Raw genomic sequence first — 114,637 nt, 5'->3', positions numbered from 1 at the left:
TGTCCTCCGTCGGATCCGGGCCGTGCTGATACGTGCCCGCCGCGTGGGCCGCCTGCCCGGCAGGGCCGACGAAGGCGGCCGTGAGCGCAAGCGCGGCCGCCGACAGGAGCGTCGTCAGTCTCGTTCGTCGCACTGTTCCTCCTCGAATTCCGGTGAGTCCGGCTGCTGGCCGGATCACTCTCGCCCCGCACCGCCGCGCTGCGCATCGGTGTAATCACCGGGGGTGTGTGAGAAAGTCACCGACGGATTCTCGGATCTTCCGGACGCCGGATCGACGGGCTTTCCAAGGGCGGAGGGCTATGGCCGCAGCGATCGTGGGCAGGGACGACGTCCGAGCCCGCCTCGCGGCGCTGCACGACGACGTGGGCGCGGGACGGGGCGGCGCGCTCGTGCTCGTCGGGGCCCGCGGCATGGGCAGAACCGCAGTGCTGGACACCGTGCCGACCGGCGGGCCGGTACGGGTCGCCGCGGTCGCGGGCATCGCGGCCGAGTCCGAACTCCCGTGGGCGGGCCTCCAGCGGCTGTGCGCGGCCGCGGGCATCACCGCCTGCACCGCGGGAGACGTCCAACCGCGCGCCGCGGCGCTGCACGAACGGCTGGCCGTCGGCGGCCCCGTGCTGTGCCTCGTCGACGACGCCCACCTGCTCGACGTCGAATCGCTCGACGTCCTGGCGTTCCTGGCGCGCAGATGCGCGCGAGGGCCCGTCGCGGTGGTGTTCACGGTGCCGCTCGCGGCGCCGGAAGCGGACCGGTTGGCCGGCCTCCACGTCGAAACGCTCCCGCCGCTGACCGACGACGAAGCGCTGCGCCTCGTACCGGCGCGGGTCGCCGCACCCGTCGCAGCCGAACTGATCGAGGCCGCCGGCGGAAACCCGTCCGACCTGCTGGAACTCGCCGACGCGCTCACCGCCGCGCAGGCAACGGGCAGCCAGCCGCCGCCGTGCGAACTGCCCGCGGAAGGACGTGGCAGGGACGCGGTGCTGCGCACCTTCCGGGGGCTGCCCGACGCGGCTCGTGCGCTGGTGCTGCGGGCCTCGTGTGCCGAGCCGTCCGAGGCGCTCGGCGCCACCGAGGCGTCCGCCGACGACCCCGAGCCCGCCGAGGTGCAGCGCAGCGGACTGGTGCGGAGCACGGCCGACGGGATTCGCGCCGCCAGCCCGGCCGTCGGTGCCACCGTGTACGCCGCGGCGTCGGCAGGCGAGCGAAACGACGCGCACGCCGCGATCGCCGCATCCCTCGATCCGCGGCGTCATCGCGCCGCGTGGGAGTGGCACCGTGCCTGCGCCGAGGGCCGCGACGACGTCGCGGACCGGCTCGCGGCGGTGGCCGACGACAACCCGGAGGCGTCCGCGCTCGCCTGGCATCGGGCCGCGCGACTCACCCCTCCAGGAGCGGAGAAGGCCGAACGGCTGCGGCGCGCCGCGTGCCGGTACTGGGCCGAGGGTCGGGTCGGGCCGGCACGCAGACTGCTGGGGCACGCCCGCGAGCACGCACCGCCCGGCCCGGTGGTGGGCCGGGTTCTGGTCGCCGTCGGGGAGATCGAACTCAGGGACGGCGCCCCGGAGGTCGCCGCACACCAGCTGCTTCTCGCCGCCCGGAAGCTGCCCGTCGAGGAGGCGGCCGACGCGTTCCTGCTCGCGGCCGAAGCACGCCGCACCGCCGCCGACGGATGCGGCCACGCCGAGACGGCGAGGCTGGCGGCGGCAACGGAAACCCTGGTGGCGACGCACCTTGCGGGCATGGCCGCGATGTTCACCCGTGACCACGCGGCCGGCGCCGCGGCGTTGCGGAAGGTACTGGCCGAGGCGGGCGACGACGTCCGCGGCGCCCTGTGCGCGGCCGAGGCGGCGATGACCCTCGGCCGTCCCGGACTGGCGCACGACCGGGCCGCGGCCGCGGTCGCCGGTGCCCGCGGCGGTGACAACCCGACGCTGCTGCCCACGGCGCTGTTCCAGTTCTCGCTCACGTCGGCGTTGCTCGACCGGCCGCACGCGGCGGTGGAGGCGAGCGGGGAAGGTGTTGCGCTGGCCGTGGCGAGCGGCCAGCGCAACACGGCCGCCGAGCACGAGGTTCTCGCGGGCCTGGCCTACGTCTCGCTCGGCGATCGCGACGCGGCACTGGCACGGGTGGCGGCGGCGCAGGCCAGGATCGACCGCGTCGGGCTCCGGCGGGCGGCAGCGCTCGCCGAGTGGGTGCGCGGATGTGCCGACCTGCTCGACGATCGGCCCGCCGACGCGTTCCGGCGGTTGGACGCGCTGTTCGTCCCGGGGACCGGCCGGTCGACGGTGCAGGTCGCGGCCATCCCGCAGCTCGTCGAGTCCGCGATCCGGTGCGGCGAGTCCGACAGCGCACGGCGGGCACTCGAACGGTACGAGACATGGGCGGAGTCGACGGGGACCGGCGTGTGGCTCGCGCTGGCGCACCGCTGCCGGGCGTTGCTCGCGGCCGACCCGGCGACCGCGGAGGAGCACTTCCGCCGCGCCGTCGAACTCCAGCGGTCCGGCGGCATGACGCTCGAACTCGCCCGCACCGAACTGGCGTACGCCAGGGCGCTGCGGCGGCAGCGCCGTAACCGCGAGGCGCGCTCGGTACTGCGCGACGCCTTCCGCCTCGCCGACGACGCGGGCGCCGGCTACTGGGCCGCCCAGATCCGCGACGAACTGCGCGCCGCGGGCGATCGCGCCGACGAGACCACGCCGTCGTCGGCCGAAGAGCTGACACCGCAACAGGAACGCATCGTCCGGTTGGTCGCGGATGGACGGACGAACCGGGAGATCGCGGAACGGCTGGCGATCTCCCGGCGTACCGTCGAGCACCATCTGCGCAACATCTTCGTCAGGCTCGGTGTGCGCTCGCGGGTCGAACTCGTCGCGGCGGTGTCCGGGCCTTCGGCGGGGAACGGGTGAAGGCCCGGACACCGCCGGACGTGGCCGGCCGCTGGGCCGTCAGCGCGGCAGCGCGGTGTTCGCCGTCTCGCGGAGCCGGATGAGACTGAGCAGTCCGACCAGTGCGGCGCCCATGACCCAGAAGGCAGGCGACTGCCGGTCCCCGGTCTGCTGGACGAGCAGGGTGGCGATGTACGGCGCGGTGCCGCCGGCGAGGATCGTGCCCAGATTGAAGCCGAGCGCGACGCCCGTGTACCGCGTGCTGCCGCCGAACAACTCCGTGAACATCGGGAACGCCGGAACCTGCAGCAGCGCGTTGAGGACCATGAACGCCAGGTACAGCACGCCGACGACCAGCAGGCTGTCGGCCGACTCCATGAGCGCCAGCACCGGATAGCTGATGATCAGGTAGCCGACGACGCCCGTGGCGATCACCTTACGGCGTCCCCAACGGTCCGACAGCAGCCCGACGAACGGCATCGTGAAGCAGGCCAGCGCGATGACTCCTGCCGACAACCACGACACGTCGCCCGCCGGGTAGCCGAGGTCGTCGATCAGGTAGACGTTCATGTACACCAGGCCGATGTAGCCGGTGCCGTTGGTGGCGACGGCGACGCCGATCACGCGGAGCACGGCGACCGGGTTGGTCCGCAGCACCTGCAGCAACGGCCACTTCGCCTGCCGCCCCTCCTGCTTCGTCTTCGTGAACTCGGGGGTGTCCTCGAGGCGAGCCCGCGCCCACAGGCAGAGCAGCGCCAACGGGAAGCACAGCAGGAACGGCAGGCGCCAGCCCCAGCCGGACATGGTGCCGGTGCCCACGGCGCTGGTGACCACGGCGACGACCGTTGCCGCCGTCGCGAATCCGAAGGTGGAACCGAACGGCGTGAACGAGCCGAAGAAGCCGCGCCGCTCGGGTGGCGTCGACTCGGCGATGTACGTGGCGGCGCCGCCGATCTCACCGCCCGCGCAGAACCCGCTGACCAATCGCAGCAGCACGAGCAGGACGGGAGCGAGCACGCCGATGGACTCGTAGGTGGGCAGTATGCCGATCAGCCCGGAACACAACCCCATGCCGACGATCGTCGCGACGAGCGGTGCTCTGCGGCCGTACCGGTCGCCGAGCCAGCCGAAGAACACCCCGCCGAGCGGCCGGACGACGTAGCCAGACGCGAACACGGCCAGCGCCGCCAGCATCGATGCCGTGCTGTCGGAGTTGGGGAAGAACAGCGGCGCGATGGTGACGGCGAGGAAGCCGTACACGCTGAAGTCGTAGTACTCGATGAGTGTTCCGACCCCGCCCGCGAGAGCGGCGCGCCGCGTGAGCCGGGGCGAGAAGGTGGGGACGGCGACATCGCTGGCGCCGTGTGTCGAGGTCATGACGGTTCCTCCGGGGATGCGGGTCAACGGCGGTGTTCGGCGAGCAGCAGCCGAAGGCTCCCGCCTGCCTCGATGATCTTGGTGACGCGTTCGCTCGGCGGTGTGCCTTCCAGCGTCGTGCCTGCCGTGGGCAGGGTGACCCTGGCCTTCCGCCAGTCCACCTCCACCGGGTCCCAGCGCCGAACGTGGTCAGTGATGCCGGGTGCGGTGATCAACGGCATGCCGTTGTAGGTCTCGCCGCGCCAGAACCCCGGGGAGAACGACTCCGCGACGACGGCGGCGACACCGAGGTTGCGCAGTGCGACGAGCGGTGGGTAGTGGGGGTGGCCGTAACCGAAGTTCCGGCCGCCGACGATGACGTCTCCCGGTTCGACCTCGTCGACGAAATCTGGGTCGTACGCCTGCATGGTGACGCCGCGGAGCACGTCTGCGTCGTAGTGTTTGATGTTCTCCACGCCGATGATCAGGTCGACGTCGAAGTCGTCCCCGAAGATCCATGCCACACGGCCGCGGATCGTCTCGGGCGGCGGCGGGTAGCCACTCATCACGCCATCACCTCGCGCGGATCCGTGATCGTCCCGGTGATCGCGCTCGCGGCCACGGTCGAGGCCGATCCCATGTAGATCTCCGATGCCGTGCTGCCCATCCGGCCCGAGATGTTCAGGACACCCGTGGAGATGCACTTCTCCCCCGGCTGCAGCGGCTTCTGGTAGCCGAAGCAGAAGTCGCAGCTCGAGGTGTGGATGTTGGCTCCGGCGGCGCGCAGGACGTCGAGCAGGCCCTCCCGTTCCGCCTGCCGGTGGATCTCGGCGGACGTCGGCACGACGTTGAGTTCCACGCCTGCCGACACCTTCCGTCCTTCCAGCAGTGCCGCGGCGTCGCGGATGTCCTCGATGCGGCCACTCGCGCAGGAGCCGATGAACGCCTTCGTCACCTCGGTTGTGTCCAGTTCGGACACCCCGCGGGTGTTGGCGGACCTGGCGGATCCGGGAAGCACGACCTGGGGTTCGATGGTCGAGAGGTCGAAGGTGTGGCGGGAGCTGTACTCGGCGTCGGGGTCGCTGGAGACCGGCTCGTACGGGCCGCGTGCCACGGCATCCGCGTAGTCGAGCGCTCTGCGGTCCGGGTTGAAGATCGCCGACACCGCACCCGTGAACATGGCCATGCCGCACAGGCCCTGGCGTCGGTCGATGCTCATCGCCTCGGCCCCGGGCCCGCCGAACTCCATCACTTGGTGGGCACAGCCGTCGGCGCCCAGTCGTCCGATGATCGCGTGGATGAGGTCCCGGTTGTCGACGCCCGGCCGGAACTCGCCGGTCAGGTCGAATCGCACGGTCGCGGGTACGTCCAGGTAGATCTGGCCGCTCACCCACGCTTCGAGGAGGTCGCGCCGTACGCCCCAGCCGAGGCTGCCGAACGCGCCGAGGCCGCTGACGTGCCCGTCGAAGTGGATCAGGAACCGGCCGGGCGGTGCGTAGCCGAGCTCCGCGGCGACCTGGTGGCCGATGCCTTCGGCCTCGTGCAGGGTGACGCCGTAGAAGTCGCACCAGTCCCGGGTCACCTTGTGGATGTCGCGTTCCTTCTCGTCGCCCTTGGTGAGCATGTGGTCGATGAAGACCAGGTATCGCTCGGGCTCGGCGAGTTCGGTGATGCCGAAGTCCTCGTGCATCTGCCGGAACATGACGTCGGTGTAGCCGGGGAAGTCGTAGGCGATCATGTGGTCGGGGCGGAACGGCAGGTTCTGCCCGGGGCGGACGCTGTCGACTCCGCCCGCGCGGGCGAGGATCTTCTCGGTGATGGTCTGCGGCATGCCGATCACCGGTCCGCGGGGAGATAGCGCTGCTGAGCGGCCTCGACGTCCGCGAAGCCGATCAGGTCGACGAACTCGTGGTGCTGCAGGGAGTCCGCGCTCACCCGTGCGGGAGGCTCGCCGCCGGCCAGGCGTTCGAGACACGTGCGCAACGCTCCTGCCGCGGCCATCAGCGGTTGCGTCGGCAGGAGCGCGAGTCGCACCCCGATCTGCCGCAGCACCTCGGGCGTGAAGTCGCGCTCCGTCCACGTCGACGCCGTGAGCGTCGCGACCAACGGCACGCCCGCGACCTCGCGGCATTTCGCCCACTGCTCTGCGTCCGAGAACGTCTTCGTGACCGGCATGATCATGTCCGCACCCGCGGCCACGTAGGCCTCGGCCCGGCGCAGCGCCTCGTCGCCGGTGGCGTCGGTCCTGGCGATGAGCAGCATCCGGCCGTCGGCCGCGTCCGCGGCGGCGCGGATCTTCCCGCTCGCGGTCTCGACGTCGAGCAGCGGCACGGGATCCCCGACGCACACCGGGCAGCGCTTGGGGGATTCCTGGTCCTCCATGAACGCGGCCTGCACGCCCGCGTCGGCGAACTTCCGTGCCGTGCGCGCGGCGTTGACGGCGTTGCCGTAGCCGGTGTCGATGTCGGCGACCAGCGGCAGCCCGCTGGCCTCGCGGATGGTGCGGACCGCGTCGAGGTTCTCGGTCATCGTGTACAGCTCGGCGTCGGGGTAGCCGAGCGCCGCGGACACCGCGAACCCGGACGCGCAGAGCGCCTCGAAGCCTGCCTGCTCGGCGAGTCGTGCGGTCAGCCCGTCCCACACGCCGGGTGCGAACACCAGGTCGTCGTCGACGAGCTCGCGCAGCGTGGCGGTCGATGTGGTGGTCGACATTGTCCACCTTCCGTTATCCGGAACTAGTTTCGAGAAAGCTAGGCAGCCGCATGTGCAAGTGTCAACCGTTTCGCACATAAAACGGAACATGTATCGTTATGTGAAACGGGAGAAGGGAGCTCGGATGCGAGCGGTGATGCAGCCGGAGCCGCTGGGACTGCACCAGATCCTCGACAGGTGCGAAACGCTCTTCGCCGACCGGCCGGTGGTCGTCGGCGGCGACGCGGGACCGACGGCGAGCACCTACGGCGAACTGTTCGCCCAGGCGCGCCTGTTCGCAGGCTGGCTGACCGGACTCGGGTTGCGCCCCGGCGACCGCGTCGCGACGTTCGCCCCGAACACCCGCGAACACCTGCTCGCCTACATCGCCGTCCCCGGCAGCGGACTGGTGCTCCACACCGTCAACATCAGGCTCGGCAGCGAGGAGATCGCCTACACGGTCGAGCACGCGGGCGACCGGGCCGTGCTCGTGGACGCCGCGCTGTGGCCGGAGTGGTCGGCCGTCACGCTCCCGGCGTGTGTCGAGCACGTGATCGTGTACGGCGACATCGACGAGCTCCCCGAACGGCACGGCGGCGCCGTCGTCACCCGCTTCGCCGAATCCTCCGGCCTGCCTGCGCGCGACGGCCGGTGGTACCGGCCCGCGGACGAGAACGAGGCGAGTGGAATCTGCTACACCTCGGGCACCACGGGCTGGCCGAAGGCCGTCGTCTACAGCCACCGGTCGGTCTACCTGCACGCGCTGACACTGTGCGGTGCCGACACGTTCGCGATCTCCGAGCACGACGTCGTCTGCCCGGTGGTGCCCATGTTCCACGCGAACTCGTGGAACCTGCCGTACGCGAGCCTGCTCGCCGGGGCCGGCCTCGTCCTGCCCGCGCAACGAACCGACCCCGCCGGCCTGGCCGAGTGTTTCGCGGCCGGAGGCGTGACGTTCTCCGCCGCCGTCCCCACGGTGTGGGCGAATCTCGTCGCCGCGGCCCGTGCGGGGGAGGTCGACCGCGAGGCACTGGATTCCCTGCAGCGGGTGGTGATCGGCGGCTCGGCCGCGTCGGAAACCCTGATGTCCGAACTGGCCGGACTCGGTATCGAACCGGTGCACGCATGGGGAATGACCGAGTGCTCGCCCGTGGGGCTCATCGCCAACCCGCCCGCGGGCGGCGACGCCACCGCGACCGCGGCGGCGAAGTCCAGCCAGGGCAGGCCGATGCCGGGCCTGGAGCTGCGCGCCGTCGAGGACGATGCGCAGGCGCCGTGGGACGGCACCTCGATCGGCGAACTGCAGATCAGCGGCCCGTACGTCGTCGCCGACTACTACGGCGCGGAATCCGGTTCCACGGCCGACAAGTTCGCGGACTCCGAGGAGAGGCGCTGGCTCCGCACCGGTGACGTCGTGACGGTCGACGAACGCGGATACGTGCGCCTCGTCGACCGCACGAAGGACCTGGTGAAATCCGGCGGCGAATGGATCTCCTCCGTGGCGCTGGAGAATCATCTGCTGGCACACCCCGCGGTACGCGAGGCCGCCGTGATCGCCGTGCCCGACCCGAAGTGGGACGAACGGCCGATGGCGGTCGTGGCGGCCGGTGACGTCGATGCGGCGCGGTTGCGCGATTTCCTCGCCGACCGCGTGCCGCGTTGGCAGGTGCCGGACCGGTTCGAGTTCGTCGCGGAGGTTCCCAAGACGAGCGTGGGCAAACTGGACAAGAAGCGACTCCGTGGCGAGTACGCCTGAACACGCCGACGTATCGTGCCGGCGGACACCGCGCCTGCGCCGACGGTTCGCCTCACGCCGAGCAGTGCCTACGGCAGAAGGAAAGTGAACGGATGCCACCGATAGACAACGACGGCCACGACGACATCCCGAAGACCGACACCTCGAAGGCCGACGAGCTGAAGACCGATGACCCGAAGAACATGGTGAACTCCGTGGTCCGCGCCGGTCAGCTGCTGGACGCCTTCGACGGCGGAAAACCGGTCCTCGGGCTCACGGAACTGTGCGCCGCCACCGGTCTGAACAAGACCACCACGCACCGGCTGCTCAGCACGCTCGTGCGGATGGGCTGGCTGACGAGGACGCCCGACGGCGACTACAAGGTCGGTATGAAGCTGTTCAGCCTCGGATCGGTGGCGCTCGCCGATTTCAGTCTCCGCGACGAAGCCCGGCCCTCGTTGTTGTCCCTCGCCGAACGGTTCGGCGACACGGCGTACCTGATGATTCCCGGCGACGGCGGCGCCGTGGTCATCGACCGCTACGAAGGGTCGAGTCCGCTGTCGGTGAAGCACATCGGCATCGGGACGGTGCTGCCGTACCACGCGGCTGCGGGGCCGATGACCATGCTCGCGTTCGTCCCGGAACTGCGGGAGCGCTGGCTGGCCGAGCCCTTGAAAGCGTTCACCCGGCACACGGTGCAGGATCGCGCCGGTCTCGAATCGCAGCTCGACCGGATCCGCGACGAGGGATACACGATCAGCGACGAGGACTACCTCAACGGTGTCGGTGCGGTCGCCGCCCCGGTGTTCGACCGGACCGGGAAACTGGAGGCCACCGTCAGTCTCGGCGGCCCCGCGGGCGACTTCAGGGGCAGCCAGCTCGTCAGCATCATCAGCGCCGTGCGAGAGGCCGCCGCGACGATCTCGGCCCGCCTCGGGTCGCCGCTGGACGTGGCGGGCTGAATCCCGGACCTCCGATGTGGCACACGTCCGGTCCTCCCGGGCGAACGGCACATCTACGCTGTGCCCATGCCGATGTTCGCGTTCGAAGGTAAGCGCCCCTCCGTCCACCCCGAGGCGTGGATCGCGCCGACGGCCACGTTGGTGGGCGATGTCGTCGTGGAGAAGGGCGCGTCGATCTGGTACGGCGTCGTCGTCCGTGCGGACTTCGGCCGCATCGTGATCCGCGAGGGCGCGAACGTGCAGGACAACTCCGTGCTGCACGTGGGCGACGGGGTGTGCGAGGTCGGTGCGAACGCCACCGTCGGTCACTCGTGCATCGTGCACGACTGCACCGTCGGCGAGCAGGCGCTCATCGGCAACGCATCCACGGTCCTCGACCTGGCCACCGTGGGCGCGCGCACGCTCGTCGCCGCCGGTTCCACCGTCACGCCGGGCACCGAAGTGCCGTCCGAGGTCATCGCGATGGGCAGCCCCGCGAAGAAGTTCGTCCCGCTGACCGACAGCGCCCGAGGCTGGATCGACCACAACGCCGCGATCTACCAGGAGCTGGCCCGTCGTCACGCCGACGGCGTGGAGGAGATCGCCGAACCCGACCGGCCCGAGTGAGGCACGACGTCGCGCGCCGCTCACCTTCGCCGGGTAGACCGGCCACGTGAACCCGAACGCCGCGGACTGGACCGCCTACGTCGACGGTTACTGCGAACGCCTCGCGCCCGGCCTGTTCGGGGAGCCGCTCAACACGATCAGCAACGTCGGGTTCCTGCTCGCCGCCATCGCCGTCCAGCGGCAGGCTGTGGCATCTGCTCAATGCCGCCGTGCTCTACCTCGTCACCCGAACCGCCGCGGGCCGCTGGGTAGGATCACCCGAACGGGCGGACCCGTCGACCGCAGGCCGGTAGTACGAGCGAAGTGAGCGACAACAGCATGACCACCACCGCATGACGGCCCAGAAGACCCTCGTGCCCAGGGTGTTCCCGCCGACCGCCGTGGCCGCGGGTCTCATCTCGGTACTCGTCGCCGTCACCAGCACGGCCGCGATCGTCTTCTCCGCAGCGCGAGCCGCAGGCGCAACTCCCGCAGAGGTCACGTCGTGGATGCTCGCGGTGTGCGTCGGCATGGGCGTCACGTCCATCGGCCTGTCACTGCGGTACCGCGCGCCGATCGTCACCGCCTGGTCCACCCCGGGCGCCGCACTGCTGGCCGCGAGTCTGCACGGCGTTCCCATGGCGCAGGCGATCGGAGCGTTCGTCGTGTCGGCCGCGCTGATCACGTTGACCGGTGTGACCGGCGTGTTCGAACGCGTCATGAACCGCATTCCGGTCGCACTCGCCTCCGGCCTGCTCGCCGGGGTCCTCGTGCAGTTCGGCATCGACCTGTTCGGCGAACTGGAGACGAGCTTCGCCGTCGTGTTCCCGATGCTGCTGGCGTACCTGCTGGCGCGGCGGTGGGTGCCCCGCTACGCGGTGCTCGTCGCGCTGGCCGTGGGCGTCGCCGCGACCGCCGTCACGGGGACACTGCAGCTCGACCGCGTCGACCTCGCGTTCGGGGCGCCCGTGTTCACGATGCCGGAGTTCGACTGGCAGGTGATCATCAGTGTCGGACTGCCGCTGTACATCGTGACGATGGCGTCGCAGAACCTGCCCGGCGTGGCGGTGCTGCGAGGCGACGGCTACACCGACGTGCCGCTGTCGCCCGTCATCGGCACCACGGGCGTGGCGAACCTGCTGCTCGCGCCGTTCGGCTGCTTCGGCCTGAACCTCGCCGCCATCACCGCGGCGATCTGCACCGGGCCACAGGCGCTCGAGGACCGCAGCCGTCGTTACCTCGCCGCCGTGTGGGCGGGCCTGTTCTACCTGGTCATCGGGGTGTTCGCCGGCACGGTCGGCTCCCTGCTCGGCGCGCTTCCCGAGGCGCTGATCATCGGCATCAGCGGACTCGGCCTGCTCGCGACGATCACGGGCTCGCTCACCTCGGCGCTCGGCGACGAGCGGTGGCGCGAACCCGCCGTCGTCACGTTCCTCGCCACCGCGTCCGGCGTGACGCTGCTCGGCATCGGTTCGGCGTTCTGGGGCCTGCTCGCCGGCGTCCTCACCGCCCTGATCACCCGCCGTCGCTCCTGATAACACCCCCAGGGGCACTTTGGTTGCACTGAATGCGACCAAAGTGCCCCTGGGGGCGGGACCAGGCACGAAAAAAGGGGACCCGGCCCGTGTGGTCGGATCCCCTTTTCCGTGCGGTTGCGGCTCAGTGCTTGCCGGCGTCCGCGGCCTCCTTCTCGAGGCGCTCACGCTCACGCTCCAGCGAACGCTCGATCTCGGCCTCGGCCTCCATCCGGCCGACCCACGAGGAGCCTTCGACACTCTTGGCGGGCTCGAGGTCCTTGTACACCTGGAAGAAGTGCTCGATCTCCAGCTTGTGGAACTCGTTCAGATGGTGGATGTCCCGCAGATGGTCGTTACGCGGGTCGCCGGTCGGCACGGCCAGCACCTTGTCGTCAGGGCCCTTCTCGTCACGCATGCGGAACATGCCGACGGCGCGGCACTTGACCAGGCAGCCGGGGAAGGTCGGCTGCTGCACGAGGACGAGCACGTCGAGCGGGTCGCCGTCCTGGCCGAGCGTGTTGTCGATGAAGCCGTAGTCGGCCGGGTACTGCGTGGCCGTGAAGAGCGTCCGGTCGAGCTTGATCCGACCCGTCTCGTGGTCCACCTCGTACTTGTTGCGCTCCCCGCGGGGGATCTCGATCGTGACGTCGAAGTCCACGGCGTCCTCGCTTGATCTCGTCGGCGCCGCGTCGCTCGCGGCTGAAAATGTCATGTCCTTACCCGACCAGTGTGACCCACCGCTCGGTCAGGTAGCACTAAGGATGGCACTAGTGTGATATCTGCCCCGTTCGAGCGGCGGAACGCATTAGCACGCGGTGGGGACTTGCTGGAGGGGTACGTGTCACAACGCGAAACCGGCGCGGACGACGACGCCGGCGGGGCTGCGGGCGGGGGACCGGCGTGGCCGTCGGACGACATCGACTCGTCACCCGAGCACTCGGCTTCCGGGTATTCGACGTCGGAATCCGCGGAATCGGTGACGTCGGGTTCGTCGAACCAGGACGCGTCGGGTGCGGGCCCGACGGCGCCCCGGTCGCCGCGGTCGTCGTCCCAATCACCGCAGTCGCCGCAGCCGGCGGAATCGCCGCAGTCGCCGGAGTCACCGCAGCAGTCGTCGGCGCCGCAGCGACCGGAGCCGCCGGAGTCGCGGCAGCCGCAGCAGTCGTCGTCGGCGCAGCAGCGCACGGATCCCCAGCGGCGCCCCGAGATCGGGCGGGCACAGGAGTCGCAGCCCGGGCACATGCCCCAGCGCCCGCAGGAGCCCCAGCCACACCAGCCGCAGCCACACGAGCCGCAGCCACACCGGGCGGCGTCACACCAGCAGCAGGGCGGCCGGCAGCAGCCGGTGCAGCAGTGGCAGCCGTCCGGACCGCCGAATCCGTCGGCACAGGGACAGTCACCACAGGGACAGGGGGCGCAGGGACAGCCGGACCGGCCCGCGAGCCGGACGCCGCAGCCCGACCAGTCTCAGCCCGGCCCGCGGCAACGGTACTCCGACCCACGGGAACCCCGGCCCGACCAGCAGTATCCGCAGCCCACCGCTCCACGGCCGCATGGCCCGCACCCGCACCCACCGCAGCAGGGCCCCTCGCAGCCGGGCCCACGGCAGCAGGGCGCCTCGCGGTCGGGGCAGCCGCAACGGCCAACGCCACCGCAGCAACGCCCTGCGCACCCGCCGATCTCCACGACGCCCGTTCCGCCCGCGGGTACGTCCGCTCGTCCGATGCGCATCCAGCCGGGGCCCCATGCGCACCCGGAGGGTCACGCTCGTGACGATTCCGGCGTCCCCGAGTCGACCACGCCGGACGTTCCCGGTGCGGCTGCCGAGGCAGGCACCCCCACCGAGGCCGACCCCGCTGCCGAACACGGCTCGGACGGGGGTTCCGACGGCCCACCGGACGGCCCGACGGACAGTCCTTCGGACGGGGAGGCCGACCCCGGTCCCGCTCCGAAACGTCGCCGACGTGGCCGCGGGTTGCTGCTCAGCGGGCTGGCGCTCGTGCTCGTCGTCGCCGTCGGCATCACGCTGGCGCTGCCGGCCGTGTCGAACCGCCTCGGCCTGCCCTGGGCGCCGAACCTGCCGAAGGGCGACGAACCCGAGCCCATTGCCGTCACGCGGCAGCTGCAGCCCATCGGCGGACAGGGCGACGCACCGACGGCGAGCGGCCTGCAGCAGGCGCTCGCGGGACCCACGAGTTCGGGGGCGTTGGGGACGCTCAGCGGCACGGTCATCGACGCGACCAGCGGCGAGACGCTGTGGTCGCAGGGTGAGAACAGGGCCGTGACGCCCGCCTCGGCGACGAAGATCCTCACGGCCGCGGCGGCACTGCTCGAACTCGGTCCGGACATGCGGTTCTCGACGAAGGCGTACGGGATGGCACCCGCCGGTACCGGAAGCGAGTACAACGCCGTCGTGGTGAAGGCGGGCGGCGACGTGACGCTGTCGTCGCTGCCGGAAGGTGAGGAATCCCTCTACCGCGGCGCGGCCCACCTGAACGACCTCGCGAAGCAGATCGACGAAGCCGTCGACGGCCAGATCGACGCGTTCGCCCTCGACCAGAGCCGGTACACCGCCGACAAGACGGCGCAGGGCTGGGCGAAGGAGGACGCCCCGTCGACGTACGCCGCACCGCTCGCGCCGATCATGCTCGACGGCGGCCGCACGGACCCGCTCGACGACACGTCCGAACGGTTCGGCGACCCGGCGAAACGGATGATCGAACAACTGGCGGGCAAGTTCGCCGCGGCGGATGTCGACGGCGAGCTGACGAGGAAGCTCCACGAGCGGCGGGGAGGCGAGCTGCCGGGGCGGTTCACCGGCGAACCGATCGCCGAGGTGCGGTCGGCGCCGATGGAGCGGCTCGTCCAGCAGATGCTGCAGCTGTCGGACAACACTCTCGCCGAGGCGATCCAGCACCAGATCGCGATCTCCAAGGGCCGGGAGCCCTCGTTCGAGGGCGGGGCGAAGGCGACCCTCGACGTGCTGCGCGAACACGGCTTCGACGTCAGCGGGGTGACGCTCCACGACGGCAGCGGCCTCTCGGTGGACAACCGCGTCACGACGAAGCTGCTGTCGGAGGTCATGTCCGTCGCCGCGGCACCCGGCGGCAGCGCGCACGCCGATGAGCGCACATCGACGCTGCGGCCGATGCTGGCCGGCCTGCCCGTCGCGGGCGGCACCGGCACGCTTGCCGAGCGCTACACCGAGGGAACGCCCGCGCAGGCCCGCGGCTGGGTGCGCGCCAAGACCGGCACGATCTCGTCCACCGGCACCAATGCGCTGACCGGCCAGGTCGTCACCGTGGACGGCCGGGTCCTGGCGTTCTCGCTCATCACCTCGAAGGCGGGCGACACCGAGGCCGCCCGCGACGCACTCGACACCGTCACCGCCACCCTCCGAGAGTGCGGCTGCGGCTAGGAGAGTTGCGGCCGCCGCCCTGGCGATGCGGTGGCGCTGTCGCAGCGGTTGCCGCAGGCCGGTGGGACGGTACTGCCGGAACGGGTAGCGTCGGTGGATGTGAACGCCGAGACGAAGGCAGCACCCGCGAATCCGCTGGTCGACTGGTCCGTGGCGGCATCGACGGGGGCGCTGTTGGCACGCGGCGGGCCGTCCGTGTCACGCGAGGAGGCAGACCGCGCGGTCGCCGACCTGCGCGACCTGACCGTCGACGCGGAACGCTACGTCCGCGACCTGACGGGCCTCGGCCAAGGGCTGCCGGTGCCGCCGGGGACCGTGGTCGACCGGCCCGGCTGGGTGCGGTCGGCGGCAGCGGGACTCGGCGAGCTGACGAGCCGCGCGGTGCCACCGGAGCGCGCGTCGAAGTTGTCGTCGCTGGTCGCGGGTGGTGCGGGGGTGCAGACGGGTGTCGTGCTGGCGTTCCTCGGCTCCCGGGTGCTCGGCCAGTACGACCCGTTCGGCGGGCCGGACACCGACGGCGAGCTGGTGCTGGTCGCGCCGAACGTCGTCACCGCGCAGCAGGCGATGAAGGTGCCGGGCAGGGACTTCCGGCTCTGGGTGTGCCTGCACGAATGCACCCACCGGTTGCAGTTCACCGCCGTCGACTGGTTGCGCGACTACTTCGCGGGTGAGGTCGGCAAGCTCGTCAGTGGGTTCGCCGGTTCGGACGAGACGGTCGCGGCGACGCTGCAGCGGCTGCCGGAGAACCTCCGCTCGCTGCGTGAATCCGACTCCCGCGACGTGCTGGGACTCGCCGAGCTGGTGCAGTCGCCCGGCCAGCGCGAGGTGTTCGACCGGCTCATCGCGTTGTCGACCCTGCTGGAAGGGCACGCGGACTACGTGATGGACGCGGTCGGTCCCGACGTGGTGCCGAGTGTGGCGACGATCCGCAGGCGGTTCACCGAGCGGCGCAAGGGTGGTGGCCTGCTCGACCGGCTGTTACGCGCGCTGCTCGGGGTCGACGCCAAGGTCCGGCAGTACGAACAGGGCGCGGCGTTCACCAAGTACGTCGTCGGTGCCGTGGGCATGTCCGGTTTCAACGCCGTCTGGACGTCCCCGGAGACACTGCCGACGCGCGCCGAGATCAAGGACCCGCAGGCATGGGTGCAGCGGGTCCACTGACGACGTCCGGCCGGAGCGGATTCCGCGCCGTCGGGGCCGTCCGCAAGGCCGTCCGGGAGTTCCTGGCTGCGATGCCGGAGCCGGCGCCGGCATCACTGTGTGTCGCGGTCTCGGGCGGTGCCGATTCGCTCGCGCTCGCCGAGGCGGCCGCGCACACGTGCCGGAACCTGCCGGTGACGGCGCTCGTCGTCGACCACGGGTTGCAGGCCGGTTCCACGGAGGTCGCGGACAAGGCCGCCGCCACCGCACGGGAACTCGGCGTGGGCGAGGTCCGCGTGCTGCCGGTGTCGGTGTCGGGGCGCGGCGGCCCGGAGGCGGCGGCGCGCAGAGCCAGGTACGCAGCGCTGCGGGAGGCGTCCGCGGGCGCACCCGTACTGCTCGGGCACACCCGCGACGACCAGGCCGAAACGGTGCTGCTGGGACTCGGCCGCGGCTCGGGCCCGCGATCGATCGCGGGGATGCGCTCGTACGACCCGCCGTGGGGAAGGCCACTGCTCGGCCTGCCGCGGACCACCACGAGGTCCGCGTGTGACGAACTCGGCATCGCCCCGTGGCAGGACCCGCACAACTCGGACAGCCGCTACCGGCGGGTACGGATTCGGGAGGAGGCCCTGCCGATGCTCGAGGACGTGCTCGGCGGCGGCGTCGCGGGCGCGCTGGCACGGACGGCCGCACAACTCCGAGAGGACGTCGACGTGCTCGATGACCTGGGCGAGGAGCTGCTCGCCGCCGCGCGCGGTGACGCTCGTGCAGGCGCGGACGAGGGAGGCGACGCCCCTCCGGAGCTGTCGGTGCCTGCGCTCGAAACCGCCCCCGCCGCGCTGCGGAGACGCGCGCTGCGGACCTGGCTGCTCGATGCCGGAGTGCGCGAGCTCACGGACGGGCACCTGCGATCCGTCGACGCACTCGTCGCCGATTGGCGGGGTCAGGGCGGCGTATGGCTGCCGGGGGATTTTGAGGCGAGCCGGGCACGTGGAAAGCTCAGGGTCGAACCGGCGGCGACCGGGATCATCACGACGTCACACCACCGCTAGAGGGGACAGCTGCCGTGTACGAAGGCGACATCGCCTCCGTCCTCATCACCGAGCAAGAGATCAAGGACAAGATCGCCGAGCTGGCCGAGAAGGTCGCCGCGGACTACACCGGTGGCGGTGACGCGGCGGGCGAGGGCGAGTCGAGTGGCACGGACCTGGTACTGGTCGGTGTGCTCAAGGGCGCCGTCATGGTCATGACCGACTTCGCGCGGGCGCTTCCCGTGCCGGCGCAGTTGGAGTTCATGGCCGTCTCCTCGTACGGCTCGTCGACGACCTCGTCCGGGGTGGTGCGGATTCTCAAGGACCTCGACCGCGACATCGCGGGCAGGGACGTGCTGATCGTGGAGGACATCGTCGATTCGGGCCTGACGCTGTCATGGTTGATGAAGAACCTGACGGCGCGCCACCCTCGTTCGCTGAACGTCGTGTCACTGCTGCGTAAACAGGAAGCGGTGCAGGTCGACGTGCCGGTGAAGTACATCGGCTTCGATATTCCGAACGAGTTCGTGGTCGGCTATGGTCTGGACTACGCGGAGCGTTATCGTGACCTGCCCTACATCGGCACACTCGACCCGAAGGTGTATTCCACGTAGGGCGTTCCGCTACGCGTGGTGAGTGCATCTCGGCTGGTGCGAGCCATGCGCGTGAAGGCGGAACCGTGGTTCCTTCGATCGCGTCATACCGAATGCGCTGATGCGTTAACCTAAGCGAAGATCGCAGGTCGGCTGCCGAGAGGCCTGCCGTCGACTCTGAGGGGACGTAGGGAGAGTCTGGAACATGGGGAACAGCAGTCACGCGGACGCGGCGGCGTTCCGCCAGGCGGCGGTCGACGGTCAGGTCGGGATCGACCCCGACCACGCCGAGACCGTGCTGAACAAGCTCCGCACCGGCAAGGACGCGGTCGAGGCGCTGCTCCAGAAGGCCGAGGAGCTGTCCACCCCGCCGCAGATCGGCGCGAACCCGGTCGGCAACGCGATGGCGGCGAAGTTCTCCGAACGCGCGGGCGGCCGCGAGTCGTACGCCGACGCGCTCCGGAACCTCTACAGCCAGTACGACGAGGCCGAACAGGCGATCACCACCGCGATGCGCCGCTACCGCGACATCGACGAGGACAACGCCCAGCCGTTCACCGGGCAGCTCTGACGCAGGGGGAAGTGAGCAGTGAACATCGACAACGATTCCGGTCTGATCGGTTCCGACCTCTCCGGTGACGGTGCGGCCGAGCCGACTCTCGACGGTGGCCCCGCTCCGGTCGACAGCGGACTGCAGGGCGGCCCGGCGCCGGTCGCGGCCGCGGGCCAGGCCGTGCGGCTCGGCGAGGCGGGCGAGGTCTCCGACATCGTCAGCAGGGCGCGCAACCGGCAGGACGGCTTCGCCTACGACGACGAGCGGGCGATCGCCGACCGTCCGAACTGGGCGGCGCACGAGAGCAAGCAGCTCTACTCCTTCGCGACGGTCAACAACGTGCCCGGCAGCGCCGAGGAGATCGGCAGCTCCTGGGGACGGCACGGAACGACGCTGCAGCAGGTCTCCGAGGACCTCTACGCGACCATCAGCGAACTCGGCACGGCGTGGGTCGGGCAGGCCGCGGGCGCCGCGCAGGGTGCGCTCGTGGGTATCGCCAACTCCAGCTCGCAGGCCGCCGAGGCGGCCAGGACGATGAGCCAGCGGCTGTCGCAGCAGGCCGCCGCTGCCGCGGAGCTGAAGAAGATGCCGCAGCCGGAGGAGTTCGACCCGGCCTCCGAGACCGCGAACATGCTGGCCATGGGTCCTGCGGCGATGGCCAAGGACATGAAGGAGAAGTTCGACCAGGCCCGCGCGGTCAAGGCCCAGCAGGTGCAATACCTGAACACCTACACCGCCGCGATGTCCGACGTCGACAACTCCACGCCGAGCTTCGGGCCGGAGTCGCTGGGCCTGAAGCAGTCGACGAACTCGGGCGGCACGCACGTCTCGTCGTTCGGCGGCCCGGGAGCGGTCGGTTCGATCGGTTCCGGGGGCGTTGCGGGCCCCGCGGGCGGCGTGCGCGGTGTCGAAGGGTTCGCCGCCCACGGCGGTGCGGCCCACCAGCAGGCTCCGCAGGCGCCGCAGCAGCCCGCCTCGCCGGCTCCGCAGGCCCCGCAGCAGCCCGCCGCGCAGGCCCCCGCAGCCGGTGCCTCCTCGGCGGCCGCGCAGGCGGCACCGTCCGGCCCCTCGGCAGGCGGTCTCGGTGCGGTCGCGGGTGGTGCCGCGCTCGCCGGTGGTGGTGCCGCCGTCGCGGGCCGCGCGCTGGCGAAGGGCAGCAAGACCAGCGCGTCCGAGAAGGAGCAGCACGACGAGGGCGCGACGTCGGCGCAGGCACAGCAGACGGCCCAGCCCGCGGCGTCGGTGCAGCAGCCGCAGAACGCGGGTATGCCGGGCGCGGGTGGCGTCATCGGTGGCCGCGAGGCCGCCGCGATGGCACCGGCCGCCACGCCGATGGGCGGCGGCGGTATGGGCGCAGGCATGGGTGCGGCGGGCGCCGCAGCGGGTAATGGTCAGGGAGAAGAGGAACACACGCACGCGTCGTTCCTCATCGAGGCCGATCCGGACGACGTGTTCGGAGCGAACCAGGCGACGGCACCGCCCGTGCTCGGCGCCTGGGGCCCGGACGACGAGGAGTGATGACCTTTGGCGGAGCGGCTCACGCCACTGGAGTTCGATTTCCTGTGGGAGTCGTTCGGCGCCGGTGAGCTGCCCTATCCGCTCGAGGTTCGATCGCACGGGGAGACGCTGGAGCAGCGAGCGGCACTGCGGGAGCAGACTCTCGGCCAGCTGGCGGCGCGTGGCCTCGTCGACGAGTCCGGCAGTCCGACACCACTGATCGAGGACTGGTTCGGGTGTCTGGCCACGGCACAGGTGAGCCTGGACTCCGTGCAGGTCGACTCGCCGGACGACGAGCCGCACCTGGCGGTTGCCGCGGCGTTGGGCCCCCAGGGAGTGCTGCTGATCTCGGACTCCGGGGGCTACGTGGTGGACCGGGTCCCCGCGGACGGCCTGGCCAGTGCGGTCGTGGGGCTGCTGCCCGCGGAGCGCCGCGGTGAGGAGAAGTCGATCACTGTTCCGTTGGAGCAGCTGCTGTCCGGTTCGGGCGTGGACTTCCTGCAGCGGCGCGGTCCCGCCGGACCCGACGGCAAGGCGGGGCCGGACGACGACCGCAAGGCCCTCGCGCGACTCAACGCCCAGCCGCGGCTTCGGGGTGGGCAGATCGGTGCCAACGCCCGCAACCCCGCGGGCGGCCGGACCCGGATGCCCGTGCTGAGCTGGTTCGACACCGAGTCTGGCCGCTACTTCACACAGGCGAGCCGTGGCAGGGACGGCCGGGACTGGATCACCATCGCCCCCGCCGACGCCCCGACCTTGCGGCACCGCCTGTCCGAGATGCTCGCCGGTGCGGCCGGGGCCGCGGCGACAGCGTCGCTGTGACGGCGTCGCCGTGAACGAGGGGAAGCGCTGACGAGGTCGGTTCATGTTCACGCACCAGACGAGCACCATCGCGAGTTCCGAATTGGTCGGGAGGATCGTGCCCACCCAGGAGTTCTTCAGACCCGTCACGTTCGACTTCCTGTGGGAGCGGATGGGCGCGGGTGAGTTGCCGTACCCGCTCAAGGTCGCCTCGCACGGTGAGACCGAGAGCCAGCGGCGCATGCTGCGCGACCGCGCGGAGCAGGAGATCGAGGCCCGCGGCATCGAGGGTTCGCAGGTCGAGGGCTGGCTCGACCTGCTGGGCAGGGCGTCGATGACGGTCGACGCGCTGTTCATCCCGGAGTTCCAGCACCCGCCGGTGGGCGTGATCGCGGCCTCGGACGGCAAACAGGCCGTGCTCGCCATTCAGGACAGTGAGGGTGTGCGACTGCGCGCCGCCTACCCCGACGGCCTGACCTCGGCCGTGGTCGACCTGCTCCCGCAGGCGCAGCGCGGCACCGAAGCGTCGATCACGCTGCCGCTGGGTGAGGCGCTGCAGGCACGGCCGGATCGCACCGGGGCGCTCGCCGGCAGGACGGGTGGCGACGCCGACGGCGGCCGCAAGCGCGGCGGGTTCGCCGACCGTGCCAGGGACCCGCGGGAGGCGTACTCGCAGCTGATCGCCCAGCCGCGGCTGCGTGGCGGTCAGCTCGCGGCGAACAGCAGGGACGAGCTGGGCTACAAGCAGCGCTCGGCCGTCCTCGCGTGGTTCGACACGGCGACGGGCCGGTACCTGAGCACGTCGGGAGGCGGTGCGGACGGCAGCGAGTGGGTGACCGTCGCGCCCGCGGACGCGAAGACGCTGCGCAGCAGGCTCGGCGAGCTGCTGGCAGGGGTCGTTCGCTGAGCGGGCGCGGCCCGCCGGCCCCCGCCCGGCCGGGCGGCGGCGCTCGGATCAGGTGATGCCGCGCACGCAGCGGGAACATGTGCAGGGTGGTGTCCGTTGACTTATCGGTGACGGCTGCGGACGTGGCCGGAGCCGTCGCACGGATTCTCATCGAGGACGCCCCGATGGCCCCGTTCACCGGGCGGTACCCTGATAGAACGGCATTCGCCGCGGGAGCGGGAAACCGTACCAGCGGGAGTTGACAAGACCGTGACGGCGGAAGTCACCACCCACCGCCTAACCAGGGAGGGTCGAGGCCTCAACGGCCGGATCTAATGGACCGCAAGCGCCTGCTCAAGAACCCACTGCTGTGGATAGTCGCGGTTCTGCTGCTCTATTTCGCGTTCAGCATGCTTTTCGACAGCGACCGTGGCTACACGGCGGTGCCGACGTCGCAGGCCGTGCAGCAGATCGAATCCGGCAACGTCACGGAGGCGAACCTCGAGGACAAGGAGCAGCAGCTCAAGCTGCACCTGTCCGACGGCATCAATGTCGACGGCGAGAACGCCAAGCAGATCATCACGAAGTTCCCGGGAGGCGCTTCCGGGCAGCTGTACAACGTTCTGCTCGACGCCCGCACGGGTTCCGGGGACAACGGCCAGAGCATCAAGTTCGACACCACGGTCACGCAGGACTCGTTCTTCACCCAGATGCTCATCTACATGATCCCGCTCGGGATCCTGTTGCTGCTGCTGATGTGGATGATGAACAACGCCCAGGGCGGCGGGAACAAGGTCCTCAACTTCGGCAAGTCCAAGGCCAAGCAGCTCAACAAGGACATGCCGACCACGACGTTCCACGACGTGGCGGGTGCCGACGAGGCCGTCGAGGAACTGCACGAGATCAAGGACTTCCTGAGCAGTCCCGCGCGGTATCAGCAGCTCGGCGCGAAGATCCCGAAGGGTGTGCTGCTCTACGGGCCACCCGGCACCGGTAAGACGCTGCTCGCGCGGGCCGTCGCAGGCGAGGCGGGCGTGCCGTTCTACACCATCTCCGGTTCGGACTTCGTGGAGATGTTCGTCGGTGTCGGCGCCTCGCGGGTGCGTGACCTGTTCGAGCAGGCGAAGCAGAACGCCCCGTGCATCATCTTCGTCGATGAGATCGACGCGGTCGGCAGGCAGCGCGGCGCAGGCATGGGCGGCGGCCACGACGAGCGCGAGCAGACGCTGAACCAGCTGCTCGTCGAGATGGACGGGTTCGACTCGCGCGGGGGCATCATCCTCATCGCCGCGACGAACCGGCCGGACATCCTCGACCCGGCGTTGCTGCGGCCGGGCCGGTTCGACCGGCAGATTCCGGTCGCCGCGCCCGACCTGAAGGGCCGCGAGGCGATCCTTCAGGTGCACTCGGCCGGCAAGCCGCTGGCCGAGAACGTCGACATGAACGGCCTGGCCAAGCGCACGGTCGGCATGTCCGGTGCCGACCTGGCGAACGTCATCAACGAGGCCGCGCTGCTCACCGCACGCCAGCACGGCACGGTGATCACGGACGCATACCTGGAGGAGTCCGTCGACCGTGTGGTGGGCGGCCCGGCACGGAAGAGCCGGATCATCTCCGAGCAGGAACGGAAGATCACCGCGTATCACGAGGGCGGGCATGCGCTGGCCGCGTGGGCGATGCCGGACATCGAACCGGTGTACAAGCTGACGATCCTGCCGCGCGGTCGTACCGGCGGGCACGCGTTGATCGTGCCCGAGGACGACAAGGACTTGATGACCCGTTCGGAGATGATCGGCAGGCTGGTGTTCGCCATGGGCGGACGCACCGCCGAGGAGCTGGTCTTCCACGAGCCGACGACCGGCGCGTCCTCCGACATCGAGCAGGCCACGAAGATCGCCCGCGCGATGGTGACCGAGTACGGCATGAGCCCGCGGCTCGGCGCCGTCAAGTACGGCCAGGAGCAGGGTGACCCGTTCGTCGGCCGTGCCGCCGGACAGCAGGCGAACTACTCCCTCGAGGTCGCACACGAGATCGACGAGGAAGTGCGCAAGCTGATCGAGACCGCGCACACCGAGGCGTGGGAGGTGCTCAACACCTACCGCGACGTGCTCGACGAACTGGTGGCCGAGGTCCTCGAGAAGGAGACGCTGCAGCGCCGCGACCTGGAGCGGATCTTCTCGGCCGTCGAGAAGCGCCCGCGGATCACGGTGTTCAACGAGTTCGGCGACCGGCTCCCCTCCGACAAGCCGCCGATCAAGACACCGCGCGAGCTGGCCGCCGAGCGCGGCGAGCCGTGGCCCGAACCGCAGCCGGAGCCCGCGCCCGTTCCGGCGCCCGCACCACAAGCACCGATGGCAGGCGAGGAACCGCAGACCGGCGAGCTGCCGCAGACCGGGAACCCCCAGGACGCTCCGCAGGGCAGCGTTCCCCAGGGCGGACCGCAGGACCAGCAGAACCCCGGTTCGTACAACCCGTACGCGCCGCCGTCGGGGCCGAACGGGGCCCACGGGCAGAACGGTGGCCACAACGGCGGGCGGCAGTGGCCGGGACCGGGATCGCACCAGGGCGGTCAGCCCGGCCAGCAACACGGCCAGCAGCCGGGATCCCGGCCCGCGGGGCCGCCGAACTACGGCGCGCCGCCCGGGTGGACGCCCGCGACCTCGCCGAATCCGCGGCCGACGCGGCCGTGGGCCCAGCCCAACCCGAATCCCCAGCCGCAGCAGCGCCCGCAGGAGCAGCAGCGCCCGCAGGACGAGGGCGGCTCCGACGAGCAGGACGGTCACCATCGCTAGCGAGGTCTCCGAGAACGGGTACGCGGTGGTCGACGAGGACAGCGTCGACGCACCGCGTGCCACTGGCCGGTCGTTCGATCAGTCGCGCGCGGAGGCCGCCGTGCGCGAACTACTGCTCGCCTGCGGCGAGGACCCGGACCGGGACGGGCTGAGAGAGACGCCCGCGCGGGTGGCGCGGGCGTACCGCGAGATGTTCAGCGGTCTGTACAACGATCCGGACCACGTGCTGGACCGGACGTTCGACGAGAGTCACGAAGAGCTCGTGCTGGTGACGGACATCCCGTTGTACAGCCAGTGCGAACACCACCTGGTGCCGTTCCACGGGGTGGCGCACGTCGGTTACATTCCGAACGCGCAGGGCAAGGTGACGGGACTGTCGAAACTGGCCCGGCTCGTCGATCTGTACGCGAAGCGGCCGCAGGTGCAGGAACGCCTGACGACCGAGGTCGCCGACGCGCTGGACCGCAAGCTGAACCCCCGCGGCGTGATCGTCGTGATCGAGGCCGAGCATCTGTGCATGGCGATGCGGGGTATCCGCAAGCCGGGTGCACGCACCACGACGTCGGCGGTCCGCGGGATCCTGGAGCGTTCGGCGACCTCGCGTGCGGAAGCGTTGCAGCTGATCAAGGGGAACCGGTGAACGAGCGCATTCCGACGGCGGACCGCTGTGTGGTGATGGGCGTCCTGAACGTCACGCCGGACTCGTTCTCCGACGGCGGCAGGTACCTGAGCAGGGAGGACGCGCTCGCGCACGCCCACGCGATGTGGCAGCGCGGCGCCGACATCATCGACGTCGGCGGCGAGTCGACGCGGCCCGGCTCCGAGCGCGTGGACTCCGACACCGAACTCGCGCGGGTCGTACCGGTGGTGCGGCAACTCGCGGCGGACGGCGTCCCGCTGTCGGTCGACACGACGCGCGCCGCGGTCGCCGAGGCCGCCGTCGAAGCGGGCGCACGGATGATCAACGACGTGTCCGGTGGGCTGGCCGATCGGGACATGGCGAAGGTCGCCGCGCAGACCGGCGCCCCGTTCGTGATCATGCACTGGCGCGGTCACAGCAAGGACATGAACGCGCTCGCCGACTACACCGACGTGGTCGCCGAGGTGCGGGACGAACTGCGCGCGCGGGTCGACGAGGCGCTGGCGGCCGGCGTGCCCGCCGACGCGATCGTGCTCGACCCGGGGCTCGGGTTCGCCAAGCGGGCGGAGCACGACTGGGCGCTGCTGAACCGGCTCGACGAGTTCATCGGCATGGGCCTGCCCGTGCTCGTGGGTGCCTCGCGGAAACGGTTCCTCGGCGCACTGCTGGCCGACGCCGACGGCGAACCGCGTCCCGCGTCGGGCAGGGAGGTCGCGACCGCGTCGATCTCCGCACTGTCCGCGGCCGCGGGCGCGTGGGGCGTGCGGGTACACGACGTCGGCGCGTCGCTGGACGCGGTGAAGGTCGCCGCCGCCTGGGCCGAGGGCGGCCGGTGAGCGGACAGGACGGACAGGTGCCGCAGGTCGGGGACCGCATCACCCTGACCGGCCTGCGAGTGTTCGGCAGGCACGGCGTGTTCGACCACGAGAAGCGCGACGGCCAGGAGTTCGTCGTCGACATCACGGCGTGGCTGGACCTCACACGAGCCGCCGCGTCGGACGAACTGACCGAAACGCTGCACTACGGCGAGCTGGCACAACTGGCGGCCGGCATCGTCGGCGGCGAGCCCTGCGACCTCATCGAGGCCGTCGCGGGCCGGATCGCCGACGAGGTGATGGCAGACGAACGGCTGTCGGCGGTCGAGGTGACGGTGCACAAGCCGACGGCGCCGATCCCGCTGACGTTCGCCGACGTAGCGGTGACCGTCCGGAAACAGCGTTGACCCCGGCCGTGCCCCCAGGGGCACTTTGGTTGCATTCAACGCAACCAAAGTGCCCTTGGGGGCGCCCGGGTGGCAGCCGATGAGTACGGCGGTGCTGTCACTGGGGTCGAATCTCGGTGACCGGCTGGCGTACCTCCGGCTGGCCGTCGACGGACTGCGCGACTCGCTCGTCGCGGTGTCGAGCGTGTACGAGACCGCGCCGTGGGGCGTGACCGACCAGCCCGACTTCCTCAACGCGGTGTGCATCGTGGCCGACCCGGCGCGCGACCACTGGGCGTGGCTGCGCGCCGGGCAGGACCTCGAACGCGAGGCCGAGCGCATCCGCGAACAGCGGTGGGGGCCGAGGACGCTCGACGTCGACGTGGTGTCGGTCGACGACGTCCGCTCTGCCGATCCGGAGCTGCGCCTGCCGCACCCGGGAACTGCCGAACGGGCGACCGTGCTCATTCCGTGGCTGGAGATCGACCCGGAGGCCGAGGTGCCGGGCGTCGGACGTGCCGATGCCCTGCTCCCCGCCCTGCCCGCGGCCGATCGCGACGGCGTACACAAGCGCCCCGACCTGTCCCTCTGACGCCCCCGCGGTGGCGGCCCCAGGACCTTCGGTGCCTCGGGCGCTGTCACGCGGAGTACGTCCGCTCGGGCCTGCGGTTCGGGCGCCACGGATCCTCCCCTCGCGCCCGAACCGCCCGGGAACTACGCCGACGTGCGAACCGCCGAGACGATCCACTTCGTCGCGGCGATCCGGCTGGGGATGGGCTGCCAGCCGTTGATGATCGCCAGCAGCTGCCAGTAGCGCTCGGCCCGAGCGTCCCCGCCCGCGTCGATCTGCCCCGCCAGCCACGTGCGGTACTCGGCGTCGTCGACCGGTTCGGGCGCGCCGTCGCCGACGAACCACGCGGACGTGTCGGCCTCCCCGAGCGAGGCCCGCACGATCTCGTCGGCGAGCGCCTTGCCCTCGGCCGACTCCGGGGACAACCCGGCGTCGACGGACCGTTGCGCCCGCGCGTGCCAGTCCTCCCAACGCTCCTTCTGCGCCCACGAGAACGCGTCGATGTCGTGGCCCGCCTCGCGCCGCTGCGCCTGCTGCTCGCCCATGCCCCGGATCAGCGCCCGGAACTCCGCATCGGACACGAGCTCGGCGAACTCGATCCACGCCTCCAGCTGTTCCGGCGACGGGTCGTCCGGCAACTCGGGTTTGGCTGACCGCATCCACGCGTAGAACTGCGTGTCCACATCGAGGCCCGCGGTGACCTCGTCCCAGAACTCGTCGACGAGACGCTTGCGCTCCTCGTCCGACATCGATGCCAGCTTGCTCATCAATTCCACCTCTTCCAACTCGGATTCACGGTTCGCGACCGCCCGCAACACGGCCCTGCGGTGGTGCAGCTCGCGCAGCCGGTCGTCGAGCGCAGCCACGTGCGCCTTCGCCAGCTCCGCGACCGTCGACGCCCCGGCCAGCACCCGTTCGATGTCGGCGAGGCCGAGACCGAGCTCGCGCAGGGTGCGCACGAGTTCCAGTCGCGCCAGTGCGGTGACGTCGTAGAGCCGGTAGCCGGCCGCGGTGCGGTCGCTGGGAGGCACGAGACCTTCGTCGGAGTAGAACCGGATCGTCTTCACCGGCAGGCCGGTGCGCCGTGCCAGTTCGCCGATCGTGAACGTTCCCGATGGGGTCATCTCCGCCTCCACGAATCCGAGCCTCGAGGCTCCAGTCGGTGGAGAGTCAACAACAGTTCCGAGACTCGTGCCCGCCGATTCGTGAACCGGCGTCGATCGGCGGTCTCCGGCGACGTCGACCGGCGGTCTCCGACGACACGGTCCTGCGGCGGGACGTCCTCGATGGATGGTCGGCGGACGACGGGCTCGGCTCAGAACACGCGCGCCAGGAGTGCAGGCCGCGGCGACGGGTGCAGAACACATGTGCCCGAACGCAGGACATGCGTGCCTGAACGCAGGACACGCGTGCCTGAGTGCGGGACATGCGGTGCGGTGGGGCCCAGTACGGTTGGGACATGCACTTCACGCGCCCTCGCGAGCTGGTCGTCGCCGGGCTGATCGGGCTCGTCGCGGTGTATCTGCTCTTCGAGTTCGCGTACGGACAGCTGCCGAGTCTGCCGACGCTCGCGGGCGCGACGTTGCTCGTGCTCGCCGGGATCGAGACGGTGCTGGCGTTCGTGGTGCGCGGTCGCATCCGCGAGGGACGTGTCATCACGGGGCTCGGCATCGCCCGTGCGGTCGCGCTCGCGAAGGCGTCGTCGTTGCTCGGGGCGCTCATGCTCGGCGCCTGGCTCGCCGGTGTGGCATTCCTCGCGCCGCAGGCGGGCGACATCACGGCGGCTGCCGACGATCTGCCTGCCGCGATCGTCGGAGCCGCGTGCGCAGCGGTGTTGATCGGCGCCGCGTTGTGGCTCGAATACTGTTGTCGCGCACCGGATACCGGCGACCGCAACGAGTGATCACAACCGACCGGCCAGCGATCAGAACCTGCCGCTCGAAGTACCGACGAGGTCACGATCGGGCAACCGGAAGGTACGGTATCCGGCATGACTGGCGAGGGTGATGACGAGCCCGGCCGCAGATCGGGCGGCCGACTGTGGCCGGCCGTGGGCGTGCTGCTCGCGCTCGGCGCCACCGTCGCACTGATCCTGGCCGAGGACATGCGGCTGCTTCGGCTCGGCATTCTGGCCGCCCTCTGGGCGGCGCTCATCGGTACGTTCCTCGCGACGCGGTATCGCAAGAAGGCCGCCGAAACCCGGGTGGCCGCGTCGAGGGCCCAGGAGATCTACGAACTCGAGCTGGAGCGTGAGGTCGCCGCCCGTCACGAGTTCGAGCTCGAGGTCGAGGCCGAGACCAGGGAACGTGTCGAGGACGAGTCCCGTGCCGAACTCGAGGCGCTGCGCGCCGAGGTCTCGTCGTTGCGGGAGAGCCTGCAGTCTCTTTTCGGCGGTGAGGTGATGTGGGAGCGGATCGCACTCACCGCCCAGTCGACACGCATGCGCTCGTTCGGTGACGACCGGCCGCTCGTCACCGCGGGGGAGAATCCGGAGAAACCCCGGCTGACCGCGGGACGCGGCGAGAATCCCACCGAGTTCATCGGACGTGTCGTCGATGCCGACGGCGGCGACGCCGGCGCCATCGCCAGGGCCATCGGTACGGCGGGCCGCGGCGGCAACGGCTCGTCACCCGCCTCGAACGGCGCTGGCTCGAACGGCGCTGTGTCGAACGGCGCTGTGTCGAACGGCTCGTCAAAGGGAGCTGCCTCGAACGGAGCGGCACGGAACGGGGCTGTGTCGAACGGTGCCGCGTCGAACGGGGCCGCTGCCAACGGTGCAATGGCCAACGGTGCAGTGGCGAAGGGGGCAGCGCCGAACGGGGTGGCGCCGAATGGAGCCCCGCCACACGGTGACGCGCGGCGAGGCGCCGCATCCGCTGCGGCGCACAACGGCACCGCGGCGCACAACGGCACCGCGGCGGACTCCCGGCAGCACACCGGACGTTCCGAATCGGCTTCGCAGTCGACGGCCTGGTTCGCACCGACCGCAACGCGGGCCGGTGACACCGCCGACGACATGGCCGACGATGACGATGGCGAACTCGACGAGTACGCCGACGGCGTCGACGACGAGTCCGACACCGACCGCGCACCCGCTCCCGCGCCGTCCGCCGATCCGCAGGCAGCTCCCCGTAAGGCCCGCGGTCCCCAGCGGCGTCAGCAGCCGGGCGCGCCTCCGGCGCCGCCGCGGCAGCGCCACGGCACGCCACCGGCGATGGACCGGCGATCGGGCACAGCGCAACCCCAGGCCCCTCGAACACAGGCGCCCACGCGGCAGCCCCAGGCAGCGGCCCTGCAGTCGCAGTCACCACAGCAGTCCCAGTCGGCCCAGCAGCCCCCGGCCCAGTCTCGTGACCGGCAGCAGGGCGGAGGGCAGCCGCAACGAGACCCTTCGGAACCGCCCGCGGCCCGTACACGGGTCGTTCCCGGGGTGTCTGGGGAGTACGGCGACGGTGAACGGGCGGGCGCGCAGGCTCCCGAGGCCGGTTCGCCCGACGAGGACCCGACGCGCCGCGTGCGTGCCCGCGAAGCCGCCGCGGCGAAGGAGCGCTTCCGCCCGGCGCAGCGGGCCGGTGCTCCGCAGTCGCCGGGTTCGTCACCGGCACGGCCGCAGCCGCCGCAGTCGCAGTCGTCGGATTCGGCGCACTCCTCCCCGCCGGCGTCTGCCGGTCCGGTGCCGCCGCGGGCCGCCGAGTCGCGCCCGGCGCAGCAGCCCGCGCAGCAGGACGGGAGCCGTCAAGACCGGAGCGGCCAGGATCGGAGTGGTCAGGACCGGAGCGGTGGCGGCCGTGGTGGTCCCGACCAGGGTGGTTCCGACCAGGGGGGTCGGAACGCGGTCGCGGCCACGGCGCAGCAGCCCGCGGCTCCGGCCGCCTCGCAGGACCGCTCCACGGGGTCACCCTCACGGCCGAGCGAACCCCGCAATGAGGGTCAAAATCGACGTGACGTTGACCTCACTCGGGCGAGTGACGCGGGCGCGCGTGCGCGTTCTGCCTCGCAACCTGGGCCTTCGGCTGGTCAGGGTATGGACGAGCCCGGATCACAGACCGCTTACGCTCAGGTACCCGAGACAGACTCCGGAGGGGCGCGTGACACACGCGCCGGCGCTCCGAAGGCCGCCGAGCCGGCACCCGAGGTGGCTCAGGCGGAACAACCGATCGCGAAGGGACCCCTTCCACCCATGTCTTACCCCGAGCAGCCCGCCGGCGCGGCCGACTCGACCGAGGCCTCCGGCGAGGATTCCGTCGTCAACCCGACGTTGCCGCCCGAGGTGCGCGACCTCGCGCGCAAGCCGGGTGGTCGTCGTAGGCGTGCCGAGCCGGAGGACGAGGATTCGCAGGCCGAGGATGCGTCCGAGGCCGGCGGCGGTCGTCGCCGTGCCCCGGACGCGGAGGACGGCGAGCCCACCGGGTCGCACTCCTCCGGCCGTTCGGTGAGCGAACTCCTCGCCGCCTACGGCACGGGCGACACGACGCCGCGCCGTCGTCGCCGCGCCGAGGACTGAGCCTCCCAGCTTCTGACACGCGCCCTCCGGGGCACCGTGGCCGCGTCGTCCGCGGCCGGGTGCCGTGGAGGGCGCTGTCGTACGAGCGACGAAGCCGTGGCGCCGGCGCTCGCGGTCCGTATCGCTCACCCGGGCGTCGGGGCGTGCTACTACCCTGCGCGGCGTGAACGGAGCGGCGACCGTCGTGCGGCACGCCCGGCGGAACATGACACGGCTGGTCACCGTGCTGGTGCCGGTGACCGGCATGGTCGCGGTCGCGATCTGCGGCCTGATCGTCTTCGGGCTGGTCACCGTCCAGGCGGGTGCGCTGCCCGTGGTCGTCGGCGTGATCGCCGCCGTGGTGCCCGTCTCCATCGTCACGGCCGCACTGCTGTGGGTCGACAGGTGGGAACCCGAACCGGCCAGGTATGTGCTGCTGACGTTCCTGTGGGGCGCGTGCGTGGCGACGCTGCTGGCGCTGCTGGTCAACGACACGGCCAAGAGCGTCGGCGACTTCCTCCTCGGTTTCGAGGGCGGCAGCAGGATCGCCACGGTCGTCTCCGCGCCGCTGGTGGAGGAGGCGATCAAGGCCGTGCCGCTCGTCGCGGTGCTGCTGCGCCGGCGGAGCGAGTTCAACGGCGTGGTCGACGGCATCGTGTACGCGGGGTTCAGCGCGGCCGGGTTCGCGTTCACCGAGAACGTCTACTACTTCGCCAGCGCGTTCAACGAGGCCGGTTTCGGCGACGGCATGTCCTCGGGCGTGCTCGCGGCGTTCACGCTGCGGGGGGTGATGTCGCCCTTCGCGCATCCGTTGTTCTCCGTGGTCATCGGCATCGGCGTGGCGCTCACGGTGCAGAAGCGCTACTACGGCGCGGCCCGGTTCGCGCTGCCCGTGGTGTCCTATTTCGGGGCCGTGTCCCTGCACGCGCTGTGGAACGCGGCGGCGACCCTGGGCGGGGCGCGGACCTTCCTCAACGTCTACTTCCTGATCATGGCTCCGCTGTTCATCGGCGTCGGCCTGATCGTGGTGTGGCAGCGTCGCCGCGAGCAGCGGATCGTGGCCGGGGCGCTGCCGGCGATGGCCCGCCGCGGCTGGATCGCCCCGTCGGAGGTCGAGCTGCTGTCGGATCTGGCGGCGCGCCGGCAGTGGCGCAGGCAGGCACGTCGTGAATCGGGTGCCGACGCGGCGAGGGCCGTCGGCGACTACCAATCCGCGGTGACGGAGCTGGCGTTCCTGCGGCGCAGGGGCGTCACCACCGACGGCGATCGCGCTCGTCACGACAGTCTGCTCGCCGAGGCACAGCAGGCGCGGGCCGAGGCCGTGACCCTTGCGGGCGCCGGGTGAAGCTGGTCACCCGAGCGCGTGACGACGTGCGAATGGGCGCTACGCTCGCGGCGTCGTCTGGTACCCGCGACGAGGTCGGGACTGGAACGAGTTTTGGGAGTTTTGCGGCCATGAGCCTCCGAAGGGGCGCGCGATGACGCGGCCTGCCCGCCTCGCGGTGGGCGTCGTGTCGGCGGGACGTGTCGGCAGTGTTCTCGGCGCTGCGCTGACCAGCGCCGGGCATGTCGTGAGCGCCGTCAGCGCGGTGTCGGACGCATCCGTCCTGCGCGCCGAACGTCTGCTGCCGGACGCCGAGATCCTGCCGCCCGACGAGGTCGCCCGGCGCGCCGATCTGGTGCTGCTGGCGCTGCCCGACGACGTCCTCGAATCGATGACCGCGGGCCTGGCCGGTGCGGGTGCGCTGCGCCCCGGTCAGATCGTCGTCCACACATCGGGTGCCCACGGTGTCGGCGCGTTGCATGCCGCGGCCGATGTGGGTGCGCTGCCGCTGGCACTGCACCCGGTCATGACGTTCACCGGCCGCGCCGAGGACCTGGACCGGCTGACCACGGCCAGCGTCGGCATCACCGCGACATCCGGCGACGACGCCGCGTGGCACGTCGGGGAGGCGCTGACCGTCGAGATGGGCGCCGAGCCCGTCCGCGTGCCGGAGGCCGCCCGTCCGATCTACCACGCGGCGCTGGCCCACGGTGCCAATCACCTGGCCACGGTCGTCGCCGACTGCGTCGACCTGCTCGCCGACGCCGGCGTCGACCACCCGGACCGGGTCGTGGCGCCGCTGCTGTCGGCCTCGCTCGACAATTCGCTCCGCCATCACGGCCGTGCCCTGACCGGGCCGGTTGCCCGCGGTGACACCGGCACCGTGACCGCACACCTGCGGGTGCTGGCCGAACGGGCGCCGGACGTCGAACCGACCTATACCGCGCTTGCCCGCCGCACCGTCGCGCGGGCGAGACTCGCAGGGCTGCTCGGCGAGGACGCCGCGGCCGAACTGGAAAACCTCCTCGACAACCGATCCTGACAGGCAGCGAACCTCCCATGACTTTCCCGAAGAACACGCCGAAGTTCACGCGAAACGAGCTGAACGTCTACCGCCGCCCCTCGGAGGTGTCGCAGGTGACGGCTGCGCTCCGTGGGGTCGGCCGCAACCTCGCACTCGTGCCCACGATGGGTGCGCTGCACGCCGGGCACCGCGAACTGATCCGCAGGGCGAAGCGGTTGCCGAACACGATCGTCGCCGTGTCGATCTTCGTGAATCCGCTGCAGTTCGGCGAGGGCGAGGATTTCGAGGCCTATCCGCGCAGCCTCGACCACGACCTCGAGACGCTGCGGGAACTCGGTGTCGAGCTCGTGTTCCTCCCGGAGGTCGAGGACCTGTACGGCCGATCGGGTGTCACGGTGACGCTCGACCCCGGCCCGCTCGGCGGCGAACTCGAAGGCGAGATGCGGCCGGGGCACTTCAGCGGCATGCTCACCGTCGTGGCCAAGCTGCTGAACATCACGCGCCCGCACTACGCCTTCTTCGGGGAGAAGGACTATCAGCAGCTCGTGCTGGTCAAGCGCATGGTCGAGGACCTGAACCTGGAGACGCGCATCGTCGGCGTGCCGACGGTGCGGGAGGATGACGGGCTCGCCCTGTCGTCGCGGAACGCCTATCTGTCCGAAGAGGACCGCCGCGGTGCCGCCGCCTTGTCGACCGCCCTGGGGATGGGCGTGCACGCGGGAGCCGACGGTGCGGAGGCGGTTCTCGACGCCGCGCACCGGGAACTGGCGGCGCATCCGGAGATCGAGATCGAATATGTGGAGTTGAGGGGAACCGATCTGGGGCCCGCACCCGTCGATGGTGACGCGAGGTTGTTGATCGCGGCCAAGGTCGGCCGCACCAGGTTGATCGACAACACGCCGGTGCCGCTCGGCGCCGCCGCGACGGGAGGCGGTGACCAGGATGCCGTGGGCGACGACGACGCGGCAGGTGACGGCCCGAAAGCCGCCACAGCGGGAACAACTCCGTCTCAGCAGGGGTATTAAGGGAGTCGCAGATGTACCGCACCATGCTCAAGTCGAAGATCCACAGAGCCACGGTGACGCAGGCCGACCTGCACTACGTGGGCTCGGTGACGGTGGACGAGGCCCTGATGGAGGCCGCCGACCTGTTGCCGGGCGAGATGGTGGCCATTGTGGACGTCACCAACGGCGCGCGGCTCGAGACCTACGTCATCCCCGGTGAGCGTGACAGCGGGGTGCTGGGTATCAACGGCGCCGCGGCGCACCTGGTGCACCCGGGCGACATCGTCATTCTCATCGCCTACGGCCAGATGGACGACGCCGAGGCCAGGACGTTCCGGCCGCGGGTCATCTTCGTCGACGCCGACAACCGCATCGCCGACCGCGGCGCCGACGCGGGCCACGCCCCTGAGGGTTCCGGTCTGGTCTCCGGTGCGCTGCCGATCGACGACACCGGGCACGCGTTCATCGAAGGTGAGCTGCCCGCGTTCCCCGTTGCCGAGACCGCCGACGCCGCCCGCCTCGACGCGCTGTTGTACGCGGAGGGCTGAGGCGCGCGTGCTGCTCACCATCGACGTCGGGAACACCAACATCTCGCTCGGGCTGTATCCCGAGGAGGGTTCCCGCGTCGAACTGGTGCGTGACTGGCGCATGCGCACCGACTCGCAGATCACCGCCGACGAGCTGGCGCTGACCATGCGAGGTCTGCTGGGCGAGTACGCGGACCGCATCACCGCGATCAGCGCCCTGTCGACCGTGCCGGCCGTACTGCGTGAGTTGCGGGTGATGCTCGGCCGCTACTACGCGGATGTGCCCACCGTGGTGGTCGAGCCCGGGGTGCGCACCGGTGTGCCGCTGCATGTGGACAACCCGAAGGAGGTCGGCGCCGACCGGCTCGTCAACACGCTCGCGGCCTATCACCTGTGCGGGACCGCGTGCGTGGTCGTCGACTTCGGCACGTCCACGAACGTCGACGCCATTTCCGCGAAGGGTGAGTTCCTCGGCGGCGCGTTCGCCCCGGGTATCGAGATCTCCGTCGACGCGCTCGCGGCCCGGGCGGCAGCGCTGCGCAAGGTGGAGCTGACACCGCCGCGTTCGGTGATCGGGAAGACGACCGTGGAATGCCTCCAATCCGGCATTCTGTTCGGTTTCGCAGGTCAGGTCGACGGTCTCGTTCGCAGGATCGCGAAGGAACTCGGTGACGGCCCCGTCGAGGTGATCGCAACCGGCGGCCTGGCGCCGTTGGTGCTCGGCGAATCGGAGACCATCACCGAACACCGGCCCGACCTCACGTTGCTGGGTCTCAAGCTCGTCCGCGAACGGAATCCGGAGCGCGGTACCGACCGCGCCGCCCGGCGGAAATAGCAGGAGGCGACGGCCCGGCCGATGGCAGGAGCCGGTTCACGAGCTCGCTTCGGCCATTCGTACGCTGGTGCGCATGAGCGATATCCCGGAACACTCCCAGAGCGACGACGACCTGCCGGAGCAGCTGCGGGTGCGCCGGGACAAGCGTGACCGCCTGCTCACCGGCGGTGTCGAACCGTATCCCGTCGAGGTGCCGCGCACGCACACACTCGCGCAGGTCCGGGCCTCCCACCCCGAGCTGCCCGCCGACACGCAGACCGGTGACGTGGTGGGCGTGACCGGCCGTGTCATGTTCATGCGCAACACGGGCAAGTTGTGCTTCGCCACGCTGCGCGAGGGTGACGGCACGGAACTGCAGGCCATGCTGAGTCTGGCCAACGTCGGCGAGGAGTCCCTGTCGGCGTGGAAGTCCGATGTCGACCTCGGTGACCACGTGTTCGTGCACGGCGAGGTGATCACCTCGAAGCGCGGCGAGTTGTCGGTCATGGCCGATTCGTGGCAGCTCACGTCGAAGGCGATGCGCCCGCTGCCCGTCGCGCACAAGGAGATGTCGGAGGAATCGCGGGTCCGGCAGCGTTACGCCGATCTGATCGTGCGGCCGCGGGCTCGCGAGGTCGTGCGCACGCGCGCGAACGTGCTGCGCGCACTGCGCGATTCGTTCCACGGCCGCGGATTCACCGAGGTCGAGACGCCGATGCTGCAGACGTTGCACGGCGGGGCTTCGGCCAGGCCGTTCACGACCCATTCCAACGCCTTCGACATGGACCTCTACCTCCGTATCGCCCCGGAGCTGCATCTCAAGCGGTGCGTCGTCGGTGGTATCGAGAAGGTCTTCGAGATCAACCGCAACTTCCGGAATGAGGGCAGCGACTCCTCGCATTCCCCCGAGTTCGCGATGCTCGAATACTACGAGGCGTATGCGACGTACGACACAATCGCCGAACTGACGAAACAGCTCGTCCAGGAAGCCGCGGAAGCCGCATTCGGTTCACAGATCGTCACGCTGCACGACGGAACGGAGTACGATCTCTCCGGCGAGTGGGCGTCGATCACAATGTACGAGTCGCTCTCCGAAGCGCTCGGTGAGGAAGTCACGCCGGAAACGACCGCGGAGAAACTGCACGCCGTCGCCGAGGCGCGCGGCATCGAGGTCGATCCCAAGCTCACCCACGGCAAGCTCGTGGAAGAACTGTGGGAGGAGCTGGTCGGCGACCATCTGTACGCGCCGACATTCGTGCGGGACTTCCCGGAGGAAACCTCGCCGCTCACCCGTGCGCACCGGACCAAGCCGGGGATCGCGGAAAAGTGGGACCTGTATGTGCGGGGATTCGAGCTGGCCACCGGCTACTCCGAACTGGTCGATCCGGTCATCGAAAGGGAGCGGCTGACCGCGCAGTCCAAGCTGGCGGCCGGCGGTGACGAAGAGGCCATGCAGCTGGACGAGGATTTCCTCCGGGCGCTCGAGTACGGAATGCCGCCGACCGGGGGCGCCGGAATGGGAGTGGACCGGCTCCTCATGGCCCTCACCGGTCTCGGTATCCGGGAAACCATCCTGTTTCCGCTGGTCCGGCCCGAATAGTTTCGATCTGCCGGTCACGATGGGAGGCGAGGTGAAGTCGTCTCCCATCCGTCGGGAAACCCGACAAAACTCGGGCGTCTGATTTGCTTTTATGAGTTAGCAGGGGTATTACTGTCAGCAGTTCCCCGACTTTGCCTCATGGGGACCGCTCGCCCGGCCGGATCGGCAAGCCGGTTCGGTTGTACGGTTCCATGAGGTTTCCGGCACCGATGGGGATCGGCGGTCTCATCGGTCTATCGCAGGTTTCACAGGAGGAAAGCAAGGATGGCGCAGAAGGTTCTCGTCTCCCTCGTCGACGACCTTGACGGGTCGGAGGCGGAAGAGACCGTCGAGTTCGGTCTGGACGGTGTGACGTACGAGATCGACCTCTCGGCGGAAAACGCCGAGGAATTGCGTGACGCGCTCGCGCAGTACGTCGAGCACGCCCGCAGGGCGGGCGGTCGCAAGCGCACGACCCGCGCCACCGCGTCGAAGCCGCAGGCAGGCCGTAGCGCCGCGGTCGACCGTGAACAGAACCAGGCGATTCGTGCCTGGGCGCGCAAGAACGGTTACGACGTTTCCGACCGTGGTCGTATCCCGTCCGAGGTTGTCGACGCCTACCACCGCAAGAACTGAGTGGGCGTCGGCGTCTGCGCGCTTCACGGCCGCACGGCGCTCGAACGAGTCTTCGAAGGGCCTCCCGGTGTCACACCGGGAGGCCCTTCGTATTTGTGATCGCGGTTACGTCGTGATCGGGTTCGCCGGTGCGGAGCCGATGATGTGGAACCGGTGACGCCGAGGTGTTCCGCCCGCCGCCGGGCGCGGCCGGTCACCGGGTGTGGACCGGTCACGGACCGGGTCGCAGGTGCTGATCCTGTGGGTGGCGGCGGAGCCGTGGGCAGCCGGCGCACTCGTCGCGGCCGGGGAGCAGGTGGGTGAAGCAGCAGCTCTGCCGCTGTCTGGCCCAGCCGTCGTCGCCGGAGCCGAGTGTCGACGGCGACGTCAGCGGGGCGAACGCGGCGTCCAGCACCAGCGTGGCGTCGGCGACGCCGCCGCCCTCGTCGCCGCAGTCGCGCCCGGCCCACCAGAGACAGTCGTCGAGCGCGTCGGTGGCCGCCGACCACAGGGTGCGGGTGCCGATGCGGCTCGCGTCCCGGTAGGTGCGGACGAACCGGGCCGCGTGGGCGGTGTAGCGGCCACGCAGCACGCCGGCGAGTGTCCGTTCGTCGGCGGCGACGGAGGTCTGCGGGTCGGCGCACGCCGGGTCGAACGGCAGGCACGCGAATCCCTTGCCGAGGACGGCGATCGCCTCGGGGCTCGGCCGTCCGTGGTCGGCGAGGCGCACCGCCAGGTCGGCGGGGCGCAGCGAGGGCACGCGGCGTTCGTGGAACAGCAGTGCCGCACCGGCGTACGCCGGGACGCGCAGGTACCAGGACATGACGTAGGCGAGCGCGGTGCGGCCCGGCGCCTCGCCGTAGGTCTCCTGCAGCCACTCGACGGTGCGCGCCCACCAGGAAGCGAAGTACTGCGGGTCGTCGAGCAGGTCGGAGCAGCGGACCCAGCCGGGGCCGGAGGCCGCGGCCGTGAGCGTGAACCGGTCCTGCGCGGCGTCGATCCGGGAGAGTGACGCGGCCAGGGCCGTGTCGCTGCGGACGGCGTCGGTCGTGGCCGTGCCGCCGGTCCGGGAGATGTCGGGGCGGCTGCCGGCCGGCGTGTCGCGGCCCCCGTCGCCGTGGTCGGTATGGCTGCCGTTGGTGCCTGCCCGGACGGCCGCTTCCCCGCGGACACTGTGTGCAGCGTCACCCACGGATCGGTCGACGGTCACGGCGTGCTCCAACGGTGTCGCGGTGCGGCGGCGGCTGCCGCCGGCGCCGGAAGCATTTAAGGGGAGCCTAACCTAAACCTCAAGGGGAGCTTGCGCCAGTCGGGTGACACGATGGTGGAACAATGGGAGCGCGAACCGGCTGGACACGGCGCGTGACGCGCGCTCACGGGCGTGTTCGCCGGAAGCGGACACGCCCGGTGCGGGGGAATCGCGGCGGCGGTGCACTCGTTGCACCCTGCGGAAACAGCGCCGTAGCCAGCGACAACCCGGAAATGGCACGATCCGGCGAGCCCGCCGAGGGACCCGCCGGATTCGTGTGAGTGGTAGGCCACCGGATACGCATGGCTACTAGAGTGGTCTCACGGTGCCGAACCCATCACGAGGAACCGATGGGTCGGGCCGCCGGCGCAGCAGTCGAGGGAGTGGGAATGTTCGAGAGGTTCACCGACCGCGCGAGGCGGGTGGTCGTCCTGGCCCAAGAAGAGGCCCGGATGCTCAACCACAACTACATCGGCACCGAGCACATCCTCCTGGGTCTGATCCACGAGGGTGAAGGTGTCGCCGCCAAGGCGCTCGAGTCGTTGGGTATCGCGCTTGAGGGCGTCCGTCAGCAGGTCGAGGAGATCATCGGCCAGGGGCAGCAGGCCCCGAGCGGGCACATCCCCTTCACGCCGCGTGCCAAGAAGGTGCTGGAGCTGTCGCTGCGCGAGGCGCTGCAGCTCGGCCACAACTACATCGGTACGGAGCACATCCTGCTCGGCCTCATCCGTGAGGGCGAAGGCGTCGCGGCCCAGGTGCTGGTCAAGCTCGGTGCCGACCTCAACCGCGTGCGCCAGCAGGTGCTGCAGCTCCTGTCCGGCTACCAGGGCAAGGAGCCGCAGGAGGCCGGTGGTGGCCGCGGCGAGGGCACGCCGTCCTCGTCGCTGGTGCTCGACCAGTTCGGCCGCAACCTGACGCAGGCTGCGCGCGACGGCGGTCTCGACCCGGTGATCGGCCGGAACTCCGAGATCGAGCGCGTCATGCAGGTGCTCTCGCGCCGCACCAAGAACAACCCGGTGCTGATCGGCGAGCCCGGTGTCGGCAAGACGGCCGTCGTCGAGGGCCTCGCGCAGAACATCGTCAAGGGCGAGGTGCCCGAGACGCTGAAGGAGAAGCAGCTCTACACGCTGGACCTCGGCTCGCTGGTCGCGGGTTCGCGGTACCGCGGTGACTTCGAGGAGCGGCTGAAGAAGGTCCTCAAGGAGATCAAGACCCGCGGCGACATCATCCTGTTCATCGACGAGCTGCACACGCTCGTCGGAGCGGGCGCAGCCGAGGGTGCGATCGACGCCGCCAGCATCCTCAAGCCGATGCTGGCCCGCGGTGAGTTGCAGACCATCGGTGCGACCACGCTCGAGGAGTACCGCAAGTACATCGAGAAGGACGCCGCCCTGGAGCGCCGCTTCCAGCCGATCCAGGTGGGTGAGCCGTCGCTCGAGCACACCATCGAGATCCTCAAGGGTCTGCGTGACCGCTACGAGGCGCACCACCGCGTGTCGATCACCGACTCCGCGCTGGTCGCGTCCGCCACGCTGGCCGACCGGTACATCAACGACCGGTACCTGCCGGACAAGGCGATCGACCTCATCGACGAGGCGGGCGCGCGGATGCGCATCCGCCGGATGACCGCTCCGCCGGACCTGCGCGAGTTCGACGAGAAGATCGCCGACGTGCGCAGGGACAAGGAGTCGGCCATCGACGGCCAGGACTTCGAGCGGGCCGCCAACCTGCGCGACGAGGAGAAGCAGCTCCTGTCGCAGAAGTCCGAGCGCGAGAAGCAGTGGAAGGACGGTGACCTGGACGTCGTCGCCGAGGTCGACGACGAGCAGATCGCCGAGGTCCTCGCCCACTGGACCGGTATCCCGGTGTTCAAGCTCACCGAGGAGGAGACGACGCGTCTGCTCCGCATGGAGGACGAGCTGCACAAGCGGATCATCGGCCAGGAGGACGCGGTCAAGGCCGTGTCGCAGGCGATCCGCCGTACCCGTGCCGGCCTGAAGGACCCGAAGCGCCCGTCCGGTTCGTTCATCTTCGCCGGCCCGTCCGGTGTCGGTAAGACCGAGCTGTCCAAGGCGCTGGCGAACTTCCTGTTCGGCGAGGACGACGCGCTCATCCAGATCGACATGGGCGAGTTCCACGACCGCTACACCGCCTCGCGGCTGTTCGGTGCCCCTCCGGGCTACGTCGGCTACGAGGAGGGCGGCCAGCTCACCGAGAAGGTGCGCCGCAAGCCGTTCTCCGTGGTCCTGTTCGACGAGATCGAGAAGGCCCACCAGGAGATCTACAACACCCTGTTGCAGGTCCTGGAGGACGGCCGCCTGACCGACGGTCAGGGCCGCACGGTCGACTTCAAGAACACGGTGCTGATCTTCACCTCGAACCTGGGCACGTCGGACATCTCGAAGTCCGTCAGCCTCGGCTTCTCGTCGGGCAACGACGAGGTGACGCGCTACGAGAAGATGAAGCAGCGCGTCAACGAGGAGATGAAGAAGCACTTCCGGCCCGAGTTCCTCAACCGGATCGACGACATCATCGTCTTCCACCAGCTCACGCGGGACCAGATCATCGAGATGGTCGACTTCATGGTCACGCGTGTCGAGGAGGCCCTGAAGGGCAAGGACATGGCCATCGAGCTCACCGACCGTGCGAAGGCGCTGCTCGCCAAGCGCGGCTTCGACCCGGTGCTCGGCGCCCGTCCGCTCCGCAGGACCATCCAGCGCGAGGTCGAGGACCAGCTGTCCGAGAAGATCCTGTTCGGCGAGGTCGAGCCGGGCCAGATCATCATCGTGGACGTCGAGGGCTGGGAAGTCGGCGACGAGAAGGACGACCAGGCCACGTTCACCTTCCGTGGTGAGCAGAAGCCGATCGAGGTTCCGGACGCGCCGCCGGTCAGCATGGCCGCAGGCGAAGAGGGCTCGGGTTCGGGCTCCGGCGAGACCGAGTCGGAGTGACGAGCGCCGACTAGGCAGAACCGAGAAACGGCGGGCATCGCACACGCGGTGCCCGCCGTTTCTGTATCCGCGTGTCCTGCACTCCCGGTGCCGTGTTGCGCTCTCCGGAGGCCGTGTTGCGCTTTCGGGACGCCGTGTTGCGGTTCCGGGGACAGAGTGCGGTTCGGGGACAGCGCTGCGCCGGCCGTTCGACCACCCGGTACTCCGCATCGAGGCGCGACTGGTCCCCACGCCTCGTCCGGCGTCATTGCCCTCCTGCCGCAGCGTGCCGCGGCGGCGGGGGTGCTGACCGGCACCGCGGCGGTCAGCGGAAGGCGTCGGCGTTGGCGCGTGCCCAGGCGGCGAACGTCGTGGCAGGCACTCCGGTGACCGCTTCGACGGTCGTGTTGGCCGGGGTCGGCTCTGCGTCGAGCAGCGGGAGGACGGTGTCGACGTAGAACTCCGCGTTCTCGCCCATCGACGGTCGCAGGTGAGCGAGGGCGTCGTCGCGGGACGTCGTGACGAACCGGACGTCGTTGCCCGTCGCCGCGGCGATGTGGGCGACCAGCTGGGTCCGGGTCAACGTCTCGGGACCGGTGAGCAGATGCGAGGTGCCCGGCGTGGGATCGAGCAGTGCGGTCGCGGCGACCGCCGCGATGTCGTCCATGGCGATCGGCGCGCTGGCGGCGTCGGGATACGGCTCGTGCACGGCGCCGGTCCGGCGGATCTGTTCGGCCCACAGCAGGCAGTTCTCCATGAAATCGCCCGGCCACAGGTGTGTCCACGGGATGCCGGAGTCCTCGACCGCGCGCGTGACCGTGCCCCACCAGGACTCGTGTTCGCCGGACAGGTCGACGATGTACTCGACACCGGCGTCGCGGGCCAGTTCCAGCACGTCCGCGACGGTGTCGGGGGCGGGTGCCAGGTACATACGGGTGACGTCCTCGAACGCCTCGGGGAGGGTGTCGAGCCTGCGGAGGTAGCCGTCGGCCACCTCGACGTGGTCGGGCAGATCGGCCTTCGTCGGGTTGTTGGTGAGGGCGCGGACGTTCGTGGCGCCGCGTTCGAGCAGGTGGTCGACGGTCTTGCGGCCGATGTTGCCGGTGGCTCCGGTGACCAGGATGGTCATGGCGCGGTCTCCCTGGGTGGGCGAGGGCGGACGGTTGTCAGCCGTTCAACCGTGCATCGATGGCCGTCAGCGCGTCCAACGCGCCGATGGGGAGGGACACGCCGCGGCCGTGACGGATCTCGGGTTCACGCGGGTTGATGCGGATCAACCCGCCGTCGGCCGCGCTGGCCAGTTCTGCCTGCCTGCGTACGGTCGGCACGGCGAGTCCTGCGCCGAGTTCGACGACGGCGAGTTGTCCGGTGCTGCGCCGCCACGCCTGGAGCTCGTCGAGCTGCCGCTGGGAACGCTCCCCGAGCCAATCGGCGTCGCCGAACATGAGGATGTTCGGCCGGGCAACGGCTCCGCAACCAGGACACGACGGAAGCGGTTCCTGCGCGCGCATGGTGGACTCGTCAACGGTGACGGTCACGTCGTCGGCAGGCCAGATGCCGGCGGAGCAACCGGTGAGGCACTGCAGGTGGTGGATCGAACCGTGGACCTCGGCGACACCGGCGAAACCGGCCTCCTGGAACTGGCCGTCCACATTGGAGGTGAAGACGCGCGCGCCGCCCGGTTTCCCTGCCGCCCAGCGGCGGAGGATGTCGAATCCGGAGTGGGGCGTGGTGCGGCGGTAGAGCTCGAGGCGGTGGCCGTAGAAGCCCCAGGCGAGTTCGGGGTCGGCGGCGAAGTGCACCGGGTCGGCGACCTCGACGAAACTCAGCCCCAGCCGCGCGTACGGCGGGTAGGCGCGCCAGAAGCCTTCGTCGCCGCGGAAGTCGGGCAGGCCGGAGTCGACGCCCATGCCCGCCCCGGCGCAGATGAGCAGCGCGTCGGCGGCGTCGATCAGTTCCGCGGAGTGCTCGAGTTCGCCGCCGTGGTCGATGTCGTCGCAGCGCTCGAGTGCACCGCCGTCGAGGTCGTCGCTCACTCGTCCGAGCCGGGCGACGACCCGAGCACGACCTCGAATTCCAGCAGGTTGGCGCCACTGGACACGGGCTTCTGCTGCTCGCCCGCGTGGGCTTCCTTCGCGCCGCCCTGTGCCCAGGCCTGATAGTCCTCCTCCGTCTCCCACTTGGTGTAGACGAAGTAGCGGTTCTCGCCCGACACGGGGCGCAGTAGCTCGAAACCGAGGAAGCCGGGAGCGTTGTCGACCGAACCCTTGCGCGCGGCGAACCGCTTCTCCAGCTCGGGGCCTGCGCCCTCCGGGACCTCGATCGCGTTGATCTTCACAACAGCCATGGTGCCGAGGGTACTGGCGAGTGGGGTGGCGCCGCAGCGGCCGAGGCCGGCCCGTTGCGGGGTGTCGCTCACGCTGCGGTGCCGCGTGTTCGCGCCGTCGTCGACGCCCTGCCCGGATCGGCAGGCCATCTCGACACGGACGGCAGGTCACGTCGCCGCGGAAGTCCGTCCACAGTGACCGGACGAGCACTCAGTTCGACAGCGTCCCCGGGTACAGATACTGCTCGTCGGGCAGCCCGCTGCGGTGGAACCACGCGGCGAAGAACCCGTCGAGGCTGCGGCCGTACTTGCGTTCGACGAACCGCTCGAACTCCGGCCACGACGCGTTGCCCTCGCTGTGTTGCCGCGGCCAGGAGCGCATCACGGTCCAGAACGCCTTCTCGCCGATTTGTCGGCGCAGTGCGTGCATCGCCAGGATTCCCTTGCTGTACACGCCCTGGAACTCGTCGCCTGCGCCCATGTCGTAGAGCGGCGGCTCCCAGAACTCGTCCGTCACGGCGGCCACGGTCTTGTGGTACTTGACGTCCAGGTCGGCGCCCTCCTTGCCTTCGTCCCACAACCACTGCGCATAGCTGGCGAAACATTCGTTGAGGCAGATGTCGGCCCACGAGGACACGGACACCTCGTTGCCGTACCACTGATGTGCCAGCTCGTGGACGATCGTTTCCAGCCGGGCGTCGACGTCGTAGGTGGGCCTGCCCTGCGTCTCCAGCGCATACCCGATGTCGGCGCCGAGATAGATGCCTCCCGTCGTGGTCGCGGGATAGTCGCCGAACCGCGATTCGAGGAACCGCACGATCTCGCCGGTGCGCCGTGCTTCCGGCCGCAGATCCTCCGAGCCCGGTGCGAACGCGTTCACCACCGGGGTGCCGTCGTCGAGCGTGCGGCGGGTGACGCCGAACCGGTCGATCGCGACGGTCGTCAGGTACCCGGCCACCGGTTCGGGTTCGATCCACCGAGACGTCGTCCATCCGTCCCGCGTGGTCGACTGCTCCTCGCGGCCGATCGACACCGCCGTCCACCCCTCCGGGACGCGCGCCGTGAGCCGAAACGTCGCCTTGTCGCGGGGGTGGTCGTTCGACGGGTACCAGAACGACGCCGACGGCGGCTCGCCCATCGCGAACGCACCACCGGACGGGGTGCGGTGCCAGCCGTCGTTGCCGAGGCCGCTGGTCTTTCGTTGCGGTGTGCCGTGGTACTGCACCCGCACCCGGAACCGCTGGTTTCCCGCCTTCGCCTGCTCGGGCGTGATCACCAGTTCGTGCGCACCCTCCCGGTCGAACCGGGCGCGGGCGCCGTCGACGTGCACCGCCTCGACGGTCATCCCGCGCAGGTCCAGGTTGAACCGGCTGAGCGGTTTCGTGGCGCGGGCCGTCATCGTGGAGTCGCCGTGGAGCACCCCGGAGTCGGGGTCGTAGCGCACGGACACGTCGTAGCCCTGCGCGTCGTACCCGCCGTTGCCGGCCTCCGGGTAGTACGGGTCGCCGATCCCGGGGGCGCCCGGCTCGGCGGGCCGTTGCTGCAGCGCACCGGGGCTCTCGCCCGCCGACGTGGCGGGCGTGTGCTGCGGTGCGGTGGTCCGCGGCTCGCCACTGCCGGAGGTGCACGCGGTTAGAGTGCACACGAGAGCGAGCACACAGGGGCCGGCCCGGCGAATGGCCATGGGGAGAGCGTAGATGCGGTTGGGTGAGGGCGCCGTGTGGTTCGGCGGCACGGGACAGCCGATCGTGCTGCTGCACGGGCTGATGGGCAGGGCGACGACGTGGTGGCGGGTCGCGCAGTGGCTCACGCCCTACGGCGGCGTCGTCGGACTCGACGCGCGCGGCCACGGCCGCAGTCCCCGCCCCCTGCCCGCCGCCACGGAGGACTTCGCCGGCGACGTGGCCGAACTCGTCGAACGGCTCGCCGCGGGACCTGCCGTCGTGATCGGACATTCGATGGGCGGGCTGCACGCCCTCGCGCTCGCCGCGACCCGGCCGGAGCTGGTGCGCGGCGTCGTGATCGAGGACTTCGCCCCGGACCTGCGTGGGCGCACGGTCGAAACCTGGCGCGGCCATTTCGAATCCTGGCCGCAGCCGTTCGAGTCGCTGGCCCACGTCCGCGAGTTCTTCGGCGACACGGGTGATTATTTCGTCGAATGTTTCGAGGAGCGCTCCGACGGCTATCACCTCATCGCCGACCTCGACGATCTGTACGCGATCGCCTCGGAATGGGGCCACCGCGACTACTGGTCCTATGTGGACAAGGTTGACCGTCCACTGCTCGTCATCGAGGCCGGCGACACCGTGATGCCGGCCGGCCAGCAGGCCGAACTGGCCGAACGTGCGGGTGGCAAGCACGTCGTCGTCGACGGCGCCGGGCACGTGGTGCACGACAGCGCCCCTGAGGAGTATCGGGGCGCCGTCGAGGCCTTCCTGTCCGGCGTGCTGGGACGCTGACCGTGGCTGGCGGGGCGACCGGCGGCCCCGGAATCCGCAACACGCGCCCCGGAACCCGCAACACGCGCCCCGGAACCCGCAACACGAGCCCCGGGATCCGCAACACGGTGGGTCACTGCGCCAGGCGTGCTCGCAGTTCCTCTCGCTCGGACCCCGTGGCGGCGAGCAGTGGCCACACGTCGGCGCCCAGGTAGCCGCTTTCGTCGGCGTGCCGGTGCAGCGTGGCGCCGCACGTCAGCTGCTCGACGCCGTGTGCGCGCTTGAACTTCGCCACTTCGCGGGCCATCGCGGCCGTGAAGACACCGTCGGTGGCGACGTCGGCCCCGCGTTCGGCCAGCAGCGTCTGCGCCGTCCGCACTCGCGGGCCCGCGTCCCCGGGCGTCAGCAGCGGCCACGACTTCGGCTGGGCCGCTCGGGTGCCGAGCTGTGCCGCCACCTCCTCGCGCAGCTCCGGCAGCCGGCCGTAGAGGACCTCGCCGGGGCACTGGGTGGAGTTGAAGTCACGATGTCCCATGATCAGGTCTGTGGTGACCCCGTACTGCGAGGCCATCCATGCCACGAGCTGCACGAGCGAGTCCCACAGTGCCTGCGTGACGTCCACGTCGACGTAGATGCCCTCGTTCTCGATGCCGATGCAGGTCGAGTTGTTGCCGCCGACGTGCGCACCCTGGACGTGCTGGGTGCCGCCCTGCACGACCTCGAGGGAGTGGTGCCTGCCCTCGGTGATGTGGCCGCCGCGGCTGTTCGTGAACTGCTGGCCCGAGTCGCCCCAGCCGTTGTCGATGTGCAGCTGCTGGATGTCGCGCGAGACCTGGAACGCGTGCTCGACGGAGTAGTCCTCGCTGTTGGCACCCGCCGTGTGGTGGACGACGATGTAGGTCGGCGGGTGGTCGAGGATGATCGGGTCCTGGGTCGGCTCCTGCGCACCCCAGTCGACCGTGGTGTAGATCAGCGGCTGGTCCGCCCTCGGTGTCACAGCTCTCGGTGCAACGGCTCTCGGTACGCCGCCACGGCCACCTGGTGCGGGCGCTGCGCCCGCCTGCGTGGTGGCGAGCGTGGTCAGGGCGCCCGCCGCGGTGACGGCGAGTCCGCCCTTGAAGAGCGTGCGACGGTGGAATTCGGGCTGGTCGGACATGTCGTTCGAGCTCCCTCCACTGGCTGTGGTTGCGCGAGGTGTCGCTGCGTGGGGACATCGGAGCACGAAACATCAGCGGTCGCGAATAATTACCGACGAAGTTCGGGCGACTGTCGTGAAAGCTTTTCACCCGGGTCCGGCGCCGTGACCTGCGAGAATCGATCCGGGAACGGACAGAACGCCCATTGTTCTATCAGTCGAACGGGCTAATCGCGCGAGTGATCGTCACCGCTTGTGATCAGTGTTCGCCGGGGAGAGCGAACCGGCCGTCGGCCGTCTGCTCGACGAGTCCGTCGGTGAGCAGCGAATCGAGGCAGCGGTCGCGCTGGCCCGCGCGATCCCACACGACGTCGAGCCGCGTCTTGGGCACCGGTTCTTCGGTCCCGCGCAGCACGTCCAGCAACAGGCCACGCACCTGCCGGTCCGTACCCGCGAACTTCTGCACCGGCTTGGCGGGACCGTCGTAGGCGGGCTTACCCGCACGTACCCAGGCGCAGTCGTCGAACACGGGGCAGTCCGCGCACTGCGGCGAACGCGCCGTGCACACGAGCGCACCCAGCTCCATCAACGCCGCCGACACCGTCGCCGCGCGGCGCTGGTCTGCGGGCAGCAGCGCCTCGACGTCGGCCATGTCCTTCGTGTTCGACGCGGGACCGGCATCGCCCGCGCCGTGCACGGCCCTCGCCACGACCCGGCGGACGTTCGTGTCCACGACCGGGGTGCGCTTGCCGTAGGCGAACGCGGCGACGGCCCGCGCCGTGTACGCCCCGATACCGGGCAGCGCCAGCAGGGTGTCGACGTCCCCGGGAACGACGTCGCCGTGTTCGCGGGCGATCACGTCCGCGGCCGTGTGCAGCCGCAGCGCCCTGCGCGGGTAGCCCAGCTTGCCCCACGCACGCAGCACCTCGGCCTGGGTGGCCCCCGCCAGCGCGGACGGCTTCGGCCAGCGTTCCAGCCACTCGTGCCAGATCGGCTCCACGCGAGCGACCGGCGTCTGCTGGAGCATGATCTCGCTGATCAGCACGCCCCAGCCGTCGCAGTCGGGCCTGCGCCACGGCAGGTCGCGAGCGGTCTCGGAGTACCAGTCGAGCAGTGTTTCGGCGGCGGTATCGGCGGTCAGCACCACGTGGGCATTAAAACACCGGCCCCCGCACCGGCCTGCGGGTCACTCCGCTGCGCGCTGCACCTCGGACAACCGGCCGGTGTGCACGTCGTAGACGAAGCCGCGAACCATGTCGCGGTGCGGCAGGAACGTGCTCTGCTTCACCCGCTCGACGGAGGTGCGCACACTGGACTCGACGTCCCGGAACGCCTCGACCGCCCACGTCGGGCGCAGTCCCGTGTCGGCCTCGAGCTCGTCCTTGTAACCGTCGTCGGTGACCGAGCTCAGGCCGCAGTCGGTGTGCTGGATGACCATGACCTCGCGGGTGCCCAGCTTGCGCTGGCTCAGCGAGAGCGACCTGATGGTGTCGTCGGTGACGACCCCGCCCGCGTTGCGCAGGATGTGCGACTCGCCCTCGACGAGCCCGAGCAGCTGGAACACGCGGATACGCGCGTCCATGCACGTCAGGATCGCGACGTGCTGGGAAGGGCGGGGGGACGAACGGTCGCCGGTGACGGCGTCGCCGAGTTCGGCGTTGCGCTTGAGGAGCAGGTCGATCGCGGTCATGACGCCTATCTGACCGGTCCTGCGTCGCCGGCACAAGTCGGGTTGGTGTTCGTCACGGTCGCCGGTGTGGCTCAGGGTCCGAACCAGTGCTGCTCGGCGGTCCGCGGCGGGCCGGACGTGGTGCCCACCCGCAGTTCGGTCGGCAGCGTGATGACCTTCGACGCCACGCGGTCGCCCGCGCCGAGCAGCAGTTTGCCCGCGGCCTTGCCCTTCTCGAGCACCGGCTGGTGGACGGTCGTCAGCCCGGCGCGCGTCGCCTCGCCGATGCCGTCGAAGCCGGTGATCGTCAGGTCGGCGGGCACGCGCAGGCCGCGGCGGCCGGCCTCGGCGAGCGCGCCGAGCGCGAGGATGTCGGAGGTGCAGATCAGGGCCGTCACGCGCGGATGTTTGTCCAGCAGCTGCCGCGCGGCCGACGCGCCGTCGTCGACATGGTGGTCGAAGCGTTCGACCACGGGGACCGACTCCCACGACACACCTGCGGCCTCGAACGTCCGCTGCAACGCCGCGAGCCGGGCGCGCTGCACGTGGTAATGCGCGTCCTGCTGGCGGTAGAGGGAGGCGAAGTCGTCGTTGCGGTCGCTCGACAGTCGCATGCACAGCACGCCGACCTGCCGGTGGCCGAGGCCGACGACGTGGTTGGCGAGGTCGACGGTAGCGGCTTCGTCGTCGGGGCCGACGCGGTCCATGCCGTCGAGCTGCGGCTGGTCGACGATCACCGTCGGAACGGGCCGTTGCAACGCGGCTTCCAGGTGCGGGTCGTCGTCGGGCACGGAGTAGACCACGAAGCCGTCGACGCCCGCGCGGTGCACGGCGGCGACGTCCTCGTTGCCGGGGCTGCCGGGCACGAGCGTGAGGCCGACGCCGGCGTCCTCGCACGCGAGCGCGAGACCTTCGAGTACGCCGACGGCGGCGGGGTCACGGAAGGCGTACGAGAGGTTCTCGGTGAGCAGCAGTCCGACGGCGCCCGCCTTGCGAGTGCGCAGCGAACGGGCGACCGGGTCGGGACCCGCGTAGCCGAGGCGCTTCGCGGTTTCGAGGACGCGTTTGCGCAGCTCCGGTGACAGTTGGTCCGGCCGGTTGTAGGCGTTGGACACGGTCGTACGCGAGACGCCAAGTTCGGCGGCGAGGGACGCCAGCGTGGCCTGCCGCCTCGATCGCATCGGCCGGTTCATGAACAAACCGTAACGGTTCAGAACATGGTGCAGAACCGGAGGCCCGCGTCGATCACATTTGCCGGCCACTGCCCGGCTGTGCGACGTGACCCGCTCGGCCGGGTCGGCAGGGGACACCGGCCGCGGTCACGGGTGACTACGGGTATGGCCCTGCTGGTGACACAGCGTCGAACCGGTAGTCACCCCGTCGGGTTTCGTCACCGAATCCAGCGGTCGCTTCATTGGGAACGATTTCCATTATCTATACTGACCGTGACAGGTGGCCCTCTCGGAACGGGCCCCGGGCACAGGCAGGGTGGTGGACGATGAACAAGGCGCGGGCATTCTCGGCGGTGCCGATCGCGGCGGCGCTCATGGCGGCGACGGCGTGCGGTGGATCCGATGGTGGTTCCGGCGACGACTCCGCGATCACGGTCGTCGCGTCCACGAACGTCTGGGGCTCGGTGGTGAAGGCCGTCGGCGGCGAGCACGTCGAGGTGAAGTCCCTCATCGAGGACCCCTCCGCCGACCCGCACTCCTACGAGGCGACAGCCGAGGACGCCGCGGACGTCCAGGACGGCGACCTGCTCGTCCACAACGGCGGCGGCTACGACGACTTCTTCACCCAGCTCGCCGAACAGGCCTCCGACAAGCCCACCGTCGTCGCCGTCGACGACGACAGCGGTCACCAGGACGGCCACGGCGAGGACGGCCACGGTGGCGAGAGCGGCGGCCCCGAAGGCCTGCGCTCCCAGCAGGGTGACGATCACGACGGCCACGACCACGGCGACGAGGGCCACGGCGACGAGGGCCACGGCGACGAGGGTCAGGGTGGCGGTCACGAGGGCCACGGTCACGAGGGGCACAGCCACGCCGACGGTGACAACGAGCACGTCTGGTACGACCCGGAGGTGGTCGGCGAGCTGGCCGACGACGTCGCCGCCGAGCTTGCGAAGATCGAGCCGGGGCAGAAGCAGACCTTCACCGACAACGCCGCGGCGTTCGAGAAGCGGCTCGACGGGCTGGAGCAGCAGATCTCGGAGATCCCGGACGGGAAGGTCCTGGCGACCGCGCCGGTCGCGCACTACCTGCTCGAGGCGGCGGGCCTCGAAGACGTCACGCCCAAGGACTACACGCGGGCGATCGAGAACGAGACCGACGTGCCGGTGGCGGCCCAGCAGCGGGTGACGAACCTCGTCAAGGGCGGCGAGATCGACGCGGTGGTCAACAATCCGCAGACCGTCACGTCCGTCACCGAGAAGCTCACGAGCGGGGCCGGCGACGCCGACGTGCCGGTGGTCGACATGACCGAGACACTGCCCGAAGGCCAGGACGACTACATTGCGTGGATGACCGGCCAGATCGAGGAGTTGGCGGGAGCATTGGGTCAGTGAGCACGACGGGCACCGACGAGTCCGGCCGCACGGTCACGAGCGGAGCGGTCGAGATCGAGAGCGCAGCGCTGGCGTTCGGCGATCGCACGCTGTGGTCCGGCCTCGACCTGCGCATCGAACCGGGTGAGTTCGTCGCCGTGCTCGGCCCCAACGGTTCCGGTAAGACGACGTTGCTGAAGGTGCTGCTCGGGCTGCAGGCGCTGAGCGCGGGAACGGTCCGTGTCGCGGGTACCGCCCCCGGCAAGGGCAACCACCGCGTCGGGTACGTCCCGCAACAGCGGGCCATGGACCAGCAGCTGACACTGCGTGGCCGCGACCTCGTGGGGCTGGGACTCGACGGCGACCGGTGGGGTACCGGCCTGCGCGGCATGCGGGTCCGCAGGCGCAAGGTCGCCGAAGCCGTCGACTCGGTCGGCGCGACGCCGTACGCCTCGTCGCCGGTCGGCCTGCTCTCGGGGGGTGAACAGCAGCGGCTCCGGGTGGCGCAGGCGCTGATCGGTGAACCCGACCTGTTGCTGTGCGACGAACCGCTCGCCTCCCTCGACCTGACGCACCAGCGCACCGTCACCGAACTCATCGAGCGGCGCAGGCGTGAGACCGGCACCGCGGTGCTGTTCGTGACCCACGAGATCAATCCGGTGCTGCCGCATGTGGACCGCGTGCTGTACCTGGTCGGCGGCCGGTTCCGCGTCGGCACACCCGCCGAGGTGATGACGTCGGAGACGCTCACCGAGCTGTACGGCGCGCCGGTCGAGGTGGTTCGGGTCGGCGGGCAGATCCACGTCGCCGGTGCGCAGAGCGCGCTGTGCGAGGACACCGTGCATCATCACGAGCACGATCACGCCGAACCCGTGTGAGGCGTGTGCGACCACGCCCGCATTCCCACCGACGATCCCCGACGAAGGCCCACTGATGGACAAGCTGTTCGACTTCGAGCTGACCGCGCGACTGCTCGAACTCGACTTCGTGCTGATGGCGCTCGCCGCCGCCGCTGTGCTCGGCCTCGTCGCCGGTGCGCTCGGGCCGCTGATCGTGATGCGCCGGATGTCGTTCGCCGTCCACGGCACGGCCGAGCTGGCGTTCACCGGCGCTGCGGCGGCGCTGCTGCTGGGCATCGGCGTGAGCTACGGGGCGCTGGCCGGCGCCGTCATCGCGGCGCTGCTGCTGGGCCTGCTCGGCGGGCGGGAGTCCGAACGCGACTCGGTGATCGGCGTGATCCTGTCGTTCGGGCTCGGGCTCGGCGTGTTGCTGTTGTGGTTCTACGACGGCAGGTCCAGCAACAAGTTCGGCATCCTCGTCGGGCAGATCGTCGCGATCGAACAGCAGGACCTCGAACTGCTCGTCGGCTCGGCGATCGTCGTGCTCATCGTGCTCTCGATGATCTACCGGCCGCTGTTGTTCGCGACCGTCGACCCGGCCGTCGCGATGGCCCGTGGGGTGCCGGTGCGGTGGCTGTCGCCGCTGTTCGCGGTCCTGGTCGGCATCGCGACGGCGCTCGGCGTGCAGATCGTCGGCGCGCTGCTGGTCGTCGCCCTGATGGTGACGCCCGCGGCCGCTGCCGCTCGCGTGACCGCGAGCCCCTGGCGGGCGACGGTGCTGGCCGTCGTGTTCGCCGAGGCCGCGGCGCTGGGCGGCATCGTGCTCAGCCTCGCGCCGGGGGCGCCCGTGAGCTTCTTCGTCACGGCGATCTCGTTCACGATCTACCTGGTGTGCCGCGTCATCGCCTACGTGCGTGGCAGGCAGCGTGCGCTCCGCGACCTCAGCGGATCGGATTCGCCGCGAGCCGCCGCTCCATCAGCTCGATGAATCCCTTGTCGATCAGCGGCAGGTCGCCTTCGGCGACGGAGCGTTCGACGGTCTGCACCACGACGATCTCGGAGCGGATGAACGTGTCGATCGTGGCCTTCTTGTGGTCACCGAGCTGCGGGTAGCTCAGCAGCGTCAGGTCGGCGAACGCGGCGGGCAGATACCGCGACGAGGCGAACGTGAACGAGTCGCCGATGAGGGCCGTCGGCGCACCGATGGTGCCCTCGATGTCCTTGCCTGCGTCGGCGTCGTAGCGCACCGGGCCGTCGAACTTGCGCAGCGTGTCCTGCGTGCGGTCGGTGCTGCCGTCGGGCATCAGCTGGTATCGGACGGACGTCTTCGGCTCGGAACGGCCGAGCATCGACGCGAGGTCGCCGTTCGACGTCGACCAGCCGACGCCGCGGCTGCGCCACGTGTCCGTCACCCCCGGCTGAAGGGTCTCGGCGACGTCGCGGGTCAGCATCACGGCGCCGTCGTCGGTCCAGTGTGTGTCGTTGGCGAAGTACGGCGGGTGACCGAGCTGCCGCTCGGCGTCCTCCAGTGAAGGGCGCACGTCGAGGAAGCTCCGCTGCTGCGCTGCCAGCTGCCAGAACCGCTCGGTCGCCTCGGTGGAGCACTCCTTGCCCGCGTAGCTGTCCGGCAGGTGCTGCGGCACCATCGTCGTCTTGTCCGGCGCGATGGTCAGCAGGAACCGCCGTCCGGAGGCCTCGACGGCGTGCCGGATCCGGTCGAGGCGTTCGAAGGTCTCGGTGGGGGGGCGCCGCGGGAAGCACTTTCCCTTGACGTCGTCGCCGTAGTACAGCCAGCCGTCGGAGCCCTCGATGACCTCGGTGTAGCCGGGGTTGTGCTGCTGCCCGTCCTGCGCATCGCCGTCGCCGCCGTTGCCCTGCGGACCGTCGGGCACGCCCGGGATCGGGCCGGAGCCCTCGCCCTGGCCCATCGGCGCGGGCTCGCCGAACAGGCCGTGACTGATGCCGTCGGCGGCTTCGATGGCGCCCTCGCGGAACACGAGGTGATCGGTCGCCCACTGCGGCATGCCGGTGAAGAATCCCCACCCCTCGGCGATGCCGGGAAAGCCCGCGAGCTCACGGTTCTCGATCTCACTCGGCCTGCCACCGAACACCCACCCCAGCGCGGGCGCGGCGAAGAACACGGCCGCACACACGAGGGCCGTGACCTGGCGACCGCCGTGACGCGGGCGGTACAGCGAGTGCTCGCGCGGCAGCCACGCCTCGTGCACGGGCGGCAGCTTCCGGGACGTGTCGGTCACCCGGACACGGTATCGGCACCCGCCGTGGCCGGTGGGCGATACCGGTCAACGCGGCAGCCGGTCCTCCTTCAGAACATGCGGAATGCGGCTGATGCTGCTGTACCAGTCACCGATGGTCGGGTCGACGGCGCGGAGTAGTCGGGCCGCCGAACGGTGATAACCGAGGACATCGGTAGCCACCAGCGGTTCCAGGTGCGCGACGCGGTTGCGCAACAAATAGAGACGATTGGCCCAGTGGTGGATGACCAGCGGGTCGGGCTTGTACGGGAACGCGTGCCGCAAGGCATGCGCCCAGAGACCTCGTTGTGGCCCTGGCCCGACCCGACCGTCGGCCTCCCGCTTGTGTGGCAGCAGGTGCACCCAGGTCGCGAACGTCGTGTGGGCAACGACGTCGTCATGATCAGGCGGGTGGTGGCGACGAGGGTGGCTCGGATCCCTGAGGTTCGAATCCTTGATCGCGCGCTCCCTTGCCGTTGCGTAGGTCGACACGACCTGACCCCTGCGGGTTCTCTTGTTGAGCACGCCCCACAGGGGAGAAGCCGGACGTTCGATCCAGTTGCTGTCGTACGGCGGCTCGCCGGTCGGCGCAGGTCGAGCGAGGTTCCATTTCTGGAGTTCACGGTCGATGGCGTTCCGCAGCACGACCTCGACCAGCCCAAGGGCCTCGTAGATCGCACCGGACATCTCGACGTTCCAGCGGTACAGGCGCACCGCATCGGTCACGTTGCCCGCGAGCGTGACGTAGGACGACAGCCGTGGTTCCGAGATGTGCCTGGCGATGACATAGTCGGCCTGCCGGCTCGAGCTCCATTGCTCAAGGTTCACGTCTCATCTAGACTTTCCGGTAGAAGCGAGGGCAGGACTCCTCGCACAGTCACAGAGCCAACCCCCGTCGGTTCCCGGCGGGGGCGCTTTATGGTCTCGGCGCTTTCTTGCCCCGGCGTTTTTGTTGTCACATCGTGCGGTGGCCCAACCACGCGCCGTGACGGTTCGGTTCGCTGCTCAGTGCAGCATGACGAGGACCTGGAGTTCACCGACGACGCCGCCGATCAGGCCGCCGACGACCACGAGCTTCCACTCGTCCTGGCGGAACGCGGGCCGCAGCAGCCCCTCGTACTCGACGGGCGTCAGCTTGTTCATCCGATCCTCGACCAGCCGTGCGACGGCCATCGCCTCGGTCAGGTAACCCTCGGCGTGCTGCACCGTCTCGGGCACGCGCGCGATCGCCTTGTCGGCCGCGGAGCGCTTCATCTCCTCGATCCGCCTCGTGCCGAGCGTTGCGGTCACCAGCGGCCGGGCGTTGCCCGCCTGTTCGTCGACCGCGTCGGCCACGACGCGCGAGATCATCGCCATCAGCCGGTCGGACCGCGGGCCGCGCAGGATCGCGTCCATCAGGTTCGGCACCGTCAGCACGTCGCGGGCGATGATCTCACCGTACTGCTGGGCGACCTCGGCCTTCCTGCGCTGGAACTTGCCCTGGAAGTACAGCTTGCGGGTCACGTGGACCGGTTCCCGCGGTACGAAGATCAGTTTGATGGCCAGCCAGTCGGTGAACAGGCCGACCGCGGCGCCGAAGATCGGCATGACCAGCGGGTTCTTCGTCACGGCCCACACGAACGCCTGGACGATGCCGAGTGCGAAACCGAAGTAGATGCCCGACCGCGCGATGAACGCCATCTCGGGACGCGACGTCTCGCGGATCAGCTTCACCAACAACTTCCTGTCGTCGGTGAGCCGCCGGACGGTCATCTCCTTGACGTCGAGGAAGTCGTCGACGTTCTCGCGCATCTCCAGCATCAGCTGCCGCACGAGCTGCGGCGTCTGCGCCTGGATCTGCTTGATCACCAGGTCCTGCGCGACCGCGGGCAGGCGTTCCCACACCCGTGGATGGTTCTCGGTGAGCACTTCCCGCGCGACGTCGTCGACCGTCCGCAGCAGCGGCTGTTCGATCTCCTCGGTGATGCGGTCGGGATCGATCCGCGCGAAGACGTCCTTGATGTCGAGGAGGTTCTTCGTCAGCAGGTCGGTCGCGATCGCGGCCATGCGGCCGCCGTGTTGCGGGACGACGCCCTGCCAGCCGAGGAACGTTCCCTTGATGCCCCTCCATTCGATCGGGCGGAACATCATTTCGATGGCGACGCGTTTGGTGACGTAACCGATCAGTGCCGCGACGAAGGGGATGGCCGTGTAGAGCGGCCAGTGCTGCGAGATGTCGGCGACGATCGCGTCCATGTTCACGTCGCGGTCTCCTTCCCCCTTGGCCGGTCACGCCGCAGAACAGTATCGCGACCGGTTGTGACGCGAGGTATGGGCTTCGCGCTGCCAACTCATTAAAGTTGCCGAATGGCCGAAGCCGACGTCACCCCGAATTCCCCCAAGTCCGGCACGTTCACGACCGTGTTCCGTGGTTACGACCAGGTGCAGGTGGACGAGCACGTCAAGAAGCTGAACTCGAAACTGGAGCAGACCTCGCGCAGCCGGGACGACGCCACGGCGTCGGTCGCCGACCTGACCAAGGCGCTCGGGCACGCACAGCAGGAGCTCGTAGAAACCAAGGCCGCGCTCACTCGAATGGCTGAGGAGCCCACCGGGCCCGCGGCGATGAGCGAGCGGGTCAAGACCATGATGAAGCTCGCCGAGGAAGAGATCGACGAGCTGCGCAAGAAAGCGGAGGCGGAGGCCGACGCGACCAGGTCGGCAGCCGATTCGTACGCGGAGAAGACCCGCGAGGATGCGCGCGCCGAAGCGAAACGCCTCGCCGAGGAGGCCGAGCGCGAACGCGGCCGGCTCGACGAGCAGGCCGTGAAGAAGCGCGCCGATGCGGAGAAGGAGTCGCAGGACAAGATCTCCGCCGCGGAGAAGAAGTCCGCGGAGGAGATCGCCGCGACGAAGGCCGCAGCGGAGAAGGCGGCGAAGGAGCTCACCGACGACGCGAAGAGCCGTTCCGACGCCATGATCGCCGAGGCGGACGCCCGGTTGGCCGACGCGAAGGACAAGCACACCCAGGCGCTCGACCTGCGCCGGACCGTCGCCGAACGCCTGGCGGCCAGTAACACCGCACTCAGCGACGCGCTCGACAAGCTCGGGTCCGCACCTGAACCACTCGATTGGGCGACCTCCGAATCGGCCGGCGCCGGGACGGCCACCGGAACGTCGGCGGGAACGAAGGGCGGGCCGTCCACGGGGGCGAAGACCGGAGCGGAGAACGGAACGCAGGCCGGGGCCGACAAGGCAGCGTCGGGAGAGTCGGCGTCGGACAAGGCAGTGTCCGGCAAGCCGGCGCCGAGCAAGACGGCGGCGGGCGACACAGCGGCTGGCGACACGGCGTCCGACAAGGCGGCGCCGGGCAAAGCGGGGTCCGGCGAGGCAGGGCCCGGCGAGGTGACGAGCACGTCGGCGAAGGCCGCCGAGTCCGGCACCGGAGATGCGCAGGCGACGTCGAAGCCCGGCTCCACCAAGTCCGGTGGGCAGGGGAAAGGCGTCACATCGGCGTGAAGCGTGCGAGACTGGGTGACGCCGGTATGTGGCGACCACAGTACGCCGGGTCGATCGGCCGATACGGGTCATCACGCACCGGCGAAGATCACATCGGTGCTGTCAATACGGACGGAACGGGTGCAAGATCCACGCCGTGAGTACGAGAACGCCTGACACCTTGCAGGCCGCCGCGGGCGATGCGACGGCCGGTGCCGAACAGTCCGTCGTCCCGCAGGCGGCCGCCGAGGCGGTCGTGACCGGGGCAAGCGAGTCTTCGGCGACCGACACCGGCAGTACCGACAGCGGCGGTGCCGACGAGGTGGACGTCGGCCTCGGTGGTTCCGGGGGAGCGGTGGCGGAGCCACATCCGGTGCCGGTCGACTTCCCCGTGTACGGATTGCATCCGTCGATCCCCGGTCCGCGCTGGGTGGATTTCTTCGAAGGCGGCAACATCGGGCCGGTCGAACCGGACGCCGGCTCCGAGGCCGTTTCCGAGCTGGGCGAGGCGGGCCGCGCGCCGTGGGCGTTGTGGCTGGGCCAGCGGCTCTCCGACACCGAGCGTGGGCTGCGCATCGGCAGCATGCCGCGGTTGCGCTACGAACGCGCGATGTGCCCCGGCGGCGGCGATCCGTTGGCCGAGGTGGCGTTCGGAGCCGCGTTCGGTCTGGTCAACCTGACGTTGCCGGACAGCAGCGTGCCGCGGCCGGACGGACTGATCGAGTCGTTGCTGTCCCACGCCGAGCAGCATGCCCGGCGGTACGAGAAGTGGAAGCGCGTGACCTGGCGCGTGGACGGAATGTCGGTGCGCGCGCGGATCTGGGAGTTCGCGGGCGGCTGGACGGGGTTCACCGGCGACCTCGACGACAGCTACGTCGCGGCCATCGGCATCGGCGTCGCCGCGGACGGCCTGAGTCTGGCGCGGGTGAGCGATCCGAAGGCGTACGGCGTGGACTTCTCCGCGCCCATCAGCCTCGCCGACCTGGGCAGGCACCGCGCCACCCGGCCCGAGGCGTGGCTGCCCCCGCCGCGGCGCGACGCCTTCCAGCCGGAGCAGCTTGCCCTGCTGCCGGACGAGCGAACCTCCGACCAGCAGTAGCACCGCTCGGCGCAGGCAGCAGCATTCGGCGCAGGCAGCACGGCTCGGAGTGGGCAGCCCCCGCCGTGTTGCGGGTTCCGGGGCTCGTGTTGCGGGTTCCGGGGGTCGTGTTGCGCATGACCCATGCGCGTGTTCTGCGCTCAGGCACGGATCCGCATCCGCGTGCCGGCGTCGTGACAGGTTGCCGACATGTCGCTTCGGCGGCGTGTCGGCCTGGCGGAATCACCGTGTGGGTTCCGGCAGACGGCTACGTCGCGTGCGAAGTGCGTCGCGCAGTTCACGGTTTCCGTGCGCGGCGACGGCGTCGCTGTAGGCGTCGAAGAATTCGAGGTACATCGGTATCAGTAGACGATCGAGCAGGTGGCCGATCCGGCCGGTTTCGAGGGTGTACAGCAGTCGTGGTGGGAACAACGCGGCCGCCGGAAGACGTTCGTGTGGCCCGGGTCCGCGATGTCCATGACGTGATCGTGACATCGCGTCCGCGCCCGGTTCGTGTTCGGTCGCGCCGTTGTCGGAGGCACGGCTTACGGTGATGAGGTGACGTCGACGTGGTACTGCGCGCTGTTGCGCGGAATCGGCCCCGGTAACCCGAACATGCGCAACGACAAGCTGCGTGGCGTGTTCGACGGTCTCGGATTCACCGGCGTCGGCTCGGTGTTGTCCAGCGGAAACATCGTGTTCGCAACGGAAGCCACCGATACCACCGCACTCGAGGATCGAATCCAGGCCGCGCTGCGCGGCGAGCTGGGCATCGGCGGTGGAACCATCGTGCGCAGTCGCAGCGAACTGGCGGCCCTCGTCGGCACGGAGCCGTTCGGCGAGCTGCAGCACGCTCGCGAGACGTACCTGACCGCGACGTTCCTGAAGAAGCCACTCGAACCGGTGCCCGAGCCGTTCCCCGAACCGGAGGAACTGGCGGTGCGCATGGTCGGCTACGACCCCGACGCGCGTGCGGTCCTGGCCGTCTCGGACAACACGTCCTCGTCGTCGCCGGACTTCATGGCCTGGCTGGAACGGCGGTTCGGCAAGGACATCACGACACGTACGTGGCTGACCGTCCATCGGATTCTGAAACGGATGCCGGACCACACGTGACCCGCAATCCTCCCCGGAAACCGCAACACGATCCCCGGAAACCGCAACACGGCTGCGGCCCCGAATGCAGGACACGCGGTGCTGAGTGCAGGACACGTGCGGTCGTCGGGCCGCCTCGCTCAGAACTGGTAGTAGAGGAAGGGGCTGAAGGTGCCCGTGGCGACCAGGATCGCGGCGTAGGCGACGCCGACCGTCATGACGCCGACGCGGAGTGCATTCGCCGGCCTGGTCCGCGCCGATTCGAGCAGTGGCCCCATCACCGGGGTCGCGGGCAGCACGAACACCACCGCGGCGAGCAGCAGCAACACCAGCCGCTGGTTCGTCAGCGCCGAGGCTGCGACGTCGGTGAGGCCGTCGAGGTCCGGTGCGAACATGTGCCCGATCATCGACAGCGCCTGGCCGAGATCGGGCGCGCGGAAGAACACCCACCCGATGATCACCAGCACGAGCGTCAGGGCGCGCCGAGCGATCCGCGGACCGGTGGACTCCGGCGCGGCTGCCCAGCCCGTCGCACGCTCCAGGACGAGCAGCGCACCGTGGTACACGCCCCAGATCACGTACGTCCACGCCGCGCCGTGCCAGAACCCCGTCAGCACGAACACGATCCACAGGTTGCGGTACGTCTTGTGGCCGCCCGAGCGGTTGCCGCCGAGCGGGATGTACACGTAGTCGCGGAACCACCGCGACAGCGACATGTGCCAGCGCCGCCAGAAGTCCGTGATCGTGACCGCGGAGTACGGACGGGCGAAGTTCTCCGGAAGGCGGAAGCCGAGCATGCGGCCCAGCCCGATCGCCATGTCGGAGTAGCCGGAGAAGTCGAAGAACAGCTGCAACGTGAAGGCGACGGCGCCGAGCCACGCGATCGCGAACGTCATCTCGTCGGCGGGGGTGGCGAAGCAGGTCGCCACGAACGGGGCCAGCGAGTCGGCGATCACGGCCTTCTTGCACAGGCCCAGCGCGAACCGCGGGAATCCGGCGGCGATGTCGTCCAGCCGGTGGTGGCGGTGCTGCGGAAGCTGATCGGCGATCTCGTGGTAACGCACGATCGGCCCGGCTGCCAGCTGCGGGAACATCGCGATGTACGTGCCGAACGACACCGGGTTGCGCAGTGCGCGGCGCTCACCACGGTAGATGTCGACGATGTACGAAATGTGGTGGAACGTGAAGAACGAGATGCCGATGGGCAGGGCCAGTTCGGCCACGGGGAAGTCGCCGCCGAACAGCTGCGCGAACCACGCGATCTGTTCCGTGGCGAACCCCGCGTACTTCCACACCAGCAGGATCGACAGGTCGAACCCGATGACCCCGATCAGCAACCTGCGCCTGCGGGAACTGCCGCCGAGACCCCAGTCGTCCGGTTCGAGTGCGGGGCCTGCGAGGAAGTTCACCACCATGCACGCGATGAGCAGCAGCGTGAACGACCCGGCGCCGGTCGCGTAGAACACCAGGCTGCCGACCGCGATGATGCCGTTGCGCCACGCCCGCGGGCACACCAGCACCGCGACGAGCATCGCGGGCAGGAAGTACCACAGGAACAGTGGTGAAACGAACGACATCCGGCGGGCCCCCTCGGCTGATCCGAGGAGACCCTAGCTCAGTGACACGGCGCGCACGGCCGATACCGGCACCTTGCCGCGGCGTGCTTCACATCTGCCGAGGAACGCCCGCGGTGCCACACCCACCCGGCCGCGCCGTGTCTTACACCCGCCCAGCCACGCTGTGTCTTACACCCGCCCGGCCGCCCGGCGGCGCCGGGCCACCTCGGCCATCAGTACCGCCGCGGCCACGGACGCGTTGAGCGACTCGACCTCCGGCGACATCGGAATCGACACGGTGACGTCGCAGTTGTCGCGCACCAGGCGGGACAGGCCACGCCCCTCGGAGCCGACGACGACCACCAGCGGATCGGTGGCGACGTCCAGACCGTCGACGTCGAGTGTGGCGTCCGCGTCCAGTCCGGCGACCATCACGCCCTCGGAAGCCCACGACTGCAGCTGCCGGGTCAGGTTCGTCGCCACGGCCACCGGCAGCTTGGCTGCCGTGCCCGCGCTGGTGCGCCACGCGACGGCCGTCATGCCGGCGCTGCGCCGCTGCGGCAGCAGCACGCCGTGAGCGCCGAAGGCGGCGGCCGAGCGGATCACGGCGCCGAGATTGCGTGGATCGGTCACGCCGTCGAGCGCGACGATCAGCGGTGGTTCACCCGAGTTGCGCGCGGCGGCGAGCAGATCGTCGGGGTGCGCGTACTCGAACGGCGGCACCTGCAGGCCGAGGCCCTGGTGCACCGCACCGCCGGTCTTGCGGTCCAGCTCGTCCCGCGGCACCTCGAGAATCGAGATCCCCTTGTCGGCCGCCAGCTGCACGGCTTCCTTGACGCGGTCGTCGGCGTCGATGTTCAGCGCGACGTACAGCGCGGTCGCCGGAACGTCGGTACGCAGCGATTCGACCACCGGGTTACGGCCCGCGATGACCTCGGGACCGTCGGCGGCCTTCTTTTGCGCGCGCTGGCGGTTGTCCTCGCGTTTGGCCTGCTGAGCGGCCTTCTTCTGCTTCGGATGCCCGGGGCGGTTCTCGCCCTTCGGCGTCGGGCCCTTGCCTTCGAGCCCCTTGCGGCGGTTGCCGCCGGAACCGACGACCTGCCCCTTCTTGGTGCCCTCTTTGCGGACCGCGCCGCGGCGACGGGAGTTACCGGCCATGTCCTCAATCCCTCACTGTCCACGACGGACCATTGGGGGTGTCCTCCACCGCGATGCCCGCGGCGGTCAGCTGATCGCGAATGGCGTCCGCGCGGGTGAAGTCCTTGTCGGCCCTGGCTCGCGTGCGCTCGTCGAGGAGCGAGTCGACGAGCGCGGCCAATGCGCCGGCCTCGCCGTTGTGGCTCGCCGCGTCCTGCCACTGTTCCGACAGCGGGTCCAGGCCGAGCACGTGGACCATCGCGCGCACCGACTCGGCGAATTCGAGCGCCTTCGTCTCGTCACCCGCATCGAGCGCGGTGTTGCCGTCGCGCACGGTGTTGTGCAGGACCGCGAACGCCTGCGGGGAGCCGAGGTCGTCGTCGAGCGCCGCGGCGAACTCCCCGGGCACCTCTCCGACGCGCACCTCGCCCGCACCGCCCGCGCGGCGCAGGAACTGCTCGACGCGCCGGTATCCCTGCGCGGCCTCGGCCAGCGCCTCGTCGGAGTATTCGATCGTCGACCGGTAGTGCGGCTGGATCAGGTAGTAGCGCAGTTCGACGGGCCTGCACTTCCGCAGCATCTCCGGGATCGCCACGATGTTGCCGAGCGACTTCGACATCTTCTCGCCGGAGAGCGTCACCCAGGCGTTGTGCAGCCAGTACCGGGCGAAGCCGTCGCCCGCCGCGTGGGACTGGGCGCGCTCGTTCTCGTGGTGCGGGAAGACGAGGTCGACGCCGCCGCCGTGGATGTCGAACTCCGAGCCGAGATACGTCGTCGCCATGGCGGAGCATTCGAGATGCCAACCGGGACGTCCGTCGCCCCAGGGCGTCGGCCACGACGGTTCGCCGGGCTTGGCGGCCTTCCACAGCGTGAAATCACGCGGGTCGCGCTTGCCGTCCGCTCCCGTCTCGCCCTGCTGCACCTCGTCGGGGCGCTGGCCGGACAGCGAGCCGTAGTCGGGCAGGGACGTCACGGAGAAGTAGACGTCGCCGCCGGAGACGTAGGCGGCGTCGCGGTCGATGAGCCGCTGGATGAGGTCGATCATCTGGGTGACGTGACCGGTGGCGCGCGGCGAGATCGACGGCGGCAGGCAGCCCAGCACGGTGAAGGCGTCCTCGAAGGCGCGCTCGTGAGTGGCGGCCCACTCCCACCAGGGCCTGCCCGCGTCGGCGGCCTTGGTGAGGATCTTGTCGTCGATGTCGGTGACGTTGCGGACCAGCAGCACGTCCAGTCCGTTGTGGACGAGCCAGCGGCGCAGGACGTCGTAGTTCAGTGCGCCGCGAACGTGCCCGATGTGCGGGACGCCCTGGACGGTGGCCCCACAGACGTACATGGACGCCGTTCCACTACGTGCGGGATGAAACTCCCGTACGTCCCTGGTCGCGGTGTCGTAGAGATGAAGGGCCACGCCCGAAATGGTACGGGCTACAGCACGCCGTGCTCGCGGAGGGCGGCCCGTAGCCCGTCGGGTCGCTCGGCCGTGGGCAGCGGCTCGACCAGCGCGAACTCGCAGCCGATGTCGCGCGCTCCGCCGTCGGCGGCGGTGTGGTCGCCGACCATGAGAGTACTTTCGGCGGGGCTGCCGAGGCGTTCGACGAGGGTGCGGAACACGTCCGGATCGGGTTTGACGAGTCCGACCTCGTACGACAGCAGGAACTCGTCGATGTGGGCGTCCATGCCCCTGGCCGTGAACGCGGGCCGGATGTCGAACGCGATGTTGCTGAGCACCCCGACCTTGACGCCCGCGCCGGAGAGCTCCTTCAGCACGGCTGCGGTGTCCGGGTACGGGGTCCATTCGGCCGGGTCGATGAGCCTCCGGTACAGCGTTTCGGCCTGCGCGGTGCCGGGGACGCCGCTCTGCCTGAGGATCTCCAGGTAGGCCTTGTGGTGCAGCTCCGGATCCAGGTCGCGGCGCTCCCAGGCCTCGCGGTGTTCGTCGTCGAGGTCGACGGTGAGGGTCACGGGCGCGGTCATCCGGCGCAGCAGCTCCGCCTGCTCGTCGGCGTCGAGCGGCTTCCCGTCGTCGTCGACGAGGCCGGCGAACCACGACTGCCGGTGTTCCAGCCGGAACAACGTCCCCGAGAAGTCGAACATCACCGTCTGGATCGCCATGGGGAGGACACTACCGGTGCGGCGATACGGCAGTGGCCACCGCGGTGTCCCCGTGACCCCGGGGCTGTGATCCCAGGGATTCCCAGGGACAGTGGTCACCGGGCGAGCGGGTCACCGGGGCAGCAGCAGTGCCGTGGCGATCGCGGCGACGCCCTCGCCGCGTCCGGTGAGGCCGAGGCCGTCGGTGGTGGTGCCCGAGACACTGACCGGGCCACCCACGGCGTCGGAGAGCACCTGCTGCGCCTCGTCCCTGCGGATGCCGATTCGGGGGCGGTTGCCGATGACCTGCACGACGGCGTTACCGATGCCGAAACCGGCGGTCTCGACACGGCGGCGCACCTCGGCCAGCAGCTCCGGGCCGTGGGCGCCCGACCAGCGCGGGTCGCCGGTGCCGAACACGGCACCCAGGTCACCGAGCCCCGCGGCGGACAGCAGTGCGTCGCACAGTGCGTGGGAGGCGACGTCGCCGTCGGAATGACCCGCACAGCCGTCGTCGTCGGGCCAGAGCAGCCCGGCCATCCAACATGGCCTGCCGGTCTCGATCGGGTGGACGTCGACGCCTTGGCCGATGCGGGTCATGCGGTGTTCTCCGTGCTCAGCAGTGCTTCGATGACGGCGACGTCGAACGGCGTGCGGACGCACATGCCGTGCGGATCGCCGGGAACGGTGCGGGCGCGACCGTCGAGACGGGCGACGAGCTCCGCGGTTCCCGTGGGGGCTGCGGCGCCGGTGAGCAGCTCGGCGAGGACGTCGGCGCGGACGGCGACGGGCGCCTGCGCGTGCCGGAGCAGTGACCGGTCGCGAGTGCCCTGGACGATGCCTTCGGTGTCGACGACCTTGACCGTGTCCGCGACGGGCTCGACCGGAACCGCCGCGTCGACTCCGTCACGGACCGTGTCGACGGCAGCGGCGATCACCGATGCCGGGACGAACGCGCGGGTGGCGTCGTGAACAAGCACGACGTCGTCAGGGCCCGGCGCCGCGGCCGACAGGGCCGAGCGCAGCGTCGCGTCCCCGTGGTTCGCGTTCGCCGGGGCGATGTCGCCGGCCACCGGCTCGTCGGTGACGAGCACGACGCGGTCACCGTGGCAGGTCAGAGGGGGGTAAGCAGCACGATGCCGTGCCGGTCCCGCCACGACGATCCGGTCCACGCATCCGGAGTCGAGCAGGCCGTGCACGGCATGTGACAACAACGGTTCCCCGCGAACGGGAAGCAACACGCCGGAGCGCGCAGCATCCCCGTTCCCGAGTGGAACCAGCGCGATGACGTTCAGGGTGTTGTTACCTTGTGCGATCCCTGGAGCGACCTTGTGCAATCGCTGGAACTAGACGACTGCGGTTTCGAGAACCTCGTCGAGCAGCACCTCGGCCTTGCCTTCGTCGGTACCTTCGGCGAGCGCCAGCTCGCTCACGAGGATCTGCCGCGCCTTGGCCAGCATCCGCTTCTCACCGGCGGACAAGCCGCGGTCCTTCTCACGCCGCCAGAGGTCGCGCACCACTTCGGCCACCTTGTTCACATCGCCGGAGGCGAGTTTCTCCAGGTTGGCCTTGTACCGACGCGACCAGTTGGTCGGCTCGTCGGTGTGGGGAGCACGCAGCACGTCGAAAACGTGATTGAGGCCGTCTTCGCCCACGACGTCACGAACACCGACGATCTCGGCGTTGTCAGCGGGAACGCGAACGGTCAGATCACCCTGCGCGACCTTGAGGACGAGGTACTGCTTCTCCTCGCCCTTGATCACACGGGTCTCGATCGCTTCGATGAGTGCGGCACCGTGGTGCGGGTAGACGACGGTCTCTCCGACCTTAAAAACCATGTGTCCTCTGCCCCTTTCGCTGTATCCAGCTTAGCACGTCCGACGTGTGTCCAACCAGGCGGCTGCCTTCGTCCTCGCAGGTCAGTGGGCTAATCGGGCGGTCACCGGGGCTTGACAACGGCGGAATTCGCATACTCACGCAGGTGGGCGGGATCCGTTTCCCGCGGTTTTGAAATCCACTATGGACATTTTTGCCGTCCGTTTCCCGGCGAAGTGCCCGGTCACGGGTGTCGGCCCCTACACAGTGTCGTGCTCGCCACCAGGTGCTGTCCGCCCGCGGCGGCCGGGATAGTCTGCCTACCGGCCTCCTCTTCCGGGAGAGGACGGTGACGCGTTGCAGGCGCAAGGAAGGACTCGAGCAGTGAAACGTCGCATGATCGGTGCGGGCATCGCAGGTATCTCGCTCCTCGTCGCGGGATGCGGCGCAGGCCAGATCACGCAGACGGACACCCAGGTCGCGGGCGTCAACGGCGGTTCGTCCGAGGTGGGCGACATCGCGGTGCGCAACGCCGAGCTCGCCTTCCCCGCGAACGTCGAGCCCGCCGCGTATCTGGAGGGCTCGGACGCCGAGGTCGTCATGAGCGTCATCAACACCGGTCTGCAGGCCGACGAACTGCAGTCGGTGACCAGCGACGCCGCGGAGAACGTCGCGATCACCGGCGAGACGTCGGTGCCCGCCGACACCACCCTCGCCGTCGGCCCGGGCAAGCCCGACGCCTCGCAGCTCGACGGCCAGGTCACGCTCGAGGGGCTCAAGCGGGAGCTCCGGCCCGGCCAGGACGTCACGGCCACGCTGACCTTCCGGGACGCGGGCACCCTCGAGGTGAAGCTGCCCATGAAGGTTCCGGAGGAGCCGCGGCACGACGCGCCCGCCCACGACGAGGAGCGCGGCGGCGGAGGCCACTGAGCCACCGCACCTCCCGTCACGGCGCCGAACGCCCGTGACGCCGAGCGGCCTGCGCCGGACTGTCGGTGGCGGCCGATACCGTCCCCGGCGTGGCCAAGAAGACGTCGAGTACCTACCGCTGCGCCGAGTGCGGCTACGAGGTCGCCAAGTGGGTCGGCCGGTGCCCGGAATGCCAGGCGTGGGGGACGATCGAGGAGCGCGGTGACGCGCGTCCGCAGGTCGCGCGTGTGGCGGCGGGTGCACCCAGTGCTCCGGCGCGGCCGATCGCGCAGGTGGACGTCGAGTCGTCCCGGGCGACCCCGACCGGGGTGTCGGAGCTGGACCGGGTGCTGGGCGGCGGGTTCGTACCCGGCGTCGTGGTGTTGTTGGCGGGCGAGCCCGGGGTCGGCAAGTCGACGCTGCTGCTCGAGGTCGCCTACCGCTGGGCAGCGGAGAGCGGCTCTGCGGCGCTGTACGTCACGGGCGAGGAATCCGCCGGGCAGGTGCGGCTGCGTGCCGAGCGCACCGGCAACGTCGACGACGCCATGTTCCTCGCCGCGGAGAGCGACCTGTCCGCGTTGCTGGGGCATGTCGACGACGTCAAACCCGGACTGCTGATCGTCGACTCGGTCCAGACCATGTCGTCGCCACAGGTCGAGAGCTCACCCGGCGGGGTCACCCAGGTCCGCGCGGTCACGTCGGCGCTCGTCGCGCTGGCCAAGGAGCGAGGACTGCCCGTGGTGCTCGTCGGGCACGTCACCAAGGAGGGGTCGGTCGCGGGGCCGCGCGTGCTGGAGCATCTCGTCGACGCCGTCCTGCACTTCGAAGGTGATCGGCATTCGACGTTGCGCATGGTCCGCGGGGTGAAGAACCGGTTCGGCGCGGCCGACGAGATCGGGTGCTTCGAACTGCGCGACGACGGCATCGCGGGCGTTCCCGACCCGTCGGGGCTGTTCGTCAACCGGCACGCCGAAGCGGTGCCGGGGACCGCGGTGACCGTGACGGTGGAAGGCAAGCGTCCTCTACTGGCCGAGGTGCAGGCGCTCGTCGGCAAGTCCTATCTGAACCAGCCGCGGCGCGCGGTCAGCGGACTCGACTCCTCCCGCGTGAGCATGGTGCTGGCCGTGCTGGAGAAACGTGGTGGCGCGGCGCTCGGTGACAAGGACGTCTACGTGGCCACGGTCGGCGGGATGAAGGTGACCGAACCCGCCGTGGACCTCGCGGCTGCGCTCGCCGTGTCCTCGGCGTTCACCGACCAGGCGCTTTCGCCGAAGCTGGTCGCGATCGGGGAGGTCGGCCTTGCCGGTGAGGTGCGGCGTGTGACGGGCGTCGGCAGGCGGTTGACCGAAGCGGCGCGCATGGGGTTCACGCATGCCCTCGTGCCGCCGGACCCCGGTCCACTGCCCGAGGGCATCAAGGCCCTGGAGGTCGCCGACCTGGCCAGTGCCGTACACGCGGTCCAGTACGTCCCCGGCTGAGCGGCCGCCCGCGTCGGCGCGAGCGCAGGGCGCCGGCCGGGGCGTCCCCCGACGTACGCCCCGGCCGGCTACGCGGAAGGGACGGACGACGTCGGACGTGATGCTGCACCTTCTCCTGATTTGTGATCCAAATCACAAATCAGGAGAAGGTGTGGTTCGCAGTGGCGGTCGTCCTGACCGCGGTTCAGCGGGAGAGCAGCCTCGCGCAGCGGATGAGCCCGATGTGGGAGTACGCCTGCGGATGGTTGCCCAGCGAACGCTCGGCGACCGGGTCGTACTGCTCCGGGAGCAGTCCGGTCGGGCCCGCGGCGTCGACGAGCTGGTCGAACAGCTCCTCGGCCTCGGTGCGCCTCCCGGTGAGCAGGTACGCCTCGATGAGCCACGCGGCGCACAGGTGGAAGCCGCCTTCGCCGCCGGGCAGGCCGTCGTCGCGGTGGTAGCGGTACACGGTCGCACCGCTTCGCAGCTCGGCCTCGATCGCGGTGACCGTCTGCTGGAACCGCTCGTCCTGCGGGTCGAGCAGGCCTGCGAGGCCGACGAACAGTGACGCCGCGTCGAGGTCGGTGCCGTCGTAGGCAGTGGTGTAGGCCTTGACCTCGGAGTTCCAGCCGTTCTCGAGCACGTCGGCGGCGATCTCGTCGCGCAGGTCCGGCCAGCCGGCCGGGATCTCGCGGCCGTACACCTCGCCGAGGCGGATGGCCAGGTTGAGCGTCTGCCAGCACATCACGCGGGAGTACACGCGGTGCCGCGGCACGTGCCGTTCCTCCCAGATGCCGTGGTCGGGCTCGTCCCACCGGCGGCTGACGGCCTCGGCCATCGCCCGCACCATCTGCCAGTCCTCGTCCCGCAGGTCACCGCGTGCCTCGGCGAGCGTCATGACGAGTTCGACGACGGGGCCGAAGACGTCGAGCTGCACCTGGTGGTTGGCGAGGTTGCCGACCCGCACCGGCCGTGAGCCCTTGTAGCCGGGCAGCGAGTCGATCACGGCCTCCGCGCCGAGCTGTGTGCCGGCGAGTGTGTACAGCGGGTGCAGCCGTTCCGGCCCCGCGAGTGTCGACAGGACGCCGTGCAGCCAGCCGAGGAACGCTTCGGCCTCGTGGAGCGTGCCGAGCGTGACCAGTTCGCGCATGGTCATGGCGCCGTCGCGGATCCAGCAGTAGCGGTAGTCCCAGTTGCGGACACCGCCGATCTCCTCGGGAAGCGACGTCGTGGCCGCGGCCATCACGCCGCCGGTGTCGGCGTGGATCAGCCCGCGCAGGGTCAGCGCCGACCGGGCGACCAGTTCGGACTCCACGCTGGGCAGCTTCAGCGTGCCCGCCCAGGAGCTCCAGTACTGGCCCGCCTCGGCGCGGCGTTCGATCTCGGGGAGTTCGTGGGGTCCGAGATCGGTGGTGCCGCAGCGCAGTTCCAGCACGATGGGTGCGCCGGGTTGCGGCTGCACGAGTGCCGTCGCCGTGTCGTGCAGGCCGTCGCTGCTGATCTCCCATCGGACTCCCGGTGAGCGCAGCACGAACGCCTCGGAGGTGCCGAGTACCTGCAGCCCCTCCTCGTGGGCCACCAGCCGCACGGGCACGCCGCCGAACTCCGGCCGCGGCGCGAAGGTGATCTCCGCAGTGGCCTCACCGGAGATCACCCGCACGATGTCGGTGCGGTGCGCGGGTGATTCGGGCTCCATGTAGTCCGTGACCAGCAGCCTCGACCAGCGTGTCTCGACGGTCATCGTGCCGGGCAGGTAGCGCTGGCCGAGCGGAAGACCGTTGCGGTGCGGGGCGATCGTGAAGTGGCCCGCGCCCTCGCCGCCGAGCAGCTCGGCGAACACGGCCGCCGAGTCGGGGCCGGGGTGGGCGAGCCAGGTCAGTTTCGCGTCCGGCGTCAGCAGCGCCACCGAACGTGCCGAGGCCAGCATCGACAGTCGTTCGATCGGGGCGGCCTGCTCGCCGTAGAGCCAGTTGCGGCGTTCTTCGAGCAGGAACGCCAGGATTGTGGCGACCTGTTCGGTGTCGCCGACCCGGTGGTGCGCGAGCGTGTCGCCGGCCCCGACCTTGATGCCCAGGTCCGGGCCGGTGAGCTGTTCGAACGCCTTCTCGTCGGTGACGTCGTCGCCGATGAACAGCGCTGCGGTGGCTCCCACCTGGTGGCGCAGCGTGCCGAGGGCACTGCCCTTGTTCGTCTGCACGACCGACAGCTCCACGACCTCTTTGCCGTCGGTCACCGACACGCCGTCCCACGTGCAGGGTCCGTTGTGGACGGCGTCGACGATGTGGGCGGCGTCCGGTCGTGATGCGCGGCGGACGTGCACGGCGACACCCGCGGGCTTGACCTCCAGCTCGGCTCCCGCTGCGCCGTCGACGATGCGCGTGAGCTCGGCCTCGATGCTGTCGCGCAGCGCGCGGGACGCGTCGTCGAGGTCGTGCACGAAGCCGACGTCGAACTCCGAGCCGTGGCTGCCGACCAGGTGCACCTCGGCGGGCAGGCGCGACAGCGTGGCGAGGTCGCGCAGGGCACGGCCGGAGATCACGGCGGTCGTGGTCTCGTGCAGGGCGGCCAGCGACCGGAGCGCCCCGACCGATTCGGCCAGCGGGCGGGCCTCGTCGGGCTTCTCGGTGATGGGCGCCAGTGTGCCGTCGTAGTCGCAAGCGACCAGCAGGCGCGGCGTCCTGGCGATCTGCATGATCGCGCGCCGCAGCTCAGCGGGCAATGCCTCGGCGGTCAACACTCCTCCTTGAAAGATGTGCAGAGTGGCTTGCGTGGCGGGGCGGGTGGCGAATGCCGGTTCACCTCGTCGGCGCCGTCCCCGCCTGCGGGAACCGCCCCGCCTGCGGGCGAGTGCACGCCTGCGAACCTGCAGCGGCGCAAGCGGACAGCCCCACGTCAAGTGACCTCGTCACTTCTACACCCACCCTCGCGAGGGGAGTGCTCAGGTCGTCGGCCCGGCCCCGAGGGCTTCGAGGAACGAACGCGCCCACCTGTCGACGTCGTGCGTCAGTACTTGACGACGCAAGGCGCGCATTCGTCGGCGACCTTCCGCGGGGTCGAGCTTAATAGCCTGTTCGAGGGCGTTCTTCACCCCGTCCAGGTCGTGCGGGTTGACCAGGAAAGCGCTGCTCAGCTCGGCTGCCGCGCCTGCGAACTCGGACAACAGCAGCGCTCCGCCGAGGTCGTGGCGGGCCGCGACGTACTCCTTGCAGACGAGGTTCATGCCGTCGCGCAGCGGCGTCACGACCATGACGTCGGCCGCCAGGAACAGTGCGGCGAGTTCGCTGCGGTCGATGGACTGGTGCAGATAGTGCAGCACCGTGTGACCGACCCGGCCGAACTCGCCGTTGATGCGGCCGACGATCTGCTCGATGTCGACGCGCATCTGCTGGTAGTGCTCGACGCGTTCCCGGCTGGGCGTCGCCAGCTGGATGAACGTCACGTCGTCGGGCTCGACGCGGCCCTCCTGCATCAGCTCGTGGAACGCCTGCAGCCGCAGGTCGATGCCCTTGGTGTAGTCGAGCCGGTCGATGCCGAGCAGGATCTTCTTCGGACCGCCCAGTTCTTCCCGCACCTGCGCGGCGCGGTCGACGACGGACCTGGTGCGCGACAGCTTGTCGAGGCCGGCGGCGTCGATCGAGATGGGGAACGCGCCGACCCGCACGGTGCGGTCGTCGACCTGCACCATGCCGGGTCGCGAGCGCACGCCCACCGAGCCGCGGCTCGGTTCGAGGCCGATGAGCTGGCGCGCCAGCCACAGGAAGTTCTGTGCGCCGCCTGGCCGGTGGAAGCCGACGAGGTCGGCGCCGATCAGTCCGCGCACGATCTCCGCCCGCCACGGCAGCTGCATGAACAGTTCCACCGGCGGGAACGGGATGTGCAGGAAGAAGCCGATGCGCAGGTCCGGCCGTAGTTCGCGCAGCATCGTGGGGACGAGCTGCAGCTGGTAGTCCTGGATCCACACCGTGGAGCCGTCTCCGGCCACCGACGCGGCGGCCTCCGCGAACCGCTGGTTGACGCGCACATAGGCGTCCCACCAACTTCGGTCGAAGATCGGCCGGGCGACGACGTCGTGGTACAGCGGCCACAGCGTGGCGTTGGAGAAGCCCTCGTAGTAGTCGCGGACCTCGGCGGAGCTCAGCCGGACGGGGTGCAGCACGAGGCCGTCGTCGCTGAACTCGTCGACCTCCACGTCGGGCACGCCCGGCCAGCCGACCCACGCGCCGTTGCGGGCACGGAGGAACGGTTCCAGCGCGGACACGAGCCCGCCGGGGCTCTGTGTCCAGCGCTGGTTCCCGTCCTCGGTGCGTTCGAGGTCGACCGGCAGCCGGTTGGCGACGACCACGAACTCGGCCCCTGCGTGCCCCCGTCCCTGCACCTGCTCCGGGCCGGTGGCGGGCTCGGAGCCGTTCGGCGGCACCGTGTTCGCGTGCGCCGTGTTCGGGTGCGCTGCGTTGGAGGGCACCGCATTCGATGACACCGCGTTCGGTGACACTGCGTTCGAGGGCGTGACGTTCGATGGCACTGCTTCGGGCTTCTCCTGCGCGGGGGCCATGGGTTGAACAGTAGCGCGCTGGGGCTATTCGGGGTTTCCTCCTGGATCGAGGGGTCCGGCCATGCGTGGCCCTGCGAGCTTGCGTTCCAGTCTGCCGAGTCCGGTTCGGACGGGCTGGGCGAGGAACTCGCCGAACACCACGCCCGAGGCGAGAGCGATACCCGTCGCTACCGCACCCATCAGCGGCGTCATGTTACCGAAATCGGCCAATTCGGACAGTCCGCGGTAGGTCGCGAAGCCCGGCAGCAGTGGGGTGATGCCGGACACGGCCACGACCAGCGGTGTCACCTTCAGCCTGCGCGCCATGACGCCGCCGCCGAGGCCGACGAGCGTGGCCGCCACCGCCGACGCGACGATCGGACCCGCCTCCAGCACCATCAGCGTGCCGTAGGCGCACGCGCCCACTGCGCCCGCGCAGGCGGCGACCAGTAGCGGGCGCAGGCTCGAGTACGACGCGAGCGCGAAGCACGCCGCCGCCCCCGTGCCGGCGAGGATCACGATCGGCAGGTTCAGCACCTGCAGCGACGGCACGGACGGCACCGGGGTGCTCGCGGCGCCGAAGTACTCGGCGAATTGCATGCCGCCCGCCACGCCGGCGATCAGTCCCGCCGACATCAGGGCGACCTCGAGACTTCGACCCGCCGCGGTGACGTAATAGCCGGTGATGGCGTCCTGCACCGCCGAGACGGTCGACAGTCCGGACAGCAGCACCGTCAGGGCCGCAGCCACGACCAATGTCGGTCGCTCCAGTGGCAGCAGTCCCAGGTTGACCACGCCGATCGCCGCCGCCGACGCCAGCACCCCGCCGGTCATCTGCTGGAAGAAGAACGGCATGGAGACGCGGTTCAGCACGCGGCCGATCCGGTCGGTCACCGCACTGATCACGAACGCGACCAACGCGGTCCAGATGTCACCGCCGAGCAGCAGGCCGATGAAACCGGCCATGCCGCCCCACGCCAGCGTCGACACCCACCGCGGGTACGGGTGGCCCGCGCCGGTGACGCGGTGCAGCTCGGCGTAGGCCTCCTCGGCGCTGAGCTTGTTGCGGAGCAGCCTCTGCACGAGGCGTTCGGTGTCGGACAACCGCGTGTAGTCGAGGCTGCGGGACCGGACCACCCGCAGCGCGGTCACCGGGGACAGCTCGCTGCCCCGGTGGCACGACACGGTGATCGACGTGAAGATCACCTCGACCTCGCAGTGGGGCAGGCCGAGTGCGCGGGTGAGCGCGAGGATCGTCGCCGTGACGTCGGACGCGCCCGCTCCGCTGGCCATCTGGACCTCGCCGATGCGCACGACGAGATCGAGCACCATGTGCACGGTCGGTTCGTCGGGCAGCTGGGGGCCGATGGCCGCGTCCGGTTCGACCGCGGGGTGTTCGCCGGTGGGGGCTTCGAGGATCTGCCAGGCGCGCTGCCGGAGATTGCGGCCGCGATGCTGGCGAGTTCCACGGTTGCTGTCGCCTTCGTGCTTGCGATCCTCGGCCGGCGCCTCGAGGATCTGCCACGCGTGCCGGCGATGTCCCGCCGTTCTCGCGCGCGGCTTAAGTTTCATACGGCCCCACCTCCCTAGCTGCTCATCTGTTCCCCCGTGGCATCGGCCGCCGGGCCCGCGCCGTTGCACCCCGGATCATGTGTCCTGTACCACGTTTCGGCGCGACCCGTTGCGCCGAGTCCAATTTACTCACTTGCGGGCGTTTTCGCAGGTAGGAGTGTGTGTTCGAGGTGTGTTGGGCCGCTGTGTGTTGCGGGTTCAGGGAGGTTCGCCCGCGCCGGGACCGCGGTCCTATACTGGACGCGTGCTCGCCGCGAGGTGAGCCGTGCCGGCATAGCTCAGTTGGTAGAGCAGCTGTCTTGTAAACAGCAGGTCGCGGGTTCGAATCCTGTTGCCGGCTCAGTGTGATCTCGCAGGACCTGATCGCTCAGGACGTGATTTCTCAGAGATGCCGGCCGAGCCCGAATCCACGTTCGTGGGTTCGGGCTCGGTGCTTTCCCTGCCCCGGAACCGGTTCGACGAGGTCGTCCTCGTGCAACGCCGGAACTTCACAACGCCGGAACTTCACAGCCCCGGATTCTCAGCCCCGGATTCTCAGCCCTGGATTCTCACCGCGGCGGAGGTTCACAGTGCGGGAGTTTCACAGCCGGAGGTTCATGCCTCGTGGTGCGACCCATCCGCAGTCCCGGAGGGGAGTGCAGCGGAGCGGGACGGCCGCCGAGTGGGACGACACGGGTTCCGGCGGGTGCGCACGCTCGTCCGCACCCGCCTTCACCGGTCGGCAGGTGTGGTGAGCGGCAGCCGTGCCGCGGTGACGAGGTCGTCGTCGCCGGCGGCGCGCTCGTAGATCGCCTGGGCGTCACGTCCGTCGAACTCGACGGTGGCGATGGCGTTGGGCAGGTGCGGGCCCCACACCCGTTGCCACTCGACGTCGCTGGGTGCGACGCCTGCGCGGCGCGCCCACCGGCGCATCACGGCCGCCAGCGGGCGCCACCATGCGATCCGGAATCCCCACGCGATGTAGGCGGGCGCCTCGTTGTGCACCGGTGAGCAGGTCAGCTGATGCACCCGCGGCCGCAGCGGTTCGCCGAACGTGGCCTCGGCGGCGTAGTGGTGGTGGACGTCGCCGGAGAGCACGGTGACCGAGGCGGGTGCGTTGTCCCGGCTCGCCACCCGGCGGATGAGGCGGGCGAGCCGGTCGAACGATTTCCGGAACGCCGCCCAGTGCTCCATGTCGAGGGCCTGGCGGAGCGTCTCCGCCCACCGGCCGCGCAGCCCCGGCTTCTCACAGGCGCGCTCGTTGATCGACTCCCCGTCGGAGATCGAGTGCGGCAGCAGCCACGGCAGCGACGACCCGAGCAGCAGATGGTCGATCTCGCCCTCGGCGTTCGCCTCGATCCACGAGAACTCGTCGTCATCGACCATCGACCGGCCACCCGGTTCCAGCATTCGCCCGGCCCTGGTGTCGATCATCAGCAGCCTGACCGGCCCGAAGTCGCGCCGGTAGGACCAACGGACGCTGGTGCTGTCGGCGTCGGCGCGCCGGGCGAACTCGCGCAACAGCGGTGCGGCGTCGCCGTCGTGCTCGGTGACCGCCTTGAAGATCTCGTCGTCGGCGAGCTCGTCCGGCCCGAGATTGCCCAGGTGCTGATACACCCAGTACGACACCAGCGCGTCGCGGATCCGCTCCGGCCACCACGGCTCCGCCGCCATCTGCTCGCGCCACGCTCGCGACGTGTTCCAGTCGTCGCGCACGTCGTGGTCGTCGAAGATCATCGATGTCGGCACCGTCGACAGCAGCCACCGCAGCAGCGGTTCGGTCCAGCTCTCGTAGTAGAGGTGGGCGTACTCGTCGAAATCGGTCACCTCGACGCCGGGCGGCGTGCGCAGGTCTCTGCGGCGCGCCAGCCACTCCTTCGTCTCCGCGGTCGGTTCGTCCGCGTAAACCTGGTCACCGAGGAGCAGCAGCGCCTGGGGCCACTCGGACTCAGCCAGCCGCGTCATCCTGCCCGCGTAGGCGACGAGCGCGTCGGAACCGATGCCCCGTTCGTGCCCCGGCCTGCGGCACGAACCGAACACGAGCCGGAAGGTGCCGCCACCGAGCGTGCGGATCCTGCTGGCGGGCAGGGCCGACCCGGGATCGGGCCAGCGGAGCTCGCCGTCGAGACGAACCTCGTACGGCGTGCTCGTGCCCGGCTGCAGGCCGCGGACGACCACCAGGGCGTAGTGGTGGCCGTACACCTCGAAGGTGCGGGCCGTGTTGCCGAGCACGTCGACCGTGCAGGGCGAGTCGGTTTCGACCCACACCGTCGCCGTCGTCTCGCCCACGTGCCGCAGCAGCGGGCCGAGCAGGAGTTGCGCTGTCACGCCTGCCTTCTTCACGAGATCGGGGTAACGGGTTCGAGACCGGGGATCTCGCCGTTCCGGAAGGCGTCGACGAACAGCTCCCTGTCCTGCCGCGTCTGCCGCGCGTAGTTCGCGCCGAACGCCACCATGTCGCGAACGAAACCGTCCTCGTCCGAGCCGACGGCCGACAGGATCGCCTCCTCGCTCTGGAAGGGCACCAGCGACTGCTCGGAGTCGGCGTCGGAGACGCAGTGCATCCCTGCGGTCGCCTGCCCGAGATAGTCGATCACCGGCTGCATCTCCTTCGGCTCGGTGAGGTCGGACCAGTCGAGATCCTGGACGTACGGCGAGAGCTCCGAGACGACGTAGCCCTCGCCGCCGAGTTCGGTGTGGCCGAGCCACGGGTCGGCGTGGGCCTGCAGCGCCCGTTGCGACACGGCCGTGCGGTGCCCGTGGTGGACGAAATAGCTCCGGATGGCTTCGTCGTCGACGACCCGGCTGGGCGCAGCCACGTTGCCCTGCTTCATCGACAGGATCACGTCGTTCTCCAGCGCCTCGGTGCGGCCCTCCACCAGGACGTTGTAGGCGGGCAGCCCGGCGGACCCGATTCCGAAGCCCTTGCGGCCGACGATGTCCTTGACGTCGTAGGTGAGGCTCTCGAAGCGCTTGGTCTCCGGGATCGTCTCCAGGTAGCGGCGGTAGGCCTGCTGCACCAGCGCGTACTCCTCGTCGCCGAGCCGCCGCACCCCTCGGCCGGGCCGGAACCGGCGTTCGTGCTCCTCGACGACGGTGGCCTCCTCCAGCAGGCCGATCCGGGTCTTCAGCTTCGCGTCGAGCAGCACGTCGTGGACGGTGCCCTCGGTGTTGCTCAGGTGGAGCTTGAACTCCTCCTCGTCACGCATGCCGTCGGCGAAGGCGCGCACCATGCGGATGTAGGAGCGCACGAAGGTGGCCATCAGCGTGTCGATGTCGGCGTCGGAGATCGCCTTGCGCCGCGCCAACAGCGCCACCGATGCGCAGAAGCGTTTGATGTCCCAGGTGAACGAACCCAGGTAGGCCTCGTCGAAGTCGTTGACGTCGAAGACGAGCTGTCCCGCGGAGTCCATGTAGGTGCCGAAGTTCTCGGCGTGCAGGTCCGCCTGGATCCAGATGCGGCCGGTGCGGGCGTCGGCCCACGGGTCGTCGGCTCCGGCCATGTCGTTGTAGAACAGGCAGGCCGCCCCGCGGTAGAACGCGAACGGGTTGTCGGCCATCTTGCGGAACTTCTTGCGGAACGCGTCGGGATCCGCCTTGATCATGTCTCCGAAGGCGTCGACGAACACGTCGATGATCTCGGCCTTCCGGTCCTGTTCGCCGAGTCGGCTCATGCCGTCGTGCATGCCCACTCCTCCTCCACCGTCGCCGCTGTTCGTAGCGGAGTGTGCAGCTGCGCCGGCCACGTTCGAAACACCCGTGGCCGCCGTGGCCGATCCTGTCAGAGTCGCGCGCCGCGCGCCCCGCCTGTGGGCCGGGCCGAGTGTCTCACCTGCGGCCCGAGGTTCGGCCCGGCCGTGGGCCTCGCCGGACGTCCGGGGTTCGCGATCCGGGGTGCGGCGGGCCCGCGCCGTCGCCGAACCGCTCCCGCGCCGACCGCACCGAGCGCGCGACCGCGGCCGGATCGTCGCCGAGCCCGATCAGCAGGTTCGTCGCGTGCGGGGCGAGGACCGTGGTGACGCCGCCGCCTTCCGTTCCGAAGTAGCCCGACATCTCCAGCAGTACGAAACCGTGGATCATGCTCCAGAACTGGGCAGCGATCGCGACGGGGTCGTCGCCGTCGATACGCCCGGTGTCGAGTGCGCGCTGCACGGCTTCGCGGAGCTCGTCGAACGTCGCCGAGGCCTCCGGGATTCCGCCGGGCGACCCCTCCTCGGTCAGATCGTGCGGCGGCGCGATGCTGCTGCCCGGTGCGGTCACCCCGAACATCAGGCGGTACCGCTGTGGGCTGGCGGAGGCGAAGTCGCGGTAGGCCAGGCCGAGGGTGAGCAGGTCGGCGACCGCGTCGTCGGTGTGCTCGACCGCGGCGAGGGCCTGCCCGAACCGTACGAACGCCTGTCGTAGCAGTGCCTCGTACAGCCCTGCCATTCCGCCGAAGTGGGTGTAGACGGTCATCGTCGATGCGCCGATCTCGGCGGCGAGTTTGCGTGCGTTCAGCGATTCCGGCCCCTCCGATTCGAGTAACCGGAGTCCGGCCTCGACGAGGCGGTCCTTCGTGCTCATGGTGGCCAACCATGCCGTAACTATGTTATGGATAGCAACATAACAATGTTTTTCCCGTTTCGGCGACAGGCCGGAACGCCATCCCGAGCGGCCGAGGAGGCCAGCGATGCAGACACACGGGACACACGCCGTCGTCATGGGCGCAGGAATGGGCGGACTGCTCGCCGCCCGCGTACTGGCCCGGCACTACGAGTCCGTGACGGTGCTCGACCGCGACACGCTCCCCGACGCCGCGCGCCCCCGGCGCGGAGTCCCGCAGGGCCCGCACGGGCACACGCTGTTGCCGCGGGGCGGCGCTCTCCTCGACGCGTTCTTCCCCGGACTGCTCGCCGACCTCGAAGGCCGCGGCGTGCCGGTGATCCGCGACGACGCCGACGAGATCCACTTCGAACCGCTGGGACACCACCTCGTGGGGACGGCTCCCGGGCCGGAAGCGGCGATCCACGTGCCCAGCCGTCCGATGCTGGAACAGCGGGTTCGAGAGCACCTGGCGGCGTTGCCCACCGTTCGGATCCTCGAACGGTGCACTGTGGACGGACTCGTGACCGGAAGCGGAGGCGTGGCCGGGGTACGCGCCACGGGGCCCGACGGGCCGTTCGAACTCGACGCCGACCTCGTCGTGGACGCGCTGGGCCGCGGATCCCGCACCCCGGTGTGGCTGACAGAACTCGGTTTCCCGCGCCCGGACGAGGACACCGTCAAGGTCAGGGGCGCCTACTCCAGCCTGCAGCTGCGCATCGAATCCGGGGCGCTGGCCGAGAAGATGGTGCTGATCAGCGCCACGGCCGATCGCCCGACCGGAGCCGCGATGTTCCGGCACGAGAACGAGATGTGGGACGTGTCGGTGTTCGGTGTCGGCGGCCATGCACCTCCGACGGCCACGGCAGGCATGGTCGACTTCGCGGCCGAGTTCGCCCCCGCGCACGTCGTCGACGCGCTGCGCTCCGCGGAACCGTTGACCGAACCGAACTCGCGCACCTTCCCGGCCAGCCGCTGGCGCCGCTACGACCGGATGCGCGCGTTCCCGGACGGGCTGCTCGTCCTCGGCGACGGTGTGTGCAGCCTCAACCCGACGTACGGACAGGGCATGACGGTCGCGGCCATGCAGGCCGAAGCGCTGGCGGCGACGTTGCGCCGCGGCGCGCACGACCTGCCTCGCCGGTACTTCCGCGCCGCCGCGAAACCGATCCGCGACACGTGGCACCTGGCAGCCGTGGCCGACCGGGCCATCCTCGGCGCCGCCACCGGACCCCTGCCGTGGCCGATCCGCGCGCTCGCGCCGTTCGGGGACACGTTCTTCGGCGCGGTCGCCGACGACCCCGTGCTGCTGGACCGATTCCTCCAGGTGTTCACCCTGTACGCACCGCCGACCCGGTTGCTGACTCCCGACGCCGGGCTGCGGGTCGCCCGCGCCGCGCTGCGTCGGCGCGGGCAGGCCGGCACGACCCCACCGGCGCCGACGGAGGCGAACCGGGCCGGCGCGACGTCCGGTTCGAGCGCGGCCCCCGCGGTGACCGAGCCGGGAGTGGGACCGCCGGCGTGAGGCCGTGGTCCTGTGATGGGCGGGCGCGGGACACGCGAGAGGGTGGCGGGATTCGGGGCGTGCCGGGGCGGGATGCGCCTACCCTGTCGCCGACAAGCGCCAGGAGCCGTGTCGCCCGAACTCGCTGTCTAGTGGGGTGCGATGCCGGTCTGGGCAGAATGCGGCGACTTCGACTCGGCGAGCCTCCGGACGGGGGTGGTGAACAGGAGCGCCAACCGCGCGATCTGGATGACGGTCAGTACGGCCGTGAACGCCACCGGAGATACGATGAGTGAGGCGATGTGAAGGGTTATCCACACGGCGTCTAACCCGACGAGAAGACGCCATGGGAGCCGACTCCTCCGCATCAGGAGTACCCCGATGAGAACGACCTCGGCAGTCAGGACGATCCAGGCGAGCGGTCTCGTCGATGCGAGAGGGTCAGTCATAGTCCATAGCAGCAGGCCAAGATTCACACCGAAGTGAATCAGTAGGACCGCGATCGCGGTGGATCGATTGTTGAAAGGCACGCAGCCACCCCCTACTCAGGGCTACAGCCTGGGGCGCAGAAAGCGCCCCAGGCTCGTAAGCACAGTTAGTTAAACATGCAATTTATGCGTGTCAAGGACGGATTCCCTTGGCGAATACTTCATTCTCCATCCAGGTGCGTATTTCGGCTCGTGACTTACCGTGCAAGTGGTCGAACGTTGTGACAGGCGGGGCTGCCTCTGACACCTCCGACATGCCTGCTTCGCCCTCGGATTCCGTTATAGAGAAGTTACTGGAACGCTGGTGGGGTATGTCCATCCTCATGGGCGGACCACCGCACGCCGGTGACCTGCCGTCGATTCGGACCTCTTTACCGTTACTGTCCACGATCGGCTGTCCATTGGAGTCCACGAGGCCCATCTGTGCGAGCTTGGGGTCGCAGTTCGACTCGTTGGATTGAACCACAGCAACCGGTTTCTCTGTGGCCCGCCCGTGATCTGCTGTGGCGGGCGTGGCGGCGATGAACCCTGAAATCCCTGCAAGGGATAATACGACGCCCGTGGTTGACCATAGCTTGGTATTCATGTGGCGAACGTCCTCTGCCGTAAAAAAGTTGACACGAATTTTTAGATTGTACAAATAGGTCTTTACGAGGGCCACCAGTGCCTTCCGGACCACATGTCTCCGCCGAACCACTGCCCTCCATTTTTATGGAACGACCATGTTCGATTCGTGTAGTGACCCTTGCCGCAGGGTGGACTTCGGAAATCCCAATATACCGCGTAACTGTGGGTGCTGACCGGATTTCTCATCGGTGAGCCACTTGCACACCAGTAGAGGGTCTGGTCTGCGCGAAAACGGTGGACGTTCCATTGAGTCTGCAAGTAGCCTGGCGTCGCGTTCAGTGCGTCGTCGCACGCGTAATCACCGATAGGAGTGCTCAGCATCGAGTAAAGTGCGGCGATTGACTTTGTTCCGCCTTGTTTGGACCCGTCGTAAGTTTCTGACTGGGCCCAAGTGCACAAGTCATTTGACCAGTAGGTGTATCCGCTGCGCGACACTACGTGAGCCCAAGCGGTATAAGAATTGGCAAATAAGAATACTATCACAATCGCCGGCGCAAGTGCTGCCATCAGAGGCCTTAGTCGCGGCCTATTATCACTCAATTGGAACCCCAGGTTTGTAGCGAATCAATAATATTGGTGAGCTATTTCCCCACGACCTTGTAGGTTACTCGGGTTTCCTTCTGATGTATCGCTGCTGGCGTAAATGATTATATGTCGACGTTGTCTTTTTATGTTTTCGAGATAAACACGTTCTGTTTGTATTCCTTGTGGTGCGATGAGCTTTTTTGGGTAGATGGGCTCGTGTTTTCGGAAGGAGCTTTACGCTGGGCGGGGTCAAAGTGGCTGCCCCTGTCAAGTTGTTCACCCGATCGGGTCAATTGGGTTGAGTGAGGAGCCCGCTCCCCGGGTGCGGCAATCGCCGCTGCGAGTACCTAGCACGCGCGAGAACGCAGTTGCGTGTCGGTGCGGTCGGGCGAAGGGTGAGTGCAGGACACGCGCAAGGATGCAGTCGCGAGTCAGCGTGGCGTTGGAGGTCGTGGTCCGGCGACGGGCGGGCGCGGGACACGCGAGAGGGTGGCGGGATTCGGGACGTGCCGGGGCGGGATGCGCCTACCCTGTCGCCATGCTGGATCTGTTGCTGCGCGACGTGCGCGCCCTCACGCTGAACCCCGCCCACCCGCGCGCTCACACCATCGGGGTGCTGGGCGGCCGCATCATCGGGGTGGACGACGAGGTCGCGGAGCTGCCGGCCCGCCACGTCGTCGACGGCGACGGCGCGATCGTCACCCCGGGCTTCTCCGACGCCCACAACCACATGGTCTGGTACGGCCTCTCGCTCGCGGAGACCGACCTGTCCACGGTGACGACGCCGGAGCAGCTCTACGACGTCGTCGCGGCGGAGGCGGCCAAGCTCCCCGCCGACGGCTGGGTCATCGGCTCGGGATACGACGACTTCGCACTGGGCGGTCATCCGGACCGCGCGGCGCTCGACCGTGCGGGCGGCGGCAGGCCGGTGTGGCTCAAGCACCGTTCGGCCCACATGGCGACGGTGAGCACGAGGATCCTGGAGCTCACCGGAGTGCTGGACGGTTCGGCCGTCGTCCCCGCGGGCGGCGCCGTCGAACGGGGCGCCGACGGGGAGCCCACCGGGTTGCTCGCGGAACAGGCCCAGCAGCTGGTCGACCGGCTGGTGAAGCCGTACCCGGTCGGCGACCTGGCCGACGCGATCACGCGGGCCTCCGCCGTGTACGCGGCCGAGGGACTCACGCACGTCACCGAGGCGGGTATCGGCGGCGGCTGGATCGGGCACAGCCCCGCCGAGGCGGCCGCCTATCAGATCGCGCGTGCCCGCGGGGACCTCAACCAGCGCGTCGAGCTGATGCCCGCGCGCGAGGTGCTGCACGAGGTCGACGAGGCTTACGGCCTCGACCTGGGCCTGCGCACCGGATTCGGCGACGAGTTCCTCCGCATCGGCCCCATGAAGATCTTCACCGACGGCGCACTGTCGAGCCGGACCGCCGCCGTCACGGCGCCGTTCTGCGGGCACGGCGGCGCCGACGACCACGGCTTGCTGGGTGACGACCCCGACGTGCTCCGCAAGGCGATCCTCGCCGCGCACCACGGCGGCTGGCGGGTCGCCGCTCACGCGATCGGCGACCGCGCCATCGACCTCACCCTCGACATCTTCGAGCAGGCACAGCGGGAACTGCCACGTCCCGGAGTGCGGCACCGGATCGAGCACGCCGCCATGACGCGACCGGAGCACCTCGCGCGGATGGCGGCGCTCGACGTCGTCCCGGTGCCGCAGGCCCGGTTCCTCTACGAGATCGGCGACACGATCGCCGACGCCGTCGGCCAGGAGCGCATGCCGTGGGTGTACCGCAGCAGGTCCTTCGTGGACGCGGGGCTCCCGGTCGTCGGCAGCTCCGACCGGCCGTGCGTGTCGGCGGGGGCGCCGCTGCTGGGCATGCAGTCGCTCGTCGAGCGCAAGACGAAGAGCGGCGCCGTCGCCTCGCCCGACGAATGCGTCGACGCCGAGCAGGCGCTGCGGGCGTTCACCACCGGTGCCGCTTACGCAGCGGGGCAGGAGAACGTGCGCGGGCACATCGAGCGGGGGACGTATGCCGACCTCGTGCTGCTCGACGACGACCCCACGGCCGTGCCGGACTCGAAGATCGGGGAGATCGGCGTGCAGGCCACCCTCGTCGCCGGCAGGGCCGTGCACGGGGCGGACCGCTTCTCGTTCCCCGAGTGAACCGTCGCCAAACCCGCCCGACCACGGAGTGAGACGAAGCCGACACGGTACGTGGGTACCGCCTGCCGCGCCGGGCGCGTGGTGCGAGCCTGGCGCTTGCGAGAGTGAACGTGGGAGGTGCACGCGATGAGGGATACCGTGCGGGAACTGCTCGACGCGGTGGACGGGGACTCGGCCGCGATCGAACGGGCCGCGACGATGCTGCTCGACTGTGTGGACGGCGGCGGCGTCATCCACACGGCGGGTGCGGGCCATTCGGTGGCGATGGTGTGCGAGACGTTCTACCGCGCCGGAGGGCTCGCCGCGGTGCGGCCGCTGTGGGACCCGGAGGTGGTGCCGCTCGGCGGGGCACTGCGCAGTACGGCCGCGGAACGCGAGATCGGCCGCGGCAGGGCGCTGATCAAGGAGGCACAGCCGACGCCGCCCGACGTGGTCGTCGTGTTCTCCACGAGCGGGCGGAACCCCTACCCGGTGGAGATCGCGCAGGAATCCGCGTCCCGCGAGGTGCCGGTGATCGCGGTCACGTCGATCGCCGCCTCGGCGGGGTCGACGGACCGGTCGGGGACGCGGGTCGCGGATCACGCGGATCTCGTGCTCGACACGGGTGTGCCCGCGGGTGACGCCGTGTACCCGGTGGATGCGCCGCGCACGTCGGCGGTGTCGACCGTTCTCGGCGCGTACACCTGGTCGGCCGTGCTGGCCGAGCTGCACCGGCAGGCGGAGCAGCGCGGCAGCGTCCTTCCACTGTGGACGAGTGCCAACGTCGCCGGTGGCGACGAGCGCAACGCGGAGCTGTTCGCCCGGTACTCGGAGCGTATTCCCGAGCTGACGGCCGACCTGGGCTGATCACGCCCGGGCAGGTCACGGCCGGCGCGGGGCTGACCACGGCGCGCGGGCGCCGGGCCGGTATCCGGCTCGGCGCCCGCCCGTGGTTCCCCGCGGCCACGGCCCGCCGAGGTTCGGGCGGGACCCGCGCCGTCAGGGCCGTAATGTCGCCACCGCGTCGAAGCCCGCGAGTTCGACGATGCGGCGCGCGGGCGTTCCGGGTGGCGCAACGATGGCCAGTTCGGTCTGCAGTCGCTGCAGCCGGTCGGCGAGCGTGAACAGGATGTGCAGCCCCGAACTGTCCAGGTAGGACACACTGGTCAGGTCGAGCGACACGTGCATGAGGTCGTTCGCGATCGCGTGGTAAAGCTCGCTGCGTACTTGTTCGGCGTTGGAGAGGTCGATCTCGCCCGCGACCGTGATCTCGACGGACTGTGGTTCGCCGTCGCGCCGGAGCTCGACGTGAGCCTCCGTCATGACCGGCGCCCCAGACTTCTGCGCAGCTGCACCGTGGTGCCCCCGTTGTCGTGGTCGATGTGCAGGTCGTCGCTCAGTTGCTGCATCAGCTGCGTCCCCCTGCCTCTGTTGGTTCCTCGTGCGGCCCGCCAGTTTCCCTGGTCCCGCACCGTTCCTTCGATCCGCCCGTCGGAGGCCGCCAGGTGCACCTGGAACTGGCCGCCGGCGGGCCCGTAGGCGTGTTCGATGACGTTGGCGCCCGCCTCGCCGATGATCACCAGCAGGTCGTCGAGGTCGTCGTCGGTGGCACCGACGGTCGGCAGCCAGCGGCGAAGCGCCGCGCGGACCTCCGCGAGCGACTCCGGGACGGCTTCGAGCGTCAGTGTCAGCTCGGGCTGGGCCGCCTCGGGGCGGCGGCGGACGGCCAGCAATGCGACGTCGTCGTCGGTCGGGTCGGTGCCGACGAGCTGGAGCATCACGTCGGAGCACAGCGACTCGGCGGGGCCGGAGCGCACGATGCCGCGCAGCAATGCCAGTCCTTCGTCGAGGGGCCGGTGTCTGCGTTCGACGAGTCCGTCGGTGTAGAACAGCACGGTCGTGCCGGGTGCGATGTCGATCGTCGTCGTCCGGCGCGGCCGGGGCACCGTGCCCGCGCCGACCGGGGGGTCGACGGGGATGTCCGGCAGTTCGGCGGGTTCCGCATCGGGTGCGATCACGGGAGTGAGGTGCCCCGCGAGTGAGAGGTGGATACGGCAGAGCGAGGGTTCCCACATCGCGTAGGCCACCGTCGCCATCATGGTCGGTTCGAAGTGCCGGATGTGGCGGTCGAGTTTGGTCAAGACCTCGGCCGGATCGGCGGAGTCGAGCGCATACGCCCGGATCGCGGTGCGCAGGCGCGCCATGACGGTGGCGGCGTCGAGGCCGCGGCCGACCACGTCGCCCATGGTTCCGCACAACCAGCCAGAGGGCAGTTTGAAGACGTCGTACCAGTCGCCGCTGACGCCTCCTGCCTCGCCAGGGGCGTATCGCGCCGCCATGTCGAGACCGGAGATCTCGGGAAGTGTGCCGGGCAGCAGGGTGCGTTGCAGCGACAGCGCGGCCGCCTGGCCGGAGCCGGTCATCCGGTTGCGGGTCGCCATCGCGACGCGATCGCCTGCCACGCGGAGGAACTCGACGTCGGTGTCGTCGAACGTGCGCGTCGAAAGTGCACCGACGTGCAGTACGCCGAGCAGTTCGCCGTCCGCTATGAGAGGAACGCCCGCCAATGACCGGATCCCGCGGTGCCAGAGGATCGGGTTGACGACGGTCGTTTCGTTGACATCGTGCAACACGAGCGATTCGCGCGTCGCCGCGATCCTGCCCGCGAAGCCCTCGCCCACGCGGACGCGTGCGCCCTGGCGGACGGCCTCTTTCATGCCCGCCGACGCTCTGGTGACGAGGTGGTGCGCGCCCGAATCGAGCAGCAGCACGGTGGCCGTGTCGGCGGCGAGCAGTTCCCTGATCCGTTCGAGGATTTCCTCGAGCAGCCGTTCGACCTCCACGTGGGCGAGCGCGGCGTCGGTGACCACCTCGATCCGGTGAAGGCGGTCGGTGGCGCTGCCCGGATGGGACTTCGGCATGTGCTTCAGGCTAACCCTCCTGCGGGGCTGCAGCATTCGTTTGCCGCGGTTTCCCCGCGGACGTCGCATTTCCGGATTCGAGAGGTTTCACGCAGCGTCGACCGTGTGCTACCCATGGTTGCCCGTTTCCGCTCGCAGCAGGGGCCGATCCCCGTCGAGGAGGGGTTCGAACAGGTCGCCGTGTGACGCTGTGCGATCTTTGGCGTCCGCTGCGGTGAACGTCAAGTCACCCTGGTTGCTGCAATGTGCAACTTCTTTCCATGTAAGAGGAATTGAGACGGTCGGGTGAGGCCGCGCGCGCAGCGAGTACGGTGCGACCGTGGTCTTCTGCGGATTGTTCTGACTCCAGTCGATCAGCACCTTGCCTTCACGGAGCTTTTTCGTCATGCGGGACACGACGAGGTCCGGGTGCTGCTCCTCGAGGCGCTGCGCGAGCCGTTTGGCGTACTCTCGCGGGTGGCCCGAATCGTTGGTGCGGATGGGCGAGTAGAGCTGCATCCCCTTGGAACCGCTGGTCTTGGGGTATGCGGCGAAACCGTCGTCGGCCAGCTGTTCCCGGAGCAGCTCCGCGACCCGGCAGCATTCGACGATCGTGGCAGGTTGCCCAGGGTCGAGGTCGAACACCAGGAGGTCGGGTTCGCGCACGCCGCCGCGTGGGCCGACGGTCCACTGTGGAACATGGAGTTCGAGGCTGGCGAGGTTCGCCGTCCACACCAGGGTCGGCAGATCCTGTATCAGCGCGAAATCCGCATACTCCGCGCCCCGGGAGCTGCCCGGGGTGTCGATGCGCACCGTGCGAACCCAGTCCGGTGCGTGCCGGGACACGTTCTTCTCGAAGAACGACGTTCCCTCGACTCCGTCGGGGAAACGCTTCAGCGTCAGTGGCCGGTCGCGCACATGTGGCAGCAGTACCGGTGCCACGGCGGCGTAGAAGTCGATGACCTCGCCCTTCGTGAACCCGGCTTCCGGGTACAACACCTTGTCCAGGTTGGACAGCCGAAGTGAGCGGCCTTCGATGTCGACGACCGGGTTGTTCGGATCTGTGCTCACGGCGACAACTCCTCCGGGGTGCGGTCGGGGCGGAGCCCGCGCCAGGACGGCGCGCGCAGCCTGCCGTCGTCGGTCCACGCCTTGAACTCGACCTCACCGACGAGCACCGGGTGGACCCAGTGTGCACCGCGGGCCCGCTCGCGTGGAACGTCGTCGGGGGCGAACGGGCGGTCGGCGGTTTCGAGATCGCGCAGTCGGCCGGACAACTCGTCGAGCATGTCGTCGGTGAAACCCGTTCCCACCTGGCCGATGTAGCGCAGTGGGTGAGGCGGCGCAGTATGGCTGTCCCCGGACCCACCGTCCCCGGACTCGCCTCGCGGCAGGCCCAGCAGCAGTGAGCCGAACGTGTTCGCGCGTCTGCCCTCGCCGGTTCGCCAGCCGCCGACGACCACCTCGAGCGTGGTGTTCTCGGTGACCTTCACCCAGTCCTCGCTGCGCCTGCCCGGCCGGTACGGCGAGCAGGACCGTTTGGCGACCACGCCCTCGAGTCCCTGCCGCGCCGCGGTGTCGGCGACGGCCTCGCCGTCGTCGAAACACGGGGACACCGCCGTGTGCGGCCCGGTGAGGTCGAGCGATTCGAGTAGCTCGCGGCGCTCGGCGTGCGGCGAGGTGAGCAGGCCGCGGCCGTCGTGGTGCAGCACGTCGAACACGACGTAGGTCACCGGTGTCCGCACGGCCAGGTGCGCGGCACGGTCCGGCCGCGCATGCATGCGCTTCTGCAACGAGGCGAAGCTGGGCACGCCACCGGAGAGCGCCACGATCTCGCCGTCGAGCCACACCGGAGCCGCCAACTGCGAAGCCAGCCCGGCGAGTTCCGGGTAGGTGGCGGTGATGTCGCCGCCGCGCCGCGAGAACACGGTGAACTCGTCGCCGCCGGCGCGGACGAGGGCGCGCACGCCGTCCCATTTGAGTTCGTACGACCAGCCGTCGCCGCCGGGCAGCGTGCCCGGCGTGGCCAGCATCGGCAGCAGGACAGGGGGAAGCGGTTCGGGCCCCGCGGGATCGTCGATGTCCGCCGTCATGGGTGAGGTCTACCCGATCCGGCCGACGTCCACCCGCCGAGCCGCCGGCGCGCCCTCGCTGCGCCGCGACCCGGCGAGCCCGGCCAGTATCACCGAGTGGTTCACGCCTGCCTACCTCGCACGCCGATTCGGGACTTTCGTAGGGGCTCGTTCACCTGCCCGCAGGCGTGCGAAAGACTGCGTGATGATCTTGCTCCCGACACTCACCGGAGGACCGCTCCCCGATGATGGGCCGCACCCACGCGCTCACCGGCTGGTGCGCCGGACTCGCCGTGGCACCGCTCGCCGGCGTCACCTCGCTCGCGCAGACACTGGTGTTCGCCGCCACGACCGCGGGCTATGCGCTGCTCCCCGACCTCGACCATCCGGGGGCTCGCGCGTCGAAACTGCTGGGGCCGCTGACCCGCCTCATCTCGCGGATGCTGCGCGCGGCATCGTCGGCCGTGTATTCGGTGACCAAGGGCCCGCGCGACGAGGACCACAGCGGCATGCACCGGCACCTGTCCCACACGGTGCTGTTCGCGGCGGCGCTCGGATTCGCGGTGGCCATGGGGACCGAGGCGGGCGGTGCGTGGGTCGTGGCCGGCGCGGTCGTGTTCGGACTGCTGCTCGCTGAGGACGCGCTCGGTGACTGGCTGCTGCCCGTGGCGGGCGGGGCCGCGATCTGGTGGGCGTGGGAGGTGAACCCGCACGCACTCGCCGAACTCGAAGCCATGGGCGGACTGCTCGGGCTGGCGGTGGCCGTCGGTTGTGTCACGCACTGCCTCGGCGATGCGCTGACCGAGTCCGGCTGCCCGTTCCTGTTCCCGCTGCCCATCGCGGGTGAGACCTGGTACGAGTTGCGGCCGCCGTCGTTGCTGCGGTTCCGCACCGGAAAAGGCGTCGAGAACAAGCTCATCTTCCCGGTGTTCTCGGTGCTCGCCGTGCTGTTGCTGCCCGGTGTGCTGCCGTGGCTGATCGACCTCGTGGCACCACTGCTGTCGGGCACCCCCGCCGCCGAAGGCTGACCCCCGCGAACCCGTGTTGCGGATTCCGGGGACCGTGTTGCGGGTTCGGGGCTCGTGTTGCGGGTTCGGGGCTCGTGTTGCGGGTTCGGGGGCTCGTGTTGCGGATTCCGGGGACCGTGTTGCAGGTTCCGGAGGCCGGTGGTGGGCCCACCTGCCGTCTGCCCGCGGGACCGGCTCCGGGCGGACCCGTCTGTGGTTGCGGGTGGGACCACGGGTGGATCGCGCTACGCGGGGTCGGGTCAGGCTCTGGCTTCGGTGCCGTCCTCGCGATGGCCACCCTCGGAATCGTCACCCTGCGCGCGGCCGCTCTCGTGATCGTGTTCGGTCTGCCGGAAGGCGGCAGGCGTCATGGTGCGCCACACGGTCACGGCGCCGACGGCGTGGATGATCGCGGCGATCCACCACACGCCGCGCAGGTTCCACTGCGCCGCGACGAATCCGCCCATGAGAGCACCCAGTGGCGTCAGTCCCCAGGCGAGCGCCTTGTGGCTCGTCAGGACCCGTCCCAGCAGGCGGTTGGGCGTGAAGCGCTGTCGCGTCGACTGCGAGCAGACGTTCCACACCAGCACGGCCGACGACTGCGCCACCAGCACCGCGCCCACGAACATCGGCCACGGCGGGGCCACGGCGATCAGCACGGGCGTCACGGCTGCCGTGGTCTGTGCGCAGCGCATCGCCCACGCGTAGCCGAACCGTGCGACGAGCCGGTCCACGAACAGCGAGGTCACGACCCAGCCGACGGCGAAACACCCCAGCAGTGCGCCGTAGCCGAACCGGCCGACGCCCAGCTCCTCGGTCGCGTAGAGCACGAGCATCGTCGTCACGCCACTGGAGGCGAACGAGCCGAGCGCGACCGTGATCGTGACCGACCGCAGCAGCGGCGCGGCGACCAGATACCGCAGTCCTTCGACGATGTCACGTAGTGGATTGCCCCGTGCGCCCGGTTCCCGAGCGGCAGCGGGCCCGCGCTCGGCTGCAGCGCTCGATTCCACGGCAGCCTTCGGTTCCACGGCTGTGCGGAGCCGAGCGCTCAGCAGCAGTGCCAGCAGCGCCATGGCGCACGCCGCCCAGGCGGGTGCGCCCAGCCCGATCGCCAGTACCGCGCCCGCCGACGGCGGTACGACGAACTGCACCAGACCACGGTCGATCACCTGGAGGCGGGCGTTCGCAGCGGGCAGGTCGTCGCGCGCCATGATCGTGGGCAGCAGCGCCCCGCTCGCGCCGTCGCTCAGCACCTGCGCGGACGTGATCGCGAACGCCACGCACATCAGCAGCGGCAGCGTGAGCGCGTCCGATGTGGCCACGATCGCCAGCGCCGCGGCGGCCGCCACCTGGACCGCGTAGGCGTACATCAGCACGCTCGTCCTGCGCACACGATCGACCAGCAGACCGGCCAGCAGCGACAGCAGCAGCCACGGCGACTGGCCGACGACGCTCACGAGCGACACCGCCTGCGGATCCGTCGTGACAGTCACGGCCAGCAACGGCATCGTCGCCAGCATCAGCCCTTCGCCCGCCGAACCGGCGACGACGATGCCCTGCAGTTTCGCCCACGGCCCTGTTCCCAACCACGCGCGAAGCCCACGCGGCGAGTCGGGGGAGGATCCGGGATCTCGGGGTGTGCGGTCGGTGCTCACCCGTGCAGTCTCTCGCGTTGGCCGCCCGGTGCGGTTCGCGTGGGGTGGGCCTGCCGGCGCCTGCGCCGCGAACGTCGGCCGGGAGCCGTTCAGGACCGGGCTTCGCCGACCGTCAACGTGCCGCCATCCACAGTGGATTGGGGATTCGGACGTAGTGGGGCCGTTCGCCGCGCTGGGTGAACCGGCTCAGCAGGTTGGCCTTAGCGGGGAGTTCGGGGGACTCCAGGAGGCGCTCGGCCACCGCGGAACGCCGGAGTTCGGCGGCCGCAACCGTCCACAATGGTAACTCACCGGATGCGGTGTTCCTGCCGATGGCGTGGACGACGTGTGCCAACTGGTTCGTCACCGCGTGGTAGCAAAGCCGGCGCCACGCATCCTCCTCGTCGTGGAGGGCCGGACTGTCCGGTGGCAGCTCGCCCGCGTGCTCACGGCAGATCGCCACGCCCTCCATGTCGCGCACCAGGAACCGCTCCGGTGCGCCGTCGGTGTCCAATCGCAGCAGCGAATTCTGGACGTGCGCCTCGAAGGCGATGCCGTGGTCGGCGAACGCCGTCAGCAACGGAAGCTGTGCGATCCGGAGGTACCGGCGCAGCCATTCCGCGACGTCGCCGGAACGCTCGACGTGCCGGGCGAGTACGGCCGGTTCGTCGAGCAGTCCTGCCAGGACCCGGGCCTGCCGGTCGGGTGCGACCCGGCACACGGCGTTGATCTCGGCGGCCAGGTCGTCGCCCACCGCTGCCGGGTCGAGTGTGCGCAGTCCGGTCTCGGCCGTGACGTCGAAGCCGTCGTAGCGGGGCAGGCGCGCGACGGCGCGGGTGGCGTCGGCGGAGCGGCGCAGTTGCTCGGCCGGCGTGTTGCGGACGAAGTTCGTGATGCGCACGTGCAACGGCAGCTTCCAAGCGACGCCAGCGGCCGGATCGCACACGGTGCGCACGGACGACGTGGGATACACCTCGCCGTGCGCGCTGAGGTCGATCAGTGCGCCCTCGCCTGCGAGTCGGCGCACCGCAGGGTTGCGCCGCAGGTGCCGCGCCTGCCACGGGTGCATCGGAAGCGGCACGTAGCCGTCGGGCACGCTTGCCGCGACGTCGGCGGGAACGGTGACGTCGCCCTCGGTCAGGGTGAGGCGTCGTGCCACGCCGACGTAGGGCAGCTCGAACGAGACGCCGAGTTCGGGTGCGAAGGCGTCGACGTCGGCGTCGCTGAAGCCCTCGGCGCTCTTCGGCGTGGGATGGAACGGGTGTCCGAACAGGACACTCTGCTCGGAATCGCGGTGCGGATCGTCGGCCCGATCTCGTTCTCGGCGCTGCCGGGGTTGTGCGAGGTATCGGGCCGTGCGGTCGATGCTGCCGTCGATCTGCGCGCGGAGCACCCGGGCACCCGCGAACCCGGTGCGGCCCGCCAGTTCGCCGAGGACGGTGTCGATCACGCGTGGCGAGGTGTCGGCGTAGTCGTGGTGGCCGGTGGGTGAGGCATAGGTGACCGTCACCCGGAGGACGTCGCCGGTGGCGGGCAGCGGCACGGTCAACGGCCCCTCGGCGATCTCGTGGAACCCGTTCTCCCGCAGGTACGCGTTGAGCAGACGCCGGATCGTGGCCTGCTGCGCACGCGGATAGGGCCGCGGGGCGACGGTCACGGACCACCTCGAAGGAATCGGCGTCGTTGTAAGGGTAGTCTTACCTTAATCGTCGGCCCACGGTGGGGTGATCCTCCGACCACGGTTCGTGACCACGAGGGTGTGCTCCGTCCGGCGGGTTCCGCCAGAGCCGGGAGTTGACCTTCGAGTTGCCTGAAAGCCCAGCATCGTTGCCATGACCGACACAGAACTGATCCCCATCGGAACGTTCGCCCGCCGCAGCGGTCTCACCGCGAGCGCACTCCGGTTCTACGACGACTCCGGCGTGCTGCACCCCGCCGACGTCGACGCGGGCTCCGGGTACCGCTACTACCACGTCGACCAGCTGGAACGGGCCGTCACGGTGCGGCGGCTGCGGGAGCTCGACATGCCCCTCGTGACCGTCGAACAGGTGCTGACCGCCGACCCGACCCGCGCCGCACGGATGATCGACGAGCACGTGGCATCGCTGGCTGCGCGGGCGGATGCGGCGCGTCGGCTGGCGGTCGAGGTGAAGGCGGCACTGACAGGGCAGGACGTGGTGCCGCTCGTGACCGTGAAGGGGCCCGTGTTCGCAGCCGCCGTCGACCAGGTCCTGGTCGCGACCGGTGTCGCGGAGGATTATCCGGCGATCGCCGGGGTGCGGGTGGAGGTGAGCGGCGACTCGCTCACGCTGACGGCCACCGACCGGTACCGGCTGGCCACCCGCACGCTCGTGCCGGAGGAGCTGTCCGGTGCCGAGTGGGCGGCGACGGTCAGCGGGGCCGACCTGCGGGGCGTACTCGGCGAGCTCCGCCGCAGGCACCTCGTGCGGCTCGAGGCGTTGCCGGACGGGGTGCGGTTCCACGGCGTGGTGGACAGCGGTGGCGGCAACGCGGGAGGCAGGAACGTGCGAGACCGGAATGTGGCCGATGACGTCCGCTGTGGACTGCTCGGGGGCGAGTTCCCCGACCACCACGCGTTGCTGAGCGGTCTGGCCGACCCCGTGACGCGGGTGGTCGTCGCCAAGCGAGCGTTGCTGCACGCGATCGAGAGTCACGTCGCGCCGACGATTCGCCTGCGCGTCCGCGACGGCGAATGTGTCCTGGCGGAACCCGCCGCCGGACCCGATGCAGAACCCGACGCCGGGGCCTGCAGTGGTGCGGACGGGGCGGCCGAGCGTGTCGTCGCGGCCACGGTGGACGGTGCCGACACCGAGGTGTGGTTCGCGGCCGTGGTGCTGCATCCCGCCGTGGCGACGGCCGTGGGGCCGGACGTGATGCTCGACATCCGGGGTCCTTCGGCCCCGGTCACGGTGCGGTCGGCCGACGAGGGCGACCTCGCCACGCACGCGATGCCCGTCGAACCGCCGGTCGAGGTCTGACGTGGCCGGTTCCGGCTGTCGTCGGTGGTGCCTGCCGCGGCGGCCGGAGCCGGTCGCGGTGGCTCGGCGGTCACGCGGGGTTAGGGCCGTTGACGCTGCGGAGAGTGCGCATGGCCTCGGCGAGTTCCTCGGACGAACGCTGCCCCAGCGGTGTGAGTACGCGTTCGCGCAGGATGTCGGCGCACGCCTTGCGCGCGTTCGACGCCACCTCGAGGCCGTGATCGGTCAAGTGGGCATACGTGACGCGGCGGTCTTCTGCGCTGGGTATCCGTTCGATGAGGTCGGCGGCCACGAGGCGGTCGGCGACCTTGGTGAACCCACCGCTCGACAGCGCGGCTTCTTTCGCGAGGCGGGTCATCGGCAGTCGGTGATCCGGTGAGCGAACGAGTCGTACCAGGATGTCGAACGAGGCAGGCGGAAGGTCGAAGCGTTGCGCGATCTCGCCCATCAGTCGGTCCTGGGTGGCCAGGTAGCCCTCGATCACGAGGCCCCACCAGGTCACGATTTCGTCGTCGTCCGGCTCTGTCGTCACGGTGATCCACCCTACATGCCGATTCCGGCCAAAGATTCTCGCTGCGATGACTCTCGCGCCGATGACTCTAGCAAGGATGCTTCTTATGACGAAGAGTCTTGCCTATAGGAATCTTGACAGAATATGTCTTGCACGCGAGAGATTTTCCGGATAGCGTCGACCGCATCGAGTTCGGAGGAGATCGCCATGGGCTTTGAGACCAGCGGCCTGCACCACGTCACCGCCATCGGTGGCGATCCGCAGCGCAACGTCGACTTCTACCTGCGCACGCTCGGGCTGCGGCTGGTGAAGACGACCGTCAACTTCGACGATCCGGAGACCTACCACCTGTACTACGGCGACGAGGCCGGCAGGCCCGGCACGCTGCTGACGTTCTTCCCGTGGCGTGGCGTGCCGAACGGGCGTATCGGCACCGGCCAGGCCACGACGACGGCGTTCTCCGTTCCGGAGCACTCGCTCGGCTGGTGGAAACAGCACCTCGAAGCGTCGGGCGTCGGGCCGGGCACGGTCGTGACGCGTGACGACGAGGAAGCGCTCACCTTCCGTGACCCGGACGGGTTGCAGCTCGCCCTCGTCGCTCACCAGCAACCCGACCCGCGCGCACCGTGGGACACCCCGTTCGTGCCCGCCGAGCACGCGGTCCGCGGGCTGCACTCGGTGACCATGTCCGTGACCTCGGCGGATGCGACGACAGCGATGCTCACCGACGCCCTCGGCCTCTCGCTCGCGGGAGAGAGTTCCGGCCGGTTCCGGTTCCGGGCAGGCGACGGAGGTCCAGGGGCGTTCGTCGACGTCGAGGTCACGCCGGACGCGCCGAAGGGCGTGGTCGCGGGCGGCACGGTGCACCACATCGCGTGGCGAGCCGACGACGACGCCGAGCAGCTGGCGTTGCGTGAGGAGCTCGTGGGATCGGGCGTCGGCGTCACGTCGGTGCTCGACCGGCAGTACTTCCGCTCCATCTACTTCCGCGAACCGGGTGGCGTGCTGCTCGAGGTGGCGACCGACGGGCCCGGCTTCGACATCGACGAGCCGCTCCTCGAGCTCGGGAGGGCCCTGAAGCTGCCACCGTGGCTCGAACCGACGCGGGAGCAGATCGCCGGCGCACTGCCGCAACTGGAACTGCCCGCCGAGAACAACCCGGTGCGGGCATGACGGCCCCGGAGCTCGACCACCGGTACGTCGAAGGCGCGCAGGCCGAGCCGGTGTTGCTGCTCCTGCACGGCACCGGCGGCACCCCGGACGACATTCTCGCGCTCGGCAAGGAACTCAGCCCCTCCTCGACGATGATCGCGCCGGCAGGGCCGGTCTCGGAGAACGGCGCGGCGCGCTGGTTCCGCAGGCTCGCCGAGGGAGTGTTCGACGTCGAGGACGTCGTCGCTCGTGCGGGCGAGCTGGCCGCATTCGTCGAAGCGGCTCGCGACCGGTACGGCCTCGCGGGACGCCGCCTGGTGGCGGCGGGCTTCTCGAACGGTGCGAACATCGCCGCCGCGGTGACGCTCCTGCGGCCGGACGTGCTCGGTGAGGTGGTGCTGTTCTCCAGCATGTCACCACTGCCCGAGCCGCCCGAAACCGATCTTCACGGGCGGCGGGTGTTCCTCGCGAACGGCAGGCACGACCCCATGGCGCCGCTCGATTCGAGTGAGCGACTGGTGCGCACCTTCCGCGAGCGCGGTGCGGAGGTGACCGAGTACTGGCACCCCGGTGGACACCAGATCACCGCGGACGGTCTCGAATCCGCCAGGCAATGGCTCTCGGCCTGAACCGCGTGACCTGCGGGTGGCGACGATCCGGCGACCACCGATGCGCAGGGGTGTCGATGCGCGGGGGTGTCGATGTGCCCGGCGCCGATGTGCGGCCGTCGCGGAACGATTACGTCGTCGAGTGGGATTGCGACGCCGCGTGACGGGTATTGCCCGCTCACGCCTTCGACGCCTGGGTGACGCGGGCTGCAGGGCGTGAGGGCGTCCGTTCGCCGGTGCCGCTGCTGGTCCGGGCAGCCGAGTTCGTCACTCTCCGTGGGATTCGCAACTTGCAGACTGGTCCCGTCGGCGGCACCGGATTATTCCGATTCGTTCTACAGTGCGTGTCTTCCGGAACCGACATCGGTGGGAGGTGCACGCGATGAAGGTCGGCGACATGGTCGACTGTCCGCGTTGCCACGGCTCTGGGCTGACCCCGAACCGCAAGGGGCCGTGCCCGAACTGCGGCGGTCTCGGGCAGGTGCCGGTGCGGTAGCCGGCGGCAACGGGCGGTGATCATCAGTCCCGTTGTTCCCGCCCAGTAGCATCGGGTGTGTGGAAGCGGACGAGTTGATGCAGCGCGCGGGCAGGCTGGCCGGATGGGCGGCGCGGACGGGCTACTCGCTGGGCAAACGCTTGCCCGGGGCGGACGGTGCGGAACGCTCGCTGCGCAACCTCGAACAGAAGGCGCTCACCGAGCTTCACCGGCGGATGGAGGGTGCCAGTAACCGCAGGCTGCTCGAACTGACCGAGCTGCCCGCCACGCCTCCGGGTGAGGAGTCCGCGGCCGGGCACAGCGAGAACGGTTCCGGCCCGAAGAGTTCGTCCACGGCCGTCGCGGTGCCGTTGCCGACCGATCCGCTGCGGGCGGGGATGGCTGCGTTGCTGAACCGGTCGACACATCTGAGCCGCGAGGCCGCGCGCGACTACCTGTACGCGTCGATCCTGCGGCAGCTCACGCCGGACGAGGCCCGCATCCTGTCGGTGTTGTCCGACGGCGCCGACTACCCGGTGGTCCAGATCGCCGAGCGCAAGACGGGCAGGGTCGTGCTGCGGAACGCGTCGACGATCGGCAAGACGGCGGGGGTGTCGGCGACGGCGCACGTGCCGGTGTACGTCTCGCGGCTGGTCTCGTTCGGACTCGCCGAGGTCGACGACGAGCGCACCGACCTGGCAACCCAGTACGAGATCCTGATGACCGACGAGACGGTGCGGAAGGCCGAGGACCTGGTCAAACGCCCGAGGATCACCCGTGGTGCGCTGCGGATCACGCCGTTGGGCGTCAACTTCTGGCTCGCCTGCGCGCCGTGACGTCCGTCGGCGGCACGCGGTGAAGCCTCTCGCCCGCGAGCAGTGACGACGGCTGCGCTCCACCACACCGGCACGGGTGTGGTGCTCTGGCGGTGAGTCGCCTGGTCGTGTGATCATGCGCGCCTGCGCCGGTGACGGTGCCGGTGCAGCTGGTTCGTTCGACGCGCGGCGGTGATCGATGGGCGAGTACCTGCACGGGATCCTCGACGACTTCGTGCGGTATTGGCCTGTCTACACCTCGATTCCGCTGGTCGCTGCGCTGATCGGCTGGGTGACCAAGCTGGTCGCGATCCGCATGATGTTCGAACCGATCGACTTCGTCGGGATCCGGCGCCGGGGCAGGCCGCTGCTCGGGTGGCAGGGCATCGTCCCGAGGCGGGCCGCGCGGATGGCGGGTATCGCGGTCGACACCATGACCGAGCAGCTGATCTCGCCGCGCGACATCGTCCAGCGTCTCGACCCGGAGCGCATCGGCAAGGAGATCGAGGCGCCACTCCGGGAGGCGATCGAGGAGATCGTCACCGACGTGGCCGAGCGGTACCAGCCCGGTCTGTGGGAGCGACTGCCCGAGCGGGGCAGGCGGCTGGTGATCCGCCGAGTGCAGGAGCAGGCGCCGCACATGGTCGCCAAGGTCATCGACCGGGTGAAGGCCGATGTGGACTCCGTGTTCGACCTGAAGGACATGGTCGTCACACACCTGGTCAAGGACAAGACGCTGCTGAACCGCATCTTCCAGGAGGCGGGGCACAAGGAGTTCCGGTTCATCGCCCGGTCGGGCCTGCTGTTCGGCGCGTTGATCGGCGTGGTGCAGATGGTCGTGTGGCTGTTGTTGCGCGTGCCGCTGATCATGCCGGTCTTCGGCCTGTTCATCGGCTGGTTCACCGACTGGCTGGCCCTGAAGATGATCTTCCGGCCGTTGCGGCCGCGGAAGTACTTCGGAGTGACGTGGCAGGGCCTGTTCCTCAAGCGTCGCGACGAGGTCACCGACTCCTACGCCGATCTGATCGCCACCGAGATCATCACGCCGCGCAACGTCATCGATGCCGTGTTGCGCGGGCCGATGTCCGATCGGGTGTTGACGATGATCGAACGCCAGGTGGACGCCGAGCTGGAGCGGCACACCGGTGTCGCGAAACCGCTGGTGCTGCTGGCCATGGGCGGTGGGCGGTACGGCGCGCTCAAAGACCGGATCGCCGAGTCCGTGATGACCCGGCTGCCCGACACGTTGCGCTATGTCGAGACCTACGCCGCCGACGCCATGGACATTCGCGGCACGCTCGTGACCAAGATGCGGGATCTCGACGACGCCGAGTTCGAAGGACTGCTGCGCCCGGCGTTCCAGCAGGACGAGTGGATCCTGATCCTCACCGGCGCGCTGCTCGGCGGTCTGTGCGGCGAACTCCAGGTCCAGCTCGTGCTCCTGCTGACGGGCTGACCACGACCGTTGCCGGGCCGGTGGCAGGCGGACGCAACTCGGCCCCGGGAAGCGCAACTCGGCCCCCTGAAACTGCAACACGGTCCCCTGGAAGCGCAACACGGCGTTGGGGTGGGTTACACGCTGCACAGCCAGTCGAGGACGACGGCGGCCGTCCACGACTGGTTCGGGCTGCCGAGGGGTTCGCCGGTGAACGGTTCGTAGTACTCGCCGAACGATCCGTCGGAAGCCAGGTGTACGCCTTGGGCGCGGAACTCGCTAGCGTGCCGCTCCCAGCCGCGCAGGCCGAACGCCCAGCCGAACAGCCAGATCAGAACCGGCCACTGTGGACCGCGCCAGTACTGCCGCGGGTCGAAGTCCTCGGAGTGCGGCGACACCGATGGCGGCACGGCGGCGATCAGGTCGGGGTGGCCGGACCAGGCGGGGCCGTCCAGCGTGGCGACGAGCCGTTCCTCGGCCGCCGCGGGAAGACCTCCGCACAGCAGCGGGGAGAAGGCCGCGAGCGAATCCGTGTCGAGCCAGGTGCCGGCGTGGACGTCGAAGTCGCGGGCCTTGCCGGTCTCGGGGTGGCAGCTCCGGGCTGTCGCGTCGCGGGCCTGCCCCGCCCATTTGCGCAGCTCGGCGATCTCCGCGGCCGGTGCGCCGAGTTCGGCGCCGAGGTCGGCCAGGGTCTCGCTCGCCAGTGCGAACACGGCCGTGACGAACACGTCGCCGACGAGGAACGCGGATGTCTCGACGACCCGGTCGGGCTGATGGCCGGCCCTTCGCAGCTGCTCGACGAGCCACAGGTAGCGGTCGTACTCGTCGTCGCTCGGCCGCTGCCCGGGGTCGTCGACCTTCAGGACGTCGAGTCGCACGTACGGCGGCAGGTCGGCGCCCGGCCGTACGGCAAGGTACGGCGCGTCCCACCGCGGCGAGTTGTCCATTCCGGACTCCCAGCCGTGCACGATCGTCACCAGGCCGCGGGCCCCGGACATGCGGTGCCGGGCGATCCACCGGTGCCAGCGCCGCAGTGACGGCCACGCGTCCCTGGCGAAGTCCTCGGCGATCGCGGCGTCGGCCTTCGACGTCCGGCGGGCGGTGTCGATGATGCGGCGCAGCGCGATCGCGTGCACCGGAGGCTGGCAGATGCCGGAGGTGCGCACGTCGCGCGGGCGCTGTGGTGCGTCGTCGGTACCCCAGCGGTCCGGTCCGGGGAAGTAGTCGTCGTCGCCGGTGAACACGATGTGCGGGATCATGCCGTCGTGCCACTGGGCCGCCAGCAGGGTGCGCAGTTCCCGCACGGCGCGGTGCACGTCGATGTGGGCGAGGCCCATCGCGATGAACGCCGCGTCCCAGCTCCACATGTGCGGATACAGCCGCGGTGAGGCCGTGACGAGTGAGCCGGTGTCGTTGTCCCGCAGCACCGTGGCGGCGCGGGCGGCGAGACTCGTCGGCCGGTGGGCGACGCGGTTGCCGGTGGCGGTGGTGGTCACCGGGCCTCCTGAGCAGAGATGTGTCGACAACGCGCCGCGTTACGTACTTTTGTCAGTTCGGTTAACATAAGTATCCGGGAGGTCGATTGTCAACGTGGTCGTGACCAACGAGCGGGAGAACACCCCGAGTGCGACGTCGCCGGGACACGTGCTCGCGGTGCTGCGCGCGCACGGCCCGCTGACGCGGCAGGAACTGCAGGTACGCGTCGGGTTGTCGCGCGTGACGATGGTGGAACGACTCGAGGTGCTGCGCCGCCACGGGCTGGTGCGCGCCGGTGGCCGCCGGCGGTCGAGCGGCGGCAGGCGTGCCGAGGTGCTTCAGGTCGACGTAGAGACCCCCACCGCGTTGACCGTCGACCTCGGACAGAGCCACGCCGCGCTGGCCGTGACCGATCTGCGGGGAACCGTGCTCGCTCGCGGCGACCACCGGCTGCCTGCGCGGCACGGTCCCGACGACGTCGTCCCGCTGCTGCTGCGCACGGGCCGCGAACTGCTCGACCGCACCGGCCGCGGCGACACCCTGCGGGCACTGGCGTTGTCACTTCCCGGGCAGATCGACCACGACCGCGGCGTCACCGTCGCCCCGCCCACCATGCCCGGCTGGAACGCGCGCCCACTGCGCGAACCGTTCGCCGACGCGTTCGGCGTGCCCGTGCTGCTGGAGAACGACGCCAACGCGCTCGCGTTCGGCGACTACTGCGCGATGGGCAGACCGGATTCCACGGTCGTCGGCGTCAAGGTCGGCACCGGTATCGGCGCGGGCGTCATCGTGTCGGGGCGCATCCACCGTGGTCAGAGCGGCACGGCGGGCGAAATGGGCCACATGCGCATCGAGGGCGACGACCGCCGGTGTGCCTGCGGCCGGAACGGCTGCGTGGCGGCCAGCGCCAGCGGTATGGCGCTCGTGCGGCAGCTGCGGGAATCCGGGGTGCGTTCGATCGACGACGTCGTGCGCCGGGTCGGTGCCGGCCGCGGCGAGGCCGTGCGCGCGGCCGCCGAGGCGGGGCGGCTCGTCGGCACGGTACTGGCGACGGTCGTCACGATCGTCAACCCACGGCACGTGCGCGTCGGCGGCGCGGTCGGCGTGCTGGCGCCCTTTCTGGACGCGCTGCGCGGCACGGTGGAGGCCAACGCCCACACGAGCGCGCTGCGCGGGCTCGACATCGGGCCCTCCGGGCTCGGCGACCACGGCGCGTTCGCGGGCCTGGCGGGACTCGTGGCCGACGAGTTGCTTTCCCCGTCCAGTGTGGACAGCAGGGTCGGATCGGGGTGAGGGGTCAGTCGCCGTGGAGCCCCGGGCCGGCGTCGTCGCGGTACGCCGTGACGTTGCGCATGTCCGGCCTGCCGGCGGCGTAGGCCCGGAACCGGCGCCCCCGCGAACGCGGGCTGCCGAACAGCTCGTCGGCCATGTCCTCGTCCACGCCCTCGATCGTCACGTCGTGTCCCTGCCCGGAGCGCGTCCCGCCGACGTCCTCGGAGAAGACGCACACGCCGGTGGCCACGTCGAGCCGCACCACATAGGCGTCGGCGAACACCGTGCCCCGCGGCGGTTCGTGGTCCTCGGCCGCCTCGGACTCGGCCGAGTACAGCAGCGGGCAGCAGCCGCAGCGCGGATCGTAGAACCGGGTCGGTCGCAGCCGCGCCTGCCAGGCGGGCCGGTCGTGGTGCTCCACGGCCGCGAGGTCCAGGATCTCCGTGCCCTGCGCCGGGGTGCCGTCGTCGTCGCAGCCGTCGGCGAGCTCGTACGGGTCGAGCATCGCGACCCAGTGGTAGTCCTGGTACATCGGCGGTTCGAAGTCGAACCGCACCGCGGGCACCCGGTCGGCGGCGTCGAAGAGGAGTCCGTCGGAGTCCCGGTCGACGGCGGGCGGTTCGGTGACGTCGGGGTCGGTGTCGCGCTGGAGAACGGTGCCGTCGAGGCTCTCGACCCGGAGCCTGCCGGGTTTGCGCACGTACGCGCGCACGGTGTGGACCGCCCGTTCCTCGGCCGCGCGGCGTGCGCCGGTCGTGAACCGCAGCGAGTGCCACCGCCACGGCGCCGACCGCGCCAGCGCGCGGAACCGTTCCTCCGTCGGGTCCATGTCCTGTTGGTACCAGGCGAACAGGCCGGATCGCCAACACAATCGCAGGTATGGGAAGTAGTGCCGAGCTGTTGACCGACGCCTTCGGGCGGGTCCGAGAAATCATCCGGGACGTCGTCGAGGGACTGGACGCCGACGCGCTCGCCGAACGCCTCGACCCCGAAGCCAACTCGATCGGGTGGCTCGTGTGGCACCTGACGCGGGTGCAGGACGACCACGTCGCCGACGTCGCGGGTCGCGAGCAGTGCTGGACCGCGGACGGCTGGTTCGACCGCTTCGGGTTGCCGTTTCCGCCCGGCGACATCGGTTACGGCCATTCCAGCTCGGACGTCGCCGCCGTCCGGGTGTCCGATCCCGAGCTGCTCGTCGGCTACCACGAGGCGGTGTACGCCCAGACCGTCGATTACATCGCCGGGATCACCGATCCGGACCTCGACGTGGTCGTCGACGAGTCCTGGAATCCGCCGACCACGCTGGGCGTGCGGCTGGTCAGCGTCGTCGGCGACACGATGCAGCACGCGGGGCAAGCCGAGTTCATCCGCGGCATCCTGCTGCGGCGGTGACGAGCCGCGGGCACCTGTCGGCATCCGCCGAGTTGCGGCGAATCCGGCACCCGGAGTGACCGCTGACCTTTAAGCTCTCCGTGCCGGAATGCGGAGTGTCGTGGAGGTCGGTCGACATGTCGACGGAGCAGCGGGCCGTGTCGTTGACCGTGACGCCGGGGTGGATCGGTGGCATCGCCGTGAGCGGGACCGGCGCCGGACTGGCCACGGCCGCGCTGACGCTGCCGTGGTTGCGGGCCGAGATCGCGGCGGACTCGCTGGAGATGCCGGTGACGGCCATCGCCGGGTACGGCCCCGTGGTCGCCGTACTGCTCGTGTTGACGGGTGTGCTCGCGGGCGTGGGATTCGTGACCGCGCGGCGATCCTCCCTGTTGACGGCCGCGGCCGCCGTGATGCTCGGATCGGCGATGCCGATGGTGGTGCTGTGGACCGGCTGGCAGCCCCCGAGGTCGGCGCTGCTCGGCGCGATCGGAACGGTCGCGCCGGATCGGATCCCCATGGTCGCACCGGACGTGCCGATCACGGTCGTGCCGATGCAGGGCGCCGTGCTGTACGTCCTCGGCCTGCTGCTGATCAGCGCGGGCACGGCCGTCGCCGCGGCGAGCACCTCTGGCGGGTTCACCGTCGCGCGTTCCCGGCCGGGGAGCCCGAAACCGCGGGTGCGAGCAGCACTGAGCTGGGTCGCTGTCGCGGTCGCCGCGCCACTGGCGGTGCTGTCGCTGTCGTTGGAGTGGTTCGCGATCGAAGGGCGGTGGGACCTGCCCACGGTCGTGGCCGGCTGGCGCACGGTCTATCGCATCGGACTCGTGCTCGTCCTCGGGAGCCTGCTCGGCACCCTGGCGACGTCGGGAGCGGCCCGGCGCGTGTGGCGCGTCATCGGGCTGTTCTGCACGTTCGCGATCAGCTATGTGCTGAGCATCAACGGATGGGTGCTCGCCGATCCGGCGGGTTTCTTCAGCCGCCCCGCCGTCGATGCCGAACCGATCGTCGCGGGCCGCGCCTACCTGGCCGCCGTCGGCGCCGTGCTGTTGCTGCTGCTGGCGTTCCTGCTCGGACCCGGCACGGAGGCGCGCGCGGACGAACCTCCCGACCCCGATGGCCGAGCCGACCCCGCTGACGGAGCCGCCGCCGACAGCCGAGCCGCCGCCGATCCGCCGGATTCGGCGGGCATCGCGGGAACGGCAGACACCGATGCCGCGGGCGCGGAGACGGCGAGGACGACGTCGTGAGCGGGGCGAGGAACCGGCGCGGCATGGCGGGAGCGCGGATGCGGCCCCAACCGTCGTCGCAGCAGCGCTGGTGGCAGGCGGCGTGGGCGAAGGTCAGGGCCGGGTTCACCTGGACGAAGGCGTTCGTCGTCGGCGGGGTGACGCTGCTCGCGACGGCCGCGGCGATCCCGGGGGTGCTGCCGTGGCTGCACGACCACGGCCGCGACCTGGTCGGCGAGGAGCCGCTCACCGTCGAGGGTGAGGCGAAGCCGGACCTGCTCGCCGGCGTCTACTGGGCGACCGACGAGGTCATCACGGCTCCTGCGGACTGGGACGTGTTCGAGCGGATCAGTTCCTCGGGTGCGCAGATGGGCACGTCGGGCCACGTCGTGAAGCTGCACAGCAACCGGTCCGCACGGATCGTCATCGAAGGACTCACGGCCGTCGTCGAACAGCGCCGCGAGCCGCTCTCCGGCACGGCGTACGTCGCCGACCCGCAGGGCGGCGACATGGAGGCGCTGCTCGTGGACATCCCGCTCGACCGGGGCGGCGGGGAGGTGCCCGCGCTCGTGCGGCGCGACGGTGGCGAGCCGCGGCCCTACGGCACCGACGGCCGGATCCGCTACATCGAGCAGGGCGTTGCGGAACGGCTGCTCGTCAAGGCCTCCACCGAGACCTGCCACTGCACGTGGCGGCTGCGGATCGACTACTCCTACCGCGGTGAGCAGGGGCGGCTCGTGGTTCCGCCGCGTGGGCAACCGGCGTTCGAGACGACGGCGTGGTCACGGCACAAGGTGGAGTACGACATGCACAGCGCCGAGGATCGGGTTCCGCGGCGCCACGACTGCGTGCGTGACCCACACAGCTGCCGACGCGAACCCTGACGATCAACCCGCGCCCGGTCCGTGCCCGCGGGGACCTCGGACCGGGCGCCGGTGGGTATCCGATCGGATACCCCCAAGCCGGGTCCTGAGCGTCTACTTCTTCGCGGCGGCCTTCTGTGCCTTCTTGAAGTCGCGCACCTCGGCGAGGGTTCCCGGGTCGACGACGTCGGCGATGGAGCGGCGTGCCCCTTCGTCGCCGTACGCACCCGCCGCCTCGCGCCAGCCGTCGGGCTGCACGCCGCGCTGCTTGCCCAGGAGCGCCAGGAAAATGCGTGCCTTCTGGTCGCCGAATCCGGGCAGCGCCTTCAGCCGTTTGAGGACTTCCTTGCCGTCCGGGTCGTCGTAGGTCCACAGCTCGGCCGTGTTCCCGTCGTAGTGGTCCACGACGTAGCGGGCCAGCGCGTGCAGCCGCTTGCCCATCGACGCGCCGTAGCGGTGGATCGCCGGCTTGGCCACGCACAACTCGACGAACGAGTCGACGTCCATCTCGGCGATCTTGTGGACGTCGAAACCGCCCATCCGTTCCTGCAGCTTCCGCGGTCCGGCGAAAGCCACCTCCATGGCCACCTGCTGATCCAGCAGCATGCCGCTGAGCAGGGCGAACGGGTCTTCGGAGAGCAGCTTGTCGGCGTCGGCGTCGCCGGTGAGGTGCAGCGTGGACATGGCGCCATTTTCGCACGCAACGCCGGTGACAGCGGCACGCGTGCGTCGCCGTCTGCAGGTTGCTGCGGCACCAGTGCACCGGGTCCGCAGTGTGGCAGGACGTGTCCGAGGTCGGTACGAGAGGCGCTTGTCAAGTTTAGTTATTGCTATACTCGTCGAGGTGGGAGACCATGAATGGGACGTGTACGTCGTCGATGAGGTGCTCGAGTGGATCCAGGAGCTTGACGATGAGACACACGCCAGGGTTGTGCAGGCGATCGACGCTTTGGCGGCAGGAGGGCCTGGATTGGGGCGACCGCTTGTCGACACGATCGCGGGCTCGCGACGTGGCAATTCGAAGGAGCTGCGTCCGGGGTCTGTGCGGATTCTCTTCGCATTCGACCCGTGGCGCGCGAGCGTCTTGCCGGTGGCAGGCGACAAGGCAGGCAGGTGGCAGGCTTGGTATCGCGATGCGATCCCCTTGGCCGAAGAGCGATACGAGCGATACCGAAGGGAACGGCAACGCGAGGAGGGATGGCGATGGCGGGGTACACGAACTGGCGGGATGTCCGTGCCGCTCATGTCGAGCGCGCCGGGGGTGAGGACGCGGTAGCCGCCGGCAAGGAGGAGCTACTCGCCACTGTCCAGGGCCACCGGCTCGCCGAGATTCGTCGCAACCGCGGCCTGACCCAACATGATGTCGCGGACCGAATGGGGGTCACCAAGGGGCGGGTATCCCAGATCGAGCAGGGAAAGATTGCCGGCCAGGACGTTCTCGCACGCTACGCCACAGCCTTGGGTGGCCGACTTCACCAGTCGATCTATTTCGACGACGGGGACATCGCTGCCATTGCCTGACGCCCGGACGATCCGGCACCGGCAGTGACAGCGAGCTCACGCAAAGTTGTCACCGTTCGGCCTCTCGCGTCGGGCGGCGAGTGCCACTAACGTGCTGTGCGGTGACTGTCCGGCGACGCCGCAACCAGGGCGGCCACCGCCGGGGAAGGTCGCGAGTACCGCCGTGTCTTAGCACAGCCGGAGTCGTGATCGGTAGCTCGCTGTCGCCATCATCACGCACGTTTCTGCGTTGTTGCAGGTTAATCGGGTGATCGAGCGCGTTGCATGCTGATACCGGAACGCAGACCTGTTAGATTGCTTGAATATGTCCGGAAAGCACACAAAGCGTGCCAACGGCGATAATGATTCGGCGGGCCACGTGGTGATCGAACCACCAGCGGCGGATGACGGCGCGGCCCTCTGGCGAATAGCGCGTGATTCACAAAAACTGGACTTGAACTCGTCCTACGCCTACTTGCTGTGGTGCCGTGATTTCGCCGACACATCTGTCGTCGCCCGTGCCGACGGGGAACCCGTAGGATTCGTGATGGGCTATCGCAGGCCTGCGACGCCCGATTCGTTGCTGGTCTGGCAGGTCGCCGTCGACGATTCCCAACGAGGCCGAGGTCTTGCCGGAAAGATGCTGGACGCGCTGTTCGAGCGGGCGATCCCCAACGGTGTTCGTTACCTCGACACCACCATCACCCCGGACAACGACGCGTCCATCCGGCTGTTCACATCGTTCGCGAAGCGCTGGGACGCGACGCTGGAACGGTCCGAGTTCCTTGCGGCGGCCGAATTCCCGGAGCCGCACGAACCGGAGGATCTGTTCCGCGTCGGCCCGCTGGCAGCGCCCGCCGACTGAATCGCCCGGCGCGAGCCGGTACAACCCGAGATTTGCCTGAAAAGCAGGAGCTGAAAACAAGTGAGCATCTTCGAAAAGCTCGAGTCCGAGGTGCGGAGCTATAGCCGCGGCTGGCCCGTGGTCTTCGACAAGGCCCAGGGCAGCTGGATCTACTCCGAGGACGGTAAGCCGTACCTGGACTTCTTCGCCGGCGCCGGTGCCCTGAACTACGGGCACAACAACCCGGCGCTGAAACAGGCGCTGATCGACTACATCTCCCGCGACGGCGTCACGCACTCGCTGGACATGTTCACGTCGGCGAAGCGTGACTTCCTTGAGTCGCTGGACGAGCAGATCCTGCAGCCGCGGAACATGGAGTACAAGGTCATCTTCCCCGGGCCCGGCGGCGCCAACGCCGTCGAGGGCGCGCTGAAGCTGGCGCGCAAGGTGACCGGCCGCGAGTCGGTCATCAACTTCACCAATGCCTTCCACGGCATGACCCTCGGCGCACTGTCGGTGACCGGTAACTCGATGAAGCGCGGCGCCGCGGGCATCCCGCTCGTGCACGCCACGCCGATGCCGTTCGACAAGTACTTCGACGGCGAGTTCCCCGACTTCTTCTACTTCGAGCGCCTCCTCGAGGACTCCGGCTCGGGGCTCAACGAGCCCGCCGCCGTGATCGTCGAGAGCGTGCAGGGCGAGGGCGGCATCAACGCCGCGCGGCTCGAATGGCTCAAGGGCCTTTCCGACCTGTGCAAGAAGCACGACATCCTGCTGATCCTGGACGACGTGCAGATGGGGTGCGGCCGCACCGGTCCGTTCTTCAGCTTCGAAGAGGCCGGAATCGAGCCGGACATGATCTGCCTTTCCAAATCCATCGGCGGTTACGGCCTGCCGATGGCGATCACGCTCGTGCGGCCGGACCTCGACGTCTGGTCGCCCGGCGAACACAACGGCACCTTCCGCGGCATCAGCCCGGCGTTCGTCACGGCGGCCGCCGCGCTGCGCACCTACTGGTCCGACGACGAACTCGAGAAGTCGACCAAGGAGAAGGGCGAGCGCATCGGCGCCACGTTCCGTAAGTTCGTCGAGGACTACCCGGACGCCGAGCTCATGGCCAAGGGTCGCGGTCTCGCGCGCGGCCTCGAGTTCGGCAGCGGCGAGTCCGCGGGCAAGGTCGCCGCTGCGGCGTTCGACCGTGGTCTGCTGCTGGAGACGTCCGGTCCGAGCGACGAGGTCGTCAAGCTGCTGCCGCCGCTGACGCTCACCGACGAGGAACTCGACAAGGGCCTGGAGATCATCTCCGAATCCGTCGAATCGGTGCTGACCCGCTGACGCCCTCGCAGCCGGCACCGGCGCGCCGGCGGCGCAGCCTCGCCGACCCAGAGCCCGAATCGGTGATTCACCGCCCGGAACGTGACTCCTGCGTCCCGGGCGGTGAATCATCGTGACCCCGGCGGCCGCGCGGCATCGCTTCGAGCACAATCTCCAGTACCACCCGATCAACCCCGACCCGAGGAGTCGCCTTGTTCGTCCGCACCATCGACGACATCACGGACACCGAAGCCGACATCAAGACCGAGAACTGGCGAAGCAAGCGCATCGTCCTCGCCAAGGACAAGCTCGGCTTCTCCGTACACGAGACCACGCTCTACGCGGGCACCGTGAACGACTTCTGGTACGCCAACCACATCGAGGCCGTTTTCATCACCCAGGGTGAGGGCGAGGTCGAGGACAAGGCGACCGGCGAGGTCCACCAGCTGCGGCCCGGCTCCATCTACGTGCTCAACAACGCCGACAAGCACCAGGTGCGCCCGCGGACCGAGATGAAGACCGTGTGCGTGTTCAACCCGCCGGTCACCGGCCGGGAGGTCCACGACGAGAACGGCGTCTACCCGCTGATCGTCGAAGAGGACTGATAACTGCGTCACCGCCTGCCGGTGGCGTAATCCGAAAGCTCCGCGGGAACCCGGCGGGTGTGAGGCGTCGTGACACCACGACGTTCGCCCGGCCGGGTTTTTCGCGTCTCACGAGAGGAACAGTCACCGAAGAACACCAGAGAGTGCGAGATTCGTAGGAGGAGAACGTGACTCTTGCGGACCGAATTTCCGGTATGTCCCAGAACATCGATGCGTCCTTCCGCGACGCCGACTCGAACGGCGGAACGGACGCCTACCCGACGCGACTGAGCGCCGGGGAACCGCAACTGCTCGATCGGCCGGACCCCACCGTGTGGGGTGCCGCCGCAGACGGTCCGCTGGGCAGCGACGAGGTCGCCGCCCACGCCGGCAACGGCTACACCATCCTGGAAGAACTGATCACGCCCGCCGAGGTGCAGGGCTATTGGCAGGAACTGGTGCGGCTCTCGTCGGACAGTGGCCTCAAGAGCGACGAGCGCGTCGTCACCGAGAAGTCGTCCGGGGAAGTGCGGTCGATCTTCGAAGTCCACCGCATCAGCGAACTGATCGACAGGCTCGCGCGTGATGAGCGCATCCTCGATCGGGCGCGGCAGATCCTCGGTTCCGAGGTGTATCTGCACCAGAGCCGGGTCAACTACATGCCCGGTTTCCGCGGCAACGGCTTCTACTGGCACTCGGACTTCGAGACGTGGCACGCCGAAGACGGCATGCCACGGCCGCGGGCCGTCAGTTGCTCGATCGCACTGACCGACAACTACCCGTACAACGGCGGCCTGATGGTGATGCCCGGCTCGCACCGGACATTCGTGCAGTGCCTCGGCGAAACGCCCGACGACCACTACAAGGCGTCGCTGAAGGAGCAGGAGGTCGGCGTTCCACGCGAGGACGACATCACCAAGCTCGCCGCATCCTGTGGTATCGACCAGTTCACCGGGCCGGCCGGATCGGCATTGTTCTTCGACTCCAACATCATGCACGGGTCGGGCAACAACATCACGCCGTATCCGCGGTCGAACATCTTCCTCGTGTTCAACAGTGTGGAGAACGCGCCGGTCGAGCCGTTCGCGGCGAGCAGCCCGCGGCCCTCGTTCATCGGTGCCCGCGACACCGCCCCACTGAGCCGGTGAGCGACGGCACCGGTGCGCGCCGCGCCGTCGACACTGCACCGGCCGGAGCAGGCACCGGTGACCGGTTGAACCATTGACAGAACAGAACAGGCGGCGGCACCGCCATCGGCGACAGGTTGCACGCGGGGGTGGGTGTGTTCAACCTTGCGCAGCCTGTTACCGTGTCGCCACCCCATCGCACAGTGATGGGGCAGTCGTCCCCCAGCGGCTTGGTGACTCCTTTTGCTCGGGGTGGGCGCCGCGTGTCCGCGGTGGAGGCGGCGAGGAACGAGGAGTACGGCCCCGCGCCATCAGATCGGGACTGATGGCACGGGGCCGTATTCTGTTCCGGATCCGCCGTTCCCGATCCGCACTTTTCCTGCTCGCGGCCGATTTCTGCGCGGTCACCGATTCTGCGCGGTCCCCGATTTCCGTGCGCCCGCCGCCGCTTCCGTCTCCCGGCGAGATTCCGCGCGAGTCCGGATTCTCCGGTTTGCGAATGCCGGGCTGGTGCGTCCGGATACGTCCGGATGCGATCAGTCGAACAGGCTCGTCTCGCCGTGAATGTCGAGCAGCTCGTACACGGGGCGTCCGCGGCGGCCGTCGATCGTGGTGGTGCGGACCACCCGCAGCCGAGCCGTGACCGGCCGGTCGAGGTTCACCTTGATCTGGTCGAGCAGATCCGGCACGACCGCACCCTGGATCGTGCTGCCCGTGTCGCGTTCGAGGTAGAAGATCCGCCTGCGGGTTCGTACGCCGTCGAGCCTGCCGGTGACCGTCTCGTAGCCGACGTCCTCACGCGACTCCCGCAGGCTGTTGTGCAACACGCGTGCCTGCTCGGTGGTCATGCTGCGCGTGACCTCCTCACCGGACGTCGGCGTCAGCGTGAGGCCCAGGCTGGAGGTCTTGGTGACGGCGTTGACGACGTCGCTCACCGCGTTGCGGATCGTGTCCCGCTGCAACAGCACCGCGTCGAGTGCGCCGTCGTCGGAACCGTTGATCGGCAGGAAGTCGCACAGCTCCTTCACCGCCCGCTCCGACAGCGTCTCGATGCCGTCGTTGATCAGCGCGTCCGGGTCGGACGTTTCGGGAAAACCGAAGAACAACGCGTTGCCCGCCTGGCCACGCTGCAACAACGGCGCCTTCTCCCGGTCCGCGGGCTGGACGTAGGTGATCTCGCCCTGCGGATTGCGGACGATGTGGCCGACCTTCGCGGTCGCGTCCTGCAACGCGCGGCTGATGTCGGAGAACGCGTAGGCGTC

At 69.8% G+C, this 114,637-nt stretch carries 102 protein-coding genes, 1 tRNA gene and 1 pseudogene (2 of these 104 cut by a window edge); 59 read left to right on the top strand and 45 right to left on the bottom strand.

The window, feature by feature from the left end:
* Positions 1-133, bottom strand: partial view of an alpha/beta hydrolase family protein gene (locus tag LY12_RS14655; protein WP_253856944.1) — the 5' portion only. It extends 734 nt beyond the left edge of the window; only the first 133 of its 867 coding nucleotides appear in the window; its start codon is at positions 131-133; its stop codon lies beyond the left edge, outside the window.
* Positions 134-299: 166 nt separating this feature from the next.
* Between LY12_RS14655 and LY12_RS14650 the strand changes: the two genes are divergently transcribed.
* Positions 300-2,906, top strand: a complete 2,607-nt coding sequence (locus LY12_RS14650) for a helix-turn-helix transcriptional regulator (protein ID WP_253856942.1) — start codon at positions 300-302, stop codon at positions 2,904-2,906.
* A gap of 39 nt (positions 2,907-2,945) precedes the next feature.
* Here LY12_RS14650 and LY12_RS14645 read toward each other — a convergent pair whose 3' ends face one another.
* The 4 genes from LY12_RS14645 to LY12_RS14630 are packed head-to-tail and all read right to left on the bottom strand — an operon-like array spanning position 2,946 to position 6,953.
* Entirely contained in the window at positions 2,946-4,262 is a 1,317-nt protein-coding gene (locus LY12_RS14645) for an MFS transporter (protein WP_253856940.1), read from the bottom strand.
* A gap of 23 nt (positions 4,263-4,285) precedes the next feature.
* Positions 4,286-4,807 carry a 3-isopropylmalate dehydratase small subunit gene (locus LY12_RS14640; protein WP_253856939.1) on the bottom strand — a complete coding sequence of 174 codons (522 nt, stop codon included), beginning with the start codon at positions 4,805-4,807 and terminating at the stop codon, positions 4,286-4,288.
* Positions 4,807-6,072, bottom strand: a complete 1,266-nt coding sequence (locus tag LY12_RS14635; protein ID WP_253856936.1) for a 3-isopropylmalate dehydratase large subunit — start codon at positions 6,070-6,072, stop codon at positions 4,807-4,809. Before LY12_RS14635 ends, LY12_RS14640 begins: the two co-directional genes overlap by 1 nt.
* 5 nt (positions 6,073-6,077) lie before the next feature.
* Positions 6,078-6,953, bottom strand: coding sequence for an isocitrate lyase/PEP mutase family protein (locus tag LY12_RS14630; protein WP_253856935.1), 876 nt, complete (start codon positions 6,951-6,953; stop codon positions 6,078-6,080).
* 124 nt (positions 6,954-7,077) lie between these two features.
* Here LY12_RS14630 and LY12_RS14625 point away from each other — a divergent pair, with 124 nt between their 5' ends.
* The 5 genes from LY12_RS14625 to LY12_RS14605 all read left to right on the top strand — a co-directional run bounded on the left by LY12_RS14625 (position 7,078) and on the right by LY12_RS14605 (position 11,749).
* Positions 7,078-8,688, top strand: coding sequence for a long-chain-fatty-acid--CoA ligase (locus LY12_RS14625; RefSeq protein ID WP_253856934.1), 1,611 nt, complete (start codon positions 7,078-7,080; stop codon positions 8,686-8,688).
* 92 nt (positions 8,689-8,780) lie between these two features.
* Positions 8,781-9,629, top strand: a complete 849-nt coding sequence (locus tag LY12_RS14620; RefSeq protein ID WP_253856932.1) for an IclR family transcriptional regulator — start codon at positions 8,781-8,783, stop codon at positions 9,627-9,629.
* A 66-nt stretch (positions 9,630-9,695) separates the two neighbouring features.
* Positions 9,696-10,235, top strand: a complete 540-nt coding sequence (locus LY12_RS14615) for a gamma carbonic anhydrase family protein (RefSeq protein WP_253856930.1) — start codon at positions 9,696-9,698, stop codon at positions 10,233-10,235.
* Between the two features lie 46 nt (positions 10,236-10,281).
* Complete coding sequence (locus LY12_RS14610) at positions 10,282-10,542, top strand: hypothetical protein (protein WP_253857457.1); 261 nt, start codon at positions 10,282-10,284, stop codon at positions 10,540-10,542.
* Between the two features lie 25 nt (positions 10,543-10,567).
* Entirely contained in the window at positions 10,568-11,749 is a 1,182-nt protein-coding gene (locus tag LY12_RS14605; protein WP_253856928.1) for a benzoate/H(+) symporter BenE family transporter, read from the top strand.
* 124 nt (positions 11,750-11,873) lie between these two features.
* Here LY12_RS14605 and LY12_RS14600 read toward each other — a convergent pair whose 3' ends face one another.
* Positions 11,874-12,389: an inorganic diphosphatase gene (locus LY12_RS14600; protein ID WP_183650962.1), complete on the bottom strand. Its 516-nt coding sequence runs from the start codon at positions 12,387-12,389 to the stop codon at positions 11,874-11,876.
* A 441-nt stretch (positions 12,390-12,830) separates the two neighbouring features.
* Entirely contained in the window at positions 12,831-13,034 is a 204-nt protein-coding gene (locus LY12_RS14595; protein WP_253856926.1) for a hypothetical protein, read from the bottom strand.
* Between the two features lie 420 nt (positions 13,035-13,454).
* Between LY12_RS14595 and dacB the strand changes: the two genes are divergently transcribed.
* From dacB to folK, 13 genes are all read left to right on the top strand, one after another.
* Entirely contained in the window at positions 13,455-15,149 is a 1,695-nt protein-coding gene (gene dacB, locus LY12_RS14590) for a D-alanyl-D-alanine carboxypeptidase/D-alanyl-D-alanine endopeptidase (RefSeq protein WP_253856925.1), read from the top strand.
* A 99-nt stretch (positions 15,150-15,248) separates the two neighbouring features.
* Complete coding sequence (locus tag LY12_RS14585) at positions 15,249-16,310, top strand: Rv3626c family coenzyme F420 biosynthesis-associated protein (RefSeq protein WP_253856924.1); 1,062 nt, start codon at positions 15,249-15,251, stop codon at positions 16,308-16,310.
* Positions 16,289-17,344 carry a tRNA lysidine(34) synthetase TilS gene (tilS, locus tag LY12_RS14580; protein WP_253856923.1) on the top strand — a complete coding sequence of 352 codons (1,056 nt, stop codon included), beginning with the start codon at positions 16,289-16,291 and terminating at the stop codon, positions 17,342-17,344. Before LY12_RS14585 ends, tilS begins: the two co-directional genes overlap by 22 nt.
* Positions 17,345-17,358: 14 nt before the next feature.
* Entirely contained in the window at positions 17,359-17,937 is a 579-nt protein-coding gene (hpt, locus tag LY12_RS14575; protein WP_253856922.1) for a hypoxanthine phosphoribosyltransferase, read from the top strand.
* Positions 17,938-18,121: 184 nt separating this feature from the next.
* The gene (locus LY12_RS14570; RefSeq protein WP_253856921.1) at positions 18,122-18,487 is read left to right on the top strand and encodes a hypothetical protein; all 366 of its coding nucleotides are present in this window, start codon (positions 18,122-18,124) and stop codon (positions 18,485-18,487) included.
* 18 nt (positions 18,488-18,505) lie between these two features.
* Positions 18,506-19,987: a hypothetical protein gene (locus LY12_RS14565; RefSeq protein WP_253856920.1), complete on the top strand. Its 1,482-nt coding sequence runs from the start codon at positions 18,506-18,508 to the stop codon at positions 19,985-19,987.
* A 6-nt stretch (positions 19,988-19,993) separates the two neighbouring features.
* Positions 19,994-20,788: an ESX secretion-associated protein EspG gene (locus LY12_RS14560; RefSeq protein WP_253856919.1), complete on the top strand. Its 795-nt coding sequence runs from the start codon at positions 19,994-19,996 to the stop codon at positions 20,786-20,788.
* A gap of 97 nt (positions 20,789-20,885) precedes the next feature.
* Positions 20,886-21,674 (top strand): ESX secretion-associated protein EspG, encoded by a 789-nt coding sequence (locus tag LY12_RS14555; RefSeq protein WP_253857418.1) that lies wholly within the window; start codon positions 20,886-20,888, stop codon positions 21,672-21,674.
* Positions 21,675-21,988: 314 nt separating this feature from the next.
* Positions 21,989-24,445, top strand: coding sequence for an ATP-dependent zinc metalloprotease FtsH (gene ftsH, locus LY12_RS14550; RefSeq protein WP_253856917.1), 2,457 nt, complete (start codon positions 21,989-21,991; stop codon positions 24,443-24,445).
* A gap of 25 nt (positions 24,446-24,470) precedes the next feature.
* A complete protein-coding gene (folE, locus tag LY12_RS14545; protein ID WP_253856915.1) occupies positions 24,471-25,085 on the top strand; it encodes a GTP cyclohydrolase I FolE in 615 nt (204 codons plus the stop codon).
* A gap of 35 nt (positions 25,086-25,120) precedes the next feature.
* Complete coding sequence (gene folP, locus LY12_RS14540) at positions 25,121-25,921, top strand: dihydropteroate synthase (RefSeq protein WP_253857416.1); 801 nt, start codon at positions 25,121-25,123, stop codon at positions 25,919-25,921.
* Complete coding sequence (folB, locus tag LY12_RS14535) at positions 25,918-26,307, top strand: dihydroneopterin aldolase (RefSeq protein ID WP_253856913.1); 390 nt, start codon at positions 25,918-25,920, stop codon at positions 26,305-26,307. Before folP ends, folB begins: the two co-directional genes overlap by 4 nt.
* Positions 26,308-26,386: 79 nt before the next feature.
* Complete coding sequence (folK, locus tag LY12_RS14530) at positions 26,387-26,878, top strand: 2-amino-4-hydroxy-6-hydroxymethyldihydropteridine diphosphokinase (RefSeq protein WP_253856894.1); 492 nt, start codon at positions 26,387-26,389, stop codon at positions 26,876-26,878.
* Positions 26,879-27,000: 122 nt separating this feature from the next.
* On the opposite strand, the gene LY12_RS14525 is transcribed toward folK, so the two are convergent.
* On the bottom strand, positions 27,001-27,981 hold the full coding sequence (locus LY12_RS14525; RefSeq protein ID WP_253856892.1) for a helix-turn-helix domain-containing protein: 981 nt from the start codon (positions 27,979-27,981) through the stop codon (positions 27,001-27,003).
* Between the two features lie 335 nt (positions 27,982-28,316).
* Between LY12_RS14525 and LY12_RS14520 the strand changes: the two genes are divergently transcribed.
* The 9 genes and pseudogenes from LY12_RS14520 to LY12_RS14480 all read left to right on the top strand — a co-directional run bounded on the left by LY12_RS14520 (position 28,317) and on the right by LY12_RS14480 (position 38,248).
* The gene (locus LY12_RS14520; protein WP_253856890.1) at positions 28,317-28,760 is read left to right on the top strand and encodes a DUF3180 domain-containing protein; all 444 of its coding nucleotides are present in this window, start codon (positions 28,317-28,319) and stop codon (positions 28,758-28,760) included.
* A gap of 87 nt (positions 28,761-28,847) precedes the next feature.
* Complete coding sequence (locus LY12_RS14515; RefSeq protein WP_253856888.1) at positions 28,848-31,361, top strand: DUF6779 domain-containing protein; 2,514 nt, start codon at positions 28,848-28,850, stop codon at positions 31,359-31,361.
* 205 nt (positions 31,362-31,566) lie between these two features.
* On the top strand, positions 31,567-32,685 hold the full coding sequence (locus LY12_RS14510) for a PrsW family intramembrane metalloprotease (protein WP_253857412.1): 1,119 nt from the start codon (positions 31,567-31,569) through the stop codon (positions 32,683-32,685).
* 124 nt (positions 32,686-32,809) lie between these two features.
* Positions 32,810-33,706, top strand: a pseudogene (locus LY12_RS14505) (Rossmann-like and DUF2520 domain-containing protein); the annotation flags it as partial.
* A 17-nt stretch (positions 33,707-33,723) separates the two neighbouring features.
* On the top strand, positions 33,724-34,713 hold the full coding sequence (gene panC / locus LY12_RS14500; RefSeq protein WP_253856886.1) for a pantoate--beta-alanine ligase: 990 nt from the start codon (positions 33,724-33,726) through the stop codon (positions 34,711-34,713).
* A gap of 11 nt (positions 34,714-34,724) precedes the next feature.
* Positions 34,725-35,240: an aspartate 1-decarboxylase gene (gene panD, locus LY12_RS14495; protein ID WP_253856885.1), complete on the top strand. Its 516-nt coding sequence runs from the start codon at positions 34,725-34,727 to the stop codon at positions 35,238-35,240.
* Between the two features lie 7 nt (positions 35,241-35,247).
* Positions 35,248-36,054 (top strand): type III pantothenate kinase, encoded by an 807-nt coding sequence (locus LY12_RS14490; protein WP_253856884.1) that lies wholly within the window; start codon positions 35,248-35,250, stop codon positions 36,052-36,054.
* Between the two features lie 73 nt (positions 36,055-36,127).
* Positions 36,128-37,633, top strand: coding sequence for a lysine--tRNA ligase (lysS, locus tag LY12_RS14485; protein WP_253856883.1), 1,506 nt, complete (start codon positions 36,128-36,130; stop codon positions 37,631-37,633).
* A 264-nt stretch (positions 37,634-37,897) separates the two neighbouring features.
* Positions 37,898-38,248, top strand: a complete 351-nt coding sequence (locus tag LY12_RS14480; protein WP_183649029.1) for a histone-like nucleoid-structuring protein Lsr2 — start codon at positions 37,898-37,900, stop codon at positions 38,246-38,248.
* 211 nt (positions 38,249-38,459) lie between these two features.
* Here LY12_RS14480 and LY12_RS14475 read toward each other — a convergent pair whose 3' ends face one another.
* Positions 38,460-39,437 carry a (2Fe-2S)-binding protein gene (locus tag LY12_RS14475; RefSeq protein ID WP_253856881.1) on the bottom strand — a complete coding sequence of 326 codons (978 nt, stop codon included), beginning with the start codon at positions 39,435-39,437 and terminating at the stop codon, positions 38,460-38,462.
* Between the two features lie 428 nt (positions 39,438-39,865).
* On the opposite strand from LY12_RS14475, the gene LY12_RS14470 reads away from it, so the two are divergent.
* Positions 39,866-42,427 (top strand): ATP-dependent Clp protease ATP-binding subunit, encoded by a 2,562-nt coding sequence (locus tag LY12_RS14470; RefSeq protein ID WP_253856879.1) that lies wholly within the window; start codon positions 39,866-39,868, stop codon positions 42,425-42,427.
* A 304-nt stretch (positions 42,428-42,731) separates the two neighbouring features.
* Here LY12_RS14470 and LY12_RS14465 read toward each other — a convergent pair whose 3' ends face one another.
* The 4 genes from LY12_RS14465 to LY12_RS14450 all read right to left on the bottom strand — a co-directional run bounded on the left by LY12_RS14465 (position 42,732) and on the right by LY12_RS14450 (position 46,416).
* On the bottom strand, positions 42,732-43,535 hold the full coding sequence (locus LY12_RS14465) for an NAD(P)H-binding protein (RefSeq protein WP_253856877.1): 804 nt from the start codon (positions 43,533-43,535) through the stop codon (positions 42,732-42,734).
* A gap of 37 nt (positions 43,536-43,572) precedes the next feature.
* Entirely contained in the window at positions 43,573-44,397 is an 825-nt protein-coding gene (locus LY12_RS14460; RefSeq protein WP_253857411.1) for an SIR2 family NAD-dependent protein deacylase, read from the bottom strand.
* A 41-nt stretch (positions 44,398-44,438) separates the two neighbouring features.
* Entirely contained in the window at positions 44,439-44,753 is a 315-nt protein-coding gene (locus LY12_RS14455) for an antibiotic biosynthesis monooxygenase family protein (protein ID WP_253856875.1), read from the bottom strand.
* 190 nt (positions 44,754-44,943) lie between these two features.
* A complete protein-coding gene (locus tag LY12_RS14450; RefSeq protein WP_253856873.1) occupies positions 44,944-46,416 on the bottom strand; it encodes a M1 family metallopeptidase in 1,473 nt (490 codons plus the stop codon).
* A 13-nt stretch (positions 46,417-46,429) separates the two neighbouring features.
* On the opposite strand from LY12_RS14450, the gene LY12_RS14445 reads away from it, so the two are divergent.
* On the top strand, positions 46,430-47,191 hold the full coding sequence (locus LY12_RS14445; RefSeq protein ID WP_253856871.1) for an alpha/beta fold hydrolase: 762 nt from the start codon (positions 46,430-46,432) through the stop codon (positions 47,189-47,191).
* Between the two features lie 112 nt (positions 47,192-47,303).
* Here LY12_RS14445 and LY12_RS14440 read toward each other — a convergent pair whose 3' ends face one another.
* From LY12_RS14440 to LY12_RS14425, 4 genes are all read right to left on the bottom strand, one after another.
* A complete protein-coding gene (locus tag LY12_RS14440; RefSeq protein ID WP_253856869.1) occupies positions 47,304-48,326 on the bottom strand; it encodes a peptidoglycan recognition protein family protein in 1,023 nt (340 codons plus the stop codon).
* Positions 48,327-48,564: 238 nt separating this feature from the next.
* Positions 48,565-49,449, bottom strand: a complete 885-nt coding sequence (locus tag LY12_RS14435; protein ID WP_372493528.1) for an iron-sulfur binding domain-containing protein — start codon at positions 49,447-49,449, stop codon at positions 48,565-48,567.
* A gap of 42 nt (positions 49,450-49,491) precedes the next feature.
* Entirely contained in the window at positions 49,492-49,995 is a 504-nt protein-coding gene (locus tag LY12_RS14430) for a beta-class carbonic anhydrase (protein WP_253856867.1), read from the bottom strand.
* Positions 49,996-50,066: 71 nt separating this feature from the next.
* A complete protein-coding gene (locus LY12_RS14425) occupies positions 50,067-51,167 on the bottom strand; it encodes a LacI family DNA-binding transcriptional regulator (RefSeq protein WP_253856866.1) in 1,101 nt (366 codons plus the stop codon).
* Between the two features lie 305 nt (positions 51,168-51,472).
* Between LY12_RS14425 and LY12_RS14420 the strand changes: the two genes are divergently transcribed.
* From LY12_RS14420 to LY12_RS14410, 3 genes are read left to right on the top strand one after another with little or no spacing between them, the layout of a single operon-like run.
* Positions 51,473-52,540 carry a metal ABC transporter solute-binding protein, Zn/Mn family gene (locus LY12_RS14420; RefSeq protein WP_253856863.1) on the top strand — a complete coding sequence of 356 codons (1,068 nt, stop codon included), beginning with the start codon at positions 51,473-51,475 and terminating at the stop codon, positions 52,538-52,540.
* Complete coding sequence (locus LY12_RS14415; protein ID WP_253856861.1) at positions 52,537-53,397, top strand: metal ABC transporter ATP-binding protein; 861 nt, start codon at positions 52,537-52,539, stop codon at positions 53,395-53,397. The genes LY12_RS14420 and LY12_RS14415 overlap by 4 nt, the downstream gene beginning before the upstream one ends.
* Positions 53,398-53,452: 55 nt before the next feature.
* Positions 53,453-54,346: a metal ABC transporter permease gene (locus tag LY12_RS14410; RefSeq protein WP_253856859.1), complete on the top strand. Its 894-nt coding sequence runs from the start codon at positions 53,453-53,455 to the stop codon at positions 54,344-54,346.
* Here LY12_RS14410 and LY12_RS14405 read toward each other — a convergent pair.
* From LY12_RS14405 to LY12_RS14395, 3 genes are all read right to left on the bottom strand, one after another.
* Positions 54,300-55,616, bottom strand: a complete 1,317-nt coding sequence (locus tag LY12_RS14405; protein WP_253856857.1) for an alginate O-acetyltransferase AlgX-related protein — start codon at positions 55,614-55,616, stop codon at positions 54,300-54,302. The genes LY12_RS14410 and LY12_RS14405 overlap by 47 nt on opposite strands.
* A gap of 45 nt (positions 55,617-55,661) precedes the next feature.
* Positions 55,662-56,339, bottom strand: a complete 678-nt coding sequence (locus LY12_RS14400) for a hypothetical protein (RefSeq protein WP_253856855.1) — start codon at positions 56,337-56,339, stop codon at positions 55,662-55,664.
* A gap of 279 nt (positions 56,340-56,618) precedes the next feature.
* On the bottom strand, positions 56,619-57,848 hold the full coding sequence (locus LY12_RS14395) for a DUF445 domain-containing protein (protein ID WP_253857407.1): 1,230 nt from the start codon (positions 57,846-57,848) through the stop codon (positions 56,619-56,621).
* A gap of 111 nt (positions 57,849-57,959) precedes the next feature.
* Between LY12_RS14395 and LY12_RS14390 the strand changes: the two genes are divergently transcribed.
* From LY12_RS14390 to LY12_RS14380, 3 genes are all read left to right on the top strand, one after another.
* A complete protein-coding gene (locus LY12_RS14390; RefSeq protein ID WP_253856853.1) occupies positions 57,960-59,111 on the top strand; it encodes a cell division protein DivIVA in 1,152 nt (383 codons plus the stop codon).
* 136 nt (positions 59,112-59,247) lie between these two features.
* On the top strand, positions 59,248-60,189 hold the full coding sequence (locus tag LY12_RS14385) for a hypothetical protein (protein WP_308292120.1): 942 nt from the start codon (positions 59,248-59,250) through the stop codon (positions 60,187-60,189).
* Between the two features lie 537 nt (positions 60,190-60,726).
* A complete protein-coding gene (locus tag LY12_RS14380; RefSeq protein ID WP_253856851.1) occupies positions 60,727-61,284 on the top strand; it encodes a DUF1697 domain-containing protein in 558 nt (185 codons plus the stop codon).
* Between the two features lie 119 nt (positions 61,285-61,403).
* Here LY12_RS14380 and LY12_RS14375 read toward each other — a convergent pair whose 3' ends face one another.
* From LY12_RS14375 to LY12_RS14345, 7 genes are all read right to left on the bottom strand, one after another.
* Positions 61,404-62,840, bottom strand: a complete 1,437-nt coding sequence (locus LY12_RS14375) for an MBOAT family O-acyltransferase (protein ID WP_253856849.1) — start codon at positions 62,838-62,840, stop codon at positions 61,404-61,406.
* Positions 62,841-63,008: 168 nt separating this feature from the next.
* On the bottom strand, positions 63,009-63,977 hold the full coding sequence (gene rlmB, locus LY12_RS14370; protein ID WP_253856846.1) for a 23S rRNA (guanosine(2251)-2'-O)-methyltransferase RlmB: 969 nt from the start codon (positions 63,975-63,977) through the stop codon (positions 63,009-63,011).
* Positions 63,978-63,981: 4 nt separating this feature from the next.
* Positions 63,982-65,364 (bottom strand): cysteine--tRNA ligase, encoded by a 1,383-nt coding sequence (gene cysS, locus LY12_RS14365; RefSeq protein WP_253856844.1) that lies wholly within the window; start codon positions 65,362-65,364, stop codon positions 63,982-63,984.
* 17 nt (positions 65,365-65,381) lie between these two features.
* Entirely contained in the window at positions 65,382-66,068 is a 687-nt protein-coding gene (locus LY12_RS14360) for an HAD family hydrolase (RefSeq protein WP_253856842.1), read from the bottom strand.
* 111 nt (positions 66,069-66,179) lie between these two features.
* The gene (ispF, locus tag LY12_RS14355) at positions 66,180-66,647 is read right to left on the bottom strand and encodes a 2-C-methyl-D-erythritol 2,4-cyclodiphosphate synthase (RefSeq protein WP_253856839.1); all 468 of its coding nucleotides are present in this window, start codon (positions 66,645-66,647) and stop codon (positions 66,180-66,182) included.
* A complete protein-coding gene (locus LY12_RS14350) occupies positions 66,644-67,288 on the bottom strand; it encodes an IspD/TarI family cytidylyltransferase (RefSeq protein WP_308292119.1) in 645 nt (214 codons plus the stop codon). Before LY12_RS14350 ends, ispF begins: the two co-directional genes overlap by 4 nt.
* Positions 67,289-67,393: 105 nt before the next feature.
* Entirely contained in the window at positions 67,394-67,885 is a 492-nt protein-coding gene (locus tag LY12_RS14345; protein WP_030532268.1) for a CarD family transcriptional regulator, read from the bottom strand.
* Between the two features lie 361 nt (positions 67,886-68,246).
* Between LY12_RS14345 and LY12_RS14340 the strand changes: the two genes are divergently transcribed.
* Together LY12_RS14340 and radA are read left to right on the top strand one after the other, a co-directional pair.
* On the top strand, positions 68,247-68,792 hold the full coding sequence (locus LY12_RS14340) for a copper chaperone PCu(A)C (protein WP_253856837.1): 546 nt from the start codon (positions 68,247-68,249) through the stop codon (positions 68,790-68,792).
* A gap of 89 nt (positions 68,793-68,881) precedes the next feature.
* Positions 68,882-70,249 (top strand): DNA repair protein RadA, encoded by a 1,368-nt coding sequence (radA, locus tag LY12_RS14335; RefSeq protein WP_253856835.1) that lies wholly within the window; start codon positions 68,882-68,884, stop codon positions 70,247-70,249.
* Between the two features lie 184 nt (positions 70,250-70,433).
* On the opposite strand, the gene otsB is transcribed toward radA, so the two are convergent.
* The 3 genes from otsB to LY12_RS14320 all read right to left on the bottom strand — a co-directional run bounded on the left by otsB (position 70,434) and on the right by LY12_RS14320 (position 76,331).
* Positions 70,434-72,962, bottom strand: coding sequence for a trehalose-phosphatase (gene otsB, locus LY12_RS14330; protein ID WP_253856833.1), 2,529 nt, complete (start codon positions 72,960-72,962; stop codon positions 70,434-70,436).
* Positions 72,963-73,166: 204 nt separating this feature from the next.
* Complete coding sequence (locus LY12_RS14325; protein WP_253857401.1) at positions 73,167-74,603, bottom strand: alpha,alpha-trehalose-phosphate synthase (UDP-forming); 1,437 nt, start codon at positions 74,601-74,603, stop codon at positions 73,167-73,169.
* Positions 74,604-74,804: 201 nt separating this feature from the next.
* Positions 74,805-76,331: a threonine/serine exporter family protein gene (locus tag LY12_RS14320; protein WP_253856830.1), complete on the bottom strand. Its 1,527-nt coding sequence runs from the start codon at positions 76,329-76,331 to the stop codon at positions 74,805-74,807.
* 267 nt (positions 76,332-76,598) lie between these two features.
* Between LY12_RS14320 and LY12_RS14315 the strand changes: the two genes are divergently transcribed.
* Positions 76,599-76,671, top strand: a tRNA-Thr gene (locus tag LY12_RS14315).
* Between the two features lie 371 nt (positions 76,672-77,042).
* Here the strand turns inward: LY12_RS14315 and LY12_RS14310 are convergent.
* The 3 genes from LY12_RS14310 to LY12_RS14300 all read right to left on the bottom strand — a co-directional run bounded on the left by LY12_RS14310 (position 77,043) and on the right by LY12_RS14300 (position 80,873).
* Positions 77,043-78,638, bottom strand: a complete 1,596-nt coding sequence (locus tag LY12_RS14310) for an alkaline phosphatase D family protein (protein WP_253856828.1) — start codon at positions 78,636-78,638, stop codon at positions 77,043-77,045.
* Between the two features lie 11 nt (positions 78,639-78,649).
* The gene (locus LY12_RS14305) at positions 78,650-79,996 is read right to left on the bottom strand and encodes a DUF2252 domain-containing protein (protein ID WP_253856826.1); all 1,347 of its coding nucleotides are present in this window, start codon (positions 79,994-79,996) and stop codon (positions 78,650-78,652) included.
* Positions 79,997-80,138: 142 nt separating this feature from the next.
* Positions 80,139-80,873: a TetR/AcrR family transcriptional regulator gene (locus tag LY12_RS14300; protein ID WP_253856824.1), complete on the bottom strand. Its 735-nt coding sequence runs from the start codon at positions 80,871-80,873 to the stop codon at positions 80,139-80,141.
* A 106-nt stretch (positions 80,874-80,979) separates the two neighbouring features.
* Between LY12_RS14300 and LY12_RS14295 the strand changes: the two genes are divergently transcribed.
* On the top strand, positions 80,980-82,416 hold the full coding sequence (locus tag LY12_RS14295) for an FAD-dependent oxidoreductase (RefSeq protein WP_253856822.1): 1,437 nt from the start codon (positions 80,980-80,982) through the stop codon (positions 82,414-82,416).
* A gap of 128 nt (positions 82,417-82,544) precedes the next feature.
* Here LY12_RS14295 and LY12_RS25915 read toward each other — a convergent pair whose 3' ends face one another.
* Positions 82,545-82,673: a hypothetical protein gene (locus tag LY12_RS25915; RefSeq protein WP_301302505.1), complete on the bottom strand. Its 129-nt coding sequence runs from the start codon at positions 82,671-82,673 to the stop codon at positions 82,545-82,547.
* A gap of 1,900 nt (positions 82,674-84,573) precedes the next feature.
* On the opposite strand from LY12_RS25915, the gene LY12_RS14290 reads away from it, so the two are divergent.
* On the top strand, positions 84,574-86,205 hold the full coding sequence (locus tag LY12_RS14290) for an amidohydrolase (protein ID WP_253856820.1): 1,632 nt from the start codon (positions 84,574-84,576) through the stop codon (positions 86,203-86,205).
* A gap of 126 nt (positions 86,206-86,331) precedes the next feature.
* Complete coding sequence (locus tag LY12_RS14285; RefSeq protein WP_253856818.1) at positions 86,332-87,051, top strand: SIS domain-containing protein; 720 nt, start codon at positions 86,332-86,334, stop codon at positions 87,049-87,051.
* 132 nt (positions 87,052-87,183) lie between these two features.
* Here LY12_RS14285 and LY12_RS14280 read toward each other — a convergent pair whose 3' ends face one another.
* The 4 genes from LY12_RS14280 to ligD (LY12_RS14265) form a co-directional block, all read right to left on the bottom strand.
* Positions 87,184-87,507 carry an STAS domain-containing protein gene (locus tag LY12_RS14280; RefSeq protein WP_253856816.1) on the bottom strand — a complete coding sequence of 108 codons (324 nt, stop codon included), beginning with the start codon at positions 87,505-87,507 and terminating at the stop codon, positions 87,184-87,186.
* Positions 87,504-89,105, bottom strand: coding sequence for an ATP-binding SpoIIE family protein phosphatase (locus tag LY12_RS14275; RefSeq protein ID WP_253856814.1), 1,602 nt, complete (start codon positions 89,103-89,105; stop codon positions 87,504-87,506). The genes LY12_RS14280 and LY12_RS14275 overlap by 4 nt, the downstream gene beginning before the upstream one ends.
* A gap of 108 nt (positions 89,106-89,213) precedes the next feature.
* Entirely contained in the window at positions 89,214-90,155 is a 942-nt protein-coding gene (gene ligD, locus LY12_RS14270; protein WP_253856812.1) for a non-homologous end-joining DNA ligase, read from the bottom strand.
* Positions 90,152-91,177, bottom strand: coding sequence for a non-homologous end-joining DNA ligase (gene ligD, locus LY12_RS14265; RefSeq protein WP_308292118.1), 1,026 nt, complete (start codon positions 91,175-91,177; stop codon positions 90,152-90,154). Before ligD (LY12_RS14265) ends, ligD (LY12_RS14270) begins: the two co-directional genes overlap by 4 nt.
* Positions 91,178-91,401: 224 nt before the next feature.
* Here ligD (LY12_RS14265) and LY12_RS14260 point away from each other — a divergent pair, with 224 nt between their 5' ends.
* Entirely contained in the window at positions 91,402-92,184 is a 783-nt protein-coding gene (locus tag LY12_RS14260; RefSeq protein ID WP_253856810.1) for a metal-dependent hydrolase, read from the top strand.
* A gap of 239 nt (positions 92,185-92,423) precedes the next feature.
* Here LY12_RS14260 and LY12_RS14255 read toward each other — a convergent pair whose 3' ends face one another.
* Positions 92,424-93,719, bottom strand: a complete 1,296-nt coding sequence (locus LY12_RS14255) for an MFS transporter (RefSeq protein ID WP_308292129.1) — start codon at positions 93,717-93,719, stop codon at positions 92,424-92,426.
* 214 nt (positions 93,720-93,933) lie between these two features.
* Complete coding sequence (locus LY12_RS14250) at positions 93,934-95,457, bottom strand: IucA/IucC family protein (RefSeq protein ID WP_253856808.1); 1,524 nt, start codon at positions 95,455-95,457, stop codon at positions 93,934-93,936.
* Positions 95,458-95,632: 175 nt separating this feature from the next.
* Between LY12_RS14250 and LY12_RS14245 the strand changes: the two genes are divergently transcribed.
* Positions 95,633-96,799: a DNA polymerase III subunit beta family protein gene (locus LY12_RS14245; RefSeq protein WP_253856806.1), complete on the top strand. Its 1,167-nt coding sequence runs from the start codon at positions 95,633-95,635 to the stop codon at positions 96,797-96,799.
* 70 nt (positions 96,800-96,869) lie between these two features.
* Here LY12_RS14245 and LY12_RS14240 read toward each other — a convergent pair whose 3' ends face one another.
* The gene (locus tag LY12_RS14240) at positions 96,870-97,331 is read right to left on the bottom strand and encodes a MarR family winged helix-turn-helix transcriptional regulator (RefSeq protein WP_253856804.1); all 462 of its coding nucleotides are present in this window, start codon (positions 97,329-97,331) and stop codon (positions 96,870-96,872) included.
* A 186-nt stretch (positions 97,332-97,517) separates the two neighbouring features.
* Here LY12_RS14240 and LY12_RS14235 point away from each other — a divergent pair, with 186 nt between their 5' ends.
* The 5 genes from LY12_RS14235 to LY12_RS14220 all read left to right on the top strand — a co-directional run bounded on the left by LY12_RS14235 (position 97,518) and on the right by LY12_RS14220 (position 101,816).
* Positions 97,518-98,483 (top strand): ring-cleaving dioxygenase, encoded by a 966-nt coding sequence (locus LY12_RS14235; protein WP_253856797.1) that lies wholly within the window; start codon positions 97,518-97,520, stop codon positions 98,481-98,483.
* A complete protein-coding gene (locus LY12_RS14230) occupies positions 98,480-99,091 on the top strand; it encodes an alpha/beta hydrolase (protein ID WP_253856795.1) in 612 nt (203 codons plus the stop codon). The genes LY12_RS14235 and LY12_RS14230 overlap by 4 nt, the downstream gene beginning before the upstream one ends.
* A gap of 319 nt (positions 99,092-99,410) precedes the next feature.
* On the top strand, positions 99,411-99,566 hold the full coding sequence (locus LY12_RS26365) for a hypothetical protein (protein WP_504967630.1): 156 nt from the start codon (positions 99,411-99,413) through the stop codon (positions 99,564-99,566).
* A gap of 59 nt (positions 99,567-99,625) precedes the next feature.
* Entirely contained in the window at positions 99,626-100,381 is a 756-nt protein-coding gene (locus LY12_RS14225; RefSeq protein ID WP_308292117.1) for an Abi-alpha family protein, read from the top strand.
* Between the two features lie 178 nt (positions 100,382-100,559).
* Positions 100,560-101,816 (top strand): DUF445 domain-containing protein, encoded by a 1,257-nt coding sequence (locus tag LY12_RS14220; protein WP_253856793.1) that lies wholly within the window; start codon positions 100,560-100,562, stop codon positions 101,814-101,816.
* 116 nt (positions 101,817-101,932) lie between these two features.
* Here the strand turns inward: LY12_RS14220 and ggh are convergent, their stop codons facing one another.
* Positions 101,933-103,291, bottom strand: coding sequence for a glucosylglycerate hydrolase (gene ggh / locus LY12_RS14215; protein ID WP_253856791.1), 1,359 nt, complete (start codon positions 103,289-103,291; stop codon positions 101,933-101,935).
* A 94-nt stretch (positions 103,292-103,385) separates the two neighbouring features.
* Here ggh and LY12_RS14210 point away from each other — a divergent pair, with 94 nt between their 5' ends.
* Positions 103,386-104,564, top strand: coding sequence for an ROK family protein (locus tag LY12_RS14210; protein ID WP_308292116.1), 1,179 nt, complete (start codon positions 103,386-103,388; stop codon positions 104,562-104,564).
* Between the two features lie 4 nt (positions 104,565-104,568).
* Here LY12_RS14210 and LY12_RS14205 read toward each other — a convergent pair whose 3' ends face one another.
* Positions 104,569-105,372 carry a hypothetical protein gene (locus LY12_RS14205; protein ID WP_253856789.1) on the bottom strand — a complete coding sequence of 268 codons (804 nt, stop codon included), beginning with the start codon at positions 105,370-105,372 and terminating at the stop codon, positions 104,569-104,571.
* 50 nt (positions 105,373-105,422) lie between these two features.
* Between LY12_RS14205 and LY12_RS14200 the strand changes: the two genes are divergently transcribed.
* From LY12_RS14200 to LY12_RS14190, 3 genes are all read left to right on the top strand, one after another.
* A complete protein-coding gene (locus LY12_RS14200; RefSeq protein WP_301302504.1) occupies positions 105,423-105,935 on the top strand; it encodes a mycothiol transferase in 513 nt (170 codons plus the stop codon).
* Positions 105,936-106,051: 116 nt separating this feature from the next.
* Positions 106,052-107,164, top strand: coding sequence for a hypothetical protein (locus LY12_RS14195; protein WP_253856787.1), 1,113 nt, complete (start codon positions 106,052-106,054; stop codon positions 107,162-107,164).
* A complete protein-coding gene (locus tag LY12_RS14190; protein WP_253856785.1) occupies positions 107,161-108,027 on the top strand; it encodes a hypothetical protein in 867 nt (288 codons plus the stop codon). Before LY12_RS14195 ends, LY12_RS14190 begins: the two co-directional genes overlap by 4 nt.
* A gap of 93 nt (positions 108,028-108,120) precedes the next feature.
* Here the strand turns inward: LY12_RS14190 and LY12_RS14185 are convergent, their stop codons facing one another.
* Complete coding sequence (locus LY12_RS14185; protein WP_253856784.1) at positions 108,121-108,690, bottom strand: HhH-GPD-type base excision DNA repair protein; 570 nt, start codon at positions 108,688-108,690, stop codon at positions 108,121-108,123.
* Between LY12_RS14185 and LY12_RS26120 the strand changes: the two genes are divergently transcribed.
* From LY12_RS26120 to thpD, 6 genes are all read left to right on the top strand, one after another.
* Positions 108,611-109,282, top strand: coding sequence for a type II toxin-antitoxin system RelE/ParE family toxin (locus LY12_RS26120; protein WP_308292115.1), 672 nt, complete (start codon positions 108,611-108,613; stop codon positions 109,280-109,282). The two genes, LY12_RS14185 and LY12_RS26120, sit on opposite strands and share 80 nt — an antisense overlap.
* Positions 109,210-109,527 carry a helix-turn-helix domain-containing protein gene (locus LY12_RS14175; protein WP_253856782.1) on the top strand — a complete coding sequence of 106 codons (318 nt, stop codon included), beginning with the start codon at positions 109,210-109,212 and terminating at the stop codon, positions 109,525-109,527. Before LY12_RS26120 ends, LY12_RS14175 begins: the two co-directional genes overlap by 73 nt.
* 304 nt (positions 109,528-109,831) lie before the next feature.
* Positions 109,832-110,371: a diaminobutyrate acetyltransferase gene (gene ectA / locus LY12_RS14170; protein WP_253856781.1), complete on the top strand. Its 540-nt coding sequence runs from the start codon at positions 109,832-109,834 to the stop codon at positions 110,369-110,371.
* A gap of 60 nt (positions 110,372-110,431) precedes the next feature.
* Positions 110,432-111,685: a diaminobutyrate--2-oxoglutarate transaminase gene (gene ectB / locus LY12_RS14165; RefSeq protein ID WP_253856780.1), complete on the top strand. Its 1,254-nt coding sequence runs from the start codon at positions 110,432-110,434 to the stop codon at positions 111,683-111,685.
* 191 nt (positions 111,686-111,876) lie between these two features.
* A complete protein-coding gene (locus tag LY12_RS14160; RefSeq protein WP_183782553.1) occupies positions 111,877-112,269 on the top strand; it encodes an ectoine synthase in 393 nt (130 codons plus the stop codon).
* 194 nt (positions 112,270-112,463) lie between these two features.
* Positions 112,464-113,396, top strand: coding sequence for an ectoine hydroxylase (thpD, locus tag LY12_RS14155; RefSeq protein ID WP_253856778.1), 933 nt, complete (start codon positions 112,464-112,466; stop codon positions 113,394-113,396).
* Between the two features lie 515 nt (positions 113,397-113,911).
* Here the strand turns inward: thpD and LY12_RS14150 are convergent.
* Positions 113,912-114,637, bottom strand: partial view of a hypothetical protein gene (locus LY12_RS14150; RefSeq protein ID WP_253856776.1) — the 3' portion only. The gene runs 153 nt beyond the window's last position; 726 of the gene's 879 nt are visible here — the last part of the coding sequence; its start codon lies beyond the right edge, outside the window; the stop codon is at positions 113,912-113,914.

This window comes from Prauserella alba (assembly GCF_024171735.1).
In the GTDB taxonomy this organism is placed as follows: domain Bacteria; phylum Actinomycetota; class Actinomycetes; order Mycobacteriales; family Pseudonocardiaceae; genus Prauserella; species Prauserella alba.
This window is presented reverse-complemented; position numbering and strand designations above follow the sequence as displayed.

Excerpts from the sequence above, each read along its gene's own strand:
- LY12_RS14650 (WP_253856942.1), top strand. The coding sequence starts at position 300 with ATGGCCGCAGCGATCGTGGGCAGGGACGACGTCCGAGCCCGCCTCGCG.
- LY12_RS14645 (WP_253856940.1), bottom strand. The coding sequence starts at position 4,262 with ATGACCTCGACACACGGCGCCAGCGATGTCGCCGTCCCCACCTTCTCG.
- LY12_RS14640 (WP_253856939.1), bottom strand. The coding sequence starts at position 4,807 with ATGAGTGGCTACCCGCCGCCGCCCGAGACGATCCGCGGCCGTGTGGCA.
- LY12_RS14635 (WP_253856936.1), bottom strand. The coding sequence starts at position 6,072 with ATGCCGCAGACCATCACCGAGAAGATCCTCGCCCGCGCGGGCGGAGTC.
- LY12_RS14630 (WP_253856935.1), bottom strand. The coding sequence starts at position 6,953 with ATGTCGACCACCACATCGACCGCCACGCTGCGCGAGCTCGTCGACGAC.
- LY12_RS14625 (WP_253856934.1), top strand. The coding sequence starts at position 7,078 with ATGCGAGCGGTGATGCAGCCGGAGCCGCTGGGACTGCACCAGATCCTC.
- LY12_RS14620 (WP_253856932.1), top strand. The coding sequence starts at position 8,781 with ATGCCACCGATAGACAACGACGGCCACGACGACATCCCGAAGACCGAC.
- LY12_RS14615 (WP_253856930.1), top strand. The coding sequence starts at position 9,696 with ATGCCGATGTTCGCGTTCGAAGGTAAGCGCCCCTCCGTCCACCCCGAG.
- LY12_RS14605 (WP_253856928.1), top strand. The coding sequence starts at position 10,568 with ATGACGGCCCAGAAGACCCTCGTGCCCAGGGTGTTCCCGCCGACCGCC.
- dacB (WP_253856925.1), top strand. The coding sequence starts at position 13,455 with ATGCGCATCCAGCCGGGGCCCCATGCGCACCCGGAGGGTCACGCTCGT.
- tilS (WP_253856923.1), top strand. The coding sequence starts at position 16,289 with ATGGGTGCAGCGGGTCCACTGACGACGTCCGGCCGGAGCGGATTCCGC.
- LY12_RS14570 (WP_253856921.1), top strand. The coding sequence starts at position 18,122 with ATGGGGAACAGCAGTCACGCGGACGCGGCGGCGTTCCGCCAGGCGGCG.
- ftsH (WP_253856917.1), top strand. The coding sequence starts at position 21,989 with ATGGACCGCAAGCGCCTGCTCAAGAACCCACTGCTGTGGATAGTCGCG.
- folP (WP_253857416.1), top strand. The coding sequence starts at position 25,121 with ATGGGCGTCCTGAACGTCACGCCGGACTCGTTCTCCGACGGCGGCAGG.
- folK (WP_253856894.1), top strand. The coding sequence starts at position 26,387 with ATGAGTACGGCGGTGCTGTCACTGGGGTCGAATCTCGGTGACCGGCTG.
- LY12_RS14525 (WP_253856892.1), bottom strand. The coding sequence starts at position 27,981 with ATGACCCCATCGGGAACGTTCACGATCGGCGAACTGGCACGGCGCACC.
- LY12_RS14520 (WP_253856890.1), top strand. The coding sequence starts at position 28,317 with ATGCACTTCACGCGCCCTCGCGAGCTGGTCGTCGCCGGGCTGATCGGG.
- LY12_RS14515 (WP_253856888.1), top strand. The coding sequence starts at position 28,848 with ATGACTGGCGAGGGTGATGACGAGCCCGGCCGCAGATCGGGCGGCCGA.
- LY12_RS14510 (WP_253857412.1), top strand. The coding sequence starts at position 31,567 with ATGACACGGCTGGTCACCGTGCTGGTGCCGGTGACCGGCATGGTCGCG.
- panC (WP_253856886.1), top strand. The coding sequence starts at position 33,724 with ATGACTTTCCCGAAGAACACGCCGAAGTTCACGCGAAACGAGCTGAAC.
- panD (WP_253856885.1), top strand. The coding sequence starts at position 34,725 with ATGTACCGCACCATGCTCAAGTCGAAGATCCACAGAGCCACGGTGACG.
- lysS (WP_253856883.1), top strand. The coding sequence starts at position 36,128 with ATGAGCGATATCCCGGAACACTCCCAGAGCGACGACGACCTGCCGGAG.
- LY12_RS14480 (WP_183649029.1), top strand. The coding sequence starts at position 37,898 with ATGGCGCAGAAGGTTCTCGTCTCCCTCGTCGACGACCTTGACGGGTCG.
- LY12_RS14470 (WP_253856879.1), top strand. The coding sequence starts at position 39,866 with ATGTTCGAGAGGTTCACCGACCGCGCGAGGCGGGTGGTCGTCCTGGCC.
- LY12_RS14465 (WP_253856877.1), bottom strand. The coding sequence starts at position 43,535 with ATGACCATCCTGGTCACCGGAGCCACCGGCAACATCGGCCGCAAGACC.
- LY12_RS14455 (WP_253856875.1), bottom strand. The coding sequence starts at position 44,753 with ATGGCTGTTGTGAAGATCAACGCGATCGAGGTCCCGGAGGGCGCAGGC.
- LY12_RS14450 (WP_253856873.1), bottom strand. The coding sequence starts at position 46,416 with ATGGCCATTCGCCGGGCCGGCCCCTGTGTGCTCGCTCTCGTGTGCACT.
- LY12_RS14445 (WP_253856871.1), top strand. The coding sequence starts at position 46,430 with ATGCGGTTGGGTGAGGGCGCCGTGTGGTTCGGCGGCACGGGACAGCCG.
- LY12_RS14440 (WP_253856869.1), bottom strand. The coding sequence starts at position 48,326 with ATGTCCGACCAGCCCGAATTCCACCGTCGCACGCTCTTCAAGGGCGGA.
- LY12_RS14430 (WP_253856867.1), bottom strand. The coding sequence starts at position 49,995 with ATGACCGCGATCGACCTGCTCCTCAAGCGCAACGCCGAACTCGGCGAC.
- LY12_RS14425 (WP_253856866.1), bottom strand. The coding sequence starts at position 51,167 with ATGAACCGGCCGATGCGATCGAGGCGGCAGGCCACGCTGGCGTCCCTC.
- LY12_RS14420 (WP_253856863.1), top strand. The coding sequence starts at position 51,473 with ATGAACAAGGCGCGGGCATTCTCGGCGGTGCCGATCGCGGCGGCGCTC.
- LY12_RS14410 (WP_253856859.1), top strand. The coding sequence starts at position 53,453 with ATGGACAAGCTGTTCGACTTCGAGCTGACCGCGCGACTGCTCGAACTC.
- LY12_RS14395 (WP_253857407.1), bottom strand. The coding sequence starts at position 57,848 with ATGGACGCGATCGTCGCCGACATCTCGCAGCACTGGCCGCTCTACACG.
- LY12_RS14390 (WP_253856853.1), top strand. The coding sequence starts at position 57,960 with ATGGCCGAAGCCGACGTCACCCCGAATTCCCCCAAGTCCGGCACGTTC.
- LY12_RS14375 (WP_253856849.1), bottom strand. The coding sequence starts at position 62,840 with ATGTCGTTCGTTTCACCACTGTTCCTGTGGTACTTCCTGCCCGCGATG.
- rlmB (WP_253856846.1), bottom strand. The coding sequence starts at position 63,977 with ATGGCCGGTAACTCCCGTCGCCGCGGCGCGGTCCGCAAAGAGGGCACC.
- LY12_RS14360 (WP_253856842.1), bottom strand. The coding sequence starts at position 66,068 with ATGGCGATCCAGACGGTGATGTTCGACTTCTCGGGGACGTTGTTCCGG.
- ispF (WP_253856839.1), bottom strand. The coding sequence starts at position 66,647 with ATGACCCGCATCGGCCAAGGCGTCGACGTCCACCCGATCGAGACCGGC.
- LY12_RS14345 (WP_030532268.1), bottom strand. The coding sequence starts at position 67,885 with ATGGTTTTTAAGGTCGGAGAGACCGTCGTCTACCCGCACCACGGTGCC.
- LY12_RS14320 (WP_253856830.1), bottom strand. The coding sequence starts at position 76,331 with ATGAAACTTAAGCCGCGCGCGAGAACGGCGGGACATCGCCGGCACGCG.
- LY12_RS14305 (WP_253856826.1), bottom strand. The coding sequence starts at position 79,996 with ATGCACGACGGCATGAGCCGACTCGGCGAACAGGACCGGAAGGCCGAG.
- LY12_RS14300 (WP_253856824.1), bottom strand. The coding sequence starts at position 80,873 with ATGAGCACGAAGGACCGCCTCGTCGAGGCCGGACTCCGGTTACTCGAA.
- LY12_RS14295 (WP_253856822.1), top strand. The coding sequence starts at position 80,980 with ATGCAGACACACGGGACACACGCCGTCGTCATGGGCGCAGGAATGGGC.
- LY12_RS14290 (WP_253856820.1), top strand. The coding sequence starts at position 84,574 with ATGCTGGATCTGTTGCTGCGCGACGTGCGCGCCCTCACGCTGAACCCC.
- LY12_RS14285 (WP_253856818.1), top strand. The coding sequence starts at position 86,332 with ATGAGGGATACCGTGCGGGAACTGCTCGACGCGGTGGACGGGGACTCG.
- LY12_RS14280 (WP_253856816.1), bottom strand. The coding sequence starts at position 87,507 with ATGACGGAGGCTCACGTCGAGCTCCGGCGCGACGGCGAACCACAGTCC.
- LY12_RS14275 (WP_253856814.1), bottom strand. The coding sequence starts at position 89,105 with ATGCCGAAGTCCCATCCGGGCAGCGCCACCGACCGCCTTCACCGGATC.
- ligD (WP_308292118.1), bottom strand. The coding sequence starts at position 91,177 with ATGACGGCGGACATCGACGATCCCGCGGGGCCCGAACCGCTTCCCCCT.
- LY12_RS14260 (WP_253856810.1), top strand. The coding sequence starts at position 91,402 with ATGATGGGCCGCACCCACGCGCTCACCGGCTGGTGCGCCGGACTCGCC.
- LY12_RS14245 (WP_253856806.1), top strand. The coding sequence starts at position 95,633 with ATGACCGACACAGAACTGATCCCCATCGGAACGTTCGCCCGCCGCAGC.
- LY12_RS14235 (WP_253856797.1), top strand. The coding sequence starts at position 97,518 with ATGGGCTTTGAGACCAGCGGCCTGCACCACGTCACCGCCATCGGTGGC.
- LY12_RS14230 (WP_253856795.1), top strand. The coding sequence starts at position 98,480 with ATGACGGCCCCGGAGCTCGACCACCGGTACGTCGAAGGCGCGCAGGCC.
- LY12_RS14220 (WP_253856793.1), top strand. The coding sequence starts at position 100,560 with ATGGGCGAGTACCTGCACGGGATCCTCGACGACTTCGTGCGGTATTGG.
- LY12_RS14205 (WP_253856789.1), bottom strand. The coding sequence starts at position 105,372 with ATGGACCCGACGGAGGAACGGTTCCGCGCGCTGGCGCGGTCGGCGCCG.
- LY12_RS14200 (WP_301302504.1), top strand. The coding sequence starts at position 105,423 with ATGGGAAGTAGTGCCGAGCTGTTGACCGACGCCTTCGGGCGGGTCCGA.
- LY12_RS14195 (WP_253856787.1), top strand. The coding sequence starts at position 106,052 with ATGTCGACGGAGCAGCGGGCCGTGTCGTTGACCGTGACGCCGGGGTGG.
- LY12_RS26120 (WP_308292115.1), top strand. The coding sequence starts at position 108,611 with ATGCCGCTGAGCAGGGCGAACGGGTCTTCGGAGAGCAGCTTGTCGGCG.
- LY12_RS14185 (WP_253856784.1), bottom strand. The coding sequence starts at position 108,690 with ATGTCCACGCTGCACCTCACCGGCGACGCCGACGCCGACAAGCTGCTC.
- LY12_RS14175 (WP_253856782.1), top strand. The coding sequence starts at position 109,210 with ATGGCGGGGTACACGAACTGGCGGGATGTCCGTGCCGCTCATGTCGAG.
- ectA (WP_253856781.1), top strand. The coding sequence starts at position 109,832 with ATGTCCGGAAAGCACACAAAGCGTGCCAACGGCGATAATGATTCGGCG.
- thpD (WP_253856778.1), top strand. The coding sequence starts at position 112,464 with ATGTCCCAGAACATCGATGCGTCCTTCCGCGACGCCGACTCGAACGGC.